Source organism: Desulfovibrio piger, from assembly GCF_012843875.1.
Lineage (GTDB): Bacteria > Desulfobacterota > Desulfovibrionia > Desulfovibrionales > Desulfovibrionaceae > Desulfovibrio.
The window spans coordinates 1-115,343 of record NZ_JABAFY010000003.1; the positions used below are offsets into that span (position 1 = coordinate 1).

Below are 115,343 nucleotides of genomic sequence, written 5' to 3' on the forward strand. Positions count from 1 at the left end.
CAGCCTCCACCAGGACATCTGGACCTTCCCCATCGGCGTGACCTTCAGCAAGGACTTCGCCCTGGACAGCGGCTGGAACTTCAAGCCCAGCCTGGACTTCACCGTGATCCCGGCCGCCGGCGACATCAAGGCCAAGCACGATGTGGCCTTCACCGGCCTGCCCGGCACCTATGAAGTGGAGACCCAGATGATGGATTACCTCACCTGGCAGGGCGGCGTCGGTCTGGAACTGGCCAACGACAACATGAGCATCGGCGTGAACTACACGCTGCAGGCCGGTCAGCACACCACCGGTCACGGCGTGTTCGGCAGCTTCCGCTACGAGTTCTAGGCCCTGATGCTTTAACCCATCAAACCGGGCGGTGGCCGGAAAGAGAGTCCCGGCCACCGCACCTTTTGACGCCGCCCTGTATCCAGCCTTCCCGGGGCGGCGTTTTTTATTGGCCGCGCCGGGCCCCGAAACGGGAAGGAGCATTTTGCAAAAAACGGCTATCCCGTAAAAATTTCGCCGCACCATCCAACGCTCATGCCGGCCGCCCATACGCGGCGCGCCACGTCCGGCCCCGGCCGGATCGCATACCATCACAAGGAGACATCATGTCCCGTTTTCCCCGTTTTCTGTCCGGTCTCGCCCTCATGCTGACCCTGCCCCTGTCCGGTTGCCTGGATACCGGCCCGGACGTGGTCTGCGTGGATGTGGACCGTGTCCTCAGCCAGTCCAGGGCCGCGCAGCAGGCCAACGAACACCTGGCCAAAGTCCAGGCCATCCTGCAGAACGGCCTGGCCGCCTATCAGGAAGAACTGAAGAAAAGCCCTGAAGAAAAACGCGAGCAGGAACTGCGTCAGGGCCTGGCCGTGCTGCAGCGCCAGCTGGTGATGGAACAGGCCGCAGCCCGTGACGTGGTCAGCAAGCACATGCTGGCCCAGATCGAAGCATGGCGCGCCGACAAGGGCGACGTGGCCGTCATGGCCCGCCAGAACGTCCTTTCCGTTCCTGCGTCCATGGACATCACCGCCGAGATCATCAGCCGTATGGACGCCGGCAGTGTGCAGTTCGCCGAGCTGCCAAAGGTCAGCATCCGTACCCATGCCGACGGCCCCGACGAAAAGGCCGGCAAGGAAGAAAAGGCCGGCAAGAACGACAAGGGCGCCAAAAACGAAAAGAAGTAGAAAAGACGAAGTAGAAGAGAAGCAACAAAGAAACAGAAGAATTTCTTGCCCGTCACAACCAGACAGGAGGATATCCCCATGCCCGCTCTGAAAAAGACCCCCGCCAACAGCCATGCCCCTGAACAGCGTACCGAACAGCAGCCCGAACAGCGTACCGAACAGCAGTTGCGCGTGACCATGCTGCCGGCCCCCGCTCTGGAAACCATTTACGCCAATGCCTTCCAGACAAACTACTCCCACGGCGAGATCCTGCTCACGGCCTGCGTGAGCCGCAACGAACAGGACCAGCAGGGCCCGGTGCTGGCCGTGCAGCCGCAAAAGGCCATCGGCATGAGCCCCGAAAGCGCCAAACGCCTGGCCGCCGCGCTGGTGCAGACCATCCAGCAGTATGAGGCCCAGTACGGCGAGATCATCCTGTAGCCCGCGCCTTCCGCATCTTTTCTGATACGCCGGATAACAACGCCTGTGGACAGTCCACAGGCGTTGTTTCGTGACGGGCTCCGCGACGGCCCGCCCCGAGGCCCATCCGTTCCGTTTTTTCCGGCCGTTTTGTATTGCCGCTCCAAAGCGCGCATGATATGCTTCCACGAACGCAGTCCAGCGCGACCGGGAAGATCACGCGCCGGCGGGGGATGCATGCCGGTAAGCCGTATGCGGCGCTGCGCCTTCCAGACCTTCAAGACAGGAGCATGTTCATGGATCCGTTTGACGCGGGTTGGCTCTCTCTGCTGCCGCCCATCATCGCCATCACCCTGGCCCTGATCACCAAGGAAGTCATTTCCTCCCTCTTCCTCGGTATTCTCAGCGGCACCGTCATCTATTGCCTGGGCATGGGCACGGGCGACCTGATCATCAAGCCCGTGGAGATCGCCTTCACCACCATGGTGAACAAGGTCGATTTCAACATCATCATCTTCTGTACCCTGCTGGGCGCGCTGGTGTTCACCATCTCGCGTGCCGGCGGTACCCGTGCCTACGGCAACTGGGCCACCAGGCGCATCAAGAGCAAGCGCGTGGCCATGCTCTCCACCGGCGGCCTGGGCGCCTTCATCTTCATCGACGATTATTTCAACTGCCTCACCGTGGGCACGGTCATGCGCCCGGTGACGGACCGCTACAAGATCTCCCGCGCCAAGCTGGCCTACATCATCGACGCCACCGCCGCCCCCATCTGCATCATCGCGCCCATCTCCAGCTGGGCCGCCGCCGTGGGCAGCAACCTGAAAGCCACCGGCGCCTTTGAAAGCGATTTTGCCGCCTTCGTGGCCACCATCCCCTACAACTTCTACGCCCTGTTCTCCATCATCATGGTGGTCATGGTCTGCCTGGGCAACTTCGACTTCGGCCCCATGCGCAAGGCCGAACTGCGCGCCCAGCAGGGCGAACTGGGCAACGTGGACGCCGAACAGGCCGAACTGGGCACCAGCGCCAAGGGCAGCCTCATCGACATGCTCCTGCCCATCGGCAGCCTGATCTTCTTCGCCGTGGCGGCCCTGCTCTACAGCGGCGGCTACTGGGGCAGCGATCCCGCCTACCACACTCTGGCGGCCGCCTTCGGTAACAGCAGCGCCTCCAAGGCCCTGGTCTGGGCCTCCTTCGGCGCCATCACCGTGGCCTTCTTCCTCTTCGTGCCGCGCGGCCTCATGAGCCTCAAGTCCTTCATGGACTGCGCCGGCGAAGGCATGAAGGCCATGATGCCCGCCAACACCATCCTGGTGCTGGCCTGGACCATCAGCGGCGTGTGCCGTGACCTGCTGCAGACCCCGCTCTTCGTCAAGACCATGGTGGCCGACGGCGGCATCTCCGGCGGCCTGCTGCCCGCCATCATCTTCGTGGTGGCCGGTTTCCTGAGCTTCTCCACCGGTACCGCCTGGGGCACCTTCGGCATCCTGATCCCCATCGTGGTGCCCGTTGCCCAGGCCGTCGATCCCAACCTGGTGCTGGTCTGCCTGTCCGCCACCCTGGCCGGCAGCGTGTTCGGCGACCACTGCTCGCCCATCTCCGACACCACCATCCTGTCCAGTGCCGGCGCCGGTTGCGCCCATCTGGAACACGTCTCCACACAAATGCTCTATGCCTGTGTGGTGGCGGCCAGCAGCACGATGGGCTATGTGGTCTCCGGCCTCACCCACGGCAGCCTGCTGCCCGGCTTCGCTTCCGGCCTGATCTTCATGGTGGTGACCATGCTGGTGCTGCGCCAGCGCAACAAGCAAAAGGACGCTGCCCAGGCCTAGCCGGGCTTTCCGCGATACCGACGAAAAAGGCGCTTCCCCGACGGGAAGCGCCTTTTTTGCGTCATGAGGACGGCCAGACACGAGAAACACAGATCAGGCCCAGACCTCGTCGTACCCTTTGCTGGCCTGCCATTGCGGGATGATGCTGCTGTGATCCGGGACGGCTCCGAGAGCCAGCGGGCAGAAGCGTGGTACACAAAAGAATGCCGATACGGTCCTTACACGGACTGCGGGCCTCTCCCGCTCTGCGCCTCCTGTCAAAAGTCAAGACTGAACTGCATACCGAGCCCCACGGAAGGGTCATTCTCCTCGGGCCGGGACTTCTTGCCCCATTCGTTGTGCTCGTCCTTGAGCATCAGCTCCGGACCGATGGTCAGCGAGGCATCATCGCTGTCCATGAAGTCGGCATAGGCCCGGACCACATGCCGCCGCTCCAGAGGCCGCAGCTCGTCAGGGCGGGCCTCGCTCGACGGCAGCTCGGCACGCCAGACGGAGTCATCGCGCCGGATGTTCATGCCGAGACGGCTTTTTTCCTCCGCCTCCCGTTCCGCCTCCTTGGCTTTGCGGGACTCGGCCTTGGCCTGGCGGTCGGCCTCGCGCAGAGCATGTTCGATGCTGGAGGAATTGCCCCTGTCCCGGCCCAGGGCCCGCTTGCGCAGGGAGTCCGTCTCCACGCCGTCATGCCACAGGGCATTGCTCCTGTCGCGGGAGGTGCCGAAACTCCAGGCCTGCCCGCCCTTGCTGTTGCCCGCAGCGGCCTTGCCCGCCGGGGCCTGCACCGCCTTGCCCTTCTCCACCGCCAACACCGACAGAGGAGCAAGGGAGACCGTCAGGGCAGACAGGGCCAGACCAGCCAAAAACAAATGTGCTCTATGCAGCATGGCCGCAGGATAGCCGTCATCCCGCCGGATTGTAAAGACATCCCCGTCGCAGGACATCCTCTGTGCCCGCATGCTTCCCCGTAATGCGGCCTCTCGGCCTTTTTGGGGATGGCCTGCATACATGTACACAAAAAAAGGAAGGACGCCCAAAAGCGTCCTTCCTGTGTCTTTTCAGGGGGGGGATCGTGCCTACTGCTTGGCGGCAGGCTGTGCCTTCGCAGGAGCGGCCGCAGGCTGGGAGGCCTTCTGGCCGGCAGCGTCATGGGCCTTGACCAGCTCTTCCGCGTCAGCCACCGGGAAGGAAGGCTTGACGTTGGGATCCTGCCAGCCGCCACCCAGGGCCATGCACACGCTGACCACGGCATTGAGGCGGTCACGCAGGGCGTTGGCCAGGCTCAGCTCGGCGCTGAACAGCTGGCGTTCGGCATCCAGCACGGTCAGGTAGTCGGTGTAACCGTTGTCGTACTGCAGGCGGGCGATCTCCGCGGCGCGGCGCAGGCTGTCCACCTGGGCCTGGCTGGCCGCCACGATGGCGTCGGCCTCGCGCTGGGAGGTCAGGGAGGTGCGCACGTCCTTGAAGGCGTTCTGCACCGTCTTGCGGTACACGGCGATGGCCGCTTCCTTCTGGGCCTCGGCGTCCTTGACGTTATACCAGGTGCGGCCGAAGTCCAGCAGCGGCATGGAGCCGGTCACGCCGTAGCTCCAGGCGCCCGCAGGACCGCTGAACAGGTTCACCACGCTGGCGCTGAGGGTGCCCAGCATGCCCGTCAGGGAGATGGACGGGAAGAACTCGGCACGGGCCACGCCGATATTGGCGTTGTAAGCCATGATCATGTACTCGGCGGCGCGCACGTCGGGGCGGCGCTCCAGCAGTTCGGACGGCAGGCCGGCAGGCAGCACGGGCGGGGCCGGCAGCTTGCTGATGTCGCCGCCGCGCGGCATGACGGCGCTCATGATGTCGCGGGGCGAACGGCCCAGCAGCACGGCCAGGCTGGCTTCGGCGCTGTCCACGGCCACCGTGGAGCTGTGCACCTGGGCACGGGCCGTTTCCACTTCGGCGCGGGCACGCTGCCAGTCCAGCTCCGTGATGTCGCCCTGACGGTAGCGGCTGGTGTAGATGCCGAAGGCGTCCTCACGCGTGCGCAGGGTACGCTTGGCCGTGGCCAGCTGCATGTCCAGGGCCAGCAGGGCAACGTAGCTCTGGGCCGTCTGGCTGGCCACCGAAAGGCGCAGGGCCTCATGGCTGACCACGGTGTTCAGCAGCACGTCCGACAGCATGGTGTAGTTGTTGCGGTACTTGCCCCAGAAGTCCAGTTCCCAGCTGGCCGAGAGCTGGCCCTGGTAGTTCACGTAGGAACGGTCCGCGATGCTGTTGTAGTTGGCGATCTTGGTGGAGTTGCTCTGCGAGGTGGCCGCACCGGCGCCGCTCACCGAGGGGGCGAGCTGGCTGGTGCCCACGCCCAGCTTGGCCGCGGCGGAATCGATCTTGGCCAGGCTTTCCGCCAGATCCTGGTTGTTCTTCAGGGCTTCTTCCACCAGGGCATTGAGCACGGGATCATTGAAGCGGGTCCACCAGTCGGTGTTCAGCGGACTGGGTCCCAGATCCACGGAACGCCACTCCTTGGGGATGTCCTGCTCGGGACGCTTATAGTCGGGAGCCAGGGAGCAGCCCGTGACGGCCAGGCAGAGCACCAGCGTCAGGCCCACTTTCAGCAGGGGGGTCATATATCCTCCTCCTCATCGAAGCTTTTCTTGCCTTCGTTGGGGTCCTTCTTGCCCTGCAGCTTCAGGGAGATCCGCATGATGGTGCGGAAGAAGTAGGGAACGAAGAGCGTGGCGATGCAGGTTGCGGCCAGCATGCCGCCCACCACGGCGGTGCCGATGGCGTGACGGCTGTTGGCACCGGCGCCGGAGCTGATGGCCAGCGGCACGCAGCCCAGGATGAAGGCCAGCGAGGTCATGACGATGGGACGGAAGCGCAGGCGCGCCGCATGCATGGCGGCCACGTCCAGACTGCGCCCGCCGCGCCAGGCCTCGACGGCGAATTCCACGATCAGGATGGCGTTTTTGGCGGCCAGGCCCACCAGGGTGACCAGAGCCACCTGGAAGTACACGTCATTGGACAGGTCGCGCAGCCAGGTGGCCACCAGGGCGCCGAACACGCCGAAGGGCACGGCCGTGAGCACGGCCAGCGGCAGCGACCAGCTTTCGTACTGGGCGGCCAGGATCAGGAAGACCATGACGAGCGCCAGCACGAAGATGACGGTGGTGTCGGCGCTGGCCAGCTTTTCCTGCAGGGCCGAACCGACCCAGCCCAGGCCGTAATCGCTGGACAGCATCTTTTCCGCCACCTTTTCCATGGCTTCCAGGGCCTGACCGGAAGAATAGCCGGGGGCCGGTTCACCCATGAGGTGGGCGGCGGGGAACACGTTGTAACGTTCCATGGTCTGGGGCGCCGTGCGGCGTTCCAGGGTCATGATGGCATCCAGGGGCACCATGCCGCCCTTGTTGGTCCGCACGAAGATGTCGTGCAGGGACTCGGGCAGCAGGCGGTAATCGGCCTCGGCCTGCATGCGCACCTGGAAGGTACGGCCCAGGTAGTTGAAGTCGTTGACGTAGAGCGCACCGAAGGTGGCGTTCATGGCCGTGAAGACATCGCTGATGCTGATGCCCATGTCCTTGCAGCGCTCACGGTCCAGGTTGGCGTAGAGCTGCGGGGCACCGGTGGAGAACAGGCTGCGCAGGGTACCGATGGCCGGATACTTGGGCTGGCCGTTCTCGTCACGGGACGTGGCTTCCGCCACGAAGGCATTGGCCGTGGCTTCCAGATCCTGGCTGGTGCCGGCACCGCGCATCTGGATGAAGCCTTCAAAACCGCCCGTGGTGGACATGCCGCTGATGGGCGGCGGCGTGAAGCCGATGGTCACGGCTTCGGGCTGCATCATGGTCACGCCCAGCACCTTGGTACTGATGGCCGAGGCGCTGCTCTCCGGCGTGGTACGTTCGCTCCAGGGCTTGAGCACGGCAAAGAAGGTGCCGTAGTTGCTCTTGGTCGACATGGAGGTGATGTCCAGGCCGTTCAGGGTCATGACCGTATCCACCACCGGATCCTTGCGCAGCAGCTCGGAAGCGATGCGGGTCACGTCACGGGTGCGGTTCTGCACGGCACCGTCGTCCAGGATGGTCATGCCCAGGATATAGCCCTGGTCTTCGTTGGGCACCAGGCCGCCGGGGACCACCCGGAACAGGAAGACCAGGCTGACGATCATGCAGCCGAAGAGGGCCATGGAGATCAGGCCGTGGTCCTTGATGAAACGCACCGTACGCACATAGCGGTGCGTGGTCTTGCCGAAGAAGTAGTTGAAGACGACGAAGGGCTTGGCCGGCTGATGGTCATGCGCATGCGGCTTGAGCAGCAGGGAGCACAGGGCCGGGGTCAGCGTCAGGGCCACGATACCCGAAAGCACCACGGACACCGAGATGGTGATGGCGAACTGCTTGTACATCTGGCCCGCCAGGCCGCCCATGAAGGACACGGGGATGAACACGGCGCAGAGCACCAGCACGATGGCGATAACGGGGGCCGTCACTTCGCTCATGGCCTTGGCCGTGGCTTCCTTGGGCGGCAGGTGCTCGGTACTCATGATGCGTTCCACGTTCTCCAGCACCACGATGGCGTCGTCCACCACGATACCGATGGCCAGCACCATACCGAACAGGGTCAGGGTGTTGATGGTGTAGCCCAGGGCGAACATGCCCGCGAAGGTGCCGATGATGGACACGGGCACGGCGATGCAGGGGATGAGGGTGGCGCGCCAGTTCTGCAGGAAGATGAACACCACCAGGAACACCAGGATCATGGCTTCCACCAGGGTGTGCACCACTTCGTTGATGGACTCCATGACGAAGTCGTTGGTGTCCACGATGATCTTGTAGTCGATGCCCTCGGGGAAGTTTTTGGCTAGCTCCTGCATGCGGGCGGTGACGGCCTCGCCGGTGGCGATGGCGTTGGCGCCGGGCAGCAGGTAGATACCCATGGCACGGGCCACCATGCCGTTGTATTCGCTTTCGACGCTGTAGTCCTTGCCGCCCATCTCGATGCGGGCCACGTCCTTGAGGCGCAGCATGGCGCTGTCCTCACCGGTGCGGATGATGATCTCGCCGAACTCCTGCGGCGTGGCCAGACGGCCCTTGGTATCGATCTGCCAGGAAAGCTGGGCGGTATCGGGTATGGGCGCGTCGCCCAGACGGCCGGGCGAGAACTGCGAGTTCTGCTCCTGGATGGCCGCGGCGATCTCGCTCACGGTGACGCCGTACTTGGCCAGCTTGTCCGGGACGAGCCAGATGCGCATGGCGTAGTCCATGTAGCCGAACACGGTCACGTCGCCCACGCCGGGCACACGCTTGAGTTCGTCGGCCACGTTCACCTGCATGTAGTTGTGCAGGTACACGGCGTCATAACGCCCGTCAGGCGAGAACAGGGCGATGATCTGCAGCATGGCCGGTGAACGTTTGGTCACCTGCACGCCCTGCAGGCGCACGGTCTCGGGCAGTGTGGTCTGGGCCAGGTTGACCTTGTTGTTGACGTTGACCAGGGCCATGTCCGGGTCGGTGCCCAGACTGAAATAGACGTTGATGGAGCCCGAACCGGAACCCGAGGAGGCCGTGGACGTCATGTAGAGCATGTTTTCCACGCCGTTGATGTTCACTTCCAGGGGGGCCAGCACGGTACCGGCGATGGTCTCGGCCGAGGCGCCGGGATAGAAGACCGTCACGTTGACCGTGGGCGGCACCAGTTCAGGATACTGGGCGATGGGCAGGGCCTTCATGGCCAGCGCGCCCACCAGCGTGATCACGATAGAGATGACCGACGAAAGGATCGGTCTGCGCAAAAAGATATTTGGTTTTGCCGAAGCTGCCATAGACCATCACCTACTTCTGAGCGGTCTTCTGGGCGGCCTGTCCCTTCTGGGCCTGTCCGTCACCCATGACGCTGACCTTGGCACCGGGGCGGGCCTTGACCATGCCTTCACAGATGATGCGTTCCCCGCCCTTGAGGCCGGAGTCCACAAGGTACATGTCGCCGATGGTCTCGCTGACCTCCACCTTCCGGGTGCCGACCACGTTGTCCTTATCCAGGGTCATGACGAAGGAACCCTTCTGGGTGATGAGCACGGCCTTCTGGGGGATGAGCACGGCGTTGACCAGCACGTCGCCGTCCATGAAGATGCGCACATACTGGCCGGGCATGATCCGGCCGTCGCTGTTGGCGAAGGAGGCACGGGCCTGCACCACGCCGGTCTCGGGCTGCACGCGGCTGTCGATGAAGTCCACCTGGCCTTCGCCCTGGTACATGCTGCCGTCCAGCAGACGCAGACGGGCCTTGTAGACGTTGCCTTCGGGGAAGCGCAGGCGGCCTTCGGCGGCCAGCTGCTGACGGCGCATGTGCTGCGGCGCGGCGATGGAGAAATCGATGTACATGGGATCGGTCTGGTCCACGTAGGTCAGCAGGGAGTTGTTGCTGACAAGGTTGCCGGGCGTGAAGCTTTCCTTGGAGCTGTAACCGGACACGGGGGCCACCACCTGGCAGTAGTCCAGATTGATCTTGGCGGCACGCAGGGCGGCCTTGGCGTTGTCATAGGCGGCCTTGGCGTTGTCGCGATCCTTCTGGGAGACGGCGTTCTTGGCGAACAGGGGGCGCACGCGGTTCCACTCGCGCTTGGCGCTGTCGTACTGGGCCTCGGCCTGCTGGACGGCGGCCTCGTACTGGTCGCGCTCGATCTGGAACATGAGCTGACCGGCCTTGACGAACTCGCCTTCACGGTACAGACGCTTCTCGATGATGCCCTGCACACGGGCACGCACTTCGACGGACCGGGAGCCGGAGGCCTGGGCCTGGAATTCGGAAGGCCAGGGCACGTCCTTGGCTTCCACCTGGAAGACGCCCACCGGCGGGGCGGGCATCTGACCTTTTTGAGCACCTTCATCCTTGCATGCCGCAAGGCTGAAACAGAGAAGCAACAGCAGCGTTGCCAGAATGGTCTGTTTTCCGGTCATGATATCTTACTCCTGGGACAGCAGCGAACTGCCGATACGTGGAAAGCCCGCCCGCAAAGCGAGCGGGCTTTGAATCCCCTGCTAAACATTTTTTGCAAAATGCGTCAAGAAATGCAGGCTTATCTTGCTCTTAAAGTTCAATAAAGAAAAATCCTTTTATTCCAATGGGTTAGCGAACCGTACTTTTTTCATGTAACTACTTGGAATAATTGACTATTTTTTACGCCACTTTTTTAGGGGCTTTCCGGACCTCAGCGGGCCGCCCGAAGAGCGCTCAGCGTCCCTGCCCTGGCGGCCATGAGCTCGGCCACCACGGAGACGGCGATCTGCTGCGGCGTGTCCGCGCCGATGCCCAGACCGATGGGGCAGCAGACCTTGTCCAGGGCCGCATCGCTGACGCCCTGCGCACGCAGCGCCTGGTAGACCGAGGCTTTTTTGCTGCTGCTGCCGATCATACCAATATAGAAGGCGTCCGTTTTCAGGGCCTGGGCCAGGACCTCACGGTCGAAGCTGTGGCCGCGGGTCATGATGGCCACATAATGGTGCCGGCCAATGCCGCAGCGGGCCGCCAGATCCTCGAAGGCAGGCAGGGTCAGGCAACGCCGGGCCATGGGGAAACGCCGGGGATCGGCGAACTCCGCGCGGTCGTCCACCACGTCCACCACGAAACCGGCGGCATGGGCCAGACGGGCCGTCTCCAGCGACACATGGCCGCCGCCGCAGAGCAGCAGCACCGGCGGCGCGTCCAGGGCCTCCACATAACGTTCCGCCAGACCGTCCCGCACCAGGCCGGGACGGCCCTTGCGCCCGGCCAGCAGGGGCCGCACGGCTTCCGCGCCCTCGTGCAGGCCCGCCACCAGGGGCTGGCCTTCGGGCAGGGCATCCAGATACAGGTCGCGCACGGGCGCGTCGGCCCGGCTCACGTCCAGCAGCCAGATGCCGGTCAGCCCGGCTTTCAGGGCCGCGTCCGCCGCACGGAACAGGGGCGCCTGCGCAGGCGTCAGATATTCACAGAGCAGATCCATGCTGCCGCCGCAGATCATGTCGCTGTCGGGGCCAAGACCGGTGAGGTCGCAGCGCACGCGGGCGGAGCGTCCTTCCTCCAGGCAGACATTGGCCGCCTCCACGGCACGGGCTTCCAGCAGACCGCCGCCCACGGTGCCTTCCAGACCGGCAGCGGTCAGCAGGGCACGGGTACCGGCGGCACGCGGGGCCGAGCCTTCGCGCTCCACCACGGTCAGCAGGACCACGGCCTGCCCTTCGTCCAGCAGCCGGGCCGCACGGGCCTCCAGGTTCAGCGGTACGCCCAGGCCATCCACCGGGGCGCTCACCAGCACCGGCGAGGCCGGCGCTTTAGGCATCCTGTCCATCGTCGCCTCCTTTCACATAGCCGCAGCCCTTGGTGGGGCACATGATCTTGACGCTGCCGTCGCGGCCGCGCTTCTCCACCAGATAGGAGGAATTACAGCGCGGGCAAGGTCCGGGCACGGGCTTGTCCCACAGGGCGAAATCACATTGCGGGTAGCGGTCGCAGGAATAGAAAAGCTTGCCGCGCTTGGTGCTTTTTTCCACCATGCGGCCTTCGCCGCAGCGCGGGCACATGACGCCCGTGGCCATGGGCGCGGTATAGTTGCAGTCCGGGTAGCCCGTGCAGGCGATGAAGCGGCTGCCCGTACGGGCGTGCTTGATGACCAGATCTTTGCCGCAGCGCGGGCACTCGCCCACCTTTTCCAGTTCGGGCTTCTGCGGGGCCACGATCTCCAGACGGCCGTCCTCGGTGCGCTGGAAATTGCTGGTGAAACGGCAGTCGGGATAGCCGCTGCAGGCCAGGAAGGGCCCGGCCTTGCCGAACTTGATCATCAGGGGCTTGCCGCAGTCGGGGCAGGCCAGATCAGTGGGCAGGCCGCCCTTGACGCTCTGCATGTTCTTGGCGGCAGCCGCCAGCGTGGGGTTGAAATCCGCGGCAAAGGCATGCATCAGGTCCACCCACTGCTGGTCGCCGTCGGCCACCTTGTCCAGCAGGCTCTCCATCTCGGCCGTGAAGCCCACGTCCATGAGATGCGGGAAGTGCTGCACCAGCTGCTCACAGACCACGCGCCCCAGATCGGTGGGGATGAAGTGGCGGTCCTGCAGGCGCACGTATTCGCGGTCCTGCAGGGTGGAGATGATGCTGGCGTAGGTGGAGGGGCGGCCGATGCCCTGCTCTTCCAGTTCGCGCACCAGGCTGGCTTCGCTGTAACGGGCCGGGGGCTGGGTGAACTTCTGTTCCTTGTCCAGCTTCTCCAGCTTCAGGGTCTGGCCGGCCTCCAGGGGCGGCAGCTCGGCATCGCCTTCGTCCTTGCCGCGGGGCAGCACGGCCAAAAAGCCGGGAAAGAGCAGGCGCTCGCCCTTGGCCTTCCACTGGGTACGGCCGCAGGCCACGGTCACCGTGGTGTCGTGGAAGCGGGCCCCGGCCATCTGCGAGGCCACGAAGCGCGACCAGATCAGGCGGTACAGGTTGTACTGGTCCGGGGGCAGGGCCGCCTTGACCATCTCGGGCGTGATGTTCACATCCACGGGCCGGATGGCTTCGTGGGCGTCCTGCGCGCCGCTCTTGGTCTTGTAGACGCGCTTCTTGGCCGGCAGGTAATCGTTGCCGAACTCGCGCTGGATGAAGTCGTGCGCCGCCTGCCGGGCCTCGTCGGCAATGCGGGTGGAGTCGGTACGCATGTAGGTGATGAGGGCCGTGATGCTGCCGTCTTCCATCTCCACGCCTTCGTAGAGGCGCTGGGCGATGTTCATGGTGCGCTTGGCCGTGTAGGAAAGACGCTGGTTGGCGGCCTGCTGCAGGGTGGAGGTGATGAAGGGCGGCTGCGGCGCGCGCTCGCGCTTCTTCTGTTCCACGCTCTCCACCACGAAGGGCTGGCCCTTGAGCTCGGCCTCCAGGGCGTTGGCCTCCTCGGCATTGCGGATCACGGCCTTCTTGCCGCCGATGCGCGCCAGTTCCGCACGCACGGAGGGCGGCACCTCGGCGCCCAGCAGTGCCTTGAACAGCCAGTATTCTTCCGGCTTGAAGGCGGCGCGCTCGGCCTCGCGCTCCACGATGAGGCGCAGGGCCACGGACTGCACGCGTCCGGCGGAGATGCCGCGCTTGATGGTCTTCCAGAGCAGGGGCGAGATCTTGTAGCCCACCAGGCGGTCCAGCACGCGCCGGGCCTGCTGGGCATCGAAAAGGTGCTGGTTGAGCTCGCGCGGATGGGCCAGGGCCTCCTTGACGGCGCGGGCGGTGATCTCGTTGAACTGGATGCGTTTGATGTCCTTGGCCTTGTCGCGGATCAGCTCCGCCACATGCCAGGCGATGGCCTCCCCTTCGCGGTCCGGGTCGGGGGCCAGATAGACGGTGTCGGCCTTGGCTGCGGCGCTGCGCAGCTCGCTGACCACGTTCTTCTTATTGTCGATGATCTCGTACTGGGGGGCAAAATCGTTGGCTTCGTCCACGCCCAGACTGCTGGACGGCAGGTCGCGCACATGGCCCACGCTGGCCTGCACCATGTACTGCGGTCCCAGAAATTTCTTGATGGTCTTCACCTTGGCCGGCGATTCCACGATGATCAGCTGCTTGCCCATGATGTCCCTTGTCCATCCGACTGCCGGACGGCAGTGGCAGGAGGTGAATGAAAAAAGACGGTCCCGTGGACCGTTCATGCTGCCTTGAGGCTGCCCGGAAGGAAAAAGAAGCAGGAAAAAAGCCGGGCCCGCCAGGTCCGCGGCAAGGGCCCTCAGGCCTGCCGTGTGCGCGGAGGATACGGCAAAATGCAGCCACGTCAAGCCCGCGTCGCCGCCACAGGGGCTCCGGGCGCGCCCTTTCCGCCGTCTGGACAGGCCTACCGGCCTGGGATACAACATATAAATGACCGGGATCATTTTCCCCCTCAAGGAGCCGTCATGCATCCGCACCGCATCCTGAGCCTGTTGTTCCTCCTGCTTCTGTCCCTGACCCTGGGGGCCTGTGCCTCGCACGATGCCAGCCCGGCGCCGGAGCCCGGCGCGCCCCTGCCTGCCGTCACCCTGGAACGGGGCGACAGGGTCTTCATCAAGATCGAGAACGGCAAGAGCATGACGGAGGATCTGCACTCCATGCTCACGGCCTATCTGCAGAGCGAACGCGGCCTGAACCCGGCCTCGGACGTCAAGGAAGCCGACCTGGTGATCCTGGTGGAGATCCGCGACGTCTGGGCCACCAGCGACGGCAGCCGGGTGAGCGCCGGACGCACGCTGGGCGACGTGGGCACGGGCACCATGCTGGGCGTGCTGCTGGGCAGCCTGGTGGACGGGCGCGGCGGCGCCATCGTAGGCGCGGGCATCGGCGCCACGGTGGGCGTGGGCGCCACCCTGCACGACGCGGGCGACAGCTACACCAGCTGGGCCATGGAAGCCGCCGTGGGCACGGCCGCCCGCCGCATCCCCGACAAGGACAGCCTGCACACCGTTGCCGTGACCAGCCGCGGCAATCCCCGCAGCAAGGAAGAGGCCTTCGCCGGGCTGGAAGACGCCCTGTGCCGGGCCATCCTGGAGTCCATCAGGAGCTGACCGGCATACGAAAGCGCAGCACGCCGGGATCATTCATTTATTCCATATGGAAGGGGCCGCAGCTGGATGCTGCGGCCCCTTTCTTTTTCCTGCCTTTGACCCGTGAAAAACCGGCGCTGCACTTGACAAAAAAAGCGCTCTTCTGAGTAGTCATATATATATTTGGCTCTGGATGAAATGGCGGGAAAGGGCTGGTGCAATGATTTCGAGCCCCATCTCGAACGCTCCAACGGGGTGCCCCGGGGCAGCCTGACCCGGCTGCCTGTTGCGGAAAGGAGCCTGACCGCCGTGACGGAACAGGTCCTCACGCCTGAAGAGGCCCAAAAGGAAGCCGCCCGCTGCATGGCCTGCGGCCGGGCCTTCGAGGCCAACCGCACCTGCTGGTTCTGCCTGCCGTGCGAGATCGACTGCCCTGAAGAGGCGCTGACGGTACGCATGCCCTACCTGGTGCGTTAAGACCCGCTTTCCCGGGGCCCCGTCCGGCAAAGGACGGGGCCCCTTTGCGTACCGGCCTGTGCCCGGATGCCGGCAACCACCTTTTTACCGCGGCAGGCCGCCTGCTGGACATGCCTGTGATTTCTGCGGTATAGGGCTGACCTCGGAGACAGTACCGCGTCCGTAGCGGACGCGCCGGTCCTCCTGCCATCGTGCCCGCTGCCGCGTGGCGTGGGCAGCTCCCCCGCAGGGGCCGCAAGCCCTGTCGCCGTCCCGGAGACGCATGAAAAAAACGCTCTTTCTCCTCCTCGCGCTGCTGTTGCTGCTGCTTCCGGGCTGCAAGCACCGGCAGCCCGCCCCCACCGACATCCAGGTCCTGCGCCAGGGGTCTCTGGCCCCGGCCGACGATGACACCACGCCTGTGGTCTACGTCAGCGTCCGCGACCAGAGCCGCCATGTCTTCGGCCTGCGCGCCGAAGTGGAGCGCCTGCTGCGCGCCGAAAAGTACGACATCACCGACAACCCCAGCCAGGCCGGGTTCATCATCCAAGCCAGCGTGCTGGAAGCCGGCATCACCGACGCCGCCTCGGCCCATCGCATGGTCGAGGGCGGCTACGGGGCACCGTCGGAACTTTCCGGCAAGGGCGCGACCCTCGTCCTTTCGGACATCCTGCTGGTCCAGCGCCGTGTCCCCAGCGACAAGCGCCCCAAGCGCTTCATGCTCCAGAACGTGGGCAGCCGTAATGCCCGCGGCAGCAGCCAGATGCGCACAGGCCTGCTGGCCCACCGCGAGTTCAGCGTGGATTCCGGGATCCCGGCCCTCTTCGTGACCCTGCTGGCCAGGGAGATCACCTCGCCCTTCAGCACGGCCCCCCAGGAACAGGCCCCGGCACAGCCGCAGGACGAACGGCGTCCCTGACAGGCACCTGCATCCGGCGCCGGCGCTGGCCCGCAGCGCTGACCTTGGTCCGCCCCGGTACCTTCCGGAGAGGCGGGGCCATTTTTTGCGTCCGTCCGGCAACGGACAATCCGTGCGTGCCTGACGGCCGCCGGGTATGGACGGCGTGTCGTGATACGGCGGCCTCCCCGGTCCCCTGCCGCGCTGCCGCTTTTCCCGCCGAGCCCTTTCCGATCCCCGCCCCCGTCTGGACGTCCGCGCCCAGTTCTGCTAGAAAGCTCCCCCCGTCAGCGTGCCCAGCACCACGGGAATCTTCACCCTCCGCAAGGAAACTGTCATGCGTCTGGATGCTCTTGTCATCAATCTGAACCGCTTCGGGGATCTGCTGCTCAGCCAGCCCCTGCTGCACGACCTGCACAAGGCCGGGCGCAGCACCACGCTGCTTTGTCTGGAAAAATACGCGGACACCGAGGGCCTGCTGCAATTCGCCAGCCCTCTGCTCACCGTGCCCGATCACCTGGTCAGTCCCGAACAGGCCGACGCCACCCGCCACGAACTGCAGGCGTGGGCCGAAAACCTGCGCGCCACCATGCAGGCCGACCACATCATCAACCTGACGCCCAGCATGCCCGCCCGTCTGCTGGCCACCGCCCTGGCCCCCGCGCCCGAGGCCGTGCTGGGCTTCGGACTGGACCACAAGGGGCGTCCGCGCGTGGACGGCCTCTGGCCCGCCTTCCTCCATGCCGCCGAGCTGCGCCAGAGCAACGCGCCCTTCAACCTGGCCGACATGTTCCGCATGACCGGCGCTCCCCTGCTGGGCGGCCTTTCCGGCCGGCTGCTCTCCCAGCCCGGCTCCGGCCTGCTCAGCGAACTGGGCACCGAGGCCCGCGAGACGGCCCGCCGCCTGCTGGCCCACGCACCGGTGATCCGGCACGGCTTCATCGGCATGCAGCTGGGCGCCAGCGAAAAACGCCGCCAGTGGCCGGTGAGCCACTTTGTGGAGCTGGGCAAGCGCATCTGGCAGGAAGAGGGCATCTGCCCCGTCCTGCTGGGCGAGGCCTCGGAACGCCCCCTGGCCGACGAATACGCCCGCCTGACCAGCACCCCCTTCGTGGACGTGGTGGGGCAGACCAATATCTTCGAGCTGGGCGCCGTCCTGCGCGAGATGGCCATGCTGGTCACCAACAATACCGGCACCATGCATCTGGCGGCCGGTCTGGGCCTGCCCCTGCTCTCCATCTTCCTGGCCACGGCCCAGCCCTGCGATACCGGCCCCTACCTGCCCGGCAGCTGCTGTCTGGAGCCCACCCTGCCCTGCCATCCCTGCCCGCATGACCACGACTGCGTCCTGGGCGAGAAGTGCCGCCACCACATCAGCGCCTCCATCGTGGCCGACCTGGTGCTGGCCAAGCTCACCAGCGGCCAGTGGAGCGAAGGCATCACCACCTCGGCCTGCCGTGAGGCCCGCATCTGGCAGACGGCCACCGACTCGCGCGGTTTCATCACCACCACCTGCCTGTCCGACCACAAGGCCGATGACCGCACCCTCTGGCTCTGCCAGCAGCGCGTTTACTGGCGGCGCATCCTGGATGACCTGACCTCCGGGGCCACGGAGCCCACGCCCCTGACCAATGTGCCCCTGAGCATGGCCTGCCCCAACTATTCCAGCCAGTTCGCGGCCCGCGTGGGCAAAGCCCTGAGCCATTGCGCCCGCCTGCTCCAGACCCTGCTGCAGGAATGCGCCCCCCTGCCGGAGAGCTTCGATCCCACGGGCCACCCCCTGTGCATGACCATCCTCCAGCACATGCAGTCCTGCCCGGAACTGGCCAGCATGGCCTTTTTCTGGCACCAGCTCTGCCAGCACTACCAGGGCCGCGGCCCCCGCTTCCTCCAGGCCGTGCGCCTGCTGCACGCCCATATCCTGCGCTGGGCCAAGAGCTTCGATTAAGGCCTGTCATCGGACTTTGCCGGGGAAGGGGCCCCTTCCCAAAACGCGCTTTATTCCATTATATAGCTGAGAAGAAAGAGGCGACCGTCATTGACAGTCGCCTCTTTCTTTTTTCTTTTCGATCATCCTGCATCAAGGGCAGAGAGCAGAATCCGCCAGCCTTCACTGCCCAGATTCCCGGGACTGAGCGTTGGACGCCTTGGATTACGACACTCGATCCGCCGGGGATATGTCGCCAGCCCCGGAACAGCCTCTTCCCATATTTTTTTGCTCCGCAATTGAACGACTAACGCCCTTCTGTTCATTGCAGCGAGCAGGATGCGCTGCGTGAAGTCGAAAGAAGGTAAGAGTGGCATCTTCTTAAATTCTTTTGACTTATATGGATATGCCTGCAAGAGTAAAAAACTATTGGCGCATTTTTTTAAATCAAAATCAATTTCAAAGAGTTTCCTAAATTTATCCACCCAATAATCATATCCCTTGTTCCCTTGTTTAAAACAAGGATTCAAGTGATAGAATGGATAGTCCTGTACGGAAAATCCACGCGTATTTTTCATGGCTTGCTGAAATTTTGCATTGCCAAGCATGATAGCCGCATCATCTTCGCTGTATCCCGGATTCAAGTTCAGTAGGACGACAGGTGCGTCCAGACGGCCTGAAAAGGGTTCCGGGGGCAATTCGGTATGCAGCTCATAAGGAGTCCCGGCATATTTCTGGTTGAATGCAGAGACCACCGCCGCATCGGCCTGCAAGACGAAAGGCCGCGCTTCTGGAAGAAGACACCACGGATTATCCATACATCTCCTCGCTCAGGAAAGACGGAATAAAGGGCGCTGGGGAGGGGGTGGGGAGTTTGAGGGGCGGGGGATCCCCTCGCCTGGCGCGAGAGGTGCTCCCCCGCCCCTCAAGAAATCATATCCTACATCCCCCGCTGCATGGCGGCGCGTACGGCCTGCACCTTGGCGGCGATGTCGGGGGCGCCCACCAGTTCGGAGACCAGGGCGCAGCAGCGGGCCCCGTGACGGGCCACATCCGTGATATTGTGTTCCTTGATGCCGCCGATGGCCACGAAGGGGATGCTGATGTTGGCGGCCACCCAGTCCAGATAATCGAAGCCCACCGGGGCCACCACGTCCTCCTTGGTCTTGGTGGCGAAGATGGGCCCCACGCCGATGTAGTCGGCGCCCACGGCCACGGCGGCCCTGGCCTGTTCCGGGCTGTGGGTGGACAGGCCGATGCACATCTTGGGGCCCACCAGCTGGCGCACCGCAGGCAGGGGGAAGTCCTCCTGTCCGATATGCACGCCGTCGGCTTCGGCCAGGATGGCAAGGTCCACATGGTCGTCCACGATGAAGCAGGCCCCGGCCTCGCGGGTCAGGCGGCGCATCAGACGGCATTCTTCCAGCATCTCACCGGATTTCATGTGCTTTTCACGGTACTGGATGATCTTGACCCCGGCCCCCAGCAGGGCGGAGACCACGGTCTCCAGCGTGCGGCCGCAGGAAAGGCGGGCATCGGTCAGGGCATAGATGTCGGTCTGGCCCGGCAGGATCACAGGCATGGTCAACTCCTCGCTCCCCGGGGGAGCAGCTTTCGTTATTTTCGGCGCGCCAGCCACAGGCGGCGCAGGCAACTCTTGAACAGGCGCCAGGGCCGGAACGAGGTGTGCATCAGCTCGTCCGGCAGGATGAAGCCCGTACAGTCGAAATCTTCGGGCCGGGCCAGCACATAGTCGGGCTGCCAGCCCGCACGGCGGCATCCCGGCGCTTCCCGCCGTTCCAGGGCCGCGCCCAGGGGCGTGCCGGCCAGAGGCAGGCCCAGCACCGCGCACAGGGCCTCGTCCAGGGCCACGGCCGAAGGGCTGGCCCCCAGCAGGCCCAGAGGGAAGGGCTGTCCCTTGCTGGGGCCCGTCACATGCATGGCGGTCAGGCCGTCGGCCACGGCGGCCACCGGCGGCAGACCGGCCCAGAGGGCGGCGATGCAGTCGGCGAAAAAGTCGGGCTCCTGTCCCTGCCGCGTATGGATGAGGGCCTTGCGCAGGCCGCAGACGCAGCCGAACAGGTTCTTGACCGCCAGGGTCAGGCGCATCTGGGAATGGGCCTTGACCCGGGGCAGGGAAAAGATGACGTCGCTTTCCAGCGCCACCCGGGCCACCCCGAAGGAAACGGGCCCGCCCCGGCGCAGGGGCAGCTCCAGCGGACGGGGATCGGCCAGGGACTCCACCCGCAGGCCCAGCGGCCGCAGGGCCTCTTCCACGCCTGTCTGCCGGGCCACGGCCGTGGCCGTACCGAAACCGGGCGAATCCCCCACCCGCACGCGGGCCCCCTGGTCCAGCAGCCAGCGGCAGACGGCGGCCACCACCACGGGGCTGGTGCAGGCCAGGGGCGTGGCCGTCAGCAGATTGGGTTTGACCAGCACATGGGCCGAACGCAGGGAAAAGGACGAGGCCAGACCCGCGCGGTCGAGAAGAAGGGGCAGGGCCTGTGCCACGGCCCCGCTGTCGGCGGGGGAAAAGCGTTGCAGGGCAACAGCGACCTTGAGAGCAGAGGCCGGGACATCCTGACGGAGGAAAGAAGAGAGGCTCTGGGACATGAGCTCACTATGCCGGGCACGGAAGGGCTTGTAAAGCCGGGCCATCCGTCTGCTCCCGGGGGGAGCCGCATGTTTACAGGAAGACCTCTTTTCAATCAGCACATCTTGCGCTATTGCTGGCTTTTCAATGTCATGATGCCCCTGTCCCTTTCCGGCAGGGGCCTTTCCCTGAGGTGGACCATGTATCGCTGCCTGTTCCGTTCCCTGCCCGTTCTCATGCTGCTGACCGTCCTCAGCCTCGTGCCGGCCCTTTCCGGAGACGCCTGCCGGGAGATGACCTCCCTCGTCGGCCCGACTTGTGCCCTGGCCGACGAAGCGCCCCAGAAAAACGACGACAAGGCCGACGCCAAAAAGGACGACAAGGCCCAGGACAAAAAAGCCGCTTCCAGCGCCCCTGCCGAAGCCGATGCGGCTCCCACGGTGGACCCGCTGGAGAACATCTGGGCCGGCCAGAAGGACATGCTGGACGACATCAACAGCAGTACGCGCGGCCTGGTGCGTGACATCAACAAGCAGGCGGAGACCATGTCCAAGCAGGCGCGGCCCATCGTCGAGGAAGCCCGCCGCCTGCTCCTGCTCATCAACACGTTCAAGAACTGGCCCAACCCGCTGGAGGCCCTGGACCGCCGCATCTCCTTCACCGTGCAGCAGATGCAGCAGGTCATCGACCCCGTGCTGCTGGCCCGCAACAGCGTCAACTCCCTGCTGGAGCGCGTCAACCATCTGGCCGAGAGCCTGCCCGAGACCAAGGATCTGCCGTCCAACGCCGAGATCCGCGACTACTCGCGCCAGGTCACCAAGGCCCAGAAAAGCCTGACCGACGTCATCAAGCGCTATGATTCCGTGCTGTCGCCCACCCAGGACATGATGGCCGATCTGAAGAAGGCACAGAAAGACATCGCCACCATGCTGCCCCAGCTGTGGCGGGACTACTATCTGCAAGGCCCGGTGCCCTATCTCAGCCTCGAGACCTGGGAGACCGTGCCCAAACGCCTGCAATATGTCTGGCAGGGCATCCAGCTGCGCCTGCCCGTGGAGATCCCCGTCAGCGCCGACGGCTGGCATACGGCCGGCCTGCGCTTCGCCCTTTGCCTTTTGCTGGTGCTGTTCACCGGCATGGTGCTCTACCGTCGCTGGCGCCATTCCGGGACCCACGGCGAGGTGGGCCGCCACATGTTCCATGTGAGCCTGCCCTGGATCGGCCTGGGCCTGTCCCTGCTGGCTTCGTCGCTGTCCGCCCACGGGGATGTGTTCCGCTGCTTCCTGGCCCTGGGCAACCTGAGCATCATCATCGGCGAAGTTTTCCTGGCCTGGGACCTGCGCCGCTTGCAGCACCCGGACAAGGCCGCCGTCAGCAACCCCCTGTGGCAGCTCATCCCGCTGACGCTCTTTTCCTACATCCTGATCTACCTGCCCCTGCCGCCGGTGGTGACCCTCATCGCCTGGGTGGTGCTCATGCTCCTGCACCGTCTGTGGCGCGCCAAGAGCCACAGCCTGGAGGCCAGCACCCAGCTCGAGTCCACCCTCCTGTCAGGCAGCGCCATCATCTTCTGGGTGACCCTGGTGCTGGCCGTCATGGGCCTGCACATCTTCAGCATGGGCCTGTACCTGTTCTACGTCTCCTGCTCGCTGGCCCTGCAGATCAGCGTGGCCAGCATGTCGGCCATCAACCGCTACAATGACCAGCTGCCCGACGAGGGCGGCTCGGCTGCCGTCTCCAGCCTCATGCTGGCCCTGGCCGCGCCTGTCATCCTGCTGCTGGTCATCGGCGGCATGTCCCTGTGGGTCTGCACCCTGCCCGGCGGCCTTTCCCTGTTGCAGGACTTCGTGCTCCAGGGCGTCAACGTGGGCGAGACGCGCTTCAACATGGTGCAGGTGCTGCTCATCATCAGCGTCTTCTTCCTGACCCGCACCGCCGTGCGCATGGGCACGCTCTTCCTTTCGCGCATGCCCAGCCGCGGTCTGCGTATCGACCCCACGCTCATCCAGCCCCTGCAGACGGCCTTCACCTACGCCCTGTGGGCGTTCTTCGGCCTGTTCACCCTGCGCTCGCTGGGCATGGAACTGAGCAACCTGGCCATGGTCGCCGGTGGTCTGTCCGTCGGTATCGGTTTCGGCATGCAGACCATCATCAACAACTTCCTCTCCGGCCTGATCCTCATCTTCAGCCGCACCATGCAGGTAGGCGACGTGGTCGAAGTGGGCACCACCACGGGCCGCGTGCGCAAGATCAGCGTGCGCGCCACCATCGTGGAGACCTACGACAACGCCGTCATCTACGTGCCCAACTCCGAATTCGTGTCCACGCGCCTCATCAACTGGACGCGCAACAGCCGTACGGTGCGCCGTGACGTGGTGGTGGGCGTGGCCTACGGCAGCGACACCACCCTGGTCATGAAGCTGCTGGCCTCCGTGGCCAACGGCCACAGCGACATCCTCAAGTACCCCGCGCCGGTGGTGCTGTTCTCCAACTTCGGCGCCAGCACTCTGGACTTCACCCTGCGCTTCTGGGTGCGGGACTACGATGTCAGCGTCAAGACGGCCTCGGAGCTGCTGTTCGAGATCGACCAGCTGTTCCGCAAGAACAATATCGAGATCGCTTTCCCGCAGATGGACGTGCACATCAAGGACATGCCGCCCCGTGCCCGGAGCCCGCGTGACATGGCCACGCGCCCCACGGCGGCCCTGCCCGACTCTCCCGCCGACCGTCGCGCCCCGCACGGCAGCGCCCGGCCCCAGCATCCCCTGCGCAACCGCAAGCCCCGTCCCGGCGGCAAGCTGGCCCCGCGCCCCCGGCCTGCGGTCGATGACGACACGCCCACCGACGAGGACCGTCAGCTGACGGCCTGACCCGTGCGCCCATGACGGGCCCGAACCCCGTCCAACCCCCAGGAGGGAACCATGATCCGCCGCAAGGAAGACCACATCCGCTTCGACAAACAGATCGCCGGAGGCCCGGGCCTGGCCCACGCCACCCAGCTCCTCAACGAAGGCGAGTTCTACGACAAGGGGCGCCTGTTCAACATCGTGCGCCTGGGGCCCGGCGACGCCGTGGGCCGTCACCAGCATGTGGGCGACATGGAGGTCTACCACATCCTCAAGGGCCAGTGCCGCTATGACGACAACGGCACCGAGGTCATGCTCCATGCCGGGGACACGGCCGTCTGTCCCGACGGCGAATGGCATGCCGTCTACAACGACGGCCCCGACGACATGGAGATGGTCTGCCTGATCCTGTTCAAGTAGGACAGCGGGAAAGCCCCTGTCCGCTCCCAGACAAAAAAAGCCACCCGCAAGGGTGGCTTTTCCATACCGTTTACCTGAAAAATGCCGTCGCTGTCTGCCCGGTGGCCATCCCGGGCGCACGCTGTCCCATCGTCATGATGGCGGGGCCGGAGCCCGGGACCATCCCCGTCTGTCAGTGCTCACCGGTACATATCAAGGAGCCCCATGTTTCAATCCACAGTCGCCCCGTCCGCCGACTGACTCCGCAGCCGACGGATAGGGGTCGTGCGGATTGCCCCTCCCTAAAGGGAGAGGTTACGGAAAAGGATTTCATCGGCTCCGCCGTCTTGTCAACCACTCTTTTCCCCCTGAAGGGGGAGGTTTCAAACCACAAAGGAATTTTTGATGAAAAATACAGGCTGTTCCCTGCTGCTGGCCCTGCTCCTGTGCGGCTGCGCCGCGTCACCAGCTGTCGTCCCCTTCCATTATGACAACGGCCCCGACTATGTCCGCGAAGGCCTGTACCGCATCGTGGATGACCGGGGCCGCATGGGTTATGCGGACGAGAGCGGCCGGGTGGTGATAGCGCCCCGTTTCGCCTTTGCCCTCCCCTTCGAAGGCGGCAAGGCGAAAGTCACGGACACGGGACAACGCAAGGAGGTCCCGGGCTCCGGCGGCGAGCACTGGTACTGGGAAAGCGATGCCTGGTACTTCATCGACACAACGGGCCGAAAGACGGACGATCCCCAGGCGCGCGACGCCACCCCACGGCCGTAAAGGCAGGCACTAGCCCTTTGCCGCCAGCGGGCCCTTTTACCGGCAGGCCCCGTCCCTGCGCGCATCACCGGACCTGCCTGTGCCCGTCGCTCTGTCGGGACAGTGCCCCTGTTCCTGCCGGCAGACGCGGGCCAGATCATGCCGCGCCCGTTCACGACAGCACGGCAACGGCCGCACGCACGGGCCCGTCAGCCGAAAAAGGACAAAGAGCACGCCCGTGAGGCCCAAAAGCCGTACGGCGGAGCTCAGTCCCTGCCCGTCCCGTCCGTCTTCCCCGCAGGGCTTTCCGGCAGCAGACGGGTCTCCAGACTGGCATCCACCGGCACCTCGCGGCTGTAGAGGATCTTGTCCATGCGCACGGTGCCTGTGCCCGCGCCGCGCATGCTGCGGATGTGGCGCACCTCGGCGTAGAGGATGCGCGCCCGGGCCGCGTCCTTCTGCCAGCTCTTGCAGGCCGCCAGCGCCCCGGCCTGGTCCAGGGTGCGCTCCGGAACTTCCTGTCCGGCATGGGCCCGGCGGATGATGACGTGCGAGCCGGGGCCGCCGTCGGTATGCAGCCAGATGTCGTGGGCCGCGGCCAGCTTGCGGGCCGCGATGTTGCCCTTGGCGTCACGGCCGCGCAGCAGGGCAAAGCCGTCATCACTGACGAAGAGCTGCACGTTGCGCGGCAGGGCCGCACCGCGCAGGGCCCCCAGCGCCACCGTGTTCCTGTCGGGCTTCCCGGCCTCTCCCGCGGCGTGCCCGATACCGCCCAGCAGGGCTTCCTGCCGGGCCGCCTGCACGGTGGCCAGTTCGGCCCGCAGCACCGCACGCCGTTCCGCCAGATGTTCAAGGCCACGCTGCCCGCGCCGGGCCGTATGGAACAGGCGTTCCATATTGTCCCGCACGCTGCGCCGCATATCCAGCTTCACGGTCTTGCGCGGCGTGTCTTCGTCGCCTTCCTCCGGCGGCGGCAGCACCAGCTCCGGTGCGCGGAAATCCGCAGGCCAGCGCCACAGCCAGGCCTGTAACAGCAGGCCGTCCTCACGAGCGGCGCACATGCCCAGCAGGCGCTGCTCTTCTTCGTCCAGTTTGGCCAGCAGCTGTTCCAGCTTGCGCAGACGGCGCGACAGGGGCAGGGCAGCGGCACCGGCGGCGTCGCGTGCGGCCTTTTCCAGCACCAGCTTCTGCCCGGCCTTCTCCACCAGGCCGAGGATGTCTTCCCCCTGTTCCTCATGCCAGCCCTGGGCCAGGGCATCCGGCAGGGGCCAGGCCGCGATGCGGCAGGAGGGCCGCTCGCTCCCGGCCTTCTCCTCCGCCTCTCCATCCGGCGGCGTATAGTAGAACACGTCCCCGCCGCCCAGGCGCAGGTCTTCCAGCAGGGCCTGCCGGTCCAGCTCGTCATACAGGGGCAGGGCACGGCGCAGGGCCGGGGTCAGTACCGGCCAGTCCCGCCAGTGCGCCAGGGCCTCTTCCAGCTCTCCGGGCTCCGGCCAGCGCAGGGACTCTTCCTGCGGGCTGCGGCTCACGGGCAAGAAGCGCACCGAGGCCCCTTCGCGCAAGTCCAGCAGCAGCCAGGTGGCCAGGGGCTCCCGCTCCGCGGCCTCGCCGCTCTCCGGCGTCATGTCCGCCATGTCCGGCTGCGCCCCGCTCTCAGGGGAAAGGCCGTCCTCCTCGCCTTCCGCCGGGCTCCAGAGCACCATCTGGCGGCGCAGGGCCTCTTCGGCCGCGGCCTCCCCGCCCACCAGCAGCCAGAGCCGGCGGCGGCTGAAGCAGCAGACCGTGGCCAGGATACGGTGCCCGGCCAGATATTTGCGCAGGCGCATGACCGGGGCCGAGGGGGCCCGTCCGGCGGCCAGACGGCTGCGGGAAAGGAAGAGGAAGGGTTCCTTGCGTGCGGCGCGCAGGCACAGCTGGCACTTGCGGCTGCCACCTGTCTGGCCGTAGCTCTGGCCGCGCGCGGCCAGGTTGATGTTGAAAGCCAGCAGGCCGGGGGCCGGTTCCTGCACCTTTTCCAGCCAGCCGCCGATGATGCGCGGGGCGAGCTCCTCGCAAAAACGGGAAAAAAGATGGGCGTCCATAGATATTGCCGGGGATGTCCTTACCGGCGCGAAGCCGGAGCAAAAAACAGAAAAACGGGCCGGAGCCCGTTTTTTTGTGAAAAGGTCAAAGGATGCCGCGCTCCGGCGGCACAGGTCAAGGATGCGCGCTAGTCGCCGCGCAGATGTTCGTCCTCTTCCTGCTTGGCCTTGCAGTTGATGCACAGACGGGTGACAGGACGGGCCTTGAGACGGGGGATGGCGATCTCTTCGCCGCATTCGTCGCAAATACCGTAGGTGCCGTCGTCGATGCGCTGCAACGCGGACTGGATCTTACGGATCAGGCGGCGTTCGCGGTCACGGATGCGCAGGGTGAAGGCGCGGTCGGATTCAGCGGTAGCCCGGTCAGCAGGGTCGGCAAAGACTTCGTTGCTGTCCGTGAGCTCTTCGATGGTGGAGTCGCCCTTCTGCTTGGCTTCCTCCAGCATGCTGGTGAGGAGCTTGCGGAAATACTCTATATCCTTCTGGTCCATATAAGCCTCCCAAAACTGGCCCTGTAGGCACGATTTTGGCATTGTTGCCCCATAATGAGGAATCGCTCCTCATTACCCGGAAAAAGTTATCTTGTAAAGCGGTACGCGCCTATTCCCCCGCCTCCTCCTGCGGCGGGATGCCGTGCAGGCGTGCTTTCTGCTCGGCACGCAGTTCTTCGCGGGCCGGCACCCAGGCCGGTTCCTGCCAGATGCCCTCACGCGAGGGCAGCACCTCGCCCTGCCAGCCGCCGCCCAGCCAGCTGGCCCGCACGCCCACGGGGGCCCCCAGGCGCACGGCCTTGCCGGAGTAGGAGGCCATCAGGGCCGCCGCCGCACGCAGCACCTCTTCCGGCCATGTACGGCCCCCGCAGGCCACGGCCAGCGGACCGGGGATGTCGGCCAGATGGATCTTGGCATCGTCCTTGCCCAGTACCGTGTGCAGGGCCTGGTTGTCGGCACTGGTGCGGCCGATGGCCAGCCAGTAGTCCCGGCCGTCCTGCTGCGCCCAGAACTGCCGCCCCAGATTGGAGAGTTTGAAGGCCCGCGTATCAGGCTCGGGCCAGCGGGAGAGCACGGGCCAGTAGCGGCGGGCGTTCTCCTTGTCCGCCAGACGGCAACCGCCGCCGGGCGTGGGGATCTCGGGCAGCTGGTACTTTTTGGCCAGTTCCAGCTGGTCCTTGCGGCCGCGCCCGCTGATGCCCAGCAGACGGGAACGGTCCACGAAGCCCTCCTCCTCGGCGGGTGTGGGCGCCAGATGCAGGGCGCTCAGAGGACGCAGCAGGATGTCCTGCACCCCGGCATCGCGGCGGATGGCGTTGAGCACGTCCCGGCGCTGCGACATGGGACGCTGCCCCATGACCTCGCCCGTGGCCAGCAGGCGCGCGCCGATGCTCTCCATGTAAAGGCGGGCATGGCGCAGGAGCAGGATCTTGCAGTCCACGCAGGGGTTCATGACCTTGCCGAAGCCGTGGGCCGGACGGGCACGCAGCATGGCGCAAAAATCGTCGCTCACGTCCAGGGTGCGGATGTCCAGCCCGTAGAGGTTGCTCCAGCGCTCCACGGCGCCGGGATCACCGAAGAAGGGGGAATGGCAGTGCAGGCAGCAGACCCGCAGGCCCTGTTCCTCCAGGACCTTGGCCGCCAGGATGCTGTCCAGGCCGCCGGAAAAAAGCACGACCACATCCACCGGCCGCTGGTCAGCATTGACCATGCCGGGCGCGGCGGGGGTCTGGAAATCGGAGGGAGTGTTCATCATGGCCCGCCTTCTACGCGAAAGCGGGGGCAGGAGGCAAGAGCCCGGCCCGGATTTTCACAGCTTTTGGATAGGTTTTTTTCGTCCTGCCGCCTCTGCGGGCCCCGTGCAGGGATGGGGAAGCTCTTGAGGAGCCGCATCCCCTGCCGCGGCACCCCTTTCCCGGCGAATGGGCCTGCCGTTTGACGGCGCAGACCGAAGGCGCCGTCCGTCCGCTCCGGCGCGCCTGCACGGCATCGGGGACCTGGAGCGGGATACGGTGCAGGGAGCCGGAGCAGCGCGCCCCTGTCCTGCCGCCGCACAGCCGGCCCTTCTCCCCTTGACAATTATTGAGATTTATTCCTGAATAACGCAGTTTTTGTGCGCGCCCGCACAGCCGTCCCCCTGCCCGGGGCGTATCCTGTGATGCCCGGCATGCGCAGGGGCCCGTGCCGTGACGAAGACGGCATCCCCGCAGCCCGCAAGGGCCCGTCCCGGGAGGCCTGCCGCCTTCCTTGCCTTGCCGTGCGCGCTTTGCTATACTGCGTTGCTTAAATTTCCTACAGGGAGCGTCTCTATGGCCAAAAAACCGGCCCTTTCTCCTGAAGAAGCCCGCGCCGAAGCCCTGGGCACCGCACTTGCCACCATCGAACGCAAGTACGGCAAAGGCGCGGTCATGAAGCTTTCCGACGAAGCCCATGTCAATATCCCCGTCATCCCCACGGGTTCCATCGGTCTCGACCTAGCCCTGGGCGTGGGCGGTATCCCGCGCGGCCGTATCACGGAGATCTTCGGCCCCGAATCTTCGGGCAAGACCACCCTTACCCTGCACATCATCGCCGAATGCCAGAAAATGGGCGGCACCTGTGCCTTCGTGGACGCCGAACACGCCCTGGACGTGAACTACGCCCGGCGCCTGGGCGTCAACACCGACGAGCTGCTCATCTCCCAGCCCGACTACGGTGAGCAGGCCCTGGACATCGCCGACATGCTGGTGCGTTCCGGCGCCGTGGACCTGGTGGTGGTGGACTCCGTGGCCGCCCTCATCCCGCAGGCCGAACTGGAAGGCGACATGGGCGAGAGCCAGGTGGGCGGTCATGCTCGCCTCATGTCCCACGCCATGCGCCGCCTTACCGGCACCATCCACAAGTCGCGCACGTCCGTGATCTTCATCAACCAGATCCGCATGAAGATCGGCGTCACCGGCTACGGCAGCCCCGAGACCACCACCGGCGGTAACGCCCTCAAGTTCTACTCCTCGGTGCGCATGGACATCCGCCGCATCCAGACCCTCAAGGACAAGGAAGAGTCCTTCGGTTCCCGCACCCGCGTGAAGGTGGTCAAGAACAAGGTGGCCCCGCCGTTCCGCAGCGCTACCTTCGACATCCTCTACGGTCAGGGCATCTCCCGCTCGGGCGAGCTCATCGACCTGGGCCTGGAAGCCAAGATCATCGAGCAGAGCGGCTCGTGGTTCGCTTTCGGCTCCGAAAAGCTGGGCCAGGGCCGCGAAAAGGTCCGTGCCCTGCTGGACGAGGACCCGGAACTGCGCCGCCAGATCGAAGCCAAGGTCACGGAATTCCTGGGCATGCATCCGCAGGAGTTCATCCCCAGCGAAGAGGATCTGGACGACGGCAGCGCCGCCATGTCCGATCTGGACTAGTTTTTTGTGTGCAACGCGGCCCTGCGGGGCCGCCCGTTTTTTTATCGCCCTTCCGGGCAGCAACATGGAGCCCCTATGCTCACCGCCAAAGAGATTCGTCGCCGTTATCTGGAATTCTTCGCCCGCAACGGGCATGACATCCTGCCCTCCGGGCCCCTGATCCCGCCCAACGACCCCACCCTGCTCTTCACCAACGCGGGCATGGTGCAGTTCAAGAAGTTCTTCCTGGGCGAAGAAGTGCGCGACGTGCCGCGCGTGACCACCTCGCAGAAGTGCCTGCGCGTGTCCGGCAAGCACAACGACCTCGAAAACGTGGGTCGCACCGCGCGCCACCACACCTTCTTCGAGATGCTGGGCAACTTCTCCTTTGGCGATTACTTCAAGCGCGAGGCCATCACCTGGGCCTGGAAGTTCGTGACCGAAGAACTGGCACTGCCCAAGGAGCGCCTGTGGGTGACCGTCTTCCGCGAGGACGACGAAGCCGCCGCCATCTGGCAGGAAGTGGCCGGTCTGCCCGCCGAGCGCATCGTGCGCATGGGCGAGAAGGACAACTTCTGGACCATGGGCGATACCGGCCCCTGCGGCCCCTGTTCCGAGATCTACATCGACCAGGGCGAAGACATGGCCTGCGGCCCGGATTGCGGCATCGGCAAGTGCGACTGCGACCGCTTCCTGGAGATCTGGAACCTGGTCTTCACCCAGTTTGACCAGCACGCCGACGGCACCCGTGACCGTCTGGCCCGTCCCAACATCGATACCGGCATGGGCCTGGAACGCATCGCCGCCGTCTGCCAGGGCAAGCGCTCCAACTTCGACTGCGACCTGTTCCAGGACATCATCCAGTACGCCGCCGAGCTGGCCGGCGTGAAGTACAGCTTCAGCGCGCCCGACACCAATGACGTGGACACGGCCCTGCGCGTCATCGCCGACCACGCCCGCGCCGCCGCCTTCCTCATCGCCGACGGCACCCTGCCCTCCAACGAAAGCCGCGGCTACGTGCTGCGCCGCCTCATCCGCCGCGCCCTGCGCTTCGCCACGCTCATGGGCGTACACGAGCCCTTCCTGTACAAGGTGGCCCGCAAGGTCACCGAGATCATGGGCGAGGACTACCCCGAACTGACCGAACACGCTGATTTCATCGCCCGCGCCGTGTATGAGGAAGAACAGCGCTTCTCCCTCACCCTGGGCAAGGGCCTGGCCCTGCTGGAAGACCAGCTGGCCGAACTGGAAAAGGCCGGCGACAAGGTCATCCCCGGCGAGTTCTGCTTCAAGCTGTCCGACACCTACGGCTTCCCGCTGGACATCATCACCGACGTGTCCGAAAAGCGCGGCTTCAGCGTGGACGTGGCCGGCTTCGAGGCCCACATGGCCGAACAGCGCCGCCGCGCCCGCGAGAGCCAGAAGAAGTCCGGCCTGCTGGGCCAGGACGGCAGCGGCTCCTCGCTGTTCCAGCAGCTGGCCGACGACGGTCTGCAGAGCGTCTTCACCGGCTACAGCGGCCTGAACGGCCAGGGCCGCATTGTGGCCCTGCTGGACGAGAGCGGCCTGAGCGTGGAAGAACTGCCCGCCGGCCAGAAGGGCTATGTGGTCACCAACCAGACCCCCTTCTACGGCGAGTCCGGCGGCCAGGCCGGTGATACCGGCCGCATGGAAGGCCCCGACGGCGCCGCCCGCGTGCTGGATACCCAGAAGCCCGCGCCCACCCTCATCGTCCACAACATCGAAGTGGAACAGGGCCTGCTGCGCATCGACCAGGAAGTGGCCCTGAGCGTGGAAGAAGACGCCCGCATGGCCACGGCCCGCAACCACAGCTGCACCCACCTGCTGCACGCCGCCCTGCGCTCCGTGCTGGGCACCCATGTGAAGCAGGCCGGTTCGCTGGTCAACAGCCAGCGCCTGCGCTTCGACTTCTCCCACATCGCGGCCCTGACCCCCGAGGAGCTGGCCGCCGTGGAACGCCAGGTCAACCGCGCCATCATGGCCGACTACTCTGTCTGCACCAAGGAAATGAAGCATGACGAGGCCGTGGCCAGCGGCGCCATGGCCCTGTTCAACGAAAAATACGGCGACACCGTGCGCGTGGTCAGCATGGGCGACGACGCCCATACCGAATCCGTGGAACTGTGCGGCGGCACCCACCTGAGCCACACCGGCCAGGCGGGCAGCTTCCTCATCGTGTCCGAGAGCGGCGTGGCCGCCGGCGTGCGCCGCATCGAGGCCGTCACCGGCTGGAACGCCTATGACCTGGCCGTGGCCCAGCGTGCCGAACTGCACGACCTTTCGGCCCTGCTCAAGGCCAAGCCCGGCCAGCTGGCCGAACGCGTGCAGGCCCTGCACAGCGATGTGAAGAAGCTGCGCAAGGCCTCCGAAAAGGCGGCCGCCAGCCCGGCCACCGGCGCCGACCTGGTGCAGAAGGCCACCGAGGTCAACGGCGTGAAGCTGCTCACCGCCAAGCTGGACGGCGTGCCGGTCAAGGCCCTGCGCGACATCATGGACGACGTGCGCTCCCGCATCCCCTCCGGCGTGGCCTGCCTGGCCACGGTGGAAGGCGAGAAGGTGGGCCTGCTGCTCTACGTCTCCAAGGATCTGCACGGCCGCTTCACCGCGCCCGCCCTCATCAAGGACGTGGCCGCGCCCTGCGGCGGCTCCGGCGGCGGTCGTCCCGACCTGGCCCAGGCCGGCGGCACCAAGGCCGACGGCGTGGAAGCCGCGTTCGACGTGCTGCGCGCCAAGATCGCCGGCTAACTTCGTGACTGCCGGGGAGGGGCCGCCGCATCGGCGCCCCTCCCCGTTCCGGCCCCGCAGCCACCGTTTTTCCCTCTGCTTCCGGTAGGCCCCGCGGCCTTCCGGGCAGACAGGCACCATGACGGCGGGATGATCCTGTCCCGTCCCAGACACTCAGGCCGGGCGTTCCTCCGGGCTTCCCCGCGCCATACCCCCCGCCCCGTGTCCGCTATCCCGGCGGGGCACAAACGGCGACTCGCTGTAAAGGATCGTACGATGATCGGTATTTCCAAACTGTATTGCGGTCAGGTGGAGCCCTCCGACGCCCTGCGTTACGGCCGTGAATCCGGCAACCTGCCCTCGCACCTGCTCCAGTTCTCCAAGGACAAGAAGCCCGTGGTGGTCTGGAACATGACCAAGCGCTGCAACCTGAAATGCGTGCACTGCTACGCCCAGGCCGTGCCCGTGGACGGCGCCGACGACATCAGCACCGAACAGGCCAAGACCATGATCGACGACCTGGCCGCCTACGGCGCGCCGGTCATGCTCTTCTCGGGCGGCGAGCCCCTGGTGCGCAAGGACCTGGTGGAACTGGCCAGCCATGCCACCTCCAAGGGCATGCGCGCCGTCATCTCCACCAACGGCACTCTCATCACCAAGGAAAAGGCCCGTGAACTCAAGGGGGTGGGCCTCTCCTACGTGGGCATCTCCCTGGACGGCATGGAAGAAGTGCACGACCGTTTCCGCGGCGTGCCCGGTGCCTTCCGCAAGGCTCTGGAAGGCGTGGCCAACTGCCAGGCCGAAGGCCTGAAGGTGGGCCTGCGCTTCACCATCAACAAGCGTAACGTGGGCGAGATCCCCGGCATCTTCCGCCTGCTGGCCGACCTGGAAGTGCCCCGCGCCTGTTTCTACCACCTGGTGTACTCGGGCCGCGGTTCCGAGCTCATCAAGGAAGACCTGGATCACGCCGAGACCCGTCAGGTGCTGGACCTCATCATGGACGAGACCCGCGCCCTGTTCGACGCCGGTAAGCCCAAAGAGATCCTCACCGTGGACAACCACGCCGACGGCCCCTATGTGTGGATGCGCATGAAGCGTGAAGATCCCAAGCGCGCCGAAGAGATCTTCGAGCTCCTGCAGTACAACGAAGGCAACAACTCCGGCCGCGGCATCGGCTGCATCTCCTGGGACGGCAAGGTGCATGCCGACCAGTTCTGGCGCAACCACACCTTCGGCAACGTGCTGGAGCGCCCCTTCTCCGAGATCTGGGACGACCCCAACATCGAGCTGCTGCACAAGCTCAAGGACAAGAAGGCCCATGTGGGCGGCCGCTGTGCCAAGTGCCGCTTCCTGAACATCTGCGGCGGCAACTTCCGCGCCCGCGCCGAAGCCTACTACGGCGACGAATGGGCCCAGGACCCCGCCTGCTACCTCACTGACGAAGAGATCGGCCTGTAGGCCGTCTGGCAACAAAATAAAAGATCCCGGGATATTGCAATCCCGGGATCTTTTATTTTCAGTACATGGATGCCTCGTCAGCTGTCCTGCATCTGGAGTTCATCAAGCCTACAGACGACCTAACAAATAGCCGCCCCAGACGGCAGCCAGGAAAAGCTGGGCCGTGAATTGGGCGGCGCTCCCCATATCCTTGGCCTTCTTGGCCAGCGGATGCCATTCCAGCGAAATACGGTCCACCACGTTCTCGATGGCGCTGTTGAGCAGTTCCACCAGCAGGCAAAGCACCAGCGGCACGGCCAGCAGGACGGATTCCGTCCAGTCCCGCCCCAGCCAGCAGGCCAGCGGCAGGCCGATCACGGCCAGCAGGCATATCTGCCGGAAAGCCTCCTCGTCCTGCCAGGCGGCTTTGTAGCCGGCCAGGGAATACCGCGTGGCATTCAGCAGGCGGACCAGTCCCCTCTTTCCCTTCAATTCATTGCGAGCATCCATACACACCCCCATTCACAGCTTTGCCGACCCGCCTTGCATGCCTGCAATCACAGTGGTGCCCGGTGGCTTTTCCCTTGTGGCGTTTTGCGCTATGGTGGCCTTCTCATCGGAAGGCCCCGTGCCCTGCCGCCCGACGGCATCAGGGCGCAGGCTTTTCCGGGCGCCGGTCTTTCCCGCGATCCCGCCGGGCCGGGGACGAACCGTCGCTGTCCTCCCCAAACACAACCGCGGCATTGCCGCATCGAGGTAGAACCATGTCCCAATCCTTCCATCGCGGCAGACGTTTGCGCTGGACCCCCGAAATCCGCAGCATGGTGCGCGAGACCCCGCCCCTGCTGGCCGAAGATCTCATCATGCCCTACTTTGTGGTGGAGACCGAAGACCAGTCCTTCCGCAAGGAGATCGGCGCCATGCCCGGCCAGTACCAGCTGTCGCTGACCGAGCTGGAAAAGCAGGTGGAAAAGGCCGTGGATGACGGCCTGAAGTCCGTGATCCTCTTCGGCATCCCGGCCGTGAAGGACGAAAAGGCCAGCGGCGCCTATGCCGAAGACGGCATCGTACAGGAAGCCGTGCGTCGCCTCAAGCATCGCTGGCCCTCGCTCTACGTCATCACCGACGTGTGCCTGTGCGAATACATGAGCCACGGCCACTGCGGCATCCTGACCCCCGGCGGTGCGGTGCTCAATGACCCCACCCTGGAGCTGCTGGCCAAGACCGCCGTGAGCCATGCCGCCGCCGGTGCCGACATGGTGGCGCCCTCCGACATGATGGACGGCCGCGTGGCCGCCATCCGTCACGCCCTGGACGAATCCGGCCTGGTCATGGTGCCCATCATGTCCTATGCCGTGAAATACGCCTCGGCCTTCTACGGCCCCTTCCGCGAGGCCGCCGAATCCGCCCCGGCCTGCGGCGACCGCAAGAGCTACCAGATGGATCCCTGCAACGCCCGTGAAGCCATCATCGAAGCCCTGGCCGACCTGGAAGAAGGCGCCGACTGCCTCATCGTCAAGCCCGCCGGTCCCTACATGGACATCATCCGCCAGGTGCGCGACGCCGTGGACGTGCCCCTGTGCGCCTATCAGGTGAGCGGTGAATACAGCATGATCCGCGCCGCCGGCCTCAACGGCTGGATCAACGAAGAAGCCGTGATGATGGAAAGCCTGCTGGGCATGAAGCGCGCCGGCGCCAAGATGCTCATCACCTACTTCACCGAGACCCTGCTCAAGCAAAGGCTGGTGCGCTGATGCATGACGAGAAGCACATGCCGGGCCATCCCGGCGGCATGGGGGGACACCCCGGCGGCCATCCCGGTACCGCGGGTGCCCATCCCGGCGGTCATCCCGGGGGCGCGCCCGGCCACAAGATGGTGCGCACCCTTGAGGACGGCACGCCCGCCTGCAAGCTCATCGCCTGGGAAGTGACCCGCTCCTGTAACCTGGCCTGCAAGCACTGCCGCGCCGAGGCCCACCCGGAACCCTATCCGGGCGAGTTCTCCACCGAAGAGGCCAAGGCCCTCATCGACACCTTCCCCCAGGTGGGCAACCCCATCATCATCTTCACCGGCGGCGATCCCATGATGCGCCCCGATGTCTATGAACTGGTGGCCTATGCCCACAACAAGGGGCTGACCTGCGCCTTCTCGCCCAACGGCACCCTGATCACGCCCGAACTGGCCCGCAAGATCAAGGAAGCCGGCGTCAACCGCTGCTCCATCTCCATCGATGGCGCCGACGCCGCCAGCCACGACGAGTTCCGCGGCGTGCCCGGGGCCTTCGAAGCCTCCATGCGCGGCATCGAATACCTTAAACAGGCCGGGGTGCCCTTCCAGATCAACACCACGGTCACGCGCAACAACCTGCACAGCTTCAAGGACATCTTCAATCTGTGCGAGCGCATCGGCGCGGCCGCCTGGCACATCTTCCTGCTGGTGCCCATGGGCCGGGCCTCCGGCCTGGCCGACCAGGTCATCAGCGCCGAGGAATACGAGGACGTGCTGCACTGGCTCTACGACTTCCGCAAGACCACCAGCATGCACCTCAAGGCCACCTGCGCGCCGCACTACTACCGCATCATGCGCCAGCGCGCCCATGAGGAAGGCGTGGCCGTCACGCCCGAGACCTTCGGCATGGACGCCATGACCCGCGGCTGTCTGGGCGGCACGGGCTTCTGCTTCATCAGCCATACCGGCCAGGTGCAGCCCTGCGGCTATCTGGAACTGAACTGCGGCAACGTGCGCGAGACGCCCTTCCCCGAGATCTGGCGCAACAGCAAGTACTTCCGCCAGTTCCGCGACCAGAAGTGCTACGAAGGCAAGTGCGGCGTGTGCGAGTTCCACAAGGTCTGTGGCGGCTGTCGCGCCCGCGCCTGGAGCATGAACGGCAACCATATGGCCGAAGAGCCCCTGTGCACCTATCAGCCCAAGCGCGCCACGGGCGCAAAGTGAGCGAGCATGACGGACGCCCCTGAATACTGCGGTCCCCACACCACGCAGGAAGCCCTGGACGAGACCGACCGCCGCCTGCTGGACATCATCCAGACGGCCTTTCCCCTGACGCCCCGCCCCTATGCCGACCTGGGCACGCTGCTGGGCATCCCGGAGGAGGAGGCCCTGGAGCGCGTGCGCAGCCTGCGCGAGCGGCGCGTCATCCGCCGCCTGGGTGCCAACTTCCAGTCCAACAAGCTGGGATTCGTCTCCACCCTCTGCGCGGCCAAGGTGCCCGATGACAAGATGGACGACTTCGTACACGAAGTGAACGCCCGTCCCGGCATCACGCACAACTACCTGCGCGAGCACAACTACAACATCTGGTTCACGCTCATCAGTCCCTCGCGGGAAGACGAGCGCGCCACGCTGGATGACATCACGGCCCGTACGGGCATCCCCATCCTCAACCTGCCCGCCACGCGTTTGTTCAAGATCCGCGTGGACTTCCGCATGCAGGACTGAGACCCGTTCCCGATACTGAGGGGAGGCCGCAAGGCCTCCCCTTTTTTGTCTGATCCTGCCGCCGCTGCCTGCGGCCCTCCGCCGCCCCTCCCCAGGGGCCCCTTGCCCCCTCTTGAGCTCCGCCAAGGCCTGTGCTAACACCTCAGACAAGTTGTTGAAAATTCGTTTCACCTTACGGGCATGCGGATTTCCTGCCGTGCACCTCCCCGGCGCTACCTGAAGGTCCGCCTGCTTTTCTTCTCTTTTTCTTTCGCGATCCTGTCCTAAAATGTCACAGGATCATCACAACCATGCGGCAGTATCCCGGGAACAGCCACGCGCACAAGGAGAGCGGCATGACCTCCCAGATAGTCCTCAAGTATCCTGAGCAACCCTGCTCGCCCGAAGACATGCAGGATCTTTCCTGCCCCAACCTTTTCCTCAACCGGGAAATCAACTGGCTGGACTTCAACGCCAAGGTTCTGGACGAGGCCCTCTCGCCCCGGCAGCCCCTGCTGGAACAGCTCAAATTCCTTGCCATCTTCTATAACAACCTCGACGAATTTTTCATGGTCCGCGTGGCCAACATCCTGCGCCAGTACCGCAACGGCGCCCCCAACGGCTCGGCCGACCGCATCACGCCGGCCAAGCAGCTGGCCGAGATACGCCGCCGCACCCTGCTGCTGACCTCACGCGCACAGAGCCACTGGCTCAAGAACCTGGCTCCGCAATTGCTGGAAAGGGGCGTGCGCATCGTGCGCTACACCGATCTTTCGGAAAAGCAGCGCCGCTTCCTGGACGGCTATTTCCGCAACGAGATCTATCCCGTGCTCACGCCCCAGGCCATCGACCCGGGGCACCCCTTCCCCACCATCTCCACCACCTGCCTCAATTTCATCATCCAGCTGCGCAACCGCGACAACGAATCGCGCTTCGTGCGCCTGAAGTGCCCCAACAACCTCTCGCGCTTCATCTTCATCCCGCGCAACAAGGAGGCCAAGACCTACGCCTCCCTGGGCTTCGACCCCAACGTGCGCGGTGACGACATTGTGCTGCTGGAAGACCTCATGGCCCAGTATCTGGGCCTGCTCTTCCCCGGCCATACGGTGGTCAGCTCCGCCCTGTTCCGCATCACCCGCAACACCGACCTGGAGATCGAAGAGGACGAGGCCGACGACCTGCTGGAAGCCGTGCGCGACCTGGTGGAACAGCGCCGCTTCGGCGACGTGGTGCGGCTGGAGATCGCCCACAAGGCCTCGCGCGAGCTGGTGGACTTTCTGGCCCGGCGCCTGCGCCTGCAGCCCTTCCAGATCTACCGCATCAAGGGGCCCATGGGCTTTTCCGAATTCATGACCCTCTATAATGTGGACCGGCCCCAGCTCAAGACGCCCGGCATCCAGGGGCACATCTCGCGCCTGTTCCAGGAAGGCGACATGTTCGGCCACCTGCGCAAGCGGGACGTGGTGCTCTTCCATCCCTACGACAGCTTCAAGGCCGTGCTGGACTTCATCCGCCGCGCCTGCGAGGACCCCAACGTCCTGGCCATCAAGCAGACCCTGTACCGTGCGGGCAACGATTCGCCCATCGTGCGCGCCCTCATCGAGGCCCGGCGCCGCGGCAAACAGGTAGTAGCTGTGGTGGAGCTCAAGGCCCGTTTCGACGAGGAGCGCAACATCACCTGGGCCGAAGAGCTGGAGAAGGAAGGCGTCAACGTGGTCTACGGCTTCATCGGCCTGAAGGTTCACGCCAAGCTCTGCCTGGTGGTGCGCCGCGAAGCCGGGCACATCACGCGCTATGTCCACATCGGCACGGGCAACTACAATGCCTCCACGGCCAAGATCTACACGGACGTGGGCCTCATCACCTCCAATGAGGACATCTGCGCCGACGTCACCGACCTGTTCAACGTCATGACCGGCTATGCGGACCGCGACCTGTACCGCAAGCTGCTGGTCTCGCCCCAGGCCATGCGCGGCCCGCTCATGGAGATGATCCGCCGCGAGATCGAGCTGCACAAGCGCTACGGCAACGGCGAGATCATCTTCAAGTGCAACCAGCTGGTGGATGCGGGCATCATCCGCGCCCTGTACCGGGCCTCCATGGCCGGTGTGCGCGTGCGTTTGCAGGTGCGCGGCATCTGCTGCCTGCGCCCCGGCCTGCCGGGCATCAGCGAGAACATCACGGTCACCAGCATCGTGGGCCGCTTCCTGGAGCACTCGCGCATCTACTGGTTCCATGCCAACGGCGAAGACATCATGTACATCGGCAGCGCGGACCTCATGCCGCGCAACCTCGACCACCGCATCGAGGTCCTGACCCCCATCCTCGATCCCGAACTGCGCCGCAAGATCCGCGAGGACATCCTCGAAGTCCACCTGGCGGACAACGTCCAGACCTGGCAGCTGCAGGCCGATGCCACCTATACGCGGCTCAAGCCCTCCAGCAAGGAGGCTGCCGTCAACGCGCAGGAACGCATGATCGCCCAACATATCAGCAGGGACGATATCTGATCCCAAGGAGCTTTCATCATGGCTACCAAAAAACGCCCCGCCGGCAAGACCGGCAGCAGCACCAGCCGCAGCCGGCAGCAACGCCAGGGACAGAGCTCTACCACCACCGCCGCCGCTCCCCGCAACGACAGCGCCGAACTTCTCCAGGCTTCCCTGCCCGGCACGGACACGCCGCAGCCCGCTCCCGAAGCCGCCGAAGCGCCTGCCGTGACGCCGGTCGTCGCGGAAGAGGCTGCCCCGGAGCAGCCGAAGGAGTGCGCGGCCGCTGCCCCCGAAGTGCAGGCAGGCTGCCCTGAAGAAACGATGAAGGAGGAAGCGGTCCCCGCCGAAGAGCCCGAACAGGCTCCGGCCGAAGCGCCCGTGACGGCGCAGGAAGCTCCGGCGCCGGACGCCGGAGCGGAGCAGGAAGCCGCAACTCCCCAAAAGAAAGCCAGGAAAAAGGACAAGGAAGAAAAGAAGGCCAAGGCGGGCAAGAAGCGCGTCAAGGTCGCCGGTCCCGAAACGGCCGATGCCGCCCACGACTGGACGCCCCTGCCCTGCGAGGCCCTGCTGGAGCACCTGCTGCCGGGCAGCCCCGAGCTGGAGGCCACCCGCCGTCACGGCCAGCATGTGGCCCATCTGGCGGAACAGCTCTTCGACCAGCTCCAGCCCCTGCACGGTCTGGACGGCCGCTGGCTCTACCGCCTGCGCATCGCCTGCTGCCTGCATGACATCGGCTTCGCTTCCGGGCGCAAGGGCCACCACAAAAAGGGCATGCGCATCGTGGAGCAGGACACCAGCCTGGCCCTGCTGCCCGAAGACCGCTCCCTGGTGGCCCAGCTGGTCCGTTATCACCGCAAGGCCTGGCCCGCCATGCGCCACCGCCGTTTCGCCGCCCTGGGCAAGAAGGACCGTGAGGCCCTGAACAAGGCCGCGGCCCTCATCCGCATGGCCGATGCCCTGGATTACCGCCACATGGAAGCCGTGCGCGACGTGGCCATCGACCTGCAGCCCGGCAAGGTGGTGCTGACCCTGAGCGGCGCCCAAGACTGCGCCCCCGAGCAGGACCGCCTGCTGGTCAAGGGCGATCTGTTCATGCACATCTTTGGCGTGGAGCTGGAGTGCGTATGTCCCATCCTGTAGTCCCGGATCAGGCGGGGCCTGACGGGGAACGCGTCATCGGCATCATCGACCTGGGCAGCAACTCGCTGCGCCTGATGCTGGTGCGCATCCTGCCCGACGGCTCGCACACGGTCCTCAACCAGGTCAAGAACATGGTGCGCCTGGGCGAAGGCGCCTTCGAGACGGGCCACCTGCGTGAAGAGAGCATGGCCCGGACCATCAACGTCCTGCGCGGCATGGCCGAGATGTGCGGCGTCTACGGCGCTTCGGAGGTCATCGCCATCGCCACGGCCGCCGTGCGCGACGCGGCCAACGGCCCGGACTTCATGCGCCGGGTCAAGGAAAAGACCGGCATCGACTTCCGCGTGGTCTCCGGCCGCGAAGAGGCCCGCCTCATCTATCTGGGCGTCTCCAGCGGTCTGGCCCATACCGAGAGCCTGCGCCTGTTCATCGACATCGGCGGCGGCAGTACCGAGCTGGTGGTGGGCAATTCCGAGGAATACCGCAACCTCGATTCCCTCAAGATGGGCTGCGTGCGCCTGTCCAACCTCTTCTTCGACAAGGACTCCGGCACCATCTCCGCCAAGCGCTACGCCGCGCTGCAGAACTACATCCGCAACAATGCCCTGCGCTCGTTCCAGCGCATCGCGGACTTCGTCATCGAAGAGGCCGTGGCCAGCTCCGGTACGGCCCAGAACCTGGCCGAGATCGCCGCCGCCCTGGATGCCGAGGATGCCGCGCGCACGGGCCGGGCCCCGCAGGAGTCCCGCGACGTGCTCAGCTACGGCGGCCTGCGCCGGGCCGTCAAGGAGCTCTGCGGCCGCACCCTCAAGGAACGCCGCAGCGTGCCCGGCATCAATCCCAACCGTGCCGACGTCATCGTGGCCGGTGCGGCCATCCTCCAGACCATCATGGAGGACCAGGGCTTCGACAGCGTGCGCATCAGCAACCGCAACCTGCAGAACGGCATCCTGGTGGATTACCTGTCCACCCGCATGCCCCATGCCGACGGCAGCTTCCATCCCGTACGCAAGGAGAGCGTGCTGCATCTGGCGCGGCGCTGCCGCTTCGAGGAACGCCACTCCCGCCATGTGTCGCGCCTGGCCCTGGACCTGTTCGACAGCGCCAAGGCCATGGGCCTGCACGACTCCGGCGACCTGGCCCGCGAGCTGCTGCACTATGCGGCCCTGCTGCACGACATCGGCATCTTCATCTCCTTCTCGCGCCACAACGCCCACAGCCACTACCTGATCCGCAACACCGAGCTGCTGGGCTTCACCCGCCGTGAAGTGGACATCATGGCCGCCCTGACCTACTTCCACCGCAAGCGTCCCTCCAAGAAAGTGCCGCTGTTCATGGAATTCGACCAGGAGACCCGCGAGGAGATCCGCCTGCTCTCCCTCTTCCTGCTGCTGGCCGAGCGCATGGACAAGAGCCATCGCCAGATCGTGCGCACCGTCCGCTTCGAGGCCCGCAAGGAAGGCGGCCTGCAGCTCTCGCTGCGCGCCCCCGAGGAATGCCCCATCGAGCTGGATCTGGTGCGCGGCAGCGCCAAGCTGGTGCGCAAGGTCTTCCGGCAGGAGATCCCCGTGGAGGTGGTCAGCAGCTTCCGCCGCTGATCCCGCGCATCCCGTCACACGCTATGCCAGGGGCCCCGCACGACGCGGGGCCTTTTTTCACAGGAGCGAACGCCAACCGTCATGGCTTTGCCATGCCCCGGGGCGCGGGCCGGTGTATCCTGCCGGGAAATCATCCCCCGGAGGTCTTGCCCATGGACGACGCCCAGCATTCCCTGCAACGCAAACTGGAACAGGAACGGCGGCACCTGGCCTGCCTGTGCGCCGGATTCGCCCTGCCCCACGGCTACGGTGACGAGGCGGACAATGCCCGCGACGAGATGGCGGAGCTGCTGGCCTGGAGCCATGCCAACCTGTGCGCGGCGCGCATCCGCGCCCTGGAGGGCCTGCTGGGCGACCTGCGGTGCAGCGGCCGCCGCCTGTGCATGGACTGCGGCGAAGAGATCCCTCTGTCCCGGCTGCTGGCCGTGCCCGGGGCCTGCCGCTGCCGCGACTGCCAGCAGCTGGCGGAAGAGGAAGGCCCGGTTTGCGACCAGCGCCCGCCCTTGCTGCCGGAAGGACTGTTGCCGCTGGCCGCTCCGCTGCGCTGAGGATTGTGCCTCACGGGACAGCACCCATCCCGCCCACGGCAGGCCCCTGGGCCTGCCGCTCCTGCAACAGAACACCAACCACCGTGAATAACTCGATTTATTGTTTGCATTTTCGTTGACGCCCCGCCAGACATTTGGGCGCGGGCGTATCGTCGCCCGAAAAATCTCAAAAAATATTTTTTACCATATCGACAGGCTCTGCCATTGTGGCGAGCCCCCCCGCCCCATTGCAGCAACGGCCTGCCATGTCGTTCCTGCGACCCTTTTCTTCGTGTTCCCCCGATCGCTCACCTTTCATGACTGCCATGGATACCGCATATGCGTCCATTCTTATTTTATTATGAAAAAAAGAGTTCTCATAATACGTTACTTATGAAAAAATGCACATACTTTTGAATATATTCCTTCAAAATAAGACGTGAATAAAATCATATCATATTATGTTGTGAATTATAGTTTTTTATTTTTTCTGCATACAAAACACAAATACCATGGTATCTTGAGAAGAACAGGAGTGTATTACGTTTTGTAAAAGTATGTAACGACACAATGAGGGGAGAACGATGGCCAGCTGTGAACGACACGAACCGTCCTTTGTCCGGAAAAGCCTTTCCGCCCTGCCCGGTATCCTTCTGCTGACAGGCGTCGCCGTTTTTTCGTGGTTCATAACGCCGCGCCTCATCGCCCTGCATCCCTTCATGAAGTCCCTCAACCTGAGCGATTTCATCGTGGCCATCATCCTGGGCATGGTCATCTGCAATACCGTCGGTGTGCACGCCGTCTTCCGGGACGGCCTGCGCTTCTCCACTACCCTGACCAAGACCGGCATCGTGGTCATGGGCTGCAAATATTCTTTCGCCGGGCTCATCAAGACCGGATCGGAAGCCATCATCATTTCCGTCTTTCTGTTCACCTCCGCCATCATCCTGATGTGGCTCTCCCGCCGCCTCAGCATGTCGCCTTCCCTGGGGGCCTGTCTGGCCGCCGGCCTGTCCATCTGCGGGGTCTCGGCCTGTGTGGCCATCGCCCCGGCCGTCAGGGCCAAGAATGAAGACATCGCCTACACCATCGCCGTGGTGCTCATGTTCGGCCTGCTGGCGCTCTTCATCTTCCCCTTCATCGGCCACTGGCTCGACCTCAGCCCCAACCAGTTCGGGGCCTTCGCCGGTGTGGGCATCGTCAATTCGGCCCAGGTGCTGGCCGCGGGCTTCGCCTTCAGCAATGACGCGGGCATCGTAGCCGGTGTGTACAACATCGGCCGCGTCATCTGTCTGCCCCTGGTGGTGCTGATGCTGGCCATCATGGTGGCCGCCGAGGACGCCAAGGTGCATTCCCAGCTGGCCAATACCAGCAAGATGCGCATCATCCTCGACAAGTTCCCGGTCTTCGTGCTGGGCTTCCTGGCCGTGGTCCTGCTGAACACCTTCGGCTTCATGAGCAAGGAAGAAGCCAAAATGGCCGGCAACTTCATGAACTGGTGCTTCCTGCTGGGCTTCTCCAGCATCGGCCTCACCACCCACCTCAGCGACATCAAGGCCGCGGGCCTTTCCGGTGCGCTCATCGGCTTCTGCGTGGCCTCGGTCAAGGCAGGCCTGGCCCTGCTGGTGGTCCTTTGCTTCCTGCAATGACGGACAGGCGTTGCAAGGGCCTGACGGGATGCACGCAAGGCCCCTGCGGCCCTTCCCGGCGCGTTCGATGACCGGACGGCATCATCCCCGGACGGAAGGCAACTTCCGATGCCGCCTGACGGAAAACCACAAAAACAGAAGGGACGGCTACGACATGCCCCCGGAGGACATCATGTGGAACAAGATCTCCAAAAGCAGACAACAGGACATCATCGTCATCACCTGCGGCCTCCTGCTGATCCTGCTGGCCAAGGTGCTGGCATGATCTGCTGTCTGGCTTCCGCCGCCTGCCCCCTGCGCGACACGGCCGCCCCGCTGGCCGCCTGTGGCGGACGGGAAGGCATCCGTGCCGTCTATGATGCCGGTATCGACCTCGGCCATTACGGCGAGGTGGATCAGCTGGCGCCCGCCGGAGCCATGGCGGAGTTCACGGCCTATGTGCGCCGCCAGAGCGAGGAGGAAGCGGAAGCGGCCTTCGCGCCGCTGCGGCAGGCCGCCCGCAGCCGGGGCGTAGAAATGCGCCTGCATGTGGTCTACGGCCCCAGTGCCGTACGCGATCTGCTGCGCCGCTGGGGGGAAGAAGAGACCGTGCGGGTCTTTGGCGGGGAAGGCATGTCCCTTGCCTGACTCCCGGCTGCGAGCCGGGCCATGCCCCAAAGACCTGCCACAGGGAGCGGGAAGGAGCGGAGGTTTCCTTCCCGCTTTTTCCCTTGCGAGAAGGCCGTGACAGAGGACACGCGGCAACGGTGCAAGGGAGCGGGGCATGATTATCCGTATATGCGGCACGCGGCGTGCTGCTCCGGGGCGCAGCCCGTACGGATGAAGGCCCGTATGGGTATCAGGAAGCCACCGGTAACGCCGGGGACAATCCCGCGAACCGGGACAAAGACAGGACGAAGGAAAAAGCGGGGAAAGAAGGAGGAAGAGCGGGAAGGCCCGCCCGATGGAAGCGCCCCCGGGCGGCTGCCCGCAAACGCGCGTCCGGCAAAAGCCCATAACGAAAAAAAGGCTTGCAACTTTCGCTGCAAGCCTTTGTATTCCCTGGTGCCGAGGGACAGAATTGAACTGCCGACACGGGGATTTTCAGTCCCCTGCTCTACCAACTGAGCTACCTCGGCGTGAGGTGGTGTTGTTCGTCACAACAAAAATGCTTGTACAGATTTCCCTCCGACTTGGCAAGCATTTTTTTTCGTTTTTTGCCAAAAACTTGAATTTTTTTTGTCCAGCCCCCATACTGTTCCTGTCAGGACAGGCATTCTCCCTATATTTTCAGGCTGTTGCAGGCACATCTTTTTTTGTGCGCCCTGTCCGCGCCCCTCATCCCCACAGGATCCCCATGGCCTTCCGCCCTTCTCTGCCTCCCTTCATCCTGGAATCCGCGGCCCTGCGCAGTCAGAGCGCCTGGACGCTCATGGCCCAGGCCCTGCTCACGGGCCTTGTCTCCGGCGGGGTCATCGGCCTGTTCCGCTGGCTCTATACCATCATCAATGGCGCCGTCCGCGCCCATATGGCCGGGCAGGATCCCTTCGCACCGGCCACGCTGGCCCTGATGGCCGCCGGGCTGCTGCTCATGGCCCTGACGGCCGGGCTGCTCCTGCGCTACGAGCCCCTCATCGGCGGCAGCGGCATCCCGCAGGTGGAACTCATCGCGGCCGGAAAGCTGCCGCCCATGCGCTGGGCGCGGGTGCTCTGGTGCAAGTTCGTGGCCACCCTGGCCGCGCTCAGCGCCGGTCTTTCCGTGGGGCGCGAGGGCCCCTGCATCATGATGGGCGCCACCGTGGGCGCGGGCGTGGGCTATATGTGGCACGACCGCTGCCGCGCCAACCGGCCCCGCTATCTGGTGGGCGGCGGCGTTGCGGGCATGACCGCCGCCTTCGGCGCGCCTGTGGCCGGCATGTTCTTCGCCTTCGAAGAGATGAAGACCCCGCTCACCCTGCCCATGCTGCTCTTCACCAGCCTTTCGGCCCTGTCGGCCTGGTTCATGGTGGACGTGGTGCTGGACTTCGGCCTGGTCTTCCCCTTCGCCCGGCTGCCCGGCCTGCACTGGAGCCAGTACTGGCTGCCCCTGCTGGCCGGTATGTCCTGCGGCCTGCTGGGGGCCGTGTACAATGCGGGCATGATCCGCCTGTTGCTCTGGCAGGACAGGGCCCGCTGGCTGCCCGGGCCCGTGCGCATCGTCTTCCCCTTTGCCTGCTGCGGCGTGCTGCTGCTCGTCTGGCCGGAGATCACGGGCAACATGGGCCTGACCACCCTGCAGCTGGAGCACCTGCGCCTGCCCGCCCTCGCCCTGGCACTGCTGCTGGCGGGCAAGATCGCCTTTTCCTGCGTGAGCTTCGCCTCGGGGGTTTCCGGTGGCATCCTCATGCCCATCCTGCTGGCGGGCAGCATGGCCGGCGCCCTGCTGGCCGCGCCCCTGCGCGACGCCGGGCTGGTGGCCCCGGAACAGACGGCCACCCTGCTGGTGCTGGGCATGGCGGGCCTATTCTCCGCCTCGGTACGCACCCCCCTCACCGGGGCCGCCCTGGTCATGGAGATGTGCGGCGGGTTCCATCTGGCCCCGGCCGTGCTGCTGGCCGCCTTCGCCGCGGCCTTCACGGCCAACGCCTTGCATTCGACGCCTGTTTACGACAGTCTCAAGGAACGTATCCTGGACCAGCGTCGCCGGCGCCGGGCCGCCGCTTCCCCCACCGAGGAGAGATCATGACCCGCCTGTTCCCCTGCCTCGTCCTGCTGCTGTGCTGCCTTGCGGCCTGCACGTCCCGCAACGTCCCCGACAAAGCCGGATATACGCCCGTGGCCGCGCCCTGGACATGCGCCACCTATCTGGACAGCGGCGAGAACGCCCTCACGCCCGTGCTGATACTGGACGGCTGGGCCGCCGCCCGCACACAGCAGGTGCGCCTCGGCACGGCGGGGACCGACGCCCTGCTGGATCACCTGGAAGCCTGGTGCCCCACCCATCGCGAGGAGAAGCTGGCCGACGTCATCCTGGCCTGGCGCCGCCGGCACACCGACAGGGGCAGGATGCTGCCCGCCGTGAGCTGTGCGGGCTGGTACGCCCCGGCCACGCGGCCCATCACGGGCAACGAGCAGCAGCTGGCCCTTTCCCTCTGGCTGGCGGGCCATGCCCTGGGGCGGGCCGGTCTGAAGGTCCCTTTGCAGGACCAGCAGCGCCTCGACCGCATCTTCGCCCTGTTCGACAGCGGCGAGAGCCCCCTGCACCAGTACTGCCGCCGCGATCCCGATGCCCTCGTGCTCCACGGGCTCACGGCCGTGGGCCTGGAAGAGGCGGCGCGCCCCGCTGGTGCGGCAAAGGCGGACGCGCCTAAAAACTATAAGTAACATTTTGATATAATTGCAAAAATAAAATAGTACTTGCAAATATGGTTCAGGTTGCGTAAACAACTGTCCCAAATAAAATTCTACAAGGCGAGGCCGTATGACTCGTAAAGACCGTACCGAAGGCATCTACAGCCGCCGTGAAGTGCTCGACGAAAGCGAACGCCGTCAATATTGCCTGATCCAGCTCAAGGACCTGCTCTCCTACGCCTACCGCTACTCCGAAGACGTCAAAAAACGCTTCGACCGCGCGCAGTTCAACGTGGAGAAGTTCAAGACCCTGTCCGATATCAAGCACATCCCCATCCTCAAGAAAAAGGAACTCATCTTCCTGCAGTCCATGGGCCCGCGTCTGGGCGGTCTGCTGACCAAGGACATCGGGGATCTGAAGCGCATCTTCCTCTCCCCCGGACCCATCTTCGACCCCGAAGACCGTGGCGAAGACTACTGGGGCTACACCGAAGCCTTCTATTCCGTGGGCTTCCGTCCCGGTGATGCCGTGCAGAACACCTTCAACTATCAGCTGACCCCGGCCGGCCTGATGTTCGAAGAGCCCCTGCGCAACCTGGGCTGTGCGGTCATCCCCGCCGGTCCCACCGATGCCTCCACCCAGCTGGACATCATGCAGAAGCTGCGCGTCTCCGGCTATGTGGGCACGCCCAGCTTCCTCATGCACCTGGCCCAGAAGGCCGAGGAAAAGGGCCTGAACCTGCGCAAGGACCTCTTCCTCGAAGTGGCCTTCGTCACCGGTGAGCGCCTGTCCGAAAAGATGCGCTCCCAGATGGAAAAGAAGTACGACCTCATCATGCGCCAGGGCTACGGCACCGCCGACGTGGGCTGCATCGGCTACGAATGCTTCCACAAGACCGGCCTGCACATCGCCAACCGCTGCTATGTGGAGATCTGCCATCCCGACACCGGCATCCCGCTGAAGGACGGCGAAGTGGGCGAGATCGTGGTCACGGCCTTCAACAAGACCTATCCGCTCATCCGTCTGGCCACGGGCGACCTGTCGTACATCGACCGCAGCCCCTGCGCCTGCGGCCGTACCAGCCCGCGCCTGGGCAACATCGTGGGCCGCGTGGACACCACCGCCCGCATCATGGGCATGTTCGTCTACCCGCATCAGGTGGAACAGGTCATGAGCCGCTTCGAAGAAGTGAAGCGTTGGCAGATCGAAGTCACCAACCCCGGCGGCATCGACGAGATGACCCTGTTCATCGAGACCAGCGGCTTCAAGCGCGAGGAAGAACTGCTCCACCAGTTCCGCGAAAAGATCAAGCTGCGTCCCGAACTCAAGATCCTGGCGCCGGGCAGCCTGCCCCCGCAGATCCGTCCCATCGAGGACAAGCGTCACTGGGATTAACCCCGTCATGGAGGCCCGGCCCCTGCGCCGGGCCTTTTTGCCCTGTGCCGGTCGCTGCCCGGCTGTCCCGCAAGGAGGCTCGTCATGGAAATGTCGCCGCAACTGGCCCGTCTTGTGGCCTGGCTGGAAGATATGCACGCCCGCGTCATGCAGGCCGAACAGGCGGCCCTGGCCGTCATGGGCGATATGCCCGCCTATACGGCCCGCATGCAGGAAAAAGCCCGCCTGCTGGCCTCGCTGGAAGAAGAAGGCGAGGCCTATCTCGAAGAGCTGCCCGAGCAGCTCCAGGACCAGGCCGGGCACCGTCTGCACCGTTTTTCGGCCAGCGCCCGCAACGCGCTGCGCATCGGCTCCATCTTCTATATGTCCGCCCTGCTCTATCCCGAAGACCACAAGCCCGGCCAGCCCGACGACCTGCAGGTCTTCATCCGGCGCCTGCGCGACGAGGGCGAGCACTACACCCTGCACCCGCAGGACTAGCGGACGATTTTTTTCCGGGGGCAGGAGGGCTTTGGGGCTCGCGCACAAGGCCCTTTCCCCGTCCCATCCTTCCCCCACGCGTTTGGCCCGGAAGGACATGACCCCGGCGGCGCTCCGGCCTTTCCCTGATGCCGGTCTCCCGGTGCTGCCCCGGAGGTCTCCCCACGGAAGATTTCGGGAGGGGCGCGGCAAGGCCGCCTCCTTCCCTCTGGTGAAGGCCTCCCGGCCCAGACGGCCGGAATAGCCACACCCTGAACCGACGTAAGGAGTTACCATGAACAAACGTATCCTGGGCGGCCTGCTCTGCGCCGCCATGCTCTGCGCCGCTCCCGCCCTGGCCATGCCCGGCATGGGCGAAGGCAAGGCCCCTGTGGACAAGTTCCCCATGATGGACGCCAACAAGGACGGCAGCGTCAGCAAGGAAGAATTCAAGAAGTTCTTCCCCCAGATGCAGGACGGCGCCTTTGCCGCCATCGACAAGAACAAGGACGGCGCCATCAGCCATGAGGAATGGCAGGGCTTCAGCAAGAGCCACGCCATGGGCCGCGCCGGTCATCCCGACACCCAGATGCCTCCCGCCGGCGAGGCCGCGCCCAAGACCATGCCGCTGGTCACGCCGCCTTCCAAGTAACCGTCGGGGGAGCGTCCCCGCGTCCCTGCCGGGCGCTCCCCCTTCCACGGCACTGCGGTGCCGCCCTTTCGACCTTTCACCCCATCCGTGTGGCGCCCCAAGGCCGCCAAAGGAAAACCATGCCCTTCTTCCCCAAGCCCCGGCGCCGACCCGCGCCCGCCGATACCGACATCAGCACCACCGACGCCGCGCCCCGTCCTTTCCGCCCGCGTCCGGCCACCGGCACGCAGCCTGCCGACCGTCCCCGCTTCCAGCGCGAGGAACGTAACGAATTTTCTTCCCGGGACGACCGTCCCCGCCGTGAAGACCGTCCCCGTGACGGGCGCCGCCCTGCCGGGGCCTTCCCGCGCGCCGGACGCCCCGCAGACCGCCGCGATGCCCGCCCCGGCTCCCGGTCCCGCAACGAGGCGTTCCAGGACCCGTGGGTGGACGGACAGCCCCGCTTCCTGCCCATGAGCCGCGCCGAGATGCAGGCCCTGGGCTGGAAGGAACTGGACGTGCTGCTGGTCAACGGCGACGCCTATGTGGACCACCCGGCCTTCGGGCCCGTGCTGCTGGGCCGCTGGCTGGTGGCCCACGGCTTCCGCGTGGGCATCGTGGCCCAGCCCCGCTGGCAGTCGCCCGACGACCTGCTGGTCATGGGCCGTCCCCGGCTTTTCGTGGGCGTCAGCGCGGGCGCGCTGGACTCCATGCTGGCCCACTACACGGCCTTCCGCAAAAAGCGCCACGATGATGCCTACACCCCCGGCGGCAAGGCCGGTGCGCGTCCCAACCGCGCCTGTCTGGTCTATGCCAACCTGGCCCGTCAGGCCTTCCCCGGCCTGCCGGTGATCCTGGGCGGCATCGAGGCCTCGCTGCGCCGTACCACACATTACGATTTCTGGACAGACAGCCTGCGCCGCTCCATCCTGCTGGATGCCAAGGCCGACCTGCTCATCTACGGCATGGGCGAACTGGCCATGCTGGAATGCGCCCGCCGTCTGGCCGAAGGCAAGAGCCTGCACGGTATCGACGGCACGGCCTGGCTGGCCAAGGTGGACGAGAACAACGTCCCCGTGGATCTGCCCGAAGAATGGCTCGATTTGCCGCGCATGCAGCTGCCCTCCCACGAGGCCGTGCAGGCCGAGGCCACGGAACTGCTGCGCCTGACCCAGATGCTGGAACAGCAGGTGCACCGCCAGAACGCCTGGGCCCAGCAGATGGTGGGCGACCGCGCCCTGGTGCTGGCGCCCCCGGCCCGCCCCCTGACCACGGAAGAGATGGACAAAATCTACGCCCTGCCCTACGCCCGCGCGGCCCATCCCCGCTACCGCGAGCCCATCCCGGCCGACGGGATGCTGCGCACCAGCATCACCAGCCATCGCGGCTGTGGCGGCGGCTGTTCCTTCTGCTCGCTGGCCCTGCATCAGGGACGCCGCATCAGCTCCCGCAGCCAGGAATCCATCCTGGCCGAGGCCCGCAAGCTGGTGGCCCAGTCCCGCCGCGGTCAGGTGGCCATCTCCGACGTGGGCGGCCCCACGGCCAACATGTGGCAGGCCCATTGCGCCCTGGATGACGCCACGTCCGCCAAGGCGGAGCCCGGTGCGCGGCCTTCGTCCCGCTGCCGCCGCAGCAGCTGCTGTTACCCCATGGTCTGCAAGTCCTTCATCACCCCGCAGATGCAGCATGTGGGCCTGCTGCGCGAGGTGGCGGCCCTGCCCGGCGTGCGGCAGGTGCGCGTGGCCAGCGGCGTGCGTGCCGACCTGGCCCTCAACGATCCCGAGGCCCTGGCGGCCTATACCGGCGAATTCACCGGCGGCCAGCTCAAGGTGGCCCCGGAACACTGTGCCGCCCGCGTGCTGGACCTGATGCGCAAGCCGGGCATGGAAGTCTTCGAGGCCTTCCTCCAGAGCTTCGTGGAGCAGAGCCGTCTGGCCGGGCGCGAGCAGTATGTGGTGCCCTACATGATGAGCGCCTTCCCCGGCTGTACGGACGAGGACATGCACGAGCTGGCCCGCTGGCTGCAGGAGCGTCACTGGAGCCCGCAGCAGACCCAGTGCTTCATCCCCACGCCGGGCAGCATCGCCACGGCCATGTATTACTGCGGCCGCAACGAGGACGGGGAAGAGATCTATGTGGCCCGCAGCGATGCCGACCGCCTGCGCCAGCACCGCATCCTGATGCCCGATTTCGGCCGCATGCCCGAACGCGGCGGCCATGCCGATGCCGAGGATGCGGGCGAAGGCCACCACCGCGAGCCCCGCCGGGAAAACACCACCGAGCGCTGGCGCGACGAACGCCGCAGCGCTGACGGCCTGGCCCCCCGGCACGAGGGCCGCCGCGACTTCCGGGAAGACCGCAAGCCGCCCTTCCCCCGCTTCGATGACGAGCGGGAGGGTGCGCCCCGCCGTGATTTCCGCCATCCCGACCGCGACGGTTTCCGCAAGCCCGGCTTCCGGCAGGATGTGGACAAGCCCTTCCGCCCGCGCCCCTTCCCCGATGCCGCCCGTGACGGCGACGAGGCCCCGCAGGCCCGCCCGTCCTTCCGCAGGGATGGGCAGGACGAACGTCCCTTCCGTCCCCGTGGCGACCGTTTCGTGGATCGCGAGGGAGAAGAAGCCCGGCGTCCCTTCCGGCCGCGTCGTGACGATGACGACGGCCGGCCTTTCCGCAAGGACGGCTTCCGGCCCCGGCGCTTCAACGACCGTGACGGCAACGAAGGGCAGGACGCCTGGAAGCGTCCCCGTCCCTTTGCCCGCTTCGATGACGAGCAGGACGAGGCGCCCCGCCGCGATTTCCGCCATCCCGACCGCGACGGTTTCCGCAAGCCCGGCTTCCGGCAGGACGCGGACAAGCCCTTCCGGCCGCGTCCCTTCCCCGATGCCGCCCGTGACGGGGACGAGGCCCCGCAGGCCCGCCCGTCCTTCCGCAGGGATGGTCAGGACGAACGTCCCTTCCGTCCCCGTGGCGACCGTTTCGTGGATCGCGATGGCGAAGAAGCCCGGCGTCCCTTCCGGCCGCGCCGTGACGATGACGGCCAGCCTTTCCGCAAGGACGGCTTCCGTCCCCGGCGCTTCAACGACCGCGACGGCAACGAAGGGCAGGACGGCCAAAAACGCCGTGCGCCCTTCCCCCGCTTCGATGACGAGCGGGAGGGTGCGCCCCGCCGTGATTTCCGCCGTCCCGACCGCGACGGTTTCCGCAAGCCCGGCTTCCGGCAGGACGCGGACAAGCCCTTCCGTCCGCGGCCCTTCCCCGATGCCGCCCGTGACGGGGACGAGGCCCCGCAGGCCCGCCCGTCCTTCCGCAGGGATGGTCAGGACGAACGTCCCTTCCGTCCCCGTGGCGACCGTTTCGTGAACCGCGATGGCGAAGAAGCCCGGCGTCCCTTCCGGCCGCGTCGTGACGACGAGGGCCGGCCTTTCCGCAAGGACGGCTTCCGTCCCCGGCGCTTCAACGACAGCGACGGCGACGAAGGGCAGGACGGCCAAAAACGCCGTGCGCCCTTCCCCCGCTTCGATGACGAGCGAGAGGGTGCGCCCCGCCGCGACTTCCGCCGTCCCGACCGCGACGGTTTCCGCAAGCCCGGCTTCCGGCAGGACGCGGACAAGCCCTTCCGCAAGAACTCGTTCCGCAGGGACGGCAAGCCCGCCTTCGGCTCCCGCCGCCGGGACAGGAACTTTGACGGCCCGGCGCTGAACGACGACGAAGAATAAAAAAAACGGGCGGTACCCGCGAGGGTATCGCCCGAAAACGTAAGGATGGACGCACGCCGCGCCCACGGCCCCTGCCGCTGCAGGCACATATGCCGCAGGCAGGGGATTCGGCCCGGCGCAGGCGCAGGACGCCGAGGAGAGCTCATGGATCAGGAAGAACGCATCATCCGGCTGGAAGAGCTGGCCTATTTTCAGGAAGAACGTCTGCGCGAACTCAACGAGGCCCTGACGGCCCAGCAACAGCAGATCGACACGCTGGAGCACCGTCTGGCCGAGACCATGGAGCTGGCCCGCAACCTGCGCGATCAGCTGGGACAGACCGGTAACGGGGCCCCGGTCAACGATCTGCCGCCCCACTACATGCCCGAGCGTTACTGATCGGGCCGGGAGACAGGCAGGTAAGCAGATATATGCGAGGGGGAGAGGGAAAACCGTTTTGTAAAACGGTTTTCCCTCTCCCCCTCGCGCTCCCCCGCTCCCTTCCCAAAACCTTTATAAGGGTCCATGGCGGGGATAGTATCCCCCCGGCCTGCCCCCGGCTCCCCGTCCCCCGGCGGCATGGAAAAAGGCCGGCACACGGGTGTGCGACATGACAATGCAGGAACGGATGAAGTTCCCGGCAGTATCCGGCTACGACCCAACAAAAAGCCGCGCCATGACAGCGCGGCTTTTTCTGTTGCAAGAAAACTTCGGAAAAGAACAGCCAGACTACGCCAAACGGCTACTGCCAGCCTCTCTCAGGATCTGCGTCCAGTAACGGGGCGGCAGTACGGCGCGGCCCTTGGTCCCTTCCCTATCGCTCTCCAGTCTGTGCGCCTTCGCGCCTAAAACCGGGGCGTGGCCTCGCCGCGACGCTTCTTGGCGCAATGCAGGCCCAGAAAATCCGCTTCGGGCAGGGCGGTCAGGCGCTCGTCAGGCACGGCCGCCAGACCGCGCCGCTCGCGCAGCACATGGCTCAGGTATTCCCGATGCAGCATGTCCCGCAGCCAGGGCTGCCGGTCACCCATGTCGCGCACCAGGCTGGCCCCGATGACGTCCCCGCCGTGCAGGCCGTCCATCATCTCGCAATCGCCGGAGCCGTAGACGCGGGGATCCGAAAAATCCATGCTCTCCACGCCGCAGTCCAGCAGGCCCTGCCGCAGGGCCGACAGCCAGCCGGCATCACCGCCGTTCCTGTCGGCAAGGGCGCCCAGTACGGGCGTGGCCAGGGGCGGCAGGAAGACGATGGTGCGGATGCCGCGCGAACGCAGGCGGCAGCAGATCTCGGCAAAGGCTTCCAGACGTTCCCTGTCCGGCGCAAGGCTCCCGGCCCAGACGCCGCTGCCGCTTTCCAGCTCGCGCAGCGTGCGGGCAAAGGCATGGTCCGGCGCAGGCCGGCGGCCATCCAGCACCGCGCCTTCATAGAGCGAGCCGTCCGGTCCGTAGCCCGTATCGCGGAGCTGGGCCTCCAGCCCGTAGCGGTCGGCACGCAGACGATGCTGCAGGGGAGCCAACATGTCCGCCGGGGCGATGCGTCCCTGTACCAGCCAGCGCCAGGGGGCCCGCAGGGTGGACGCATCCAGCAAAGAAGGCTGCACGATCCGCTCAGGGCGCCCGGCCGGAGCGCCTGCCGTCAGCCACCAGAAGTCCAGGCCCAGCAGTACGACCTTGGGCCTGTGGACGGCCAGCATCCTGTCCACCAGAAGGCGCAGGCTCTCCAGATCCGCAGCGGCCCCGGCCATGTTCACGAAGGGGCGCTCGAAAAAGGCCGCACGCACGTTCCCCGCCCGCGACGAGCCCAGCACCACCACTTCCGGCTTCACGGCCGCATACAGGGCCAGCTTGTAGGCCATGATGTCCTGCGCCAGCCCCGGTCCGAACAGGACGAATTCCCCCTGTGCCTGCCGTGCCACGACTTCTTCCTGATCCAGTTCGCCGCTGGCCGTCAGCCAGCAGACGGCCCAGGGGACCAGCAGCAGCCCCGCCAGCAGGGCCAGGATCACCAGAGAAAGGAAAAAACGTTTCAGCCAGCCGTCAGGGGCCGGATGCGCTATCTCGGACATGAGGGCCTCCGTCAAAAGCGGAAAGAAAGGAAGGCATGGCCCTGCATCAGCAGCAGGGAGGCCAGCGCAGGCAGGGCCAGAGCCACGGCCCAGAGCAGGTTCGGCTGCCAGTGCAGCCAGGGACGGCTGCCGTCGGCGCGGCCCAGCATCACATGCTGGCTGCAGGGCAGGGCCCAGACGATGACGGCGCAGACGGCCAGCAGCGGCAGCAACAGCCGGGGCTCCAAGAGGCCGCCGGGCAGCAGGGCCTCCAGCCCCTGTTGCAGGGGCAGGGGATGGCCGTCGCTCCAGAGGAACATGCTCTGCCAGACATGCAGGGCCGTGCCCGTATCCCCGGCGCGGAACAGCACCCAGGCCACGGTCAGGCACAAAAAGGTCACCAGCACGCACAGGGCCCGCAGGGGCGGCAGGGCCAGCACGCGCTCGGCCAGGCTGCCGCGCAGCAGATGCCGGAAGGCGTGGTTGACCAGCAGGAGCAGGCCGTGCAGGGCCCCCCAGAGGAGGAAGGTCAGCCCGGCCCCGTGCCAGACACCGCAGACCAGCATGGTCAGCAGCAAATTGGCGTACTGCCGCGCCCGGCCGTGACGGCTGCCGCCCAGGGGCTGGTACAGGCAGTCATGCAGCCAGCGGCCCAGGGTCATGTGCCAGCGGCGCCAGAAGTCCACGATACCCGTGGCCTTGTAGGGCGCGGCAAAATTCTCCGGCAGGCGCAGGCCCAGCATGAGGGCGGCCCCCACGGCCATGTCCGTATAGCCGGAAAAATCGAAATAGATCTGGAAGGTGTAGCTCAGGGCCCCCAGCCAGGCCTCGGCCGTACTCAGGGGCAGGCCCTGGGCGGCGGCGTGGAACACGGCATCCGCCGCCGGAGCCAGACTGTCGGCCAGCAGCATCTTCTTGGCCAGGCCCAGCACCATCAGCCCCAGGCCCCGCGCCAGATCTTCGGCCTGCGGCACCTCCAGGGCGTCCAGCTGCGGGCCCATCTCCTCATAACGGACCAGCGGGCCGGACAGGGCATAGGGGAAGCAGGTGGTGAACAGGGCCTGCCGCACGATACCTTCGGGCCGGATGCGGCGCTGGTAGACGCCCAGCAGCCAGGCCAGCTGGATGAGCACGGCAAAGGAGAAGCCCGCGGGCATGGCCGCGGGCGCCAAAACGGGCAGGATGTCCTGCCATTGCGCCAGCCAGGCCGACAGGGCCGGCAGATGGCGGAAACGGCACCAGACCAGCACGTTGAGCAGCACGGCCAGAAGCAGCAGGCCCCGACGGCCCAGCCGACGGCGGCGGTGCCCCTCATCGGCCAGCAGCAGGCCGAACAGATAGTTGACCACGGTCAGGCCCAGCAGGAGCAGCAGGGCCTCCAGCCCCTGGCAGGCCCCAAAGAGCAGCGAGGCCCCCAGCAGGAGCACGGACAGTCGGGCCTTGTCTTCTCCGGCAGTCAGTTTCCAGAGCCAGACGAGGATGGGAAGAAAAAGGAACAGGAAGGGGAAGGAAGCGAAAAGCATAAAAAGAATCTCCCGGCGCGGCACATCTCAAGACGGCCACCCCGGGAGAAAACGAGGAGACTGATACGTGGGATCGTCCCGAATGCCGCGCGATCTCAGGAATTGAGCTCGGCTCTGAACTTGCGGGACAGGCGGAAGACGACGACCTTGCGCGGAGGCAGCGTGATGGCCTCATCCGTTTGCGGATTGCGGCCTTTGCGCGACGCTTTGTCGTAAGCCTCAAACTTGCCGAACCCACTGATCAGAAGAGCATTGTCCTTTTTGATGGCATTCTTCATGATCTCCAGCAGTTTTTCGACCACATTCTTCACGTCAACCCGATTTTTGTCTGTACTCTCGTAGATCCGCTCGACGATGTCAGCTTTGGTCAATGTTTTCTTCATGTCCAATCCTTATGCCACAGGCACGCTTCACATATGCACAACTTTTTTGTAGGATATACTCAACTTGCATTTCCGGCAAGATTTTTGTCTCCGCGCGAAGCCTGCCAAGCCTTGCTACTCCTCGCTTTCTGCCATGTCTCGTGTTTCGCTTACTTTTTTATGGGAGACTCCTGCAAGGGCAATCCCGGTCTTCAGCGTTTTCATCCCGTTTTTCGGCTGTCCCCGCCGCTGTGTTTTTTGTTCCCAGCATGACCAGACAGGCCAGCAGGCCAGTCCTCTGGACGAGATACTGGCCCGTGCGGCCGCCGATCTGCACGCCCGGCGGGCACAGGGCAGGCCGCCGGTAGAGCTGGCCTTTTACGGCGGCACCTTCACGGCCCTGGCGCCCCGCGACCTGGACGCCTGTCTGGACATGGCCGACAGCCTCCGGCGTGACGGCTGCATCACCCGCTTCCGCTGCTCCACCCGCCCCGACCGTCTGGATGCGGCCCTGCTGGCGCGCCTGCGCCGCCACGGCTGCCGCACGGTGGAGCTGGGCATCCAGAGCTTTTCCGATACGGCCCTGCAGGCCAGTGAACGCCATTACAGCGGCCGGCAGGCCACCGAAGCCTGCCGTCTGGTGCGGGACGCGGGCCTTGCCCTGGGCGTGCAGCTGCTGCCCGGCATGCCGGGCCACCAGCCGGAAGACTTTTTGGCCGATGTGCGCCGGGCCCTGGATCTGGGGGCCGACATGCTGCGCTTTTATCCCTGCCTGGTGCTGGCGGGCACGGAACTGGCCCGCCGCTGGCAGCAGGGCCTCTACGCGCCCTGGCCCCTGCCGCGGACCCTGTCCCTGCTGGCGCGCGGCTGGCTGTACGCCCGTCGCGCCGGGGTGCCCGTCATCCGTATGGGCCTTGCCCCCGAACCCGGCATGGAAGCGGCCCTGCTGGCCGGTCCCGCCGACAGGAACCTGGGCGGGCGCGTGCTGGGACGGGCCCTGTGGCTGCATGTCTGCGCCTGCCTGCTGCGGGCGCGGGGGGATGATGCCGCCCGCAGCGAGGTACGGGCCGCGGCCCTGCTGGACGCCCTGCTGGCGGGCGGGAAAGCCCCCGCCGGACTGCCCCGGGCACAGGCGCTGTACCTGCCGCGCTCCTGCCAGGGCTTCTTCCGCGGGCCGGGCGACGAGCTGGGCACGGCCTGGGCGGCCCTGGGCATCACGCGCCGCAACCTTGTCTGGACAGCGGGACAGGCCGCCAGCCTGCATCTTGATGCCTGATCCGATCTTTCCTCCAACCTGCGGCACAGCCCGCATCCGACCATGAGGTGACCATGTCCGCCGCCCCTTCCGGGTCCCTGCCGCCGCTCAATGAAGAAGAACGCGCCATCTTTGCCAATGCCATCCGGCAGGCCCGCATGCTGCAGCGGACCCTGGGGCCGCTGTGCGAGGTCGCCATCCATGATTTCCGCGATCTCGAGCACTCCCTCATCCATCTGGAAGGCAGCCTTACCGGCCGCAAGCTGGGCGCGCCCATCACCAACATCGTGGTCAAGGCCTGGCGCCAGCAGGGCGACGATGTGGCGGACATCGTGGGCTATCCCTCGTCCACGCCGGGCGGCAAATCCCTCAAGTCCTCCACCTCGTTCCTGCGCAGGGCCGACGGCCGGGTCATCGGCGCCTTCTGCATGAACATCGACCTTTCCGACCTGCTGCACTTCCAGGCCGTGCTGCACCCCCTACTGCACGTGGATCCGCTGGAACGCGACGTGAGCGAGACCTTTGCCGCCTGCACCGGCGATACCAGCCTTGCCATCCTCGAGGCGGCCATCCGGCGCGCAGGCAAACACCCCTCCCTCATGAACCGCGAGGAAAAAAAAGACTTCATCCGCATCCTCGACGAGGAAGGCGCCTTCCTCATCAAGGGCGTGGTCCAGCATGTGGCCAAGGAGATGCAGGTCTCCATCTACACGGTGTACAATTATATGCGACAAATCAAGAAAAATAATGACTAGTCTTACTATTTAAAATATTTTTTAAATTAAAAAATATTGACACATCCCCGTACTCAAGGCAAAAGGGGATGTGCTGCAATGGGGCGCAGCTCCTGTTTCCTTCCTCTCCCTCCCCGGCGCGCTCCGCGCCCGCCCCGCGTCAGGCCTGCGCCTGCGGCCAGCACAGTCATCCCACACAAGGAGACACCATGACTCCCACGCACAAGCCCCTGACGGCCCTGCATGTCCGTCCGGCCATCGAGACCTCGCTCTTCGACTTTTTCAAGATCGGCCCCGGCCCTTCCAGCTCCCATACCATCGGCCCCATGCGCGCCGGGCATGACTTCGTCCAGCGCTGCGATGCCCTCGACCCCGATCTGGTACGCCGCGCCGCCCGCATCCATGTGGTGCTGCTGGGCTCGCTGAGCGCCACGGGCATGGGCCACGGCACCAATACCGCCGTGCTGGCCGGTCTGCTGCGCACCAGCCCCGAGACCTGTCCCGCGGGCCTGCTGGACAGGCTGGGCCGCGAAGCCGACGCCCGGCACGAGCTGCGCATCCACGACGTCCTTTTGCAGGTGGGCCTTGCCGACATCGAACACGGCCCCATCATCCACGACGCCCCCTACAGCAACACCCTGCTCGTCAGCCTTGAGGATGCCGACGGCCAGGCCCTGTTCAGCATGGAATACTATTCCGTGGGCGGCGGATTCATCCAGTGGAAGGGCTGGACCCCGCCCGAACGCGGCAAGCCCGTGCACCCCTACGGCACCATGCGCCAGCTGCGCGAACAGCTGGCCAAGACCGGCCTGACCCTGCACGAGCTGATCCTGGACAACGAAAGCGCCATCACCGGCATGTCCCGCCCGGACATCTTCCAGAACCTGGAACAGATCATGGAATCCATGTACGCCAGCGTGCGCCGCGGCCTTGAGGCCGAAGGGCAGCTGCCCGGCACCCTGGGCGTGTGGCGCAAGGGCCATACCCTGCTGGAACGCGCCCGCGAGATGCCCCTGGCCGTGGACCGCTTCCTGGGCCATGTCAACGCCTATGCCTTTGCCGTGGCCGAAGAGAACGCCTCGGGCGGCGTCATCGTCACCGCGCCCACCTGCGGGGCCGCGGGCGTCATGCCCGCCCTGCTCTACGCCATGCGCTACAACATGAACATCGGTGACCGGGCCCTGCGCGAAGGCGTGCTGGCCTCGGCGGCCGTGGGCTTCCTGGCCAAGCACAACGCCGGTATCGCCGGTGCCGAAGTGGGCTGTCAGGGCGAAGTGGGCGTGGCCTCCAGCATGGCCGCCGCCATGCTGGCCCATGCGCGCGGCTATGCCGTGGATGTGGTGGAGAACGCCGCCGAAGTGGCCCTGGAACACCATCTGGGCCTGACCTGCGACCCCGTGGGCGGCTATGTGCAGATCCCCTGCATCGAGCGCAACGCCGTGGGTGCCATCAAGGCCTACAATGCCTGCCTGCTGGCCACCTGCGAGAAGTCCTCGCAGCATATGGTCAGCCTGGACGCCGTCATCATGGCCATGAACGAGACCGGCCGCGAGATGAACGCCAAATTCAAGGAAACCAGCGAAGGCGGCCTGGCCGTCAGCCTGGTGGAATGCTGATCGGGAGCCGTGCGCTCCCGCGGGGCCGTCTTCGTCCATCCGGCGAAGGCGGCCCCTTCCGTCCCCGGACAGGAACAGGAACGGCATCCGCCGCTGCCGGACGCCCCGCACAGGGCCCTGCCACGGGCCCGGGACCTGTTCCCCTGCCTTTCCAACCCTTTCACCTTCAAGGAACCTTCATGGCACAGACCCCTGAAACCGGCCATGCCGCCTCCGGCCGCTGGACGAAATTCGACGTCGTCTGGATGCTCAACCTCTTCGGCACCGCGGTGGGCGCGGGCATCCTCTTCCTGCCCATCAATGCGGGCATGTCCGGCATCTGGCCCCTGGTCGTCATCACCCTGCTGGTGGGCCCCATGACCTATTTCGCCCACCGGGGCCTGGCCCGCTTCGTGCTGTCCTCCTCCCGCGCCGACAGCGACATCACCGCCGTGGTGGAGGAACACTTCGGCCTTTCCGCAGGCAAGCTCATCACCCTGCTCTATTTCTTCGCCATCTATCCCATCCTGCTCATCTATGCCGTGGGCATCACCAACACGGTGGAATCCTTCATCGTCAACCAGCTGCAGATGGCCGCGCCGCCGCGCCTGCTGCTTTCCGGCGTGCTGGTGGCGGCCCTGATGGCCGTCATCCTGGTGGGCGAGAACTTCATGCTCAAATTCAATGAGTGGCTGGTCTACCCCCTGTGCGGCATCCTCTTCTGCCTGTCGCTCTACCTCATCCCGCACTGGAACACCTCCTCGCTGGGCCAGATGCCTGATGCCGGCAGCTTCCTGGGCACCCTCTGGCTCACCCTGCCGGTGCTGGTCTTCGCCTTCAACCATTCGCCCGCCATCTCGTCCTTTGCCCTGGCCCAGCGCCGCCATTACGGCGATATGGCCGAACAGAAGGCCTCCCAGACCCTGCGCGGCACGGCCTGTATCCTGGTGCTCTTCGTCATGGCCTTCGTCTTCAGCTGCGTGCTCAGCCTCAGCCCCGCCCAGCTGGTGGAGGCCAAGGCCCAGAACATCCCCGTGCTCTCCTATCTGGCCAACCAGTTCGACAATCCCTTCATCTCCTGGTTCGGCCCGCTCATCGCCTTCCTGGCCATCGGCAGCTCCTTCTTCGGCCACTATCTGGGCGCCCGCGAAGGCCTGCACGGCATCCTGATCCAGATGTCCTCCAACCCCGAAGCCACGGCCACCTCGCGCAGCGTACGCACCGGCATCGCCCTGTTCTTCTTCGTGACCCTCTGGCTGGCCGGCTGGCTCAATCCCGGCATCCTGGACATCATCGAATCCCTCAGCGGCCCGGTCATCGCCATGATCCTGTTCATCATGCCCATGTACGCCGTGCACAAGATCCCGGCCATGAGCCGCTACCGTGGCCAGTGGAGCAATGCCTTCGTGCTGGCCGCCGGTTGCGTGGCCATCTCTTCCCTGCTCTACAAGCTGTTCTGATCCCGCGCGCCGCATCCGTAAAACGACTCCAGACGTCCGCCGGTCTCCATGCCGGTGGGCGTCTTTTTTTGTGCCGCCGGATTGCCGCGGGCGATGCGGCCCGTGTGAGCCTTGCCGCTCCCCTGCCGCACAGCAGGCGGACAGCGCACGGCGTCTCCATGATAAGAAAGGAGGATGAAGAAGAGAGGAACGGCGAATTTCCGCGAGCAGACGTGCGCCGTGCCATCTGTGATGGCCGGGCTGCACGAGCATCCTGGCCAAGAGCGGGGAGCGTACGGAGGAGCAAGGCGGCGACACCGGGCCTGCCAAAGCCTGCCGGACAGCGGGCGCATCGCAGAGCGCCGCACACGAAGGCCGTTCTTCCCTGATGGCCGGGGCTCCGTGACCGGACAGGCCGGAGAGCTGCCGCGCCCTCGAAGACCGGGACTCGGAAGGGGAAAAAACTCTCCCCTGTCTCGTGCCCGGCAGAGCGGGCCGCATGGACCACGGTACGGGGCTGTCCCGCCCCTCCCTCCCCCTGGGCAGACCATGCCGTCGGAGAAAAGAAAGGCAGGCCCGACGGACGCCGGACAGCGGACAAAAAAAAGACGACCGGCTGCCCAGGGGGAGGAGCAGCCGGCCAAAGAGGGAGGATGTTCTGATGGTTAGAGGTTATGGTGAAGGAGGAGGATGCTCTCGTGAGCCCCGGCAGGACCAAGGGGGATTGCCCTGCCGGATATGTTGTCCGCCTAAGGCGGGGAGGGACGATCTCAGGAGTAAAATCCGTCGTTCTCAGGAAGGCCCGGCCGGGGCCAGGGGAATCCCCGGCCGGGGTAGAAGTTCCAGAGGACTGCATTTTGTAGAGCGGGAGCTCCGGTTAAAGGTGCCTGTCAAAGGAGGTTGCTGTTTTCGGGAGCCTGGCCGGAAGGAGGAGGAGCTTCCGGCCAGATATTTCTTTCTGCCGTTGGCAGGGATCAGCTCTTAGTAGTGGCCGCGATGGGGACCGTCGTAGTAACCGGCGTCACCGCGGGGGCCGTCGCCACGGGGGCAATCCATGGCGGGGCCGCGATCGCCACGGGGACCACGAGGACCGCGGGGGGCATCCTTGAAGCCTTCCGGCACGCCCACTTCGGCAGCCAGCTTGTCGCCCAGGGCGTCATGCAGGTCGGCCATCTCGTTGCGCAGACGGGCCATTTCGGTAGCGGCCTCACGCACGGCCTTCACATCGGGGTTGGTGGCGTTTTCCAAAGCCCGCAGTTCCTGGCGCTTGACGTAGATGCTGTCGCGCAGCTGCTCCATGCGGGGAGCGAATTCTTCCATGATCTTGTCGAACTTGGCACGCTGCGCGTCCGACATGGCCCGGTAACCCCAGCCACGGGCGTGGCCGTGATGTCCCCAGCCGCCTTCCCAGCAGCCGCCGTCGCCGTAACCGTAGCAGGGACCATAACCGTTGCCCTGGCCGCGATGATGGGGGCCAGCGAAAGCGTCAGAGGTCATGGTTCCGCCGATGAGGGCTGCAGCCAGCAGGGCAGGGATCCTAACGCGGGAAGTATTCATATATATGCTCCTTTATCTCTTCTCAGAGTGGGTTATCTTTGGGCTTTGGGTCTTGCCCTTTGTGCTCTGTATATAGCAACCCGCGTGCCAAACATTATTTTTCAATATAAATCAATATATTATATTTTCATCCCGGCAAACAGCCTTCCTCCGGCTGCCCTGTGTTCCCCCCAGATGTCCAGTTTTTATGCAGCGGGCCGGCGGACCTGGTCAAAAATTATACAGCAGACAAATTTTCATACACCCCTGACGCCCGGCCCCCAAGGCCGGAGCCGGATACAAAAAAAGCCCCGCCTGAGCGGGGCCTGGATGTTTCATGCGGGCTGCAGAAGTTACGGGCAGGGTTCGAGGGTCTCCTGCAGGGAATACGTATGGATCACGTCCTGCCGGATCATGCTGTTGCAGCCCCGGCTCTTGCCGGCGCGGCGGAAACTCACGCCCACCTCGTCCAGCAGGCGGCCTTCCAGCTGCGCCAGCTGCAGGCGCAGACGGTCGCGCAGGTCCTGCAGCTCCCAGCCAAGACGGGAGAGCGTCTCGGCGGACGAGTCCTCCGCGTAGTCGAAATGGGCCAGTTCTTCCCGCTTCTGGCGAATGCGCCAGCGGGTGTCTTCGATGGCAGGACGGGCTTCTTCAAGGATGGCGCGGGCCTTGACCTGCTGTTCTTCGGGCAGGCTCTGGAGCCACTGGTCGACATTGCGGTAGCCGCGCGGCCCGTGACCGCCACCGTGATGCCCCCCGGCAGCCGCCATGAGCGGCAGCAGCAGGAGCGATGTCATGACCAGACCACTGACAACTATATTCTTCCACATAGGCAAACCTTGTTCTGTTGGGCCATGCTTCTGGCATATCAAGCCTGTGTCCGCGGCGCAAGGAAAGGCCGCCGGCAGGCCGTGGCATTTTTTTCGTCTTTCCTCGTTCTTGCAAAAAACATGCAAGCCAAATATCCGACGGCAAGGTGACAGGTGCCCCAACCATGCTTATAGTGCAGGCATGAACTTTATCCGACGCTGCCTTTCCGCTGCTGCCGCCCTGCTGGATCCCCGCCGCCACCGGCTGGCCCGCGCCGCCAACCGGCCCTGCCAGACACCGGGGTCTGCCGCGTCCGGCCGGAACACCGGCGGCATGGTGGCCAATGACCAGGCCGCGCGCGAGAACGACTGCTCCCAGGCCCGTTCACAGCTGGCGCAGCAGCAGAACACCCCGCTGGGCCTGCTGCTGGGCGGGACGGCCTTCGTCCTCATCCTGCTGGTCACCCTGCTGGCCCTGGCCTCCATCGAGCGTAACGAACGGGCCATGTCACGCCTGCTGGCCGAAAAAGGCAGCTCCCTGATCATGGCCTTCGAGAGCATGCTGCGCACCAGCATGCGCGGCGAGGCGCGCGTGCGCCTGCAGATCCTGCTCAAGGAGATGGCCAGCACCTCGGACGTGCAGTTCATCGCCGTCACCATGCCCGACGGCACCATCCTGGCCCACAGCAACGGCAACCGCCTGGGCGAGATCCTGCGCATCAACGGCGAAGAGGCCGACGAAAAGACCATGAAGCTCCTGGCCCCCGGCAGCCAGACACGTTCCGCCATCCTCAATATGGAAGGCCAGCGCGTGTTCGTGGTCTACCGCTATTTCATGCAGCCCCCGCCGGGGCAGGAGCTGCCGCCGGGCCTGCCGCAGCCCATCATCTTCCTGGGCCTCGACCTCTCACCGTTCGAGATCACCCGCGGCCAGGACAGGGACCACGTCTTCATGCTGGCCGGGGTGGCCATGCTGGTGGGCCTGGCCTGTCTGCTGGCCCTGTACTACGCGCAGCGCGCCCGCGAATCCCGCCGCCGCCAGCGCCGGGCCGAAGGCGAGATCCGCCGCCTGGAAGAAGAGATCCGCCGCAAGGAAAAGCTGGCTGCCGTGGGCACGCTGGCCGCCGGGGTGGCCCACGAGATCCGCAACCCGCTCAGTTCCATCAAGGGCTACGCCACCTATTTCGGCATGCGCTTCCCCGAAGGCAGCGAAGACCGCAAGGCCGCGGGCGTCATGGTGCGCGAGGTGGAACGCCTCAACCGCGTCATCAGCGAGCTCATCGGGCTCTCGCGTCCCAGTGACGTGCGGCCCGTGGCCGCCCCGCTGGAAGACAGCGTGGCCCATGTGCTGCGCCTCATCGCCCAGGATGCCGAAAAACGCGGCGTCCGGCTGGTGAACAGCCTTCCGGCCGCCCTGCCCCCGGCCCGCATGGATCCCGACAGGCTGGGGCAGGCCCTGCTCAATATCTGCCTCAACGCCCTGGACGCCATGCCCGACGGCGGCACCCTGACCCTGGGCTGTACGGTGGAGAAGCAGCATCTTGTCCTCTCGGTCACGGATACCGGGCAGGGCATCGCGCCCGAGAACCTCAACCACATCTTCGACCCCTATTTCACCACCAAGGGGCACGGCACGGGCCTGGGACTGGCCACCGTCCACAAGATCGTGGAGGCGCTCGAAGGCGAAGTCTATGTGCAATCCCGTCAGGCCACGGCGGACACGCCCGGCCGGACCACGTTTTTCATACGCCTGCCGCAGGCCGGCAAGGCAGCGGGCCATCCGGCGGACGGCCCGGACAGGCAGGCGGGGGAGCCTGCCGACAGGCAGAAGGGGGAGGATTAGGTGAATACCAGCATTCTCGTGGTTGACGACGACGATGCCCACCGCGGCATGTTGCGCATGATGCTCCAGGCCTGGGGCTACAGCGTGGACGAGGCGGCCGACGGCGATCTGGCCGTGGAGGCCGTGCGCGCCAAGCCCTACGACGTGGTGCTGACCGACGTGCGCATGGGACGCATGGACGGCATCCACGCCCTGCGGGGCATCCTGGACTACAATCCGGCCCTGCCCGTGGTGCTGATGACGGCCTACTCCTCCGTGGAGACCGCCGTGGATGCCCTGCGCCTGGGCGCCTACGATTATCTGACCAAGCCGCTGGACTTCGACGCCCTGCGCGAGACCCTGCAACGGGCCGTGGACCACTCCCGCATGAGCGTGGAGAACCGCGAGCTGCGCCGCCAGCTCAGCGAGGCTGCTGCCGGGCCCGAGATCCTGGGCCGCAGCCCCGCCGTCAGCGCCATGCGCGAGATCATCGCCACCGTGGCGCCCACCGAGGCCACGGTGCTCATCACCGGGGAATCCGGCACCGGCAAGGAACTGGTGGCCCGCGCCGTCCACGGTGCCAGCGCCCGTGCCAACAAACCTCTGGTCACGGTCAACTGCGCCGCCCTGGCCGAGAACCTGCTGGAATCCGAACTGTTCGGCCATGAGCGCGGGGCCTTCACCGGCGCCGACCGCCGCCGCGAGGGCCGCTTTCTGCAGGCCGACGGCGGCACCCTCTTCCTGGACGAGATCGGCGAGATGCCCCTTTCGCTCCAGGCCAAGCTGCTGCGCGCCCTGCAGCAGGGCGAGGTGCAGCGCGTGGGCTCGGACTCGCCCATCACCGTGGACGTACGCGTCATCGCCGCCACCAACCGCAACCTGCGCGAAGAGGTGGAGCAGAAGCGCTTCCGCGAGGACCTGTTCTTCCGCCTCAACGTCATCAGCATCGAGGTGCCCGCCCTGCGTGAACGCAGCGAGGACATCCCCCTGCTGGCGGCCCATTTCCTGGAAAAATTCGCGGCCCGCAACCGCAAGAGCGTCAAGGGCTTCGCCCCGCAGGCCCTGGACATGCTGCGCCGCTACTCCTGGCCCGGCAACGTGCGCGAGCTCCAGAACGCCGTGGAGCGCGCCGTGATCCTCTGCACCGGCGACCTCATCACCGGCCCGGAACTGCCCGCCAGCGTCACCGGTGCCGCCGAGCAGGCCGCCCCGGTACCGGAGACCGCCGAGGCCTCCCTGGCCGGTCTGTCTCTGGAAGCTCTGGAGCGCCGCGCCATCGAGGACACCCTGCGCCAGACCGAGGACAACAAGAGCGAGGCTGCCCGCCGCCTGGGCATCACCCGCGCCACCCTGCACAACAAATTGCGCAAGTACGGGCTGGAATAAGAGCGGGCAGGGATTTTCCGGGGGGAAGGGGACCCCCTTGCGCGCGAGCCAAGGGGGGGTCCCTTCCCCCCGGCCCCTCATCCCTCCCCCAACGCGCTTTGTTCAGGAGGATGGCGAGGCCCGGAAAAGCCACGGCCTTGCCTGGATGACCGTCCCCCGAACAAACACCGCCCGCCGGCGGTTGGGCAAAGACGGAAAAGAGCAATCAATGGCGTGCGCCGGACAGTTTTCGTACAAATCAGCAACGGAGGGGGCACCGCGCTCCCTCCATGAGGAAACACACATGGCACAGGACAGCCCAAACAAAAGCACGCCCGCAGCGGGCCTGCCTGATGAACAGCAGCTGGAACGCATCACGGACTTTTTCCACGAGGCGGGACATCTGCGCCACACGCCGCGCAGCGGCTATGCCTTCCTGGGCTCCGGCAGCGAGAACGTGGCCGAGCATTCCTACCGTACCAGCGTCATCGGCTACACCCTGGCCAAACTGGCGGGGGCCGATGCCGCCCGCGTGACCTTCCTCTGCCTTTTCCACGATCTGCATGAAGCACGTACCGGCGATTTCAACTATGTGAACCACCGCTACGACACCTGCCGCGACCGCGATGCCCTGCAGGATGCCGTGGACGGCACCGGACTGGAGCAGGACATCCTCGAGGGCTGGGACGAACTGCAGGAGCGCCAGAGCCTGGAGGCACGCCTGGCCCACGATGCCGACCAGCTGGACCTGATCTGCAACCTCAAGGCCGAGCTGGACAAGGGCAACAAATTTGCCGCCGACTGGCTGGAAAGCGCGGTCAAACGCCTGCGCAGCCCGCAGGCCCAGGCCCTGTGCGAGGTCATCCTGCGCACGGACCATAACCGCTGGTGGTACGGCCGCGTGGACAAAAAATGGTGGGTGGACCGCAAGTGAGCCTGTCCCGGCTCTCTCCGGGAACAGCCCTTTCCCGATAACGACAACAGCCCGGTCTCCATGGAGGCCGGGCTGTTTTTTTGTCACGGAGCCGGACGCCCTGCCTTCCCCTGCCCCGCTCACCTCAGGCCGGCCAAGACGCTCCAGGAAAAGAAGGCCCCGCGGACCGGGAACTGCTGACATGCGCGAGAGGAGAAGCCGAGGGACTCCGCAAGAGCCGTGTTCGGCGATGATGGAGAGGAACGGATAAAGCGCGTTTGAAGGAGGATGGGGGTGTGGGGGAAGGGGGGAACTTTGTGCGCCAGCCAAAGTTCCCCCCTTCCCCCACGTTCTTTTCCCCAACAGCTATTTTCCCTTGGGCGGTTCGCGGCGGGGGCAGAAGTCGGCCATCTCGCATTCCGCGCAGCGGGGGCTGCGGGCGTGGCAGACATCGCGGCCGAACCAGACCATGCGGTGATTGACGTCGCCCCATTCGGCACGGGGGAAGAGGCGCATCAGATCCTGTTCGATGTCCACGGGATCGGTGTGGGCGGTAAGGCCCAGACGATAGCTGATGCGCTTGACGTGGGTATCCACGGCCAGGCCCTCGTTGATGCCGAAGGCGCCGAACAGCACCACATTGGCCGTCTTGCGGGCCACGCCGGGCAGGGTGATGAGCTCGTCCAGACGGGGCGGCACCTCGCCGCCATAGACGGAGACCACGCGCTGCGCCGCGCCCAGCAGGTTGCGGGCCTTGCTGTGATAGAAGCCCGTGGAACGGATGACGCTTTCCAGCTCTTCCTGCGTGGCCAGGGCCAGCTCGGCCGGGCCGGGCCAGCGCCGGAACAGCTCCGGGGTCACGGTGTTGACGCGGGCGTCGGTACACTGGGCGGCCAGCACCGTGGCCACCAGCAGTTCCCAGGCGTTGTCGGCTTCAAGATGGGTCGCGGGACGGGGATAGCGGGCCTGAAGGGCCGCCAGGACTTTTTCAGCGCGGGCCAGAGCACCGCGCGGCAGGGATTTTTTTACGCTCATGGGCCTGCTATGCCACAGGAAGACAGGGGGAGCAAGGCGGGGCACGCTTGGTTTTTACGGCCCGCTGGTGTATCTTCTGTCCGCTTTTCCCACTTCCCGAACAGGAGGACGCCATGAGCCTGCTTGCCTGTGTCACTGTTCCCGACGGAGCGACTGCCCGAACCCTGGCCCATCTGGTGGTGGAACGACGGCTGGCCGCCGGGGTGAACATCCTGCCCGGAGCCCTTTCCATCTATCGCTGGGAAGGCAAGGTCCGCGAAAGCCGCGAATGCCTGCTGCTGGCCCAGGTCAGCCGGGCAGCGTGGGAAGATTTTCGTGCCGCCGTGGAGGCGGCCCATCCCTATGAAGTGCCCTGTATCGTGGGCATGCCGCTGGAGAAGGGCAACGCGCCCTTCCTGGACTGGATCGCCCAAAACAGCCTGCCCGCAGGGCAGCTCAACGAATAAAAGGAACGAAGATGGCCATTTATGTTTCCGGTTCCCTGGCTTTTGACCGCATCATGACCTTTGGCGGCAACCTGCAGGACCATGTGCTCATGGACAAGCTGCACATGCTGAGCGTCAGCTTCATGGTGGACAGCATGGACGAACGCCGCGGCGGCTGCGCGGGCAACATCGCCTACACGCTGGCCCTGCTGGGCGAAAAACCCATCGTCGTCTCCGCCGCCGGCCGTGACTTCACCGGTTACGCGGCGGCCTGGGAAAAGCTGGGCCTGTCGCTGGAAGGCATCCGGCGCGATTCCGACGTGTTCACGGCCCTGTGCTACATCACCACGGACCAGAACAACAACCAGATCACGGGCTTCTACCCCGGCGCCATGAGCCAGCCCGCCACCTACACCTTCCCCAACCTCGATCCCGCCAAGGACTGGGCCATCGTCTCCCCCGGCAGCGTGGACGACATGCGCCGCCTGCCCGGCTTCTTCCGTGAAAAGGGCGTGCGCTACATCTTCGACCCCGGCCAGCAGCTGCCCGTGCTTTCGGGCGATGACCTCTGCGACGCCATCCGCGGTTCCTATGCCTGCGTGACCAACGATTACGAGCTGGGCATGGTCTGCAAGAAGACGGGCAAGAGCGAGGAAGAACTGGTGGCCATGACCGGCTGGCTGGTGACCACGCTGGGCGGCGACGGCCAGCGCATCCGCAATGCCCAAGGCGTGGACGTGCATGTGCCCGCCATCCCCTGCGACGGCGTCAAGGATCCCACCGGCGCGGGCGACTCCCACCGCGCGGGCCTGCTCAAGGGCCTGGTCTGCGGCCTGGAGATGCCCGAAGCCGCCAAGCTGGGCGCGGTGAGCGCCTGCTACGCCATCGAGCAGCTGGGCACGCAGGAACACCACTTCAGCAAGGACGAGTTCCGCAAGCGCTACGAGGCCAGCTTCGGCCCCCTGCCCATCACCCTGTAACCATACCGGAGGGGCCTGCCCGACAGGCCCCTTTTTTCATCCCCGCCCGGACGGGTAGATCCCGCCTCCGGCATGCTGCCATCACCGGCAACAACGGAGCATGTTTCAGCCAAGGAGCATCCAGCCATGCGCACCGAAGCCGTCAGGGCCCAACTGGCCGCCCACGGTCTGGGCGACCGCTACCGCGAGTTCACCGTCTCCAGCGCCACCGTGGCGCTGGCGGCCGAAGCCCTGCACTGCGAGGCGGGCCGTATCGCCAAGACGCTGTCCATCCTCACCTCCACCGGTCCCGTGCTGGTGGTGGCCATGGGACTGGCCCGTCTGGACAACCGCAAGTTCAAGGATCTGTTCCACGAAAAGGCCCGCTTCATCCCCGTGGAGGACGTGAAGCGCCTCACCGGCCATCCCCAGGGCGGGGTCTGCCCCTTTGCCCTGCCGGAAGGGGTGCGCGTGTTCCTGGACGAGAGCCTCAAGCGCTATGACGTGGTCTACCCTGCCGCCGGTGCGCCCAACAACGCCGTGCAGCTGACTCCGGACGAACTGGCCGCCGTCACCGGCGGGCAATGGGTCGACCTTTGCAAGCTCCCTGAAGAGCTGGCCTGACGGGCCTATCCTGCAGGCAGGGACGAGCGGCAGACGCTCCGACCGCCGCTTCCCGCAAATGAAAAAGGGCGTCCATCCGCGAAGGATGGGCGCCCTTTTCGTCTTCGATACCGGGAGCCGCCACGACCCGGCCCTCACGGCCAAGCCGGACGGCGGGAGCTGCCCGGTCCTAGTAATCTTCGTCTTCCAGCGGAGGCGGCACGGCCACGGCGCTGGTGATGACGCGGCGGCGGCTCTTCACCGGCTCGGCGGGCACTTCCTTGTTCTCACGCGTCATGTGCGGTTCGGGCAGGTTGTTGTACAGCACCCAGAAAGGCGGATAGAGCTCGGTCAGCACGCCGGGGTTGCCCAGCTTGAAGCCTTCCTGCTTGCCGCGGGCACAGGCCGCCAGGGCCAGGGCCACGGCCCAGGGAGCGTCGGGGGCGTTCCAGCCGCGGGCCTGCAGGGCGGGACGGGGCTTGCGCACGGGGCGGCCTTCCTCGTCCTGTTCTTCGGCTTCTTCCATGTCGTCACCGGGCTTCCAGGCCACCAGGCAGCCTTCGGCATCCAGAGCCAGACCGGCAGCGTGCAGGTAGCTTTCCACCACGTTCTCTTCGGCTTCCAGACCGGCGGGCAGCACGGCACGACCGCCGCGCAGGGCCGTCATGGTGCTCAGGGCCACGGCCAGCGGACGCCAGGAGGCGGGCAGGCCTTCGGGCAGGGCAAAGGCGGCGGGCAGTTCGGCCAGCGGCTTCAGGCTGCGGGCCAGGATCTCGGTGGCCGAGCATTCGACCTTGGCACCGGTCTGGCGCAGCAGGTCCAGACCGGCTTCGGTGCCGGGCCAGGTGGGCCACTGGCCTTCCAGGCGCACTTCACCGCCCAGTGCGGGGGCGAGGCCCATCAGGAACACGGCCAGTTCCGGTTCCACGGGCAGGGTGGGCTCGGAGGGGATGCTCAGGGCGCAGGGCTGGAAGTGGAGCACGTCGCCTTCGCGGCGCACGTCGGCACCGGCAGCGTTCAGCACGGGCAGGATGCGGGCAAAGGCCAGCGCACGCTCGGGCATGGCGGAAAGGTCCAGGGTGATGGCGCGCTCATAGGAAGGCGCGGCCAGCATGATGCCTTCGGCCAGTTCCACCGGGGCATCGGCGGGGAAGACCACCTTGCCGGGCAGCACGCCGGAGCATTCGATGCGCACCGGGAAGCCGTCGGACTTGGGCACCACATGCACCAGACGCGCGCCCATGAGGGGCAGGAAGCGGCGGGTGGCGCTGAGGTCGGCCAGCTTGAGGGCCGCGCCGCCGGTGAACTTGGTACGCGAAGGACGGCCCAGGTAATGGCCCAGGGCCAGATAGAAGTTCCAGGAGCTGTCGCCCACATGCAGCACCTTGTCCGGGGTGCCCAGGGGCGTGCCGGCGGCCACATGCACGGCACCGTCGTCACGGTTGGCATGGGCGCCCAGCTGGTTGAGCAGCTTGACGCAATCCACGACGGGATCGTTCATCAGGGCGGGGGCGATGCGCACGGCCTGGCCGGTGCAGGCGGCCAGCGTGGCCCAGGCCCGGGTCAGGCGACAGGAACGCGGGGCGGGCATGGACAGGCGCACGGGCATGTCGGCGGGGGCAAGATTGAAGGCGGGGCGCTGGGCTTCGCCGTCTTCACCGGGACGGGGCAGGAATTCCACTTCCTGCATCAGGGTGAAGAAACGGCCGCTCAGGCGCGGGTCGCGGCTGACGCGGGAAACGGCGGCTTCCCAGGACTCGCGGATGCTCTTTTCTTCCGCGGGCTCCAGGAAACCCTTGGCATTGTACATGCGCTTGATGAGATTGTGGCGGCGCATGAGCATGCGCAGGATATCGCGGTCGATGTCACAGACGGTCTCGCGCAGGCTGCGGCGCGGACGCTCGGGCTTGCCGTCGGTTCTGGCCTCGAAACGTCCTTCGGGGCGGTCGCTGCGTTTGTCCGGCCTCTGGGCAGGTCGGAATTCGTGGTGCTCGTTCATGCTGGATGCTCCTCTCGACCGCCGGACGGCGCGTCGCTCTATGAATTTGTGGGGGATGCTGTATCCCGAAACGTCCTCACTGGCAAGCCCCCGGAAAAGACTTTTCCGCCCCCATGTGAAAGAGAGTGCAAGCTCCGGCGAGCACTGGAGGGAGCCTCAAAGAGCGTACCGGATGCCTTACGACGTATTTTTGATAAAAAACCAACTATTCCCAATAGATACAATCAACCATTTGATTTTATTGGATAATTGTTTCAACTTTTGCTTCTTTTTCTCATCAAGATCAGGGCGACACCGGAACGTCATAAAAAAGCCGCCCGTCCGGCATGGAAAGCATCGATATATTAACTATTTGAAATTAAATGATTTTACTAAAGCGTTTCATGAGCAGGAACAGGGAGATATTCAGGATAACCGGCTGATAAACATGCCTTTTCCTGGCCCAACACAAATCTTGGACATGGAAGCCGTCCAAAACGCGGAGCATCTTTACACAGCATAAAAATTATGCTAGGAAGAATGTGCAAGGATTATAGTGGATTGTGCCGTTTTCCACCGAGAGTTTCCACGAATTTTTCAAAAGGGGGCTTGACGTGAAGAGGGGTAGCTTGTTACTAAATACACAAGCGCACGACCTGAGCGCTGTTGCCCAGGGTCGTGACCCCAATCAAGACGGCACTCGGGCGGCCCGAGTGGCTGCCCATACGGTCAAAATTGACCTGAAACACTTTAAGAGTTGGAGGATACGTTATGCCTACGTTTGTCGATCCGTCCAAATGCGACGGCTGCAAGGGTGGCGAAAAGACGGCCTGCATGTACATCTGCCCGAACGACCTGATGATCCTCGATCCTCAGGAAATGAAGGCGTACAACCAGGAACCCGACGCCTGCTGGGAATGCTATTCCTGCGTGAAGATCTGCCCCCAGGGCGCCATCACCGCTCGTCCCTACGCCGACTTTGCTCCCATGGGCGGCACCTGTATCCCCATGCGCTCTGCCGACTCCATCATGTGGACCGTGCAGTTCCGCAACGGCAGCGTGAAACGTTTCAAGTTCCCCATCCGTACCACTCCTGAAGGCTCCATCAAGCCCTTCGAAGGCAAACCGGAAGGCGCCAACCTCGACGACGAACTGCTGTTCACCGAAGAAAAGCTGGCCACCCCCATCGAAGTCCTGGGCAAGAAGTTCGAAGTGACTGAAGCCGACAAGGTCTTCACCGCTATGGAACAGGGCCGCTAGAGAGCAGTAACCGCGTAGAGCTTAAGGAGAAATCACTATGCCTATGATTCCCGTCAAGGAAGCGATGAAAGGCGTTGCCATTGCTGAACCTGAAGTGAAGGAACATGACGTCGACCTGCTGATCGTGGGCGGCGGTATGGGTGCCTGCGGTGCCGCTTTCGAAGCCGTGCGCTGGGGCGACAAACACGGTCTGAAAATGATGCTGTGCGATAAGGCCGCCCTCGAGCGCTCCGGCGCCGTGGCCCAGGGCCTGTCCGCCATCAACACCTACCTCGGCAAAAACACCGCCGACGATTACGTCCGCATGGTCCGCACCGACCTTATGGGTCTGGTCCGCGAAGACCTGATCTTCGACGTGGGCCGTCACGTTGACGACTCCGTGCATCTGTTCGAAGAGTGGGGCCTGCCCTGCTGGATCAAGGACGAAAACGGCCACAACATGAACGGCGCCGCCGCCAAGGCCGCCGGCAAGAGCCTGCGCAACGGCGACGAGCCCGTCCGCTCCGGTCGTTGGCAGATCATGATCAACGGTGAATCCTACAAGTGCATCGTGGCCGAAGCTGCCAAGAATGCCCTGGGTGAAGACCGTATCATGGAGCGTATCTTCATCGTGAAGCTGCTGCTCGACAAGAACACCCCCAACCGCGTCGCTGGTGCCGTGGGCTTCAACCTGCGTGCCAACGAAGTGCACATCTTCAAAGCCAACGCCATCATGGTGGCCGCCGGCGGTGCCGTTAACGTGTACCGTCCCCGTTCCACCGGTGAAGGCATGGGCCGCGCTTGGTACCCCGTGTGGAACGCCGGTTCCACCTACACCATGTGCGCTCAGGTCGGCGCCGAAATGACCATGATGGAAAACCGCTTCGTGCCCGCCCGCTTCAAGGACGGTTACGGCCCTGTGGGCGCCTGGTTCCTGCTGTTCAAGGCTAAAGCCACCAACTGCAAGGGCGAAGACTACTGCGCCACCAACCGCGCCATGCTGAAGCCTTACGAAGATCGCGGCTACGCCAAGGGTCACGTGATCCCCACCTGCCTGCGTAACCACATGATGCTTCGTGAAATGCGCGAAGGCCGCGGCCCCATCTACATGGACACCAAGACCGCTCTGCTGACCACCTTCGCCACCCTGACCGAAGAACAGCAGAAAGACCTCGAGTCCGAAGCTTGGGAAGACTTCCTGGATATGTGCGTTGGTCAGGCCAACCTGTGGGCCGCCACCAACACCGCTCCTGAAGAACGCGGTTCCGAAATCATGCCCACCGAACCTTACCTGCTCGGCTCTCACTCCGGCTGCTGCGGTATCTGGGTTTCCGGTCCCGACGAAGCTTGGGTGCCCGAAGACTACAAGGTTCGCGCTGCCAACGGTAAGGTCTACAACCGCATGACCACCGTGGAAGGCCTGTTCACCTGCGCCGACGGCGTGGGCGCTTCCGGCCACAAGTTCTCCTCCGGTTCCCACGCTGAAGGCCGTATCGCCGGTAAGCAGATGGTGCGCTGGTGCATGGACCACAAGGACTTCAAGCCTGAGTTCAAGGAAACCGCCGAAGAACTGAAGCAGCTGATCTACCGTCCTTACTACAACTACCTGGCCGGCAAGGACGCCTCCACCGACCCCGTGGTGAACCCCAACTACATCACGCCCAAGAACTTCATGATGCGCCTCGTGAAGTGCACCGACGAATACGGCGGCGGCGTGGGGACCTACTACACCACCTCCAAGGCTCTGCTGGACACCGGCTTCTATCTGCTGGGCATGATGGAAGAAGACTCCGCCAAGCTGGCCGCCCGCGACCTGCACGAACTGCTGCGTTGCTGGGAAAACTACCATCGCCTGTGGACCGTGCGCCTGCACATGCAGCACATCGCCTTCCGTGAAGAGTCCCGTTACCCCGGCTTCTACTACCGCGCTGACTTCCTGGGTATCGACGACAGCAAGTGGAAGTGCTTCGTGAACTCTAAGTACGATCCCGCCACCGGCGAAACCAAGATCTTCAAGAAGCCCTACTACCAGATCATCCCTGACTAGTAGGCGGAAGAACATCCCTGGGGTGGCCGCCTAGGCCACCCCATTTTTTTCGGCGCGGCGGGTGTGCGACATGCAAGCTCCCCGCCGCGCCTTGGAATATGCGCCGCGCGGCAGGGCCCTTGGCTCTCAATTGCGCCGCCCGGCAATCCCATACAACCGGGCAGGCGTGCGCGCCGCCCCGCAGAGGGGCCACGGCGCTGCAACGCAGGAGGATATCCAGGATGTCCAACTCCATTCTCGTCGTGGGCGGCGGCTTTGCAGGCCTTACTGCCGCCATCGAAGCGGCGGAACTGGGCCACGATGTGTATATCGTGGAAAAGTCGCCCTACCTGGGCGGCCGTGTGGCCCAGCTCAACAAATATTTCCCCAAACTTTGTCCCCCCTCCTGCGGTCTGGAAATCCAGTTCCAGCGCATCAGGAAGAACCCCCGCATCAAATTCTTCACCATGGCCGAAGTGACCAAGCTGGTCGGCTGTAAGGGTGACTACACCGCCACCGTGAGCATCAAGCCCCGCAAGGTGGCCGCCCACAACGTGGACTTCACCCTCCTCGCTTCCAGCCTGGAAGGCACCGTGCCCAACGAATTCGACTTCGGGCTGTCCCAGCGCAAGGCTCTGTACAAATCCATGCCTTTTGCGTTCCCCAACCGCTTCGTGCTGGACACCGACGCCCTGAGCAAGGCTGACGCCGCCCGCGTCGCCGGCCAGAAGTTCCTGGACCAGAACGAACCCGCCCGCGAGATCGAACTCAATGTGGGCGCCATCGTGGTGGCCACCGGCTGGAAGCCCTACGACGTCACCAACCTGGCCAACCTGGGCGCCGGCAAGGTCAAGAACTGCGTGACCAACATGCAGCTCGAACGCCTGGCCTCCCCCTTCGGCCCCACCGGCGGCAAGATCGTCCGTCCTACCGACGGCCGTCGTCCCAAACGCATCGCTTTCGTGCAGTGCGCCGGTTCCCGTGACCAGAACCACCTGAACTACTGCTCCTACATCTGCTGTATGGCCACTCTCAAGCAGTGCCAGTACATCTGCGAGCAGTACCCCGAGACCCAGATCTCGGTGTTCTACATCGACCTGCGCGCTCCGGGCCGCTACGTGAAGGTTCTGGACAAGGTGAAGGCCGCCCCCAATGTGCGCTTCATCAAGGGCAAGGTGGCCGACGTGGCCCAGGCCGCTGACGACAACGTCACCGTGACCGTTGAAGACGCCATCCGCGGCGAAAAGCTGCATCTGGATTATGACATGGTGGTGCTGGCCACGGGCATGCAGCCCAGCCTGGCCACCGACAGCCTGCCCCTGCCCCTGCCCCTGGACGAAGACGGTTTCGTCATGGGCGGTGAAGAGGCTGGCATTTTTGCCGCCGGTTGCGCCCGCATGCCGCTGGACGTGATGCGTACCGCGCAGTCCGGCACGGCCGCCGCTCTCAAGGCGGTGCAAACGGTGAAAGGGAGGTAGGCGGCATGGCCAGCAAGATCGGCGTCTATTTTGACGTACAGAACATCGGCGGCGGCCTGGATGTGGAAGCCCTGGCCGAACAGGTCCGCAGCAAATGGAGCGACCTCACCCCTGTGGTAAAAGTGCTGCCCATGCTGAGCGTGGCCGAAGACGAAGTGCGTGCCGACATCGAAGCCAACGGCCTTGACGGCGTGCTCTTCTGCGGTGCCAGCCCCCGCGACGAAGCTACCCCCTGGCAGCTGCCCGTGCAGGTGGAACACGTGAACCTGCGCGAACAGTGCGTGCTCGCCTACAAGAACCCCGACGGTTCCGCCGTCAGCGGCGCGGCTCCCGCCCTGCTGACCCAGATGGCCACCGACTACATGAACATGGGCGTGGTCAAACTGCAGAAGAGCAACATGCCCGAATCTGCGGCCATCGAAGGCATCAAGCGCATCCTGGTCATCGGTGGCGGCTGGACCGGCCTCACCGCCGCCCAGGAAGCCGCCAAGACCGGCTATGAAGTCATCCTGGTGGAAAAGGCCGACAAGCTCGGCGGCGCGGTCAACAACATGCCCATGGGCTCGCCCCTGCAGGCTCCCTGGGAAGACCGCCAGCCCACCAACCTGGCCGAAAAGATCGCCGCTGTGACCGGCAACAGTAGCATCACCGTGCTGCTGAACTCCCACATGGCCAAACTGGAAGGCCAGCCCGGCGAGTTCAAGGCCACCGTGGCCACCGCCAACGGCGAACAGACCTTCGACATCGGCTCCGTGGTCCTGGCCACCGGCTGGGTGCCGCTGGCTGAAAAGTATCTGGAAAGCATGGGCCTGGGCGTGAACCCCAAGGTCGTCCATGCCGCCCAGTTCGCCAAGATGCTGGGCGAAGGCAAGGTCGACGCCCGCCGCATCGCCTTCGTGCTCGACACCACCATCGCTGAAGAAGCCCTGCAGAAGGCCGCTGACGAAGCCGCCGCTGCCGAGGCCGAAGCCCCCGCCGAAGCTCCCGCCGAGGAAGAAGAAAAGGGCTTCGTCAAGGAGAACCTGGAAAGCATCAAGCACCTGCGTTACTCCAACGCCGTCAACAGCGTGGGCATGCTGCGCATGGCCAACATCATCTGTGACAAGACCGATGACGCCGTGCAGGCCTTCGTGCTGTACAAGGACATGACCATCCCCGGCATCCTGGAACGCTTCTACAAGAAGATGCAGGACCGTCTGGGCCTGATGATGACCAAGGCCGACGTGACCGACATCCGTGATGCCGGCAACCACATGGTGGTCAGCTGCAAGAACACCCTGCTGGGCATGGACTTCGATCTGGATGTGGATCTGGTGGTGCTGCCCACGGGCGTCGTGCCCACGACCGCCAAGGACGTGGTGGTGGAATTCGACTACCGTCAGGGCCCCGACTTCCCGGATCTGCAGCTCTTCGACGGTTTCGCGGACTCCAACTACATCTGCTTCCCCTACGAAACCCGCCGTACCGGTGTCTACGCCGCCGGTTGCGTGCGTCAGCCCCAGACCCTGGACGCCTGTGAAGAAGACGCCCGCGGTGCCGTGCTCAAAGCCATCCAGTGTGTGGAAGCCGCTTCCCACGGTGTGGCCGTGCATCCCCGCTCCGGCGACAATTCCTACCCGGTGTTCAACTTCGTGCGCTGCACCCAGTGCAAGCGCTGCACCGAAGAATGTCCCTTCGGCGCCCTGGACGACGACGAAAAGGGTACGCCCAAACCCAACCCGGCCCGCTGCCGTCGTTGCGGTACCTGCTTCGGCGCCTGCCCCGAGCGCGTGATCTCCTTTGCCAACTACAACATCGACCAGATCGGTTCCATGATCCGCGAAGTTGTGGTGCCCAAGGACTTCAAGAAGGAAGGCCCCCGCATCCTCATCCTGGCCTGCGAAAACGACGCCTACCCCGCCCTGGATATGGCCGGTATGCGCCGCAAGGCCTGGAGCCCGTACTGCCGCATCATCCCCGTGCGCTGCCTCGGCTCCGTCAACGCCATCTGGGTGTCTGACGCCATGAGCAAGGGCTTCGACGGCGTGCTGCTGCTGGGCTGCAAATATGGCGAAGACTACCAGTGCCACTTCATCAAGGGTTCCGAGATCTGCAACCGCCGCAAGGAAAACATCGCCGAGACCCTGAACCGTCTGGGCGTGCAGCCCGAGCGCGTTGACCAGCTCGAAGTGGCCATCGACGAATATGACAAGGTGCCGGACATGATCGACGAATTCGTCGCTCGCATCGTGGAACTCGGCCCCAACCCGTTCAAGGGCATGTAGGAGGAAGGCTGCAATGGCACAGAATATTCTCAAGCCGGATTCCACCTTTACGCGGGAGCTGATGGAAGCGGGCGGCGAAAGCCTGAAAAAATGCTATCAGTGCGCCACCTGCTCCGTGGCCTGCCCCATGGCTCCGGAAAACGCTCCCTACCCCCGCAAGGAAATGGTGTGGGCGTCCTGGGGCCTCAAGGAAAAGCTGGCCACCGACGTGGACCTGTGGCTCTGCCACAACTGCGGCAACTGCGCGGACCTCTGCCCCCGTGGTGCCCGTCCCGCCGACGTCATGGGCGCTGCCCGCAACATGGTCTACCGCGATCTGACCGAGCCCACCATCGTGGGCAAGTGGATGAGCAAACCCTCCGGTCTGCCCTTCCTCTTCGCCATCCCGGCCCTGCTGTGGCTCTTCATCTGGTGGATCCGCGCCGGCTTCAATGACGGCAACTGGTTCCCCCGCGCCGCCGACGGCCGCATCGTGTTCGGTCAGGTGTTCTATGGTGACTACACCATCGACCCCATCTTCATGATCACCTTCTTCGGGGCCTGCTTCATCCTCTACAAGGGCGTGCGCAAGCTCTGGGGCATGTTCAAGCCTGAAGGCCGCCTGACCGTGCTTGGCAAGACCAAGGCCTGGTACTGGCACCTGCTGGACGTGCTCATCGACGAAGTGGTCACCCACCGCAAGTTCGACGACTGCGAAGCTGGTCCCAAGACCGGTACCTATGTGCCCAACCGCAAGGCCGGCCACATGATCCTGGTCTACAGCTTCGTCATCCTGGCCTTCGTGACGGCCGTTGTGGCTCTGGGCCACTGGGGCGGCAAGATCATCCCGCTCATCAAGATCGAGACCCCCATGCCGCTGCTGTACCCTGTGAAGATCCTGGCCAACCTCGGCGCCATCATGCTGGTCTGTGGCCTGGCCATGCTCACCGCCCGCCGTCTGAAGCTGAACCCCAAGCATCAGGGTTCGAGCTGGTATGACTGGTACCTGCTGGGCATCATCTGGCTGGTGGCCGTGACGGGCATCCTGTCCCAGGTCTTCCGCCTGGCCGATGCCATCCAGCCCGCCTTTGTGGTGTACTATCTGCATCTGGTCTTTGTGTGGATGCTCTTTGCCTACCTGCCGTGGTCCAAGCTCGGTCACTTCGTGTACCGCACCGCGGCCCTGCTGTTCGTCCGCATGTACGGACGCGGCTACTAGGATGGTCTTCCGGGCCGTCGCCCCGTGACGACGGCCCGCACAGGCTCACACTGCAAAACACCGTTCTCCGAGGAGGAGGCCGAAAATGTCTGATACCGCTCGCAAAATGTTCCCTGTGGAAACCGTCCTGGCCCTGGCCGTCGCCAAGAAGGGCGCGGACGTGAAAGATATCGCCGGTTACATCACCGGTCGCAGCATCGTCTGTGACGCCTGCGCCGCCGCCGTGGCTCCCTTCGCCGCTGCCTGGCTGGCCAAGCTGTCCCCCAAGTTCCTGGACATGAACTACAAAGACGGTGACAACTGGGGCGACTTCGTCAACCAGGGTGCCCGTCTGCTGGGCGACACCATCTCCCTGACCCCCATGGATGACTGCCTGAAGAACGCCGTCGCCACCGTGCTCGACATGATGGACGACATGCACGGCACCATGGTCAGCCAGCGCGCCGAGATCGCCACCCTGCGCCAGCAGGTGGAGACCCTGGCCCCCTATCAGGGCAAGGCTGAAGAACTGCAGAAGAAGTGCGACAAGCTGGAAGACACCATCAAGACCATGAAGACCGACATGGGCGGTCTGCGCCGTCAGGTGGCCGAATTCCAGGGCAAGGTCGCCATCAACCATGACGAACTGATGCAGAGCATCAAGGACGCCATCAAGGACAACCTGAAGAACATCACCGTGGGTGTGGCTGCTGCCGGCGTGGCCGGTGAAGCCGCCGCCGAAGAACCCGCCCAGGAAGAAGGCGGCGTGCCGGACGATTTCGGTTTCGGCACCAGCGGCGCCAACTCCGACGGCTTCGGCTTCTAGTCCCAAGTCAAGGCATCGCCTTTCAAGGCGCGTCCGTTCCGGCGGGCGCGCCTTTTTTCGTGGTCGCCCAGCGCGGAGTAAAAGGGGCAGTGCCCCCTGCCCGGGATTAGGAGGAGCCATAGCGCGACAGCCAGCCGTCCAATGGACGGCCGCGGCCCGGTTCCCAGGCCTAATCGCCTCCGCGGCGAAGCGGCAAGGGGCGGAGCCTGCCGGCCACAGCCCCCCTGCACCCCGTGCCCCGCGTCAGGTCCCCGGATTCTCACGGCTCGCCGTAGGCGGGGCGGCACCACGCCTTCGGCGTACGCCGCCAAAGCGGCGTGCGCAATGGATGGAGAAGGGCGTTGGAGAAATCGTGGGGCAGTCTGGTGGATGAGGAACAAGGGAATGAAAAGCCTAGGAACGGGGGCTCGATGGAGGGGATGACGACCTTGCCCAAGCGGCGCGCTCAATACATAGAGAAGACAGGCCATACGTGGCAGGGCCGGGCAGAAGCAGGAGTGATGGTCCAGCCGGAGAGAAAGCCGGGCCGCTCCTGATGGAGCGGCCGGCCAATAAAGCACGTTTGGAGGAGGATGGAGGGAGCTTGAGGGGGGAAGGAGGGACCTTTAGCTCGCGCGTAAAGGTCCCTCCTTCCCCCCTCAAAAAATCCGGTTCCGCTCTTGCCAATATCCCTTTGCCGCTACAGCGAAAGCAGCGTCATGGCTATGGGGATGGTGATGACGGAAAGGATGGTCGACAGGCTGACCATCAGGGCGCCGAATTCGGCATCGGTCTTGTAATAGGCGCTCAGGATGGAGATCTGCATCATGCAGGGCAGGCCGGACTGGATGATGAACACCTTTTCCATAAGCTCGGGCAGCTCAACGAAATACAGCATGCCTGCCAGGATGAGGGGGCAGGCCACCATCTTGCCCAGCAAGGCCAGCATCAGGTCCCGCGAAAGGCGCAGATGTCGCAGATCCATCTTGTAGAGGCAGATGCCGATGAATATCAGGGCCAGCGGCGTGGTAAGATTGCCCAGATAGCGGGCGGCATTCTGGACGAAGCCCGGCAGCCGGAAATCCAGCAGGGTCAGGGCCGCCCCGGCCAAAAAGCCCAGCATGGGCGGCGAGAACACGTGGCGTACGTTGTCCAGCACGCTGTCATGACCGCGCAGTTCCTCGTTGTCGTGACTTATGGCATAGTTGCCGATGGTCCAGAAAAAGGTGGTGTTGGCAAAGAAATACAGCAGCACATAGGGGGCCGCAGCCTCGCCGAACAGGGCCATGTTGACCGGCAGGCCGATGAAGACCGTATTGGACGTGGCGAAGCTGGTACAGAACAGGCCCAAGTGCCGCCGCTCCACGCGTGTGGCCCTGGCCACCAGCAACGCCACGCCAAAGGTCATCAGGATGCTGAGCAGCGGAAAGAACGAGCCGTAGAGCAGATGGACAAGGTCGTCCCGACCGAAAGAATGGGTGATGGTATAAAAGAGATAGGGCGGCAGGGCCACGGAGGAAACCAGCCGGGGCAGCAAGATCTGGGTCTCGGGTGTGAACCAGCCCTTGCGGGCCAGCACATACGCCAGCGAGACGATGAGCAGCAGGCCAAAGATACTCTGAAGAGCGTGGAAGAAAACCATGATGGCACCTGTACGGCAGGAAACTCCTGCCTGAAAAAACGGTCCCGCACTGCAGCGGCGGCAATGCGGGACCATCGGAGAACGGACGGCCTCCGGATTTCCGGCCATCACACCGGTCCCGGAGAGCCGGACGGATGCCCGGGAGGAACAGGCACGGTATCACAGGGGATGACGGCACGGCGCCGTCCCTCCTGCGGGCGCCTGGTCTGGCCGGGAAAACGTCCTAGACCTTCTTGTACATGGCGCCGCTGTCAGCGGAGCTCACCATGCTGGCGTAACGGCGCAGCACGGGATAGGGGCATTCCTTCTGCGGCGGCACCAGCTCGGCGCGACGGCGGGCCAGTTCGGCCTCGTCCACCAGCAGGTCCAGCTTGCGGTTGGGGATGTCCACCAGGATGCGGTCACCGTCACGCACCAGGGCGATGGGGCCACCGTTGGCGGCTTCGGGCGAGATGTGGCCGATGGCCGCACCGTTGGTACCGCCGGAGAAGCGGCCGTCGGTGAACAGGGCCACGTCCTTGCCCAGGCCCATGCCGGTGATGGCGGCGGTGGGGGACAGCATCTCGCGCATGCCGGGGCCGCCCTTGGGACCTTCGTAACGCACCACCACACCGTCGCCGGGCTTGATCTTGCCGTCGAGGATGGCGTGCATGGCGTCTTCTTCGCTCTCGAACACGCGGGCGGTCACTTCGCGGCGCATCATCTCGGGCGCCACGGCGGACTGCTTGACCACGGCGCCGTCAGGGGCCAGCGAGCCGCGCAGGATGGCGATGCCGCCCTCCTTGGAGTAGGCATTGTCGATGGTGTGGATCACGTCCGTATCCAGGATGCGGGCGTTGCGTTCCTTCAGGTTCTCGCCCACGGTCTTGCCGGTGACGGTCATGCAGTCCTTGCGGATCAGATCCAGCTTGTCCAGCTCGCTCATGACGGCCGGGATGCCGCCGGCGTTCTCCAGATCCACCATGTAGTGGTGGCCGGCGGGGGAAAGCTTGCAGAGATTGGGGCTCTTGCGGCTCACTTCGTCGAAGACGGACAGGTCGATGTCCAGACCGGCTTCATGGAAGATGGCGGGCAGGTGCAGGGTGGTGTTGGTGGAGCAGCCCAGGGCCATGTCCACGGCGATGGCATTTTCCACGGCGCCGCGGGTGACGATGTCGCGGGGACGGATGTTGCGCTTCACCAGATCCATGACGCGCATGCCGGCCTGCTTGGCCAGACGCACACGGGCCGCATGCACGGCCGGGATGGTGCCGTTGCCGGGCAGGGCCACACCGATGGTCTCGGCCAGGCAGTTCATGGAGTTGGCCGTGAACATGCCCGCACAGGAACCGCAGCCGGGGCAGGCGCGTTCTTCCCACTGGGTCAGTTCTTCTTCGCTCATCTGGCCGTTGCGCACGCGGCCCACGCCCTCGAACAGGGTGATGAGGTCGCCCTGCTTGCCGGGGGTCAGGGTACCGGGCAGCATGGGGCCGCCGGAGACCAGCACCGAGGGGATGTTCAGGCGCATCATGGCCATGAGCATGCCGGGCACGCACTTGTCGCAGTTGGGGATGAAGACCAGGGCGTCGAAGGCATGGGCGCGGGCCATGATCTCGATGGAGTCGGCGATGAACTCGCGCGAAGGCAGGGAGAAGCGCATGCCTTCGTGGTTCATGGCGATGCCGTCGCACACGGCGATGGCGGGGAATTCCAGGGGGGTGCCGCCGGCCATGCGCACACCGGCCTTGACGGCCTCGGCCAGCTTGCCCAGGTGCAGGTGCCCGGGCACCACTTCACTGGCGGCGTTGACCACGCCCACCAGAGGACGTTCCATTTCCTCGCGGGTCAGGCCCAGGGCATAAAGCAGGGAACGGTGAGGGGCCTTTTCCAGGCCGGATTTCATTTTTTTGCTGTTCTCTTCCATGACGGTATCCTTTGGACGTTTGTCAGCGGCCCGCGCGGCGGCAGAAGGCCGCAAAAGGATCGCGCGGGGATCTTGTGCATGGGCGTCACGGGGGCAGCGGCGCGGCAGCCCGCCGCATGGTGGCGTTGAGGGCGGGGCGGGACCGCCGGTAAGGCGGCCGCTCCCGGAGCGGCTGGGCCGCGTCCTCCGGTGCGCTGTTTGTGCGTGCGCTCAATGTTTTTTCATACGCAAAAAGCCGGAGGCCGTAAACACTTGTCCCCGGCAGGCAGCCGGTCCGCAGGGCACGCCGCGCCCCATTCCCGGCTTGTGGCACGCCGCAAAGTGGGCTAGGTTTTCCCGCATGGAAAACAGGACGACTCCCCCCTCCACGCCAAGCCTGGCGCGTCGCTATATATGCAAGCTGCTGGCCAACGTGGCTTCCGTGCCGGTCTATCTGGCCATGGAAGCCATCCTGCCCCGTGCCCTGGGCCCGGCCATGTACGGCAATTACAGTTTTGCCACCAACTTTTTCCAGCAGCTGTTCATGTTCCTGGACATGGGCACGTCCACCTGCTTCTACAATGCCCTGTCCCGGCGCCAGTCCGAAACGGGCCTCATCAGCTTCTACATGCGGCTCAGCCTGCTCATCGCCGTCATCAGCCTGCTCATCGCCGGCGCCATGCAGGTGCCCCTCGTCGGCAACTGGCTCATGCCCGACGTGCCCCTGTGGCTGGCCCCGCTGGCCGCCATCTGGGCCTTTCTGACCTGGTGGGGCCGCGTGCTCCGCTCCATGAACGATGCTGTGGGCGCCACCGTGCAGTCCGAGATGGTGCGCACCGTGGTCTCGCTCTCGGCCGTAGTCCTGCTCATCGGCCTGTTCCTGCTGGACTGGCTGAACATCTTCAGCCTTTTCGGCCAGCAATACGCCATGCTGGGCGTCACGGCCCTGGGCTACTGGATCGTCACCCGGCGCCACTGGGAGCGCTGCTATGGCGGCCCGGACGCCACCTTCTGCCTGCGCCTGAGTGCCGACAGCAACAAGGCCTACCGTCACGAATTCTTCACCTACAGCCATCCGCTCTTCGTCCAGGCCCTGCTCATCTTCCTCATGGCCGCCGCGGAACGCTGGCTGCTGCAGTGGTTCGACGGCAGCGCCGAGCAGGGCTATTTCGCCCTGGGCCACAAGGTCTGTCTGGCCTGTCTGATGTTCGTCTCGGCCATGACGCCGCTGGTCATGCGCGAGCTCTCCATCGCCTGGGGGCAGCGCGACCTCCAGCTCATGGGCCGCCTGGTCAACCGCTTCGCCCCCCTGATCTATGCCGTGGCCGCCTACTTCGCCTGCTTCAGCATGGCCGAGGGCCCGGCCCTGGTGCGCATCTTCGGGGGCGCGGAGTTCACCGCCGCCATCCTGCCCGTGCAGATCATGGCCCTCTACCCCCTGCACCAGTCCTATCTGCAGCTGGCCAGCTCCGTGTTCCACGCCTCGGGCCGTACCCGCGAACTGCGCAACCTCACCCTGCTGGAATGCGTCTACGGCATGACCACGGCCTGGTTCCTGCTGGCGCCCGAAGCTTACGGCGGCCTGCATCTGGGGGCCGTGGGCCTGTCCATCAAGACCATCGCCGTGCAATGCGTGACCGTCAACATCTGCCTCTGGCGCGCCTCGCGTTTTGTGCCCATCCGGCTGCTGCCCATCATGCTGCACGAGATCTGGTGTGTGCTGGTGCTGGCCGCCGTGGCCTTTGCCTGCCGCGAGCTCACCCTCATGCTGGGCCTGGGCGGCATCGACTCCCTGCTGCGCTTCCTGATTTCCGGCGTCGTCTACACCCTGGCCGCCACGCTCACGGCCCTGCTCATCCCCCAGCTGCTGGGCATGAGCCGCGCCGAGATGAACGAAAAGATCCGGAAGCTGCGTGCCCGCCTGGGACGCTGACAGCTACGGCAGCAAGAGAAGAGACGCCCCGGGACAACGGTCTCTGAAGGCTGAAGATACAGGCCGCTGCCCCTGTGGGAGACAGGACGGTCTGCCGGGCTCCTGCCAGCAGCAGAGCATGATACAGAGAAGCAGATGGCCCGGGCATAGTCTCTGGCAGGGCGGACACCGGGAAAATCGGCAAGCCGGGGCCATCCCCCTTGCAATATTTCTGTCCCGGGACTAGTTTTTTGCTTCCGGCTGGGGGAGCCTGCGGGCTGAGAAAGGGTGCAAGGACCCTGACCCCTAGGGCCGCCGTGCGGTCCTGCACCTGATGCAGATAGTGCTGTCGAAGGGAAGCTGGCAACGTGCGCTCTTTTTGCGCCCAACGTGCCCGTTTCGCCCTCTTGCAAGGTGGACGGGTTTTTTTGTGGAGGCAGTATGCAACTCACCATCAATGGCGAAGCCTGTACCTGTGCCGAAGGCCTGACCGTGGCGGCCCTGCTGCGGGAGCGGGAACACGATGCCACCGCCGTGGTCGTGGAACACAACGGCCAGATCGTGCCCGCCGCGGACTTCGCGGCCACCGCCCTGAACGAGGGCGACGTGCTGGAGATCGTGCAGTTCGTGGGCGGCGGTTAGCCGCCGGCACGACGACGTTTTTTTCTTCCTCTGCGCCCAGTGCGCACCGCGCGGCCCGGTCGGCCGCAGGAGACCATCATGAGCGATTTTCAGAACAACGATCCCCTCATCATCGGCGGCGTGGAACTGCAGAGCCGCCTGTTCATCGGTACCGGCAAATACAGCAATGACGCCCTCATCCCCGACGTCTGCGCCAGCAGCGGCGCGCAGGTGATCACCGTGGCCATGCGCCGCGTGGAAAAAGGCCAGCAGGGCATCGTGGGCCACATCCCCTCCCACATGCGTCTGCTGCCCAACACCTCCGGCGCCCGCACCGCCGAAGAGGCCGTGCGCCTGGCCCGTCTGGCCCGCGCCGCCGGTTGCGGCGACTGGATCAAGATCGAAGTCATCTCCGATACCCGCCACCTGCTGCCCGACGGCTACGAGACCGCCAAGGCCACCGAGATCCTGGCCAGGGAAGGCTTCACCGTGCTGCCCTACATCAACCCCGACCTCTATGTGGCCCGCGCCTGCGCGGATGCCGGTGCCGCCGCCGTCATGCCCCTGGGCGCGCCCATCGGCACCAACCGCGGCCTGCGCACCCGCGAGATGATCGGCATCCTCATCGAAGAGATCGACCTGCCCATCGTGGTGGACGCCGGTATCGGCCTGCCCTCCCATGCCTGCGAGGCCATGGAGATGGGCGCCGCCGCCTGCCTGGTGAACACCGGCATCGCCTCGTCCACCGATCCGGTGCTCATGGGCCGTGCCTTCCGTCAGGCCGTGGAAGCCGGTCGCGCCGCCTGGCTGGCCGGTCCCGGTGCCGTGCGTGCCTGCGGCGAAGGCGCCCAGGCCTCCTCTCCGCTGACGGGCTTCCTGCGCTAGGTCGGGGGCGGACATGGAAAACTTTCAGCAATATCTGGAAAACAACTGGCCGCGCGAACGCCGCAGCCAGATAGCCGCCAGCGCCACCGAAGACCAGGTGCGCGCCGTGCTGCGCAAGGACTACCTGCAGCCCGCCGACTTCCTGACCCTGCTCTCGCCGGCGGCCGCGCCCCTGCTGGAGCAGATGGCCCAGCGCGCCCATGAGCTGACCCTGCGCTACTTCGGCCGGGCCGTGAACCTGTTCACGCCGCTCTACGTGTCGGACTACTGCACCAACCAGTGCCGTTACTGCGGCTTCAACGCCAACAACAAGCAGCCGCGCCGCCACCTGAGCCCCGAAGAGGCCTACGACGAAGCCAAGGCCATCGCGGACATGGGCCTGCAGCACATCCTGCTGCTCACCGGCGATGCCCGCAAACTCTCCTCGCCCGAGTACATCGCGGAGGTCGCCCGCCGCATCAAGCCCCTGTTCGCCAGCGTGGGCATCGAAGTCTACTCCATGACCGAGGACGAATACCGCCTCATGGTGGAAAGCGGCGTGGACAGCATGACCATGTTCCAGGAGACCTACAATCCCGAGCTCTACGACTGGCTGCATCCGGTGGGCCCCAAGAAGGACTACGCCTTCCGTCTCAACGCCCCCGAGCGCGCCGCCCGCGCGGGCATGCGCTCCCTGGGCCTGGGCGCCCTGCTGGGCCTGGACGAGTTCGAACAGGACGCCTTCGCCACCGGCCTGCACGCCTGGTGGCTGCTGCGCCATTACCCCGGCGTGGACGTGGGCCTGTCCATCCCCCGCATCTGCTCGCACGAGGGCAGTTTCGACATCCCGCACGCCCTCGATGACCGCCGCTTCGTGCAGTATGTGACGGCCCTGCGCTGCTTCCTGCCGCGCTCGTCCATTACCTGCTCCAGCCGCGAGAGCGCCTTCATGCGTGACCACCTGATCCCGCTGGGCGTGACCCGCGTCTCGGCCGGTGTGTCCACCGCCGTGGGCGGCCGCAAGACCCACGCCGACAACAGCGGCCAGTTCGACATCACCGACCACCGCAGCGTGGAACAGATGATCGCCGACCTGACCAAAAACGGCTATCAGGCCGTCATCAAGGACTGGGAAGACCCCACCCTGACCCACGCCTAGGCTGAGTGTTGTGAGGGGAGGGGGCCCCCTCCCCAGCGCGCTTTATTCGGGAGGGACGTCTTTCCGCCGGAAAGACGTCCCTCCTTTTCATACGGGGGCGGGGCAGTCCACCTCTTCATGTGGGCCGGGTTCGCCCGTTGTGGCCGGGTCCCTGTCCATTCCGTGGATGCGGCCCGGAAAGGGCTGTTTCAGGATGAAGTTTGGACGCATCCATCCGTAAACCGTTTTTCAGGGAGTCTGCCATGAGTGAGAACGTATTGCGTCAGGGCCTGACGCGCTATCTTTCCCCGGCCCGGCTGGAGGCCCTGCGGACCGCCCGGGTGGGCGTGGCCGGTGCGGGCGGTCTGGGCTCCAATGCCGTCCTGATGCTGGCCCGCAGCGGTGTGGAACATTTCCTGCTCATCGACGATGACGTGGTGGACGCGTCCAACCTCAACCGGCAGCAGTTCTGGCCCCGGCATCTGGGCCGTCCCAAGGTGGAGGCCCTGGCCGAACTGGTGCGGGAGCTGAACCCCGACGCCCGGGTGGAGACCTGTCGCCTGCGTATCGACGCCGCCAACGTGGACGAGCTGGTGACCCGCTGCCCCCTGTGGCTGGAAGCCATGGACGGCGCGGCGGACAAGCGCCTGCTGGTGGAAAAGGTCATGCTCTCGGGCCGCCGCATCACCAGTGCCTCGGGCATGGGCGGCTTTGGCGGCAAGCCCATGCAAAAACGCGTGCTGGGCAATCTGGTGCTGGTGGGCGACTTCGAGACCGACATCCTCGAATATCCGCCCCTGGCCCCGCGCGTGACCGAGGCCGCGGCCCTGCTGGCCGACGCCATGCTGGAATTCATCCTCACCGGCGTGGAATAGGCCTTTTCTGAGAGGCTCCTCCCCCTGATGCCTTGCGCCTGACGCTGCCCGGCAAGGAAGACGTGCCCACGCCCACAGCTGCCTGTGTCGCCAGAGGGTACGGCTGGCGGCTGCCTCACCGCTACGGACAAAGGGATGGCCCGCCCCTTTTTCTCCATGTCTCCCCATAACGACAGGATGCCCCTTGTCGGCACCTGCCCAGAGCCATGACGAACGTACGGCCCCGGACTGCATAGCAGTCCGGGGCCGTACGTTCTGATAAAGCGCGCTGGGGAGGGGATGGGGAGCTTGAGGGGAGGGGGGACCCCTCTCGCGCCAGCAGAGGGGGCTCCCCTCCCCTCAAAATATGGCCCGCAGGGCCGTGCCCGTTAGCGACAAAGGAAGCTACGGGCATCGACAGCGAAGGGGCCCCCTCAAACAACTAACACGATCCGGCCAGCAGCTGGATGGCGGCCAGATGTTCCAGTTCTTCGCTGAGGGTGAGGGCCTGGCCCAGGCAGGGGGCCGAAGCGCACAGGCCGTGGCGGGTCATCCACACAGCCTCGAAATCGCGGGCGGCCTGTCCCACGGCCTCGGCCAGCTCGCGGGTGCCGGGCTCGAAGGCCGGGGCGTAGCCCAGCCGGGCCCGCCAGACACCGGACTCGAAGACCGGCAGTTTCAAAAAACGCTCCTGCCAGCCCGGCTGGCATTCCAGTTTCAGGGCCAGGGCCAGCAGCTGCCGGGGGTGGGTGTGCAGGATGGCCCCGCACCGGGGCCGGGCCGCATAGACTTCCAGATGCATGAGGCCTTCGCTGGACGAAGGACCGCCGTACAGGGTGGCGCCGCTCCGGGCATCCAGCACGCACAGGTCCCGGAGCGTCAGGCGCCCCTTGGCCGCGCCGCTGCGGGTGATGACGATGCGCTCGCCTTCGGGGCTCTGCCAGCGGCAGCTGGCGTTACCGTTGCAACCGGCCAGCATGCCGCCGTGCCAGGCTTCACGGCAGACTTCGGCCAGCTCCCGGACGATGGACGACGGCAGGGCGGCCAGGGCGATGTCCCGGCCCTGACGCTGATGGAAACAAGGAAAGGGCACGGCTAGGCCTCCGTGGATACGGCAAAATGGTCAAAGCCCTGGAGTGCGTCCAGCGGCTCGTTGTTGCAGGTCAGCTCCCCGTCATCGGTGATGGTGCCGATGCTCATGAAGCCGGGGATGGCCGCATGCAGGATGGGCAGCATGTCCGGGGCGCAGGAGCCCAGCAGAGCGTAATCCTCGCCGCCCAGCAGGGCCTCGTGCACGGGATTGAGCCCGTTCTCGCGGGCATGGCGCACCACTTCGGGATGGAGCATGCCCTGCGGCAGCAGGATGGCCGCGCCCAGGCCGCTGTCCGTGGCGGTGCCCGTGTCGCCTTCGCGCCGGGCCCGGCTCTCGCCGGTGCGGCCCAGCAGGCGCGGCAAATCGCGCATGATGCCGTCGGAAAGATCCATCAGTGCCGGGGGCCGGGCATTGGCGCCCGCACGGGCCAGCATGAGCCCGGCATCCACCTGCGGCACGGGCAAAAGATGCGCGGCGCAGGCAGCGGGCCAGTGCTCCAGCGCGGCCCGGCCTTCCTTTTCCAGTACCTGCAGACCCACGCGGGCCAGGCCCGGACGGCCCACCACGAACAGGCTGTCCCCGGGCATGGAGCCGCCCCGCACGAGGAAGTCCCCGCCCGTGTAGGACTCGCCCCAGATGGTGATGCTCACGTGCAGGAAGGGACTGCGGGACAAGTCGCCGCCCGCCAGGGCCAGACGCTGTTCCTGCGCCAGAGCGGCCATGCCGGAGAAAAAGCGGTCGAGCCACAGCGCATCCACATCATCGGGCAGGCCCAGGGCCAGGGTGAAGGCCAGCGGGCGGCCGCCGCAGGCCGCGATGTCGCTCACATTGACGGCCAGGGCCTTGTGGCCGATCTCTTCGGGCGTGAAATAGGAGCGCCGGAAGTGGACATCCTCCAGAAAAAGGTCGCTGCTCACGCACAGGGGCGTGCCTGCCTTGAGCACGGCGCAGTCGTCGCCCCTGCCCAGCAGCAGGGAAGGATGCGTGGCCGGGAAATGCCGGGCCAGACAGGCAAGGATGCTGTCTTCAGAAGCGCGCGAAGGCTCGGACATATCAGTCCTCCAGTTGCAGATAGTCGGCCAGGATGACCTTGATCCCGAAACCGGCAAAACTCACCTGTACTTTGTTCGGGGGCATGAGGCCGAGGATCTTGCCCCGGCCGAAGATCTTGTGGCGACAGAAGCAGGGGCGCTTGCCCGCGGCCACGGCCCCGGCGGCCGCCAGCACCGAACCTCCGGCAGCGTCACCGGCGGGAGCGGCAGGCGCAGCAGCCGGACGCCCCCCCGCGGTGCCTCCCGGCCGTTCGTCCGGGGGCAGCTGGCAGTCATCGGCATCCTGCAGGGCGCGGGTGGCGGCCAGACGCTGGGCCGGGCTGAGCCCGGCAGGGGCGGCAAGGCCCGCATGACGGCCGCGACCAAAGCCCGCGCCGGGGCCGGACGGGGCCGGACGGCCGCCAAAGGGATCGGCGAACATGCCGCCGCGCGCCCGTTTGCTCAGGCCGCCGCCGTAACTTTCCACCCACTCCTCGGTCAGCCCGGCGGGCAGCTCGCGCACGAAGGGGCTCTGGGCCACATGCTGCGTGCCCTGCTCGGCCTTGCTGTAGATGGTGGCCGGCGAATACAGGTCCAGCTCCTGCCGGGCGCGGGTGCAGGCCACGTACATCAGGCGGCGTTCTTCTTCGAAATCTTCGGGCCGTGCCAAGGCGTGGCGCGAGGGGAAGCGGTCCTCCACCAGGTCGATGATCAGCACGGCGTTCCACTCCAGGCCCTTGGCCGAGTGCACCGTGGAGAGGGTGATGCGGCCCTCGTTGTCCTCGTCTTCCTCGTCGGGGGAATCCAGGGCCAGATCGGCCAGGAACAGATCCAGATCGTTGTAGCCCGAGGCCATCTGCAGGATCTCTTCCAGTCCCTGCTGGCGGCGGGGCCAGTCTTCGGGATAGCGGCTCTCCAGCACGGGGCGGTAATGGTCCACGATGAGCTCCAGCGCCGTCACCGGATGCAGCGGGCGGGCGCGCATCTCGGCGATGAAGCGCAGGTCCTCGCGGAAGGAGGGGAAGCGGGCACAGGCCTTGTCCAGGGCCGGGCCGTCGGCGCTCTGGGCCACGTTATAGAGCTTGAGCACGGTCTTGGGGCCGATGCCCTCGTGCAGCTCGGCCACGCGCGAGAAGGCGGGCATGTCCAGCGGGTTGAGCAGCAGGCGGGCGTAGGCCATGACGTCCTTGACGTGGGCCGCCTCGGTGTAGCGCAGGCCGCCGTACTTGCGGAAGGCGATGCCCGCCTGGTTGAGGGCCATTTCCAGATGGTAGGAATGGAACCCCGCCCGGAAGAGCACGGCGATCTCGTGCGGCAGGTGCCGGGTCAGCAGGTCCTCGATGCGGCGCACCACCAGCTTGGCCTGGCTCATGTCGCTGAGGGGCGTCACCAGGCGTACCGGCGCGCCGCCCTCCTTGCGGGTGAACAGTTTTTTGCGGAAGGATTCCGTGGCGTTTTCCAGCAGGTTGTTGGCCACGTCCAGGATGGGCTTGGTGGAGCGGTAGTTCTCCTCCAGCCGGATGATGCGGGCCCCGGGGAAAAGCTTGGGAAAATCGAGGATGTTGCGCACGTTGGCGCCACGGAAGGCATAGATGGACTGGGCCTCGTCGCCCACGGCCATGACGTTGCCCGGCGGCATGCCTTCGCCCTCCGGCCCGGCCAGCAGACGCACGATGCGGGCCTGAACCAGGTTGGTGTCCTGATATTCGTCCACCAAAATGTGCGTGTAGCGGCGGCGCAGGTTCTCGGCCGCGCGCTCGTTGGTACGCAGCAGATGCTCCAGCTCGAACAGCAGATCGTCGTAGTCCAGCAGGCCCTTTTCCTTGCGGTAGGCATCGTAGGCCTCGCCCAGCTGCATCAGCGGCTCGGCATAGGGCAGCAGGTGGAAGGCCTCGCGCTGCAGGACCTCGTCCAGGCGCATCTCCTTGTTCCGGGCCTTGCTCAAAAAGCCCACGATGGCCTGGGTGCGCGGGAAGGAGCGGTCGCCCTTGCCCAGCCGGAGATCGTCCTTGCAGGCCTTGACCGCCGCGTTGATGTCCGCGCTGTCCATGACCGTGAAGGGGCGGTCCTCCAGCCAGTCGGGACGGTAACGGCGCAGCACGCCGAAAGCGAAGGAGTGGAAGGTCCCGCCCTGCACCAGGCTCAGGGCATGGTCGGACAGGGCCGCGGCCCGCTGCAGCATCTCCTGCGCCGCCTTGCGGGTGAAGGTGAGCAGCAGCATGGATTCCGGCGGGACGCCGTGATCCGCCAGCCAGGACAGGCGGTAGGTGATGGTGCGGGTCTTGCCGGAACCGGCGCCGGCCACTACCAGGACCGGCCCGTCGCCACAGGTGGCGGCCTCGTATTGGGCGCTGTTGAGCGCGTGCGCGTAATCAATCATCGTTACAGATTAGCATAAAGGCGCTGGGCAGGCCAGAGGAGCCCACAGGGCCATCCCGCCGGGGGGGACCGCGGTGGGTCGTCCCTCCACAGGCTCCAGCCCTCGGCGCATCCTTCCTCTATCCGGTCTCCCTTTCAGTAAAAAAAGGAAAATTCCTCCACCAGTTGACGCCGCCGGACGGGAATCGTAAAGTAGCTTGAAATTTTTTGCACAAAGGATTTTCCATGCCTACGCCTCAAGAAGAATTCCAGAATGCCGTCCTGCGCATCCTGGAAACCGTGATGTTCGAGAACTGGATCCGTTTCTATTTCCTCACTGAAAAGCTGGATGCGCCGGTGGAAGAAGGCGCGGAAAAGCCCCTGTTCGTGGCCATCCCCGAGCAGGGCATGCAGCGCATCAAGGAGCTGTACCCCGATCTGCTGCCCCTGGCCGAGAGCCTGAACGGCAAGGAGATCAGCTTTGCCCTGTCGCAGCAGGCCGTCTGTTCCTTCGTCATGGAACACCTGGACGGCAAGGTCATGCCCCAGCGCATGGCCGAGACCGTGTTCGACAGCACCACCTTCCAGACCCGCATGCAGCTGTTCAACGCCTGGGTGCAGATGCACGAGAACCAGCTGGACCAGAACTTCATGGAGTTCGGCAGCTGGCGCGAACTGTTCGCCCAGTGGTGTTCCACGGACCAGGTGAAGGAACTGGCCACCCGCATGGCCGCGCCGCGCGCCGAAGGTAACGGCACCACCCACTAGTCATGGCAGATCCTGTGGCCGCCTCCGGGGCGGCAAGCCCATTCCGCGCCGGGACGGTCCTGCGACCGCCCCGGCCTTCGCTTCTGGACGCCGTGGCGCACAGCGCCGTGCTCCGGGCCCTGGCGGCCTGGCGCGATAACGGCGGCGGGCAGCCCCCCCTGCTGCTGGACGGTACGGCCGGCAACGGCCACGACTGCCTCTTCCTGGCCCGTCAGGCCCCGGCGGGCAGCCTGCTGCTGGCCCTGGACATCCAGGAGGCCGCCCTGCAGGCCAGCCGGGCACGACTGGAGCAGGCAGGCATGGCGGCGCGCTGCTGTGCCTCGGCAGCGGCGGCCTGCGCCCTGTCCCCCCTCCCTTCCGGGACGACGGACATCCGTCTCGTCCTCCATTCCCATGCGGCCCTGCCGGAGCTGCTGGACGCCCTGTCCGAAGCGGACAGGCAACGCCCCCTGCTGGCGGGCATCTTCAATTTCGGCTACCTGCCGGGCACGGACAAGCGCTGCACCACCACGGCGTCGGGCAGTCTGGCGGCCGTGGATGCCCTGCTGGAGCGGCTGGCCCCGCAGGGCTGCCTGAGCCTGCACTGCTATACCGGCCATGAAGGCGGCGCCGCCGAAGAGGCCGCCCTTGCCCAACGACTGGCCCGTCTGGAGCCGCGGCGCTGGCGTGTGTTGCACTGCCGGGACGCCAACCGGGAGACCCACAGCGAAAGTATTTTGCTGGCCGAACGCCTGCCGGTACGGCAGCGCTGATCCGCAGACAGGAAGAGCCCCGGAAGGGGCTTTTTTTACAGGATTTTCCTGTCAGAAAAAGCTTGAAAAATATTTCATGAACTATTTCATAACGTAAAAATAGCTATTAAATTCAATAAATTAAAAAAAATTGGCCAAGCCTGAAAATAACGGAAATAACCCCCCTTTTTATCCCTAACCTATTGCATTTTCATCATTGCCAGCATAATCTTAGCGTTAAGGATGTATTTGTGTCGCCTGTCCTCGGGCAGGGGCCGGACGGACCGACGGCACGCTTTTCTAGTAGAAGGGAGAGAAAGATGGCTTGGACTCAGGTTTACGAACCTCTGGGAGGCATCGGCCTGTCGGCACTGGCGGCATCCGTACCGCTGATCATTCTGTTCTACATGCTGGCTTTCCGGCAGGCGAAAGGTCATATCGCCGCCGTGGCCGGTCTGGTGGGCGCCCTGCTGGTGGCCATCCTGGTCTGGAAGATGCCGGTAGGCCTGGCAGTCAACTCCGTGGCGCTGGGGGCCTGCTTCGGCCTGTTCCCCATCGTCTGGATCGTCATCACGGCCGTGTGGGTCTACAACATGACCGTGGAATCCGGTGAGTTCGAGATCATCAAAGACTCCCTGGCCCGCCTGACGGACGACCGTCGTCTGCAGGCCCTGTTCATCGCCTTCGCCTTCTCCTGCTTCATCGAAGGTACCGCCGGTTTCGGTACCCCCGTGGCCATCGCCGCCGCCATGCTGGTGGGCTTGGGCTTCACCCCGCTGTGGGGCGCCGGTATCGCCCTGATCGCCAACACCGCCCCCGTGGCCTTCGGCGCCATCGGTGTGCCGCTGATCGTGGCCGCCCAGGTGTCCGGCCTTGACCAGATGACCGTCTCCGCCATTGCCGGTCGTCAGCTGCCCCTGCTGTCCCTGATCGTGCCCCTGTGGGTCTGCGTGGTCATGTGCGGCTTCAAGCGTTCCATGGAAGTGCTGCCCGCCATCATCGTGGCCGGTGTGGCCTTTGGCGGCGCCCAGTTCCTGCTGGCCAACTTCCACGGCCCGACCCTGCCCGACATCGGTTCCGCCATCGCCACCATCGTGGCCCTGATGCTGCTGCTCAAGGTCTGGCAGCCCAAGAGCATCTTCCGCTTCGAAGGCGAAGCTCCCTCCAACCTGGAAGGCCAGGGCTATCCTCTGGCCGTCGTGCTGCGCGCCTGGGCCCCGTACCTGGTGCTGGCCGTGTTCGTGTTCTTCTGGGGCCTGGGCTCCTTCAAGGCCATCCTCAACGGCCTGCCCGGCACCGTGTTCAACATCTCCTGGCCCGGCCTGGATGGCGAAGTCATGAAGACCGCCCCCATCGTGCAGGCTGACGCCGTGTACGGCGCCAAGTTCACCTTCAACTGGCTGTCCGCTGGCGGTACCGCCATCCTGCTGTCCGGTCTGGTGTCCGTGCCCTTCATGCCCAAGTACGGTTACGGCAAGGCCATCGCCTGCTTCATGCGTACCCTGAAGCAGCTGACCTTCCCCATCCTGACCATCGCCATGATCCTGGGCCTGGCTTACCTGATGAACTACTCCGGCATGAGCTCCACCCTGGGTCTGGCCTTCACCCACACCGGCTGGCTGTTCCCCTTCTTCTCTCCCCTGCTGGGCTGGCTGGGCGTGTTCCTGACCGGTTCCGACACGTCCTCCTGCGCCCTGTTCGGCGGCATGCAGAAGGACACCGCCCTGGCCGTGGGCATGCGCCCCGAACTGGCCGTGGCCTCCAACGCCTCCGGTGGCGTGACCGCCAAGATGATCTCGCCCCAGTCCCTGTCCGTGGCTACCGCCGCCACCAACAATGCCGGTCAGGAAGGCAAGCTCTTCCGCTTCACCATCGGTCACAGCATCGGCATGACCCTGGTGCTCTGCGTGCTGGCCTACCTGCAGGCTGGTCCCCTTTCCTGGATGCTGCCCTAACGGGTATGGCCCAGGCCTGAGGGCCTGACAGACCAACGTCGGCAAGGGCCCCGGTCTTCCGGGGCCCTTTTCCTGTGTCTGGCGGCCTTCTGCCGCGATGGGCTCCCCGCTGCCGTCCGGCGGCTATGGCAGCTCTGCCCGGACAGGGCCCAGACCGCTTCCGCAAGCGTCTTTCCCGCCCGCACACCTCTCCCAAAACATGGCCGGTCCAGGGACAAAATCCCTGAACCGGCAAGGCGGTGCTACCGCGCCCGAAGCCAGCTTTTTTGACCGCTCCCGCTTTTTTCTTGCAGCGGCCCCGCTCCCCATAGTATGGGAGGCAGGACGGCGTGCCCCCAGGGCCCGACCTGCCCGGAAAGGGCAAAAAAACGCCCGGAAAGCACCGCAGCCGGCGGCCGTACCGGATCGCCGCAGCCCTGACCGGCCACCCCCTGGAAAGGGGAGTGTGCAATATTTTTGTCCCCCCGTATGGCTTCGGCAGGGCTTATGTAAAAAAAATTAAACGGCCTTTTCGCTCATAGCGAACAATAAAAACAATAAAAAACAGTAAGATAGAAAAAACATTCCTCGCTGGATATTTTGGCACGCCTTATGCAGTAAGCTAAGTACCTTCCTTTCTTACTGACAGTTCAACCTAAACGGCCTGCCCCCCCAGCAGGCCGTTTTTCTGTCTGGAGACACGAGCATGTCCAGCCCCGTCACCGTCTGTCATCAGGAATTCGACGAAAGCCATTTCCTGGCCTCGGAATACGAACCGGCCCGGCCGGAACAGGCCGCCTTCCATATCATCCCGGTCCCGCTGGAGCAAAGCGTCTCCTACGGGGGCGGCACCGCCCACGGCCCGGCCGCCATCCTTTCCGCCTCGCAGCAGCTGGAGGCCTGGGACGGCATCAGCGCCCCGGGAGAAGCGGGCCTGTACACCGCCCCTGCCGTGGACTGTGATGCCCCCATCGAGACCGTGCTGGACCGCATCGAAGCCGCCACGGCCCACGCCCTGCGCTGCAAGGCCCTGCCCGTCATCCTGGGCGGTGAGCATACCGTGAGCCTGGGCGCCCTGCGTGCCCTGGCCGCCGAGGCCGCACATACGGGCGAGCCCTTTGGCGTGGTGCAGTTCGATGCCCATGCGGACCTGCGTTCCCAGTATGAAGGCTCCATCTATTCCCACGCCAGCGTCATGCACCGGGCCGTGGCCGACCTTGGCCTGCCGCTGGCCCAGTTCGCCATGCGCGACTTCTGCCGCGAAGAAGTGGAGGTGCGCCGCCAGTACAATGTCTTGCACTATGACGCCGACGTCCTCTTCCGCCAGGGCCTGCCGGAACAGCCCCTGCCCGCGGACTTTCCCCGCCGCCTCTACATCACCTTCGACGTGGACGGTCTGGATGCCTCGCTGATGCCCGCCACGGGCACGCCTTCGCCCGGCGGCCTGTTCTGGCATCAGGCCCTGCTGCTCATCGAGCGCTGCCTGCAGGGCCGCAGCATGGTCGGCATGGACGTGGTGGAGCTGGCTCCCCTGCCGGGCCTGCATCATGCGGACTTCACCGCCGCCAAGCTCACCCACGCCCTCATGGGCTTTGCCCAGCGCGCCGGTCTGCCCCGCAAGGCATAACGGCCGGGGCATCCTGCTTTGGAGGAAGAAAGGCTACCCCGCATCCTGCCGGCGATGTCCGTCGGGCCCGTATCGCCAACGGCGCTGACTTTCAGGGCCCCTCCTCGTTGCCGGTGATCCCGTGAGGCGTCTTTCTCGCTAACGGGCACGGCCTGCGGCCGCCATCCGGTCTCATCTCTGCTGTCGATGCCCGTAGCTTCCTGCGTCGCAACGGGCACGGCCTGCGGCCGCCATCCGGTCGCATCTCTGCTGTCGATGCGAGAGGGCTTTCCCCTCAAACTCCCCTTCACCAGCCTGCTTTTCCTGCCTGTGTCCCCAAACGGGGCACAGGCTTTTTTTGCTTCGACCATCCTCGCACAGAGGAGCGATCTCAGAGAGCCCGTCCGCTGCGGCCCTGTCCCGATACGGCAGGCTGTCGTGCCTGCGGCACGCTCTGCGTGCATGGATACGCCGCCTTCCCGTGGCCCGACCGGCCACAGCCATTGCATCCTCTACAGGCCCCGGCTACCATGCTCTCCCAACTCCCGGCCCGCCCGCGGCAACGCACGACGACAGCCCCGCTGCCCGAAGACGGGACCGCCATACGCAACCGGATAAACGTATTGGGGAGGGGGGAGCTGACCGGATGGTGGCCGCAAGACCGTGGCCGTCAGGAACGGCGATGCTCCGGGAAAAGGAACGAAATGCTTCAAAAAGGTCCTTCTCCCCGCCTGCCCTCCCGCAAGGAAGCGCCATGAATCTCTTTGAAAGTCCCTTCAAGGGCGTCCCTCTGGACCAGCAGATCCGCAACCCCAACATCCGTGCGGGCCGCTACAGCTATTACTCCGGCTATTACCACGGCCACAGCTTCGACGACTGCGCCCGCTATCTGAGCCCGGAACGCGATGACGTGGACAAGCTCATCATTGGTTCCTTCTGTTCCATCGGCAGCGGCGCCAGCTTCATCATGGCGGGCAATCAGGGCCATCGCATGGACTGGATCGCCACCTTCCCCTTTTTCTACATGCCGGAAGAGGCGGGCTTCCAGGAGGCCGTAGACGGCTTCGTCCGCGCCGGGGACACCGTGGTGGGCAACGACGTCTGGATCGGTACGGAAGCCATGATCATGCCCGGCGTACGCATCGGAGACGGCGCTGTCATCGCCGCACGCGCCGTAGTGACCGCGGACGTGGAACCCTATGCCGTGGTGGCCGGCATGCCCGCCCGTCAGCTGCGCCGACGTTTCAGCCAGGAACGGATCGCCATGCTGCTGGAGATGCGCTGGTGGGACTGGCCGCTGGAGCGTATCAACGCGGCCATGCCCCTGCTCTGCTCCGGCCAGGTGGAACGGCTCCACGAGTTCTGGCGCAGCGGCCGGAATGCCGTGCAGGACTAAGGCTGCCGCCTGCCGCTCTTGCAGGATGCCTGCCCGGACAAACAGGCCTCTCCCTGTCCGGGCAGACGCCGCAGGCCCTGGCTTCCGGCCGGAGAACACGCATGCGACGGAAAGCCCCCTGCAGCCCTGCGCCGTGACGACATTTTTGTGACGTCATCGCTATCCCGGCTTTTTTGCTGGACTTCTATTCCTATCTGTACCATAGGAAACGGGCCGTCGAGCTGACGGCCATGTCACGCAAGGAGTTCCCATGTCATCTGACAGTCCCATCCCTCCCAGTATCCAGGTATCTGTCCCGTCACGCTGATCGCCTGCCTTGCGTCCACCTTCCCGCAGGCGGCACCAGCCCTGCGAGGAGGTCTCCATGTCCCGTTCCCGTCTTTTTCCGCCGTCTGTCTTCCAGTACGGCCCCGTCCGTGACCGGATCATCTTCCGGACACGCCGTCATGTCCTGCATCCTTCCCGCTCGTCCATCCCCGTCATGGGCCGGACGTCTGTGATGCGCGCTGCCTGCTGACAGGCCGTCACGTCCCCTTTGCCGTATCCTGCCGGGCCCTGCCCTGCGGGATGGCCTTCCGTCATCGTTTATCTTCGCCTACGCCTTCCTGGGCGATCTGCTGCAGCAGGCGGGCTAAGAAGGATCCGGTGACGCCCAACGGGGGAAGGCCTCGGCTGTGCCCTGGTGAGGTCCCCCGGCGTTGGCGCAGATGCCGCAAAAGACCCCGTATCCCTCCAGATACCCTTGCGGACTGCCCGGCGACGGTCCTGAGGCAAGGGCCCTCCCTGGCCCCCCGGCGCGTTGTACCCGGCCATGCATGGTCGCCACCAAGGCCACAAAAAAAGCCCCCTCATGGAGGGGGCTTTTTTACAGCTCGTCATCAGGAGGCCCCGGGGCCTCCCGCAAAAACTAGTCCTGACGGAACAGGGGCGTGGACATGTAACGTTCGCCGGTATCGCAGGCGAAGGTCACGATGTTCTTGCCCTGCATCTCGGGACGGGCGGCCACGCTGAGGGCGGCCAGCACGTTGGCGCCGGTGGAGATGCCCGCGCACACGCCCTGCAGGCGCATCAGGCGGCGTGCCGTAGCCATGGCCTCCGCCGTGGGCACCTGGATGATCTCGTCCAGCAGGCTGCGGTCCAGGATGGAGGGCACGAAATTGGCCCCGATGCCCTGGATGCCGTGCTGTCCGGCCTGTCCGCCGGAAAGGACGGGGGATTCCGCCGGTTCCACGGCCATGACCTTGAAGCCGGGGATGTTCTCCTTGAGGAAGCGGCCCGTGCCCGTGATGGACGAACCGGAACCCACACCGGCCACCAGCACGTCCATATGGCCCACGCTGTCGGCAAGGATCTCGGGGCCGGTGGTGAGGTAATGGGCCTCCACGGCCAGCGGGTTGGAGAACTGCCCGAACAGCAGGCCGTTGCGCTCTTCCGCCAGTTTTTCCGCGACCTTGATGGCCCCCTTCATGCCTTCGGCGGCCGGGGTCAGCACCAGTTCCGCGCCCAGGGCATGCAGCAGGTTGCGGCGCTCCACGCTCATGGAATCGGGCATGGTCAGCACGCAGTGCAGGCCCCGCACGGCAGCCACCAGGGCGATGCCGATGCCCAGGTTGCCGCTGGTGGCCTCAACGATGGTGCCGCCGGCTTCGATGTCGCCCCACTCCATGGTCTTGTCGATCACATGGAAGGCCACGCGATCCTTGATGGATCCCCCGGGATTGCGGTTTTCGAGCTTGAGCCAGACCGTACCGGGCAGATCTGCGCCGAGAGCGTTCAGACGCAGCAAAGGTGTTCTGCCGATGCTTTGCAGAATATTGGTGAGCATGCTGTATCCTTGCTAAAAGTCAGGGAATAAAAAGAAGAACATCAATATATGCCAGCCGGGCATGTTTTGCAAATCGGCGCCGGGCCTGACAAGGGACGCAACTTGACAGCTTTCATGATGCCCCGTATCGTTTTTTATAACAGGTACCGTCCATCCCTAGCTCCAAAGGAGGATGCATCATGAAGCTGTTCCGTATGTTCCTTGTATCGCTGGCCCTGAGCCTGATCTTTGCCGGTGCGGCCCTGGCCAAGGCTGATGTGACCGAACTGTATGCCGAGGCCCTCATGACCGGTGATGTGGAGTCCCTGGACAAGCTCCTGGCCCCCAATTACTGGCATGTCAGCGCCAACGGGCATATCCAGGACAAGGAACACTTCCTGGCGAGCCTCAAGGAAAGGAAGCTGGTCATCGACCGTATCCGCCTCAGCAACATGCGCAGCACCGTCATGGGTGACGTGACCCTGGTCACGGCCAACGGCGAGCTCAAGGGCTCGGCCACGCCCCCCCTGCCCCAGGGCCTGATGCGCTATACCATGGTCCTGAACAAGGTCGGCAAGGAGACCAAGATCGTCCTCTTCCAGGCCACGCCCGTGGTCCCCTCGCAGGATTGCCGTGACGGCAACTGCGCCATCCGCTGATCCCTTCCCGGATTCGACATTTCAAGGCTGCCCGCGGGCAGCCTTTTTTTGTGGCCCCGGGCAGCGCTACCGTCCCTGCCCAGGCGCCTTTCCTTTTCCGGGCCTCCACGACCTTTCCCGGCCGGGCAAGGCCGGGGGCGCGGGCACGCCCTCTTCCCTGACAACAGGACATCTGGCGTCGCAGCGAACATGAAAAAAGGGCCGCCTCCCTGCGGAGACGGCCCTCGGATATCGCGTAGCGACAGGACTTACTTCTTGACGGCCATGATCACGTTGGTGGCCTTGACGATGGCGGTCACCTTGCTGCCTTCGGCCAGGCCCAGCTTGCTGATGCTGCCCATGGTGATGATGGAGGTCATTTCGCCGTCAGCACCCAGGTCCACCACCACTTCGCCGTTGACGGCGCCGGGGGTCACGCTCTTCACGGTACCGCAGAACTGGTTGCGGGTGGAGAGGATGTACTGGTCGGCATCGTTCATCAGGATGACCATGCTGGCCTTGACCAGGGCGCAGGCTTCCTTGCCTTCGACCAGGCCCAGACGTTCGGTGCTGGCCTTGGTGATGGAGGCCACCAGTTTGGTGCCGGAAGGCATGGTCAGTTCGATCTCGTCATTGACGGCGCCGGGACGCACGGAGCTGATGGTGCCCCAGAAAGTATTGCGAGCGCTGGTTTCCATATTTTTTCTCCTTATGTCGGTGGGAGGTTGAGTACTTACGCAAGGGGGATATACGCACAAGGAAAGGGGCTGTAAAGGGTACGAAAACGTCCCCGGATGAAAATTCACGCTTTTTGACAGACAATTTTCAGGAAAATTTACCAGTTAAGAAAAAATAAATTATTTCATCATGTTTAAAAAAGATAATCACGATTGATTGTCACAAAATAGTGACTTTTAAGTCATTAAATCGTGATATAGTACATCTTGCCCAGCGGAATCACGGCATTTCTTCCCCGTGCCCGGCAGGGGGGACGGACACCTCTCCCGGACAGGCGTTTTTGCCGCCGTCGTACCGGGACGCTCCCCGGTCAGGGCACAAAAAAAGAAGGGGCCCGAAGACCCCTTCCTTCAAACGCAGCAAAGATGTCGGCCTACAGTTCGGGCGGCAGTTCCTTGAGCTGGGCCATGGTGAACACCGGGCCGTCCACGCAGACATAGTGGCTGCCGATGTTGCAGCGGCCACAGATGCCGATACCGCACTTCATGCGCTTTTCCAGCGTGGTCACGATGTTCTCGGGCTGGAAGCCCAGTTTTTCCAGGGCCTGCAGGGTGAACTTGATCATGATCGGCGGACCGCAGAGCACGGCCACGCAGTTGTCCGGGCTGGGGTTCAGCTCGGTCAGCACGTTGGGGATCAGACCCACCTTGTGCGGCCAGCCTTCGTAGGGATTGTCGATGCAGAGCGTGCAATCCAGGTCGGGGTTGGCCAGCCAGCCCTCCAGCTCGTAGCTGAAGGCCATGTCGCGCGGCGAACGGGCGCCGTACAGCAGGCTCACCTTGCCGTAGTCGGCCTTGTGCTCCAGCACGTGCAGCATGATGGTACGGATGGGGGCCATGCCGATACCGCCGCCCACGAAGAAGATGTTCTTCCCCTTCCAGTCATTGTAAGGGAAGAAGTTGCCCAGGGGGGCGCGCACGCCCACCTTGTCGCCGGGTCTCAGGCGATGGATGGCGGAGGTCACTTCACCGGCCTGCATGACGGAGAACTGCAGGTACTCCTTCTGCGAAGGCGGAGTGTTGATGACGAAGGTGGATTCACCGGCGCCGAACACCGAGAGCTGGCCCACCTGGCCGGGCTCATAGGTGAAGTTGGCCATCTGATCGGGATCGTCCAGGACCACGCGCAGGGTCTTGATGTTGCCGGTCTCCTGGATGGTCTCCACCACCGTGGCCAGCATGGGCTTGTAGGGGTTGCCCGCCTGCTGGGGACGGGGCGTGATCTCGCGCAGCATGCCGCCGTCGGCACGGGGCTTGAGGACGGCAGGCTTGGCGGCCGGTTTGGCTTCCGCCGCGGGGGCGGGAGCTTCGGCGGGCTTGGCAGCGGCCTTGCTCTTGCGGGTACGGGCGGGTTTTTCTTCAGCCACGGCGGGAGCCTGGGCGGGTTCGGCCACGGCGGGGGCTTCGGCCTTCACGGCTTCGGCCGGCACCGGGCTTTCCTTGACCACGGGCGCATGGCTTTCCTTCAGCACGGGGCTGTCCGTGCCGCGCACGGCCACTTCCGCGGCTTCTGCCGGGGCAGCCGCAGCGGCAGCCTTCTTGGTCTTGGCTGCGGGCTTGGCGGCAGGCTTCGTGCTTTTGCTCCGGGTGGTAGTTTTCTTGGTAGCCATGAACGAACTCCTACTTGTTGATGGCGTCGAGCACGATGGCGCGGATATCCAGATGCACGGGGCAGTTGCTCACGCAGCGGCCGCAGCCGTTGCAGGAGAAGGCGCCCCAGTTCTCGGGATAGGTGGCAAACTTGTGCGACACGCGGTTGCGCATGCGCAGGGCCTTGGCCGTACGGGGATTGTGCCCGCTGGCTTCACGCGTGAACAGGGGCGACATGCAGTTGTCCCAGGTACGCAGACGGCGGCCCTCACGGCCGTTGAGGCCGTCGCCTTCGTCGGTGATGTTGAAGCAGTAGCAGGTGGGGCAGAAGTAGGTACAGGCCCCGCAGGACAGACAACGGTCGGTCTCCTGCTGCCAGAACTCCACATCCTCGAAGCGGGCGGCCACCTTGGCCGGAGCTTCGGCCAGGCTGGGCGCCTTTTCCAGGCTGGCCCAGGCGGCCTTGCGGGCGGCCTCGGCATCGGCAAAGCGGTCGGCGCCGTCGGCCAGGCTGCTGCCTTCCAGCAGGGCCGCGCCCTTGTCGGTCATGGCCTGCAGCACATAGCCGCCTTCCACTTCGGTCATCAGCACGTCGGAACCTTCCGGCGAGGTGGGACCGCCGCCCACCCAGTGGCAGAAGCAGGTGCTGCAACCGCTGGGGCAGGTCAGGGTGATGACGGTGAGCTGGTCACGACGGGCCTTGTAGTACGGGTCCGCGAAGGGGCCGTGCAGGTAGGGCCGGTCCAGGGTCACATAGCCGCGGGCGTCACAGGGACGGCTGCCGAAGACCACGGTGGGCTCGGCCTGCGGCGTATCGTCCAGGGTCATGGTGCATTTGCCCGGATCATTGGGATCCTTGGTCTTGCTGTAGCGCACCAGCACTTCGCACTGGGGCAGCACGGCTTCCTTGGCGGGCACGGTGGCCTTGGCCAGGGTGAAGGGCTTGCCTTCCTTCCAGGGCTCGAACACGACCGCGGTCTTGTTGCCCGGCTTCTCTACCGGGGCCAGCACGCGGGCGCTCTTGGAGAGGTGAGCCAGAAAGGCGGGCAGGCCGTCAGCGGTGACGAAACGGGTTATGCTCATTTCCACTCCCTCTCATGGATGTTCTTTTCTTCCAGCTCATAGCCCAGCAGCGGCGGCACGGCCTCGGGGTCCATACCGGCCTTGTAGCCGTCGAAGAGCTGGCTCACGGCACGACCGATCTGCTGGCGCAGGGCCAGGATCGGGATGCCCACGGGGCAGGCCCGCTGGCATTCGCCGCAACCGGTGCAGCGGCCGGCCAGGTGCAGGGCGTGGATGGTCTGGAAGTACAGTTTTTCGCGCACGCTGTCTTCCTGGGTCATCCAGTGGGGATCACGGCTCTCGGCCACGCAGTAGTCGCGGCACACGCACATGGGGCAGGCGTTGCGGCAGGCGTAGCAGCGCAGGCAGCGTTCCATCTGGCCGCGCCAGAAGGCCATGCGTTCGGGCAGGGTCATGGAGTCCAGCAGGGCCAGCTCGGGCGGCGTGCCGGGGGTGCCTTCCACCGTGGTGGGCGCACCGGCCAGAGTATCGGCCAGCTGGGCCGTGGGCATGGTGCAGCCGTAGCATTTGCCCTGGGCGCATTCGGTCATGCAGAAGCGGTGTTCCTTGCCGTCGGCGGTGACGGTCACGCCGGCCTCGTCATAGACCACGCTGTCGATCTTGTTGTAGCGGCCCAGCTCCTTGTCCACGCGGGCCATGTCCAGGGTGCCTTCGCAGGGCATGGCGAAGATGGTCACGTCGTCGCGGTTGATGAGGTTTTCCTGCAACAGTTCCACCACGGAGCGGGAGTCGCAGCCCTTGACCACGATGCCCACCTTCTTGCCCTTGAAGCTGGGCAGGTAGGTGGCGGGGTTGTTGACGTTGAAGGGGCCCCAGACCAGCTTGTCCACGTCTTCGGGCGTGCGCATGAACAGCGGCACCGTATGCACGGCGTCGTAGCCCTGCTGCCAGCCGATGACGCAGTCCAGTTCGGGCAGCTTGGCCTTGATGGCGGCCTTGAGCTCGTCCAGTTTGGCGTTCTGGCCGGTACCCAGCGGACGCAGGGACGTGAGGGCCATGTCCACCACCTTGAGCAGCGGCTCGGGATCCTCGAAGCGGGGCGCGGGGCCCAGCTTGTGGATGCGGTCGGTGAAGGTGGTCACCACATGCTGCCAGCGCTGGCCTTCGGAAGCCGAGACCCAGGTGTACTCGAAGCGGCGCTCGTCGATGCCCAGCACGGGCAGGAACTGCTTGAGCACTTCCAGACGGCGGCGGGCATAGTAGTTGCCGGCGGAATAGTGGCAGTCACGCGGGTGGCAGCCCGACACCAGCACACCGTCCGCACCGTTGAGCAGGGCGCGCACGATGAACAGCGGGTCGATGCGGCCCGAACAGGGGACACGGATGATACGCAGGTCGGTGGGCTGGGTGGCACGGGCGACCCCGGCGGTGTCGGCACCGCCGTAGGAACACCAGTTGCAAAGAAAGCCTACGATCCGCAGTTCTTTGCCATTCAGCACTGGCATAAGGCATTCACCTCCGCAAGGATCTGATTGTCAGTAGCGTGCGAAAGCTGGATGGCCCCCTGCGGACAGGTGGAGGTACACACACCGCAACCCTGACATACGGTTTCGATAACCTGCGCCTTCTTCTCGCCGCGGAATTCCACTTCCGTGATGGCGCCGAAGGGGCAGCAACGGATGCACTTGCCGCAGGCCACACAGCGCTTGTTGTCCACCTGCGCGATCTGCGGGTCATTTTCAAGTTTGTCGCGGGCAAAGAGCGCCAGCACCTTGGCCGCGGCGGCCGAGCCCTGGGACACCGACGAGGGGATGTCCTTGGTGCCCTGGCAGACACCGGCCAGGAACACGCCGGCGGTGTTGGTCTCCACAGGCTTCAGCTTGGGATGGCTCTCCATGAAGAAGCCGTAGCTGTCGTAGGAGATGCGCAGCTTCTCGGCCAGCTGCGGGGAGCCCTTGCTGGCTTCGATGCCCACTGCCAGGACCACCAGGTCGGCGCGGATCTCCACGGGCTGGCCCAGCAGGGTGTCCACGCCCTTGACGATGTACTGGCCATTGCCGTCGGGGTAGATCTTGGACACGCGGCCGCGGATGTATTCCGTGCCGTATTCCTCGATGGCCCGGCGGGTGAACTCGTCATAGAGCTTGGATGGGGCACGGATGTCCATGTAGAAGACGTAGGACTGCGAAGTGGGGATGTGGTCCTTGGTCAGCACGGCCTGCTTGGCGGTGTACATGCAGCAGAAGCCCGAACAGTAGGGACGGCCGATGGACTTGTCGCGCGAGCCCACGCACTGGATGAAGACCACGCTCTGGGGCTCCTTGCCGTCGGAAGGACGCTTGATGTGGCCTTCGGTGGGGCCGGAGGCGGACAGCAGGCGTTCGTACTGCAGGGAGGTGATGACGTCGGGGTACTTGCCGCCGCCGTACTGCTCGTAGATGGTCCAGTCCATGAGGTCGTAACCGGTGGCGGCCACGATGCAGCCCACTTCCTCGGTGATGACCTCGTCCTGCATGTCGTACTTGATGGCGCCGGTGGGGCAGACCTTGGCGCACACGCCGCACTTGCCCTTGGTCATCTGACGGCAATATTCGGGATTGATGACCGCCTTCTTGGGGATGGCCTGCGGGAAGGCGATGTTGATGGCCGTGGTGGGACCGGTGAATTCGTTGAAGGCGTCAGGCGTCTTCTTGCTGGGGCATTTTTCCGTGCAGGCGCCGCAGCCGGTGCACAGGCTCCAGTCCACATAGGTGGCGCGCTTGCGGATCTTGACGGTGAAGTTGCCCACGTAGCCGGAGATGTCTTCCACTTCCGACATGGCGTACAGGGTGATGTTGGGATGCTGGGCCACGTCCACCATCTTGGGGCCCAGGATGCAGGCCGAGCAGTCCACGGTGGGGAAGGTCTTGTCCAGCTTGGCCATCTTGCCGCCGATGGTGGGCTGGCGTTCCACCAGCACCACGGGCACGCCGCCGTCGGCGCAGTCCAGGGCGGCCTGGATGCCGGCCACACCGCCGCCGATGATAAGCACGCGCTTGTTGATGTCGAAGGACTTGGAGAACAGCGGCTTGTTGTTGCGCAGCTTGGCAACGGCCATCTCCACCAGTTCGGCGGCCTTGTTGGTGTTGGCCACCTTGTCCTTGCCGATCCAGGAGACGTGCTCGCGGATGTTGGCCATTTCGAACATGTAGCGGTTCAAGCCGGCCCGTTCCACGGTGCGGCGGAACGTGGGCTCGTGCATGCGCGGGCTGCAGGAGGCCACCACCACGCCGTCCAGCTTGTGCTCGTGGATGGCCGCCTCGATGGCGGCCTGGCCGGGCTCGGCGCAGGAGTACATGAGGTCCACGGCGTAGACCACATCGGGATAGGCTCGGGCCGTCTCGGCGACCTTGGCGCAATCAACGGTGCCGCCGATATTGCTGCCGCAGTGACAGATGAAAACGCCTATTCTCATGCTTTATCTCCTTCGGGGGCCTGGGCCTTCTGGGCGTCTTCGCGCTGGGTGTCGAGGATGCGCTCCACCAGGACGTTGGCGCTGACCACCAGCTTGTCGAGGCCCAGTTCGCTGGGCAGCATGCCGAAGGCAAGGCCCATCATCTGGGTGTAGTAGAGCACCGGCATATTGAAATAGCGGTCCACGCCCTTCATGGCCTGTTTCTGGCGCAGGTCCAGGTTCATCTGGCACAGGGGGCAGGCCACCACGATGGCGTCGGCGCCCATGTTGGTGGCCACTTCGAGGATGCGGCCCGACAGCTGCGCCGTCATGGGACGTTCCGGGATGCCGAAGGAGGCGCCACAGCACTCGGTCTTGAGCGGGAAGTCCAGCATCTCGGCGCCGCAGGCGCCCAGCAGCTCTTCCATGAGGGTGGGGTTCTCGGGATCCCCGAACTGCATGAGTTCCGCCGGACGGCTCATGAGACAGCCGTAGTAGGCCACCAGCTTGAGGCCGCGCAGGCTGCGCTTCACACGGCTGGCGATGGCCTTGGCGTCGTACATCTGGGCGATGCCCTGCATGACGGAGGTCACGGGCGGGAAGCTCTCGGCCGCGGGGTTGTCCAGCAGCTCGTTGACGCGGGCGCGGAACTCCGGCTTTTCCATGCGTTTGGCCGCATGGCGCAGGTTGGAGAGGCAGCTCGGACAGGGCGTCACCACCATGTCGGCCTGGGTGCGGGCGGCGATGTCCAGGTTGCGCACGCACAGGGCCGCGGAAAGTTCGGTATCCACCGCATGGGCGGGCGTGGAACCACAGCAGTTCCAGTCGGGCAGCTCTTCCAGACGCATGCCCAGGGCGCCGCACACGGCCTGGGTGGACATTTCGTAATCGGCCGAGGAGCCCTTGGCCGAACAGCCGGGATAGTAGGCAAGTCTCATGGGCGCACCCCCTCACGCTTGGCGCGTTCCTTGTAGCGGGTCATGATGCGGCCCACAGCCTCGGCGCCGCCGTTGGGAATGGAATGGGGCTTGAAGCCCAGCTTCTGTTTGGCCAGGGCCTGGGGAGCCAGGTCCACGTCCGTGAAGACGCGCAGGGAGCGCAACATGTACAGGACCATGGTGCCGATCTCGTAGGTCCGCCCGAACTTGCGCACGGTATCGAGGAAGGAGAACCAGAATTTTTCCACCTTGGGCACGGCCACGCGGCCTTCCTTGCGGGCCATGTGACGCAGGGTCTCCATGACCTCGGCCACATCGATGTTGTTGGGGCAGCGGAGGCTGCAAGTGGAACAGGACAGACACATCCAGATGGAGCGGGAGTTCAGCACCTGGTCTTTCAGGCCCAGTTGCACGCCACGCATGATCTGGTTGGCCTGCAGGTCATAGACGAAGCCCGCAGGACAGCCAGCCGAGCAGTTGCCGCACTGGTAGCAGGTGGAGACGTTTTGCCCGCTCTGCGCTTCCACCGCGGCGGTGAAGTCGCGGTCACGCTTTCGGGTCAGATCAATGGCGTCGTTCATGGAAACTCTCAAGGTTAGAGTCTGAAGGACAAAGACATACCAATTTGTAGCAGACTAGCGCGTCTGCATGAAAAAATCCAGCCAAAGCACACATGTTTTTTACGTTCCGCACAGTTCGCAAAGTCTTGGCTGGCGGGCATTTCTCGCCACGTCAGGCATCCTTGCGTTCCAGCAACGAACAGGCGGCGCGCAGGCCCAGCAGATAGCTGTCCACACCGAAGCCCGCGATGCTGCCCGCGCTGACCGTGGACAGCACCGAATGGTGACGGAACTCCTCCCGGGCATGGACGTTGGACATGTGCACCTCCACCACCGGGATGGACAGTATGCCCAGGGCATCCATGATGGCGTAGCTGTAATGGGTCCAGGCCCCGGCATTGATGACGATGGCGTCCGTGCCGTCCGTGAGGGCCGCGTGGATGCGTTCCACCATCACGCCCTCGTGATTGGTCTGGAAGGTCTCCAGCGCCACGCCCAGTTCACCGGCCAGCCCCTGCAGGGCCGCGTCGATGTCGGCCAGGGTGGCATGGCCGTAATGACGGGGGTCGCGTTTGCCGAACATGTCGAGATTGACGCCGTGGAGGACGAGGATCTTGTGCATGGTATCCCTCCTGACTCAGGCGCGCGCGGCGCCCAGCTGATGTTCCAGGGCCAGACGGGCGGC

At 65.1% G+C, this 115,343-nt stretch carries 94 protein-coding genes and 1 tRNA gene (1 of these 95 running past the window's edge); 59 read left to right on the forward strand and 36 right to left on the reverse strand.

Annotation, left to right across the window (positions count from 1 at the left end; all coding sequences use genetic code 11):
• From HF854_RS01175 to HF854_RS01190, 4 genes are all read left to right on the forward strand, one after another.
• A partial coding sequence (locus HF854_RS01175) for an autotransporter domain-containing protein (protein WP_168934638.1) occupies positions 1 to 331 on the forward strand: 331 nt, incomplete at its 5' end.
• A 266-nt stretch (positions 332 to 597) separates the two neighbouring features.
• Complete coding sequence (locus tag HF854_RS01180) at positions 598 to 1,170, forward strand: OmpH family outer membrane protein (protein ID WP_168934639.1); 573 nt, start codon at positions 598 to 600, stop codon at positions 1,168 to 1,170.
• Positions 1,171 to 1,248: 78 nt separating this feature from the next.
• Positions 1,249 to 1,590 carry a DUF3467 domain-containing protein gene (locus tag HF854_RS01185; protein ID WP_168934640.1) on the forward strand — a complete coding sequence of 114 codons (342 nt, stop codon included), beginning with the start codon at positions 1,249 to 1,251 and terminating at the stop codon, positions 1,588 to 1,590.
• A 275-nt stretch (positions 1,591 to 1,865) separates the two neighbouring features.
• The gene (locus tag HF854_RS01190) at positions 1,866 to 3,404 is read left to right on the forward strand and encodes a Na+/H+ antiporter NhaC family protein (RefSeq protein ID WP_168934641.1); all 1,539 of its coding nucleotides are present in this window, start codon (positions 1,866 to 1,868) and stop codon (positions 3,402 to 3,404) included.
• 257 nt (positions 3,405 to 3,661) lie between these two features.
• Here HF854_RS01190 and HF854_RS01195 read toward each other — a convergent pair whose 3' ends face one another.
• From HF854_RS01195 to topA, 6 genes are all read right to left on the reverse strand, one after another.
• Entirely contained in the window at positions 3,662 to 4,267 is a 606-nt protein-coding gene (locus HF854_RS01195) for a hypothetical protein (RefSeq protein ID WP_168934642.1), read from the reverse strand.
• A gap of 207 nt (positions 4,268 to 4,474) precedes the next feature.
• Complete coding sequence (locus HF854_RS01200) at positions 4,475 to 6,010, reverse strand: efflux transporter outer membrane subunit (RefSeq protein ID WP_168934643.1); 1,536 nt, start codon at positions 6,008 to 6,010, stop codon at positions 4,475 to 4,477.
• A complete protein-coding gene (locus HF854_RS01205; protein WP_168934644.1) occupies positions 6,007 to 9,207 on the reverse strand; it encodes an efflux RND transporter permease subunit in 3,201 nt (1,066 codons plus the stop codon). Before HF854_RS01205 ends, HF854_RS01200 begins: the two co-directional genes overlap by 4 nt.
• Before the next feature lie 10 nt (positions 9,208 to 9,217).
• Positions 9,218 to 10,342 (reverse strand): efflux RND transporter periplasmic adaptor subunit, encoded by a 1,125-nt coding sequence (locus tag HF854_RS01210; RefSeq protein ID WP_168934645.1) that lies wholly within the window; start codon positions 10,340 to 10,342, stop codon positions 9,218 to 9,220.
• A gap of 251 nt (positions 10,343 to 10,593) precedes the next feature.
• On the reverse strand, positions 10,594 to 11,712 hold the full coding sequence (locus HF854_RS01215; protein WP_168934646.1) for an XdhC family protein: 1,119 nt from the start codon (positions 11,710 to 11,712) through the stop codon (positions 10,594 to 10,596).
• Positions 11,696 to 13,948 carry a type I DNA topoisomerase gene (topA, locus tag HF854_RS01220; RefSeq protein ID WP_168934647.1) on the reverse strand — a complete coding sequence of 751 codons (2,253 nt, stop codon included), beginning with the start codon at positions 13,946 to 13,948 and terminating at the stop codon, positions 11,696 to 11,698. Before topA ends, HF854_RS01215 begins: the two co-directional genes overlap by 17 nt.
• Positions 13,949 to 14,266: 318 nt before the next feature.
• On the opposite strand from topA, the gene HF854_RS01225 reads away from it, so the two are divergent.
• The 4 genes from HF854_RS01225 (at position 14,267) to HF854_RS01240 (ending at position 18,192) form a co-directional block, all read left to right on the forward strand.
• Positions 14,267 to 14,911 carry a hypothetical protein gene (locus tag HF854_RS01225; protein WP_168934648.1) on the forward strand — a complete coding sequence of 215 codons (645 nt, stop codon included), beginning with the start codon at positions 14,267 to 14,269 and terminating at the stop codon, positions 14,909 to 14,911.
• Positions 14,912 to 15,073: 162 nt separating this feature from the next.
• The gene (locus tag HF854_RS01230) at positions 15,074 to 15,367 is read left to right on the forward strand and encodes a hypothetical protein (protein ID WP_168934649.1); all 294 of its coding nucleotides are present in this window, start codon (positions 15,074 to 15,076) and stop codon (positions 15,365 to 15,367) included.
• Positions 15,368 to 15,629: 262 nt separating this feature from the next.
• Positions 15,630 to 16,265, forward strand: coding sequence for a complement resistance protein TraT (gene traT, locus HF854_RS01235; RefSeq protein ID WP_168934650.1), 636 nt, complete (start codon positions 15,630 to 15,632; stop codon positions 16,263 to 16,265).
• 316 nt (positions 16,266 to 16,581) lie between these two features.
• On the forward strand, positions 16,582 to 18,192 hold the full coding sequence (locus tag HF854_RS01240) for a glycosyltransferase family 9 protein (protein ID WP_168934651.1): 1,611 nt from the start codon (positions 16,582 to 16,584) through the stop codon (positions 18,190 to 18,192).
• Between the two features lie 122 nt (positions 18,193 to 18,314).
• Here HF854_RS01240 and HF854_RS01245 read toward each other — a convergent pair whose 3' ends face one another.
• The 3 genes from HF854_RS01245 to HF854_RS01255 all read right to left on the reverse strand — a co-directional run bounded on the left by HF854_RS01245 (position 18,315) and on the right by HF854_RS01255 (position 20,784).
• A complete protein-coding gene (locus HF854_RS01245; protein ID WP_168934652.1) occupies positions 18,315 to 18,989 on the reverse strand; it encodes a hypothetical protein in 675 nt (224 codons plus the stop codon).
• 122 nt (positions 18,990 to 19,111) lie between these two features.
• On the reverse strand, positions 19,112 to 19,753 hold the full coding sequence (gene thiE, locus HF854_RS01250) for a thiamine phosphate synthase (protein ID WP_168934653.1): 642 nt from the start codon (positions 19,751 to 19,753) through the stop codon (positions 19,112 to 19,114).
• Positions 19,754 to 19,788: 35 nt separating this feature from the next.
• The gene (locus tag HF854_RS01255; protein ID WP_239463961.1) at positions 19,789 to 20,784 is read right to left on the reverse strand and encodes a DUF362 domain-containing protein; all 996 of its coding nucleotides are present in this window, start codon (positions 20,782 to 20,784) and stop codon (positions 19,789 to 19,791) included.
• Positions 20,785 to 20,964: 180 nt separating this feature from the next.
• Between HF854_RS01255 and HF854_RS01260 the strand changes: the two genes are divergently transcribed.
• The 3 genes from HF854_RS01260 to HF854_RS01270 all read left to right on the forward strand — a co-directional run bounded on the left by HF854_RS01260 (position 20,965) and on the right by HF854_RS01270 (position 24,786).
• A complete protein-coding gene (locus tag HF854_RS01260) occupies positions 20,965 to 23,634 on the forward strand; it encodes a mechanosensitive ion channel family protein (RefSeq protein WP_168934655.1) in 2,670 nt (889 codons plus the stop codon).
• A 51-nt stretch (positions 23,635 to 23,685) separates the two neighbouring features.
• Entirely contained in the window at positions 23,686 to 24,030 is a 345-nt protein-coding gene (locus HF854_RS01265) for a cupin domain-containing protein (RefSeq protein WP_168934656.1), read from the forward strand.
• A 384-nt stretch (positions 24,031 to 24,414) separates the two neighbouring features.
• Positions 24,415 to 24,786: a WG repeat-containing protein gene (locus tag HF854_RS01270; RefSeq protein WP_168934657.1), complete on the forward strand. Its 372-nt coding sequence runs from the start codon at positions 24,415 to 24,417 to the stop codon at positions 24,784 to 24,786.
• A gap of 245 nt (positions 24,787 to 25,031) precedes the next feature.
• Here the strand turns inward: HF854_RS01270 and HF854_RS01275 are convergent, their stop codons facing one another.
• From HF854_RS01275 to HF854_RS01285, 3 genes are all read right to left on the reverse strand, one after another.
• Entirely contained in the window at positions 25,032 to 26,846 is a 1,815-nt protein-coding gene (locus HF854_RS01275; protein ID WP_168934658.1) for an NFACT RNA binding domain-containing protein, read from the reverse strand.
• 128 nt (positions 26,847 to 26,974) lie between these two features.
• On the reverse strand, positions 26,975 to 27,337 hold the full coding sequence (gene dksA, locus HF854_RS01280) for an RNA polymerase-binding protein DksA (protein WP_168934659.1): 363 nt from the start codon (positions 27,335 to 27,337) through the stop codon (positions 26,975 to 26,977).
• A gap of 109 nt (positions 27,338 to 27,446) precedes the next feature.
• Positions 27,447 to 28,592, reverse strand: a complete 1,146-nt coding sequence (locus HF854_RS01285; protein WP_239465019.1) for a tRNA(5-methylaminomethyl-2-thiouridylate) methyltransferase — start codon at positions 28,590 to 28,592, stop codon at positions 27,447 to 27,449.
• Between the two features lie 553 nt (positions 28,593 to 29,145).
• Between HF854_RS01285 and recA the strand changes: the two genes are divergently transcribed.
• From recA to ahbC, 3 genes are all read left to right on the forward strand, one after another.
• A complete protein-coding gene (gene recA / locus HF854_RS01290) occupies positions 29,146 to 30,228 on the forward strand; it encodes a recombinase RecA (RefSeq protein ID WP_006008777.1) in 1,083 nt (360 codons plus the stop codon).
• A 75-nt stretch (positions 30,229 to 30,303) separates the two neighbouring features.
• Positions 30,304 to 32,973 (forward strand): alanine--tRNA ligase, encoded by a 2,670-nt coding sequence (gene alaS / locus HF854_RS01295; RefSeq protein ID WP_168934660.1) that lies wholly within the window; start codon positions 30,304 to 30,306, stop codon positions 32,971 to 32,973.
• A 255-nt stretch (positions 32,974 to 33,228) separates the two neighbouring features.
• Positions 33,229 to 34,410 carry a 12,18-didecarboxysiroheme deacetylase gene (ahbC, locus tag HF854_RS01300; protein ID WP_168934661.1) on the forward strand — a complete coding sequence of 394 codons (1,182 nt, stop codon included), beginning with the start codon at positions 33,229 to 33,231 and terminating at the stop codon, positions 34,408 to 34,410.
• Between the two features lie 108 nt (positions 34,411 to 34,518).
• Here the strand turns inward: ahbC and HF854_RS01305 are convergent, their stop codons facing one another.
• Complete coding sequence (locus HF854_RS01305; protein ID WP_168934662.1) at positions 34,519 to 34,899, reverse strand: diacylglycerol kinase; 381 nt, start codon at positions 34,897 to 34,899, stop codon at positions 34,519 to 34,521.
• 254 nt (positions 34,900 to 35,153) lie between these two features.
• On the opposite strand from HF854_RS01305, the gene hemB reads away from it, so the two are divergent.
• From hemB to HF854_RS01350, 9 genes are all read left to right on the forward strand, one after another.
• Entirely contained in the window at positions 35,154 to 36,143 is a 990-nt protein-coding gene (gene hemB / locus HF854_RS01310) for a porphobilinogen synthase (RefSeq protein ID WP_168934663.1), read from the forward strand.
• Between the two features lie 17 nt (positions 36,144 to 36,160).
• Complete coding sequence (ahbD, locus tag HF854_RS01315) at positions 36,161 to 37,342, forward strand: heme b synthase (protein ID WP_337381893.1); 1,182 nt, start codon at positions 36,161 to 36,163, stop codon at positions 37,340 to 37,342.
• A gap of 6 nt (positions 37,343 to 37,348) precedes the next feature.
• Positions 37,349 to 37,846, forward strand: a complete 498-nt coding sequence (gene ahbA, locus HF854_RS01320) for a siroheme decarboxylase subunit alpha (RefSeq protein ID WP_168934665.1) — start codon at positions 37,349 to 37,351, stop codon at positions 37,844 to 37,846.
• Between the two features lie 335 nt (positions 37,847 to 38,181).
• Positions 38,182 to 40,335, forward strand: coding sequence for a polyphosphate kinase 1 (gene ppk1, locus HF854_RS01325; RefSeq protein ID WP_168934666.1), 2,154 nt, complete (start codon positions 38,182 to 38,184; stop codon positions 40,333 to 40,335).
• 18 nt (positions 40,336 to 40,353) lie between these two features.
• The gene (locus HF854_RS01330) at positions 40,354 to 41,457 is read left to right on the forward strand and encodes an HD domain-containing protein (RefSeq protein WP_168934667.1); all 1,104 of its coding nucleotides are present in this window, start codon (positions 40,354 to 40,356) and stop codon (positions 41,455 to 41,457) included.
• On the forward strand, positions 41,442 to 43,055 hold the full coding sequence (locus HF854_RS01335; protein WP_168934668.1) for a Ppx/GppA phosphatase family protein: 1,614 nt from the start codon (positions 41,442 to 41,444) through the stop codon (positions 43,053 to 43,055). The genes HF854_RS01330 and HF854_RS01335 overlap by 16 nt, the downstream gene beginning before the upstream one ends.
• 152 nt (positions 43,056 to 43,207) lie before the next feature.
• On the forward strand, positions 43,208 to 43,603 hold the full coding sequence (locus HF854_RS01340) for a TraR/DksA C4-type zinc finger protein (RefSeq protein ID WP_240937626.1): 396 nt from the start codon (positions 43,208 to 43,210) through the stop codon (positions 43,601 to 43,603).
• 563 nt (positions 43,604 to 44,166) lie between these two features.
• Positions 44,167 to 45,231: a YeiH family protein gene (locus HF854_RS01345; RefSeq protein ID WP_168934669.1), complete on the forward strand. Its 1,065-nt coding sequence runs from the start codon at positions 44,167 to 44,169 to the stop codon at positions 45,229 to 45,231.
• 261 nt (positions 45,232 to 45,492) lie between these two features.
• Positions 45,493 to 45,858 (forward strand): hypothetical protein, encoded by a 366-nt coding sequence (locus tag HF854_RS01350; protein WP_168934670.1) that lies wholly within the window; start codon positions 45,493 to 45,495, stop codon positions 45,856 to 45,858.
• A 415-nt stretch (positions 45,859 to 46,273) separates the two neighbouring features.
• Here the strand turns inward: HF854_RS01350 and HF854_RS01355 are convergent.
• Positions 46,274 to 46,349 (reverse strand) — tRNA-Phe (locus HF854_RS01355).
• Between the two features lie 218 nt (positions 46,350 to 46,567).
• Between HF854_RS01355 and HF854_RS01360 the strand changes: the two genes are divergently transcribed.
• From HF854_RS01360 to HF854_RS01390, 7 genes are all read left to right on the forward strand, one after another.
• Positions 46,568 to 47,935, forward strand: a complete 1,368-nt coding sequence (locus HF854_RS01360; protein ID WP_168934671.1) for a chloride channel protein — start codon at positions 46,568 to 46,570, stop codon at positions 47,933 to 47,935.
• Positions 47,932 to 48,573, forward strand: coding sequence for a hypothetical protein (locus tag HF854_RS01365; protein WP_168934672.1), 642 nt, complete (start codon positions 47,932 to 47,934; stop codon positions 48,571 to 48,573). The genes HF854_RS01360 and HF854_RS01365 overlap by 4 nt, the downstream gene beginning before the upstream one ends.
• A gap of 97 nt (positions 48,574 to 48,670) precedes the next feature.
• Entirely contained in the window at positions 48,671 to 49,936 is a 1,266-nt protein-coding gene (locus HF854_RS01370; protein ID WP_072335280.1) for a phenylacetate--CoA ligase family protein, read from the forward strand.
• 84 nt (positions 49,937 to 50,020) lie between these two features.
• Complete coding sequence (locus tag HF854_RS01375) at positions 50,021 to 50,416, forward strand: hypothetical protein (RefSeq protein ID WP_168934673.1); 396 nt, start codon at positions 50,021 to 50,023, stop codon at positions 50,414 to 50,416.
• A 274-nt stretch (positions 50,417 to 50,690) separates the two neighbouring features.
• On the forward strand, positions 50,691 to 51,047 hold the full coding sequence (locus HF854_RS01380) for an EF-hand domain-containing protein (protein ID WP_168934674.1): 357 nt from the start codon (positions 50,691 to 50,693) through the stop codon (positions 51,045 to 51,047).
• A 452-nt stretch (positions 51,048 to 51,499) separates the two neighbouring features.
• A complete protein-coding gene (locus HF854_RS12865; protein WP_168934726.1) occupies positions 51,500 to 54,742 on the forward strand; it encodes a YgiQ family radical SAM protein in 3,243 nt (1,080 codons plus the stop codon).
• 144 nt (positions 54,743 to 54,886) lie between these two features.
• Positions 54,887 to 55,120 carry a SlyX family protein gene (locus tag HF854_RS01390; RefSeq protein ID WP_006008730.1) on the forward strand — a complete coding sequence of 78 codons (234 nt, stop codon included), beginning with the start codon at positions 54,887 to 54,889 and terminating at the stop codon, positions 55,118 to 55,120.
• 446 nt (positions 55,121 to 55,566) lie between these two features.
• On the opposite strand, the gene HF854_RS01395 is transcribed toward HF854_RS01390, so the two are convergent.
• From HF854_RS01395 to HF854_RS01405, 3 genes are all read right to left on the reverse strand, one after another.
• On the reverse strand, positions 55,567 to 56,784 hold the full coding sequence (locus HF854_RS01395) for a hypothetical protein (protein ID WP_168934675.1): 1,218 nt from the start codon (positions 56,782 to 56,784) through the stop codon (positions 55,567 to 55,569).
• Positions 56,785 to 56,795: 11 nt separating this feature from the next.
• Complete coding sequence (locus tag HF854_RS01400; RefSeq protein ID WP_168934676.1) at positions 56,796 to 58,286, reverse strand: MBOAT family O-acyltransferase; 1,491 nt, start codon at positions 58,284 to 58,286, stop codon at positions 56,796 to 56,798.
• 95 nt (positions 58,287 to 58,381) lie between these two features.
• Positions 58,382 to 58,669, reverse strand: coding sequence for an integration host factor subunit alpha (locus tag HF854_RS01405; RefSeq protein ID WP_072335293.1), 288 nt, complete (start codon positions 58,667 to 58,669; stop codon positions 58,382 to 58,384).
• Positions 58,670 to 58,802: 133 nt separating this feature from the next.
• Between HF854_RS01405 and HF854_RS01410 the strand changes: the two genes are divergently transcribed.
• From HF854_RS01410 to HF854_RS01425, 4 genes are all read left to right on the forward strand, one after another.
• Positions 58,803 to 59,924 (forward strand): radical SAM protein, encoded by a 1,122-nt coding sequence (locus HF854_RS01410; RefSeq protein WP_205905994.1) that lies wholly within the window; start codon positions 58,803 to 58,805, stop codon positions 59,922 to 59,924.
• Between the two features lie 53 nt (positions 59,925 to 59,977).
• Entirely contained in the window at positions 59,978 to 60,658 is a 681-nt protein-coding gene (locus tag HF854_RS01415) for a helix-turn-helix transcriptional regulator (RefSeq protein ID WP_168934677.1), read from the forward strand.
• A 188-nt stretch (positions 60,659 to 60,846) separates the two neighbouring features.
• Positions 60,847 to 62,253: an L-serine ammonia-lyase gene (locus HF854_RS01420; protein ID WP_168934678.1), complete on the forward strand. Its 1,407-nt coding sequence runs from the start codon at positions 60,847 to 60,849 to the stop codon at positions 62,251 to 62,253.
• 179 nt (positions 62,254 to 62,432) lie between these two features.
• A complete protein-coding gene (locus HF854_RS01425; RefSeq protein WP_168934679.1) occupies positions 62,433 to 63,692 on the forward strand; it encodes an HAAAP family serine/threonine permease in 1,260 nt (419 codons plus the stop codon).
• A gap of 960 nt (positions 63,693 to 64,652) precedes the next feature.
• Here HF854_RS01425 and HF854_RS01430 read toward each other — a convergent pair.
• Positions 64,653 to 65,228 (reverse strand): Spy/CpxP family protein refolding chaperone, encoded by a 576-nt coding sequence (locus HF854_RS01430; RefSeq protein WP_168934680.1) that lies wholly within the window; start codon positions 65,226 to 65,228, stop codon positions 64,653 to 64,655.
• Positions 65,229 to 65,560: 332 nt separating this feature from the next.
• A complete protein-coding gene (locus HF854_RS01435) occupies positions 65,561 to 66,037 on the reverse strand; it encodes a periplasmic heavy metal sensor (RefSeq protein WP_168934681.1) in 477 nt (158 codons plus the stop codon).
• 181 nt (positions 66,038 to 66,218) lie between these two features.
• On the opposite strand from HF854_RS01435, the gene zraS reads away from it, so the two are divergent.
• From zraS to HF854_RS01450, 3 genes are all read left to right on the forward strand, one after another.
• Positions 66,219 to 67,859 carry a two-component system sensor histidine kinase ZraS gene (gene zraS / locus HF854_RS01440; RefSeq protein ID WP_168934682.1) on the forward strand — a complete coding sequence of 547 codons (1,641 nt, stop codon included), beginning with the start codon at positions 66,219 to 66,221 and terminating at the stop codon, positions 67,857 to 67,859.
• Positions 67,860 to 69,224, forward strand: coding sequence for a sigma 54-interacting transcriptional regulator (locus tag HF854_RS01445; protein ID WP_168934683.1), 1,365 nt, complete (start codon positions 67,860 to 67,862; stop codon positions 69,222 to 69,224).
• Positions 69,225 to 69,507: 283 nt separating this feature from the next.
• Positions 69,508 to 70,137: an HD domain-containing protein gene (locus tag HF854_RS01450; protein ID WP_168934684.1), complete on the forward strand. Its 630-nt coding sequence runs from the start codon at positions 69,508 to 69,510 to the stop codon at positions 70,135 to 70,137.
• Positions 70,138 to 70,482: 345 nt separating this feature from the next.
• Here the strand turns inward: HF854_RS01450 and nth are convergent, their stop codons facing one another.
• Positions 70,483 to 71,151 (reverse strand): endonuclease III, encoded by a 669-nt coding sequence (nth, locus tag HF854_RS01455; RefSeq protein WP_168934685.1) that lies wholly within the window; start codon positions 71,149 to 71,151, stop codon positions 70,483 to 70,485.
• 113 nt (positions 71,152 to 71,264) lie between these two features.
• Here nth and cutA point away from each other — a divergent pair, with 113 nt between their 5' ends.
• The 3 genes from cutA (at position 71,265) to HF854_RS01470 (ending at position 73,159) form a co-directional block, all read left to right on the forward strand.
• Positions 71,265 to 71,597, forward strand: coding sequence for a divalent-cation tolerance protein CutA (cutA, locus tag HF854_RS01460; RefSeq protein ID WP_168934686.1), 333 nt, complete (start codon positions 71,265 to 71,267; stop codon positions 71,595 to 71,597).
• Positions 71,598 to 71,608: 11 nt separating this feature from the next.
• Positions 71,609 to 72,556, forward strand: coding sequence for a carbohydrate kinase family protein (locus tag HF854_RS01465; RefSeq protein WP_168934687.1), 948 nt, complete (start codon positions 71,609 to 71,611; stop codon positions 72,554 to 72,556).
• A 126-nt stretch (positions 72,557 to 72,682) separates the two neighbouring features.
• Positions 72,683 to 73,159 (forward strand): YbaK/EbsC family protein, encoded by a 477-nt coding sequence (locus HF854_RS01470; RefSeq protein ID WP_168934688.1) that lies wholly within the window; start codon positions 72,683 to 72,685, stop codon positions 73,157 to 73,159.
• A gap of 169 nt (positions 73,160 to 73,328) precedes the next feature.
• Here HF854_RS01470 and HF854_RS01475 read toward each other — a convergent pair whose 3' ends face one another.
• Positions 73,329 to 75,137: a 3-phosphoshikimate 1-carboxyvinyltransferase gene (locus HF854_RS01475; protein WP_168934689.1), complete on the reverse strand. Its 1,809-nt coding sequence runs from the start codon at positions 75,135 to 75,137 to the stop codon at positions 73,329 to 73,331.
• Between HF854_RS01475 and HF854_RS01480 the strand changes: the two genes are divergently transcribed.
• From HF854_RS01480 to HF854_RS01510, 7 genes are all read left to right on the forward strand, one after another.
• Entirely contained in the window at positions 75,136 to 75,639 is a 504-nt protein-coding gene (locus tag HF854_RS01480; RefSeq protein ID WP_168934690.1) for a hypothetical protein, read from the forward strand. The genes HF854_RS01475 and HF854_RS01480 overlap by 2 nt on opposite strands.
• A gap of 248 nt (positions 75,640 to 75,887) precedes the next feature.
• Complete coding sequence (gene aprB / locus HF854_RS01485; protein WP_006008678.1) at positions 75,888 to 76,376, forward strand: adenylyl-sulfate reductase subunit beta; 489 nt, start codon at positions 75,888 to 75,890, stop codon at positions 76,374 to 76,376.
• A 37-nt stretch (positions 76,377 to 76,413) separates the two neighbouring features.
• Positions 76,414 to 78,402 (forward strand): adenylyl-sulfate reductase subunit alpha, encoded by a 1,989-nt coding sequence (aprA, locus tag HF854_RS01490; RefSeq protein ID WP_168934691.1) that lies wholly within the window; start codon positions 76,414 to 76,416, stop codon positions 78,400 to 78,402.
• Between the two features lie 221 nt (positions 78,403 to 78,623).
• The gene (locus HF854_RS01495; protein ID WP_006008672.1) at positions 78,624 to 79,859 is read left to right on the forward strand and encodes a CoB--CoM heterodisulfide reductase iron-sulfur subunit A family protein; all 1,236 of its coding nucleotides are present in this window, start codon (positions 78,624 to 78,626) and stop codon (positions 79,857 to 79,859) included.
• A gap of 5 nt (positions 79,860 to 79,864) precedes the next feature.
• A complete protein-coding gene (locus HF854_RS01500; protein ID WP_168934692.1) occupies positions 79,865 to 82,123 on the forward strand; it encodes an FAD-dependent oxidoreductase in 2,259 nt (752 codons plus the stop codon).
• Between the two features lie 13 nt (positions 82,124 to 82,136).
• The gene (gene qmoC, locus HF854_RS01505; protein ID WP_168934693.1) at positions 82,137 to 83,321 is read left to right on the forward strand and encodes a quinone-interacting membrane-bound oxidoreductase complex subunit QmoC; all 1,185 of its coding nucleotides are present in this window, start codon (positions 82,137 to 82,139) and stop codon (positions 83,319 to 83,321) included.
• Positions 83,322 to 83,406: 85 nt separating this feature from the next.
• Positions 83,407 to 84,126, forward strand: a complete 720-nt coding sequence (locus HF854_RS01510) for a hypothetical protein (RefSeq protein WP_168934694.1) — start codon at positions 83,407 to 83,409, stop codon at positions 84,124 to 84,126.
• A gap of 679 nt (positions 84,127 to 84,805) precedes the next feature.
• On the opposite strand, the gene HF854_RS01515 is transcribed toward HF854_RS01510, so the two are convergent.
• Both HF854_RS01515 and ilvD read right to left on the reverse strand, forming a co-directional pair.
• Positions 84,806 to 85,747, reverse strand: a complete 942-nt coding sequence (locus HF854_RS01515) for an AEC family transporter (RefSeq protein WP_168934695.1) — start codon at positions 85,745 to 85,747, stop codon at positions 84,806 to 84,808.
• 223 nt (positions 85,748 to 85,970) lie between these two features.
• Positions 85,971 to 87,650, reverse strand: a complete 1,680-nt coding sequence (ilvD, locus tag HF854_RS01520; protein WP_168934696.1) for a dihydroxy-acid dehydratase — start codon at positions 87,648 to 87,650, stop codon at positions 85,971 to 85,973.
• A 340-nt stretch (positions 87,651 to 87,990) separates the two neighbouring features.
• Between ilvD and HF854_RS01525 the strand changes: the two genes are divergently transcribed.
• From HF854_RS01525 to thiF, 5 genes are all read left to right on the forward strand, one after another.
• Entirely contained in the window at positions 87,991 to 89,562 is a 1,572-nt protein-coding gene (locus tag HF854_RS01525; protein WP_168934697.1) for a lipopolysaccharide biosynthesis protein, read from the forward strand.
• A gap of 420 nt (positions 89,563 to 89,982) precedes the next feature.
• Positions 89,983 to 90,183, forward strand: coding sequence for a sulfur carrier protein ThiS (thiS, locus tag HF854_RS01530; RefSeq protein ID WP_168934698.1), 201 nt, complete (start codon positions 89,983 to 89,985; stop codon positions 90,181 to 90,183).
• 78 nt (positions 90,184 to 90,261) lie between these two features.
• Positions 90,262 to 91,047, forward strand: coding sequence for a thiazole synthase (locus tag HF854_RS01535; protein WP_168934699.1), 786 nt, complete (start codon positions 90,262 to 90,264; stop codon positions 91,045 to 91,047).
• A gap of 13 nt (positions 91,048 to 91,060) precedes the next feature.
• Positions 91,061 to 92,185, forward strand: coding sequence for a 2-iminoacetate synthase ThiH (gene thiH / locus HF854_RS01540; RefSeq protein WP_168934700.1), 1,125 nt, complete (start codon positions 91,061 to 91,063; stop codon positions 92,183 to 92,185).
• Between the two features lie 242 nt (positions 92,186 to 92,427).
• On the forward strand, positions 92,428 to 93,039 hold the full coding sequence (gene thiF / locus HF854_RS01545; RefSeq protein ID WP_168934701.1) for a sulfur carrier protein ThiS adenylyltransferase ThiF: 612 nt from the start codon (positions 92,428 to 92,430) through the stop codon (positions 93,037 to 93,039).
• Between the two features lie 421 nt (positions 93,040 to 93,460).
• On the opposite strand, the gene HF854_RS01550 is transcribed toward thiF, so the two are convergent.
• The 3 genes from HF854_RS01550 to HF854_RS01560 are packed head-to-tail and all read right to left on the reverse strand — an operon-like array spanning position 93,461 to position 97,522.
• The gene (locus HF854_RS01550; RefSeq protein ID WP_168934702.1) at positions 93,461 to 94,111 is read right to left on the reverse strand and encodes a class II aldolase/adducin family protein; all 651 of its coding nucleotides are present in this window, start codon (positions 94,109 to 94,111) and stop codon (positions 93,461 to 93,463) included.
• A gap of 2 nt (positions 94,112 to 94,113) precedes the next feature.
• A complete protein-coding gene (thiL, locus tag HF854_RS01555) occupies positions 94,114 to 95,163 on the reverse strand; it encodes a thiamine-phosphate kinase (RefSeq protein ID WP_168934703.1) in 1,050 nt (349 codons plus the stop codon).
• A gap of 1 nt (position 95,164) precedes the next feature.
• Positions 95,165 to 97,522 (reverse strand): ATP-dependent helicase, encoded by a 2,358-nt coding sequence (locus HF854_RS01560; protein WP_168934704.1) that lies wholly within the window; start codon positions 97,520 to 97,522, stop codon positions 95,165 to 95,167.
• A gap of 224 nt (positions 97,523 to 97,746) precedes the next feature.
• On the opposite strand from HF854_RS01560, the gene HF854_RS01565 reads away from it, so the two are divergent.
• The 6 genes from HF854_RS01565 to HF854_RS01590 all read left to right on the forward strand — a co-directional run bounded on the left by HF854_RS01565 (position 97,747) and on the right by HF854_RS01590 (position 104,452).
• Positions 97,747 to 98,268 (forward strand): hypothetical protein, encoded by a 522-nt coding sequence (locus tag HF854_RS01565; RefSeq protein WP_168934705.1) that lies wholly within the window; start codon positions 97,747 to 97,749, stop codon positions 98,266 to 98,268.
• 2 nt (positions 98,269 to 98,270) lie between these two features.
• On the forward strand, positions 98,271 to 99,020 hold the full coding sequence (locus tag HF854_RS01570) for an MnmM family RNA methyltransferase (protein ID WP_168934706.1): 750 nt from the start codon (positions 98,271 to 98,273) through the stop codon (positions 99,018 to 99,020).
• Between the two features lie 299 nt (positions 99,021 to 99,319).
• A complete protein-coding gene (locus tag HF854_RS01575; protein WP_006008626.1) occupies positions 99,320 to 100,954 on the forward strand; it encodes an L-lactate permease in 1,635 nt (544 codons plus the stop codon).
• A gap of 685 nt (positions 100,955 to 101,639) precedes the next feature.
• On the forward strand, positions 101,640 to 102,560 hold the full coding sequence (gene speB / locus HF854_RS01580) for an agmatinase (protein ID WP_168934707.1): 921 nt from the start codon (positions 101,640 to 101,642) through the stop codon (positions 102,558 to 102,560).
• 733 nt (positions 102,561 to 103,293) lie between these two features.
• A complete protein-coding gene (catB, locus tag HF854_RS01585; protein WP_168934708.1) occupies positions 103,294 to 103,935 on the forward strand; it encodes a type B chloramphenicol O-acetyltransferase in 642 nt (213 codons plus the stop codon).
• Between the two features lie 364 nt (positions 103,936 to 104,299).
• Positions 104,300 to 104,452: a hypothetical protein gene (locus HF854_RS01590; protein WP_168934709.1), complete on the forward strand. Its 153-nt coding sequence runs from the start codon at positions 104,300 to 104,302 to the stop codon at positions 104,450 to 104,452.
• A 390-nt stretch (positions 104,453 to 104,842) separates the two neighbouring features.
• On the opposite strand, the gene cysK is transcribed toward HF854_RS01590, so the two are convergent.
• A complete protein-coding gene (gene cysK, locus HF854_RS01595; RefSeq protein ID WP_006008613.1) occupies positions 104,843 to 105,760 on the reverse strand; it encodes a cysteine synthase A in 918 nt (305 codons plus the stop codon).
• A 179-nt stretch (positions 105,761 to 105,939) separates the two neighbouring features.
• On the opposite strand from cysK, the gene HF854_RS01600 reads away from it, so the two are divergent.
• Positions 105,940 to 106,398, forward strand: a complete 459-nt coding sequence (locus tag HF854_RS01600) for a nuclear transport factor 2 family protein (protein ID WP_168934710.1) — start codon at positions 105,940 to 105,942, stop codon at positions 106,396 to 106,398.
• 248 nt (positions 106,399 to 106,646) lie between these two features.
• On the opposite strand, the gene HF854_RS01605 is transcribed toward HF854_RS01600, so the two are convergent.
• The 9 genes from HF854_RS01605 to aroE all read right to left on the reverse strand — a co-directional run.
• On the reverse strand, positions 106,647 to 107,075 hold the full coding sequence (locus tag HF854_RS01605; RefSeq protein ID WP_006008602.1) for a TOBE domain-containing protein: 429 nt from the start codon (positions 107,073 to 107,075) through the stop codon (positions 106,647 to 106,649).
• A 413-nt stretch (positions 107,076 to 107,488) separates the two neighbouring features.
• Positions 107,489 to 108,349, reverse strand: a complete 861-nt coding sequence (locus tag HF854_RS01610) for an FAD/NAD(P)-binding protein (RefSeq protein ID WP_168934728.1) — start codon at positions 108,347 to 108,349, stop codon at positions 107,489 to 107,491.
• A gap of 385 nt (positions 108,350 to 108,734) precedes the next feature.
• On the reverse strand, positions 108,735 to 109,787 hold the full coding sequence (locus HF854_RS01615; RefSeq protein ID WP_168934711.1) for a 4Fe-4S dicluster domain-containing protein: 1,053 nt from the start codon (positions 109,785 to 109,787) through the stop codon (positions 108,735 to 108,737).
• Positions 109,784 to 111,232 (reverse strand): hydrogenase iron-sulfur subunit, encoded by a 1,449-nt coding sequence (locus HF854_RS01620; protein ID WP_168934712.1) that lies wholly within the window; start codon positions 111,230 to 111,232, stop codon positions 109,784 to 109,786. The genes HF854_RS01615 and HF854_RS01620 overlap by 4 nt, the downstream gene beginning before the upstream one ends.
• The gene (locus HF854_RS01625; protein WP_006008592.1) at positions 111,220 to 113,181 is read right to left on the reverse strand and encodes a CoB--CoM heterodisulfide reductase iron-sulfur subunit A family protein; all 1,962 of its coding nucleotides are present in this window, start codon (positions 113,179 to 113,181) and stop codon (positions 111,220 to 111,222) included. The genes HF854_RS01620 and HF854_RS01625 overlap by 13 nt, the downstream gene beginning before the upstream one ends.
• On the reverse strand, positions 113,178 to 114,098 hold the full coding sequence (locus HF854_RS01630) for a CoB--CoM heterodisulfide reductase iron-sulfur subunit B family protein (RefSeq protein ID WP_168934713.1): 921 nt from the start codon (positions 114,096 to 114,098) through the stop codon (positions 113,178 to 113,180). The genes HF854_RS01625 and HF854_RS01630 overlap by 4 nt, the downstream gene beginning before the upstream one ends.
• Positions 114,095 to 114,679: a 4Fe-4S dicluster domain-containing protein gene (locus HF854_RS01635; protein ID WP_006008589.1), complete on the reverse strand. Its 585-nt coding sequence runs from the start codon at positions 114,677 to 114,679 to the stop codon at positions 114,095 to 114,097. The genes HF854_RS01630 and HF854_RS01635 overlap by 4 nt, the downstream gene beginning before the upstream one ends.
• A 151-nt stretch (positions 114,680 to 114,830) precedes the next feature.
• The gene (gene aroQ, locus HF854_RS01640) at positions 114,831 to 115,280 is read right to left on the reverse strand and encodes a type II 3-dehydroquinate dehydratase (protein WP_168934714.1); all 450 of its coding nucleotides are present in this window, start codon (positions 115,278 to 115,280) and stop codon (positions 114,831 to 114,833) included.
• 15 nt (positions 115,281 to 115,295) lie between these two features.
• Positions 115,296 to 115,343, reverse strand: the 3' portion of a protein-coding gene (aroE, locus tag HF854_RS01645) for a shikimate dehydrogenase (protein WP_168934715.1). Its footprint extends 801 nt past the window's final position; only the last 48 of its 849 coding nucleotides appear in the window; its start codon lies off the right edge, out of view — the gene reads right to left on this strand; its stop codon occupies positions 115,296 to 115,298.

Excerpts from the sequence above, each read along its gene's own strand:
- HF854_RS01420 (WP_168934678.1), top strand. The coding sequence starts at position 60,847 with ATGACTCCCACGCACAAGCCCCTGACGGCCCTGCATGTCCGTCCGGCC.
- HF854_RS01305 (WP_168934662.1), bottom strand. The coding sequence starts at position 34,899 with ATGGATGCTCGCAATGAATTGAAGGGAAAGAGGGGACTGGTCCGCCTG.
- dksA (WP_168934659.1), bottom strand. The coding sequence starts at position 27,337 with ATGGACCAGAAGGATATAGAGTATTTCCGCAAGCTCCTCACCAGCATG.
- HF854_RS01475 (WP_168934689.1), bottom strand. The coding sequence starts at position 75,137 with ATGAACGAGCACCACGAATTCCGACCTGCCCAGAGGCCGGACAAACGC.
- HF854_RS01225 (WP_168934648.1), top strand. The coding sequence starts at position 14,267 with ATGCATCCGCACCGCATCCTGAGCCTGTTGTTCCTCCTGCTTCTGTCC.
- alaS (WP_168934660.1), top strand. The coding sequence starts at position 30,304 with ATGCTCACCGCCAAAGAGATTCGTCGCCGTTATCTGGAATTCTTCGCC.
- hemB (WP_168934663.1), top strand. The coding sequence starts at position 35,154 with ATGTCCCAATCCTTCCATCGCGGCAGACGTTTGCGCTGGACCCCCGAA.
- recA (WP_006008777.1), top strand. The coding sequence starts at position 29,146 with ATGGCCAAAAAACCGGCCCTTTCTCCTGAAGAAGCCCGCGCCGAAGCC.
- HF854_RS01465 (WP_168934687.1), top strand. The coding sequence starts at position 71,609 with ATGGCCATTTATGTTTCCGGTTCCCTGGCTTTTGACCGCATCATGACC.
- HF854_RS01255 (WP_239463961.1), bottom strand. The coding sequence starts at position 20,784 with ATGTCCCAGAGCCTCTCTTCTTTCCTCCGTCAGGATGTCCCGGCCTCT.
- HF854_RS01330 (WP_168934667.1), top strand. The coding sequence starts at position 40,354 with ATGGCTACCAAAAAACGCCCCGCCGGCAAGACCGGCAGCAGCACCAGC.
- HF854_RS01410 (WP_205905994.1), top strand. The coding sequence starts at position 58,803 with ATGTCTCGTGTTTCGCTTACTTTTTTATGGGAGACTCCTGCAAGGGCA.
- HF854_RS01625 (WP_006008592.1), bottom strand. The coding sequence starts at position 113,181 with ATGAGAATAGGCGTTTTCATCTGTCACTGCGGCAGCAATATCGGCGGC.
- HF854_RS01270 (WP_168934657.1), top strand. The coding sequence starts at position 24,415 with ATGAAAAATACAGGCTGTTCCCTGCTGCTGGCCCTGCTCCTGTGCGGC.
- HF854_RS01510 (WP_168934694.1), top strand. The coding sequence starts at position 83,407 with ATGTCTGATACCGCTCGCAAAATGTTCCCTGTGGAAACCGTCCTGGCC.
- HF854_RS01340 (WP_240937626.1), top strand. The coding sequence starts at position 43,208 with ATGGACGACGCCCAGCATTCCCTGCAACGCAAACTGGAACAGGAACGG.
- HF854_RS01245 (WP_168934652.1), bottom strand. The coding sequence starts at position 18,989 with ATGGATAATCCGTGGTGTCTTCTTCCAGAAGCGCGGCCTTTCGTCTTG.
- speB (WP_168934707.1), top strand. The coding sequence starts at position 101,640 with ATGTCCAGCCCCGTCACCGTCTGTCATCAGGAATTCGACGAAAGCCAT.
- HF854_RS01615 (WP_168934711.1), bottom strand. The coding sequence starts at position 109,787 with ATGAGCATAACCCGTTTCGTCACCGCTGACGGCCTGCCCGCCTTTCTG.
- thiH (WP_168934700.1), top strand. The coding sequence starts at position 91,061 with ATGGAAAACTTTCAGCAATATCTGGAAAACAACTGGCCGCGCGAACGC.
- HF854_RS01400 (WP_168934676.1), bottom strand. The coding sequence starts at position 58,286 with ATGCTTTTCGCTTCCTTCCCCTTCCTGTTCCTTTTTCTTCCCATCCTC.
- ahbD (WP_337381893.1), top strand. The coding sequence starts at position 36,161 with ATGCCGGGCCATCCCGGCGGCATGGGGGGACACCCCGGCGGCCATCCC.
- HF854_RS01535 (WP_168934699.1), top strand. The coding sequence starts at position 90,262 with ATGAGCGATTTTCAGAACAACGATCCCCTCATCATCGGCGGCGTGGAA.
- HF854_RS01205 (WP_168934644.1), bottom strand. The coding sequence starts at position 9,207 with ATGGCAGCTTCGGCAAAACCAAATATCTTTTTGCGCAGACCGATCCTT.
- HF854_RS01425 (WP_168934679.1), top strand. The coding sequence starts at position 62,433 with ATGGCACAGACCCCTGAAACCGGCCATGCCGCCTCCGGCCGCTGGACG.
- nth (WP_168934685.1), bottom strand. The coding sequence starts at position 71,151 with ATGAGCGTAAAAAAATCCCTGCCGCGCGGTGCTCTGGCCCGCGCTGAA.
- traT (WP_168934650.1), top strand. The coding sequence starts at position 15,630 with ATGAAAAAAACGCTCTTTCTCCTCCTCGCGCTGCTGTTGCTGCTGCTT.
- HF854_RS01590 (WP_168934709.1), top strand. The coding sequence starts at position 104,300 with ATGTCCCGTTCCCGTCTTTTTCCGCCGTCTGTCTTCCAGTACGGCCCC.
- HF854_RS01470 (WP_168934688.1), top strand. The coding sequence starts at position 72,683 with ATGCGCACCGAAGCCGTCAGGGCCCAACTGGCCGCCCACGGTCTGGGC.
- cysK (WP_006008613.1), bottom strand. The coding sequence starts at position 105,760 with ATGCTCACCAATATTCTGCAAAGCATCGGCAGAACACCTTTGCTGCGT.
- qmoC (WP_168934693.1), top strand. The coding sequence starts at position 82,137 with ATGGCACAGAATATTCTCAAGCCGGATTCCACCTTTACGCGGGAGCTG.
- HF854_RS01185 (WP_168934640.1), top strand. The coding sequence starts at position 1,249 with ATGCCCGCTCTGAAAAAGACCCCCGCCAACAGCCATGCCCCTGAACAG.
- aprB (WP_006008678.1), top strand. The coding sequence starts at position 75,888 with ATGCCTACGTTTGTCGATCCGTCCAAATGCGACGGCTGCAAGGGTGGC.
- HF854_RS01525 (WP_168934697.1), top strand. The coding sequence starts at position 87,991 with ATGGAAAACAGGACGACTCCCCCCTCCACGCCAAGCCTGGCGCGTCGC.
- HF854_RS01180 (WP_168934639.1), top strand. The coding sequence starts at position 598 with ATGTCCCGTTTTCCCCGTTTTCTGTCCGGTCTCGCCCTCATGCTGACC.
- HF854_RS01350 (WP_168934670.1), top strand. The coding sequence starts at position 45,493 with ATGATCTGCTGTCTGGCTTCCGCCGCCTGCCCCCTGCGCGACACGGCC.
- HF854_RS01240 (WP_168934651.1), top strand. The coding sequence starts at position 16,582 with ATGCGTCTGGATGCTCTTGTCATCAATCTGAACCGCTTCGGGGATCTG.
- HF854_RS01435 (WP_168934681.1), bottom strand. The coding sequence starts at position 66,037 with ATGTGGAAGAATATAGTTGTCAGTGGTCTGGTCATGACATCGCTCCTG.
- aroQ (WP_168934714.1), bottom strand. The coding sequence starts at position 115,280 with ATGCACAAGATCCTCGTCCTCCACGGCGTCAATCTCGACATGTTCGGC.
- thiS (WP_168934698.1), top strand. The coding sequence starts at position 89,983 with ATGCAACTCACCATCAATGGCGAAGCCTGTACCTGTGCCGAAGGCCTG.
- HF854_RS01265 (WP_168934656.1), top strand. The coding sequence starts at position 23,686 with ATGATCCGCCGCAAGGAAGACCACATCCGCTTCGACAAACAGATCGCC.
- HF854_RS01210 (WP_168934645.1), bottom strand. The coding sequence starts at position 10,342 with ATGACCGGAAAACAGACCATTCTGGCAACGCTGCTGTTGCTTCTCTGT.
- HF854_RS01570 (WP_168934706.1), top strand. The coding sequence starts at position 98,271 with ATGGCAGATCCTGTGGCCGCCTCCGGGGCGGCAAGCCCATTCCGCGCC.
- HF854_RS01395 (WP_168934675.1), bottom strand. The coding sequence starts at position 56,784 with ATGTCCGAGATAGCGCATCCGGCCCCTGACGGCTGGCTGAAACGTTTT.
- ahbA (WP_168934665.1), top strand. The coding sequence starts at position 37,349 with ATGACGGACGCCCCTGAATACTGCGGTCCCCACACCACGCAGGAAGCC.
- HF854_RS01370 (WP_072335280.1), top strand. The coding sequence starts at position 48,671 with ATGACTCGTAAAGACCGTACCGAAGGCATCTACAGCCGCCGTGAAGTG.
- HF854_RS01605 (WP_006008602.1), bottom strand. The coding sequence starts at position 107,075 with ATGGAAACCAGCGCTCGCAATACTTTCTGGGGCACCATCAGCTCCGTG.
- HF854_RS01390 (WP_006008730.1), top strand. The coding sequence starts at position 54,887 with ATGGATCAGGAAGAACGCATCATCCGGCTGGAAGAGCTGGCCTATTTT.
- HF854_RS01560 (WP_168934704.1), bottom strand. The coding sequence starts at position 97,522 with ATGATTGATTACGCGCACGCGCTCAACAGCGCCCAATACGAGGCCGCC.
- ilvD (WP_168934696.1), bottom strand. The coding sequence starts at position 87,650 with ATGGAAGAGAACAGCAAAAAAATGAAATCCGGCCTGGAAAAGGCCCCT.
- HF854_RS01575 (WP_006008626.1), top strand. The coding sequence starts at position 99,320 with ATGGCTTGGACTCAGGTTTACGAACCTCTGGGAGGCATCGGCCTGTCG.
- HF854_RS01360 (WP_168934671.1), top strand. The coding sequence starts at position 46,568 with ATGGCCTTCCGCCCTTCTCTGCCTCCCTTCATCCTGGAATCCGCGGCC.
- ahbC (WP_168934661.1), top strand. The coding sequence starts at position 33,229 with ATGATCGGTATTTCCAAACTGTATTGCGGTCAGGTGGAGCCCTCCGAC.
- HF854_RS01285 (WP_239465019.1), bottom strand. The coding sequence starts at position 28,592 with ATGATGAACACTCCCTCCGATTTCCAGACCCCCGCCGCGCCCGGCATG.
- aprA (WP_168934691.1), top strand. The coding sequence starts at position 76,414 with ATGCCTATGATTCCCGTCAAGGAAGCGATGAAAGGCGTTGCCATTGCT.
- HF854_RS01495 (WP_006008672.1), top strand. The coding sequence starts at position 78,624 with ATGTCCAACTCCATTCTCGTCGTGGGCGGCGGCTTTGCAGGCCTTACT.
- HF854_RS01500 (WP_168934692.1), top strand. The coding sequence starts at position 79,865 with ATGGCCAGCAAGATCGGCGTCTATTTTGACGTACAGAACATCGGCGGC.
- HF854_RS01335 (WP_168934668.1), top strand. The coding sequence starts at position 41,442 with ATGTCCCATCCTGTAGTCCCGGATCAGGCGGGGCCTGACGGGGAACGC.
- HF854_RS01380 (WP_168934674.1), top strand. The coding sequence starts at position 50,691 with ATGAACAAACGTATCCTGGGCGGCCTGCTCTGCGCCGCCATGCTCTGC.
- HF854_RS01450 (WP_168934684.1), top strand. The coding sequence starts at position 69,508 with ATGGCACAGGACAGCCCAAACAAAAGCACGCCCGCAGCGGGCCTGCCT.
- HF854_RS01630 (WP_168934713.1), bottom strand. The coding sequence starts at position 114,098 with ATGAGACTTGCCTACTATCCCGGCTGTTCGGCCAAGGGCTCCTCGGCC.
- topA (WP_168934647.1), bottom strand. The coding sequence starts at position 13,948 with ATGGGCAAGCAGCTGATCATCGTGGAATCGCCGGCCAAGGTGAAGACC.
- HF854_RS01345 (WP_168934669.1), top strand. The coding sequence starts at position 44,167 with ATGGCCAGCTGTGAACGACACGAACCGTCCTTTGTCCGGAAAAGCCTT.
- thiE (WP_168934653.1), bottom strand. The coding sequence starts at position 19,753 with ATGCCTGTGATCCTGCCGGGCCAGACCGACATCTATGCCCTGACCGAT.
- thiL (WP_168934703.1), bottom strand. The coding sequence starts at position 95,163 with ATGTCCGAGCCTTCGCGCGCTTCTGAAGACAGCATCCTTGCCTGTCTG.
- HF854_RS01375 (WP_168934673.1), top strand. The coding sequence starts at position 50,021 with ATGGAAATGTCGCCGCAACTGGCCCGTCTTGTGGCCTGGCTGGAAGAT.
- HF854_RS01215 (WP_168934646.1), bottom strand. The coding sequence starts at position 11,712 with ATGGACAGGATGCCTAAAGCGCCGGCCTCGCCGGTGCTGGTGAGCGCC.
- HF854_RS01635 (WP_006008589.1), bottom strand. The coding sequence starts at position 114,679 with ATGAACGACGCCATTGATCTGACCCGAAAGCGTGACCGCGACTTCACC.
- HF854_RS01480 (WP_168934690.1), top strand. The coding sequence starts at position 75,136 with ATGCTGGATGCTCCTCTCGACCGCCGGACGGCGCGTCGCTCTATGAAT.
- HF854_RS01190 (WP_168934641.1), top strand. The coding sequence starts at position 1,866 with ATGGATCCGTTTGACGCGGGTTGGCTCTCTCTGCTGCCGCCCATCATC.
- HF854_RS01620 (WP_168934712.1), bottom strand. The coding sequence starts at position 111,232 with ATGCCAGTGCTGAATGGCAAAGAACTGCGGATCGTAGGCTTTCTTTGC.
- cutA (WP_168934686.1), top strand. The coding sequence starts at position 71,265 with ATGAGCCTGCTTGCCTGTGTCACTGTTCCCGACGGAGCGACTGCCCGA.
- HF854_RS01600 (WP_168934710.1), top strand. The coding sequence starts at position 105,940 with ATGAAGCTGTTCCGTATGTTCCTTGTATCGCTGGCCCTGAGCCTGATC.
- HF854_RS01565 (WP_168934705.1), top strand. The coding sequence starts at position 97,747 with ATGCCTACGCCTCAAGAAGAATTCCAGAATGCCGTCCTGCGCATCCTG.
- HF854_RS01415 (WP_168934677.1), top strand. The coding sequence starts at position 59,978 with ATGTCCGCCGCCCCTTCCGGGTCCCTGCCGCCGCTCAATGAAGAAGAA.
- catB (WP_168934708.1), top strand. The coding sequence starts at position 103,294 with ATGAATCTCTTTGAAAGTCCCTTCAAGGGCGTCCCTCTGGACCAGCAG.
- zraS (WP_168934682.1), top strand. The coding sequence starts at position 66,219 with ATGAACTTTATCCGACGCTGCCTTTCCGCTGCTGCCGCCCTGCTGGAT.
- HF854_RS01405 (WP_072335293.1), bottom strand. The coding sequence starts at position 58,669 with ATGAAGAAAACATTGACCAAAGCTGACATCGTCGAGCGGATCTACGAG.
- HF854_RS01260 (WP_168934655.1), top strand. The coding sequence starts at position 20,965 with ATGTATCGCTGCCTGTTCCGTTCCCTGCCCGTTCTCATGCTGCTGACC.
- HF854_RS01515 (WP_168934695.1), bottom strand. The coding sequence starts at position 85,747 with ATGGTTTTCTTCCACGCTCTTCAGAGTATCTTTGGCCTGCTGCTCATC.
- HF854_RS01275 (WP_168934658.1), bottom strand. The coding sequence starts at position 26,846 with ATGGACGCCCATCTTTTTTCCCGTTTTTGCGAGGAGCTCGCCCCGCGC.
- thiF (WP_168934701.1), top strand. The coding sequence starts at position 92,428 with ATGAGTGAGAACGTATTGCGTCAGGGCCTGACGCGCTATCTTTCCCCG.
- HF854_RS12865 (WP_168934726.1), top strand. The coding sequence starts at position 51,500 with ATGAGCCGCGCCGAGATGCAGGCCCTGGGCTGGAAGGAACTGGACGTG.
- HF854_RS01430 (WP_168934680.1), bottom strand. The coding sequence starts at position 65,228 with ATGAATACTTCCCGCGTTAGGATCCCTGCCCTGCTGGCTGCAGCCCTC.
- HF854_RS01200 (WP_168934643.1), bottom strand. The coding sequence starts at position 6,010 with ATGACCCCCCTGCTGAAAGTGGGCCTGACGCTGGTGCTCTGCCTGGCC.
- ppk1 (WP_168934666.1), top strand. The coding sequence starts at position 38,182 with ATGACCTCCCAGATAGTCCTCAAGTATCCTGAGCAACCCTGCTCGCCC.
- HF854_RS01610 (WP_168934728.1), bottom strand. The coding sequence starts at position 108,349 with ATGCTGCGCGAGATCACGCCCCGTCCCCAGCAGGCGGGCAACCCCTAC.
- HF854_RS01365 (WP_168934672.1), top strand. The coding sequence starts at position 47,932 with ATGACCCGCCTGTTCCCCTGCCTCGTCCTGCTGCTGTGCTGCCTTGCG.